This is a genomic window from Gloeobacter kilaueensis JS1, from assembly GCF_000484535.1.
In the GTDB taxonomy this organism is placed as follows: Bacteria; Cyanobacteriota; Cyanobacteriia; order Gloeobacterales; family Gloeobacteraceae; genus Gloeobacter; species Gloeobacter kilaueensis.
Map to the genome: position 1 here is coordinate 456,970 of NC_022600.1, position 113,472 is coordinate 570,441.

The 113,472-nt window shown below is 62.0% G+C and carries 105 protein-coding genes and 1 tRNA gene (1 of these 106 only partly in view); 59 read left to right on the top strand and 47 right to left on the bottom strand.

The genetic code is table 11. From position 1 onward, the window contains the following. On the bottom strand, nt 1-49 hold the 5' end (the start) of the coding sequence (locus tag GKIL_RS22115) for a Rad52/Rad22 family DNA repair protein (RefSeq protein ID WP_023171694.1). The gene continues 722 nt to the left of window position 1, outside the view; only the first 49 of its 771 coding nucleotides appear in the window; the start codon lies at nt 47-49; its stop codon lies off the left edge, out of view. Nucleotides 50-173: 124 nt separating this feature from the next. Here GKIL_RS22115 and tatA point away from each other — a divergent pair, with 124 nt between their 5' ends. Beyond that, nucleotides 174-380, top strand: coding sequence for a twin-arginine translocase TatA/TatE family subunit (gene tatA / locus GKIL_RS02055; protein WP_041243663.1), 207 nt, complete (start codon nt 174-176; stop codon nt 378-380). 3 nt (nt 381-383) lie between these two features. Here the strand turns inward: tatA and ndk are convergent, their stop codons facing one another. Continuing rightward, complete coding sequence (gene ndk, locus GKIL_RS02060) at nt 384-833, bottom strand: nucleoside-diphosphate kinase (protein WP_041243664.1); 450 nt, start codon at nt 831-833, stop codon at nt 384-386. Between the two features lie 158 nt (nt 834-991). Between ndk and lexA the strand changes: the two genes are divergently transcribed. Next, entirely contained in the window at nt 992-1,567 is a 576-nt protein-coding gene (lexA, locus tag GKIL_RS02065) for a transcriptional repressor LexA (RefSeq protein WP_023171697.1), read from the top strand. Between the two features lie 6 nt (nt 1,568-1,573). Here lexA and rsmG read toward each other — a convergent pair whose 3' ends face one another. The 3 genes from rsmG to hisA all read right to left on the bottom strand — a co-directional run bounded on the left by rsmG (nt 1,574) and on the right by hisA (nt 4,108). Then, nucleotides 1,574-2,323, bottom strand: coding sequence for a 16S rRNA (guanine(527)-N(7))-methyltransferase RsmG (gene rsmG / locus GKIL_RS02070; protein WP_023171698.1), 750 nt, complete (start codon nt 2,321-2,323; stop codon nt 1,574-1,576). 8 nt (nt 2,324-2,331) lie between these two features. Beyond that, the gene (locus GKIL_RS02075; RefSeq protein WP_023171700.1) at nt 2,332-3,249 is read right to left on the bottom strand and encodes an energy transducer TonB; all 918 of its coding nucleotides are present in this window, start codon (nt 3,247-3,249) and stop codon (nt 2,332-2,334) included. A 91-nt stretch (nt 3,250-3,340) separates the two neighbouring features. After that, nucleotides 3,341-4,108 (bottom strand): 1-(5-phosphoribosyl)-5-[(5-phosphoribosylamino)methylideneamino]imidazole-4-carboxamide isomerase, encoded by a 768-nt coding sequence (gene hisA / locus GKIL_RS02080; RefSeq protein WP_041244240.1) that lies wholly within the window; start codon nt 4,106-4,108, stop codon nt 3,341-3,343. Between the two features lie 84 nt (nt 4,109-4,192). Here hisA and GKIL_RS02085 point away from each other — a divergent pair, with 84 nt between their 5' ends. Then, nucleotides 4,193-4,687, top strand: a complete 495-nt coding sequence (locus GKIL_RS02085; RefSeq protein WP_023171702.1) for a retropepsin-like aspartic protease — start codon at nt 4,193-4,195, stop codon at nt 4,685-4,687. A gap of 294 nt (nt 4,688-4,981) precedes the next feature. Here the strand turns inward: GKIL_RS02085 and GKIL_RS23205 are convergent, their stop codons facing one another. The 6 genes from GKIL_RS23205 to GKIL_RS22120 all read right to left on the bottom strand — a co-directional run bounded on the left by GKIL_RS23205 (nt 4,982) and on the right by GKIL_RS22120 (nt 12,313). Continuing rightward, on the bottom strand, nt 4,982-5,890 hold the full coding sequence (locus tag GKIL_RS23205) for a DNA adenine methylase (RefSeq protein WP_023171703.1): 909 nt from the start codon (nt 5,888-5,890) through the stop codon (nt 4,982-4,984). Continuing rightward, the gene (locus GKIL_RS23210) at nt 5,883-6,836 is read right to left on the bottom strand and encodes a NotI family restriction endonuclease (protein WP_023171704.1); all 954 of its coding nucleotides are present in this window, start codon (nt 6,834-6,836) and stop codon (nt 5,883-5,885) included. Before GKIL_RS23210 ends, GKIL_RS23205 begins: the two co-directional genes overlap by 8 nt. Before the next feature lie 222 nt (nt 6,837-7,058). Beyond that, a complete protein-coding gene (locus GKIL_RS02090; protein ID WP_071824774.1) occupies nt 7,059-8,720 on the bottom strand; it encodes a M28 family peptidase in 1,662 nt (553 codons plus the stop codon). A 98-nt stretch (nt 8,721-8,818) separates the two neighbouring features. Then, nucleotides 8,819-9,979: an ATP-binding response regulator gene (locus GKIL_RS02095; RefSeq protein ID WP_023171706.1), complete on the bottom strand. Its 1,161-nt coding sequence runs from the start codon at nt 9,977-9,979 to the stop codon at nt 8,819-8,821. 113 nt (nt 9,980-10,092) lie between these two features. Beyond that, entirely contained in the window at nt 10,093-10,503 is a 411-nt protein-coding gene (locus tag GKIL_RS02100; protein ID WP_023171707.1) for a response regulator, read from the bottom strand. A gap of 4 nt (nt 10,504-10,507) precedes the next feature. Next, on the bottom strand, nt 10,508-12,313 hold the full coding sequence (locus GKIL_RS22120) for a sensor histidine kinase (protein WP_023171708.1): 1,806 nt from the start codon (nt 12,311-12,313) through the stop codon (nt 10,508-10,510). 228 nt (nt 12,314-12,541) lie between these two features. Between GKIL_RS22120 and GKIL_RS02110 the strand changes: the two genes are divergently transcribed. After that, a complete protein-coding gene (locus tag GKIL_RS02110; RefSeq protein WP_023171709.1) occupies nt 12,542-13,057 on the top strand; it encodes a gamma-glutamylcyclotransferase family protein in 516 nt (171 codons plus the stop codon). On the opposite strand, the gene GKIL_RS02115 is transcribed toward GKIL_RS02110, so the two are convergent. From GKIL_RS02115 to GKIL_RS25825, 7 genes are all read right to left on the bottom strand, one after another. Beyond that, complete coding sequence (locus GKIL_RS02115; RefSeq protein WP_023171710.1) at nt 13,054-15,111, bottom strand: S9 family peptidase; 2,058 nt, start codon at nt 15,109-15,111, stop codon at nt 13,054-13,056. The two genes, GKIL_RS02110 and GKIL_RS02115, sit on opposite strands and share 4 nt — an antisense overlap. A gap of 190 nt (nt 15,112-15,301) precedes the next feature. Then, nucleotides 15,302-16,477 carry a Fic family protein gene (locus GKIL_RS02120; RefSeq protein WP_041244243.1) on the bottom strand — a complete coding sequence of 392 codons (1,176 nt, stop codon included), beginning with the start codon at nt 16,475-16,477 and terminating at the stop codon, nt 15,302-15,304. A 344-nt stretch (nt 16,478-16,821) separates the two neighbouring features. Continuing rightward, nucleotides 16,822-17,679 carry a 4-hydroxybenzoate solanesyltransferase gene (locus tag GKIL_RS02125; protein WP_023171713.1) on the bottom strand — a complete coding sequence of 286 codons (858 nt, stop codon included), beginning with the start codon at nt 17,677-17,679 and terminating at the stop codon, nt 16,822-16,824. After that, nucleotides 17,676-21,296 (bottom strand): AsmA family protein, encoded by a 3,621-nt coding sequence (locus GKIL_RS02130; RefSeq protein ID WP_023171714.1) that lies wholly within the window; start codon nt 21,294-21,296, stop codon nt 17,676-17,678. Before GKIL_RS02130 ends, GKIL_RS02125 begins: the two co-directional genes overlap by 4 nt. 50 nt (nt 21,297-21,346) lie before the next feature. Continuing rightward, nucleotides 21,347-21,952 (bottom strand): type IV pilin protein, encoded by a 606-nt coding sequence (locus tag GKIL_RS25465; RefSeq protein WP_023171715.1) that lies wholly within the window; start codon nt 21,950-21,952, stop codon nt 21,347-21,349. 99 nt (nt 21,953-22,051) lie between these two features. Beyond that, nucleotides 22,052-22,555: an immunity protein TriTu family protein gene (locus GKIL_RS24460; protein WP_144080296.1), complete on the bottom strand. Its 504-nt coding sequence runs from the start codon at nt 22,553-22,555 to the stop codon at nt 22,052-22,054. Then, the gene (locus GKIL_RS25825; RefSeq protein ID WP_023171717.1) at nt 22,444-22,758 is read right to left on the bottom strand and encodes a TreTu family toxin; all 315 of its coding nucleotides are present in this window, start codon (nt 22,756-22,758) and stop codon (nt 22,444-22,446) included. Before GKIL_RS25825 ends, GKIL_RS24460 begins: the two co-directional genes overlap by 112 nt. Nucleotides 22,759-22,887: 129 nt before the next feature. On the opposite strand from GKIL_RS25825, the gene rfbC reads away from it, so the two are divergent. The 27 genes from rfbC (at nt 22,888) to GKIL_RS02270 (ending at nt 56,919) form a co-directional block, all read left to right on the top strand. Then, entirely contained in the window at nt 22,888-23,442 is a 555-nt protein-coding gene (gene rfbC / locus GKIL_RS02140; protein WP_023171718.1) for a dTDP-4-dehydrorhamnose 3,5-epimerase, read from the top strand. A 359-nt stretch (nt 23,443-23,801) separates the two neighbouring features. Next, nucleotides 23,802-24,209, top strand: coding sequence for a hypothetical protein (locus tag GKIL_RS02145; RefSeq protein ID WP_023171720.1), 408 nt, complete (start codon nt 23,802-23,804; stop codon nt 24,207-24,209). Between the two features lie 281 nt (nt 24,210-24,490). Next, nucleotides 24,491-25,333, top strand: a complete 843-nt coding sequence (locus GKIL_RS02150; RefSeq protein WP_023171721.1) for a WecB/TagA/CpsF family glycosyltransferase — start codon at nt 24,491-24,493, stop codon at nt 25,331-25,333. Next, nucleotides 25,330-26,415, top strand: a complete 1,086-nt coding sequence (locus GKIL_RS22130) for a glycosyltransferase family 4 protein (RefSeq protein ID WP_023171723.1) — start codon at nt 25,330-25,332, stop codon at nt 26,413-26,415. The genes GKIL_RS02150 and GKIL_RS22130 overlap by 4 nt, the downstream gene beginning before the upstream one ends. Beyond that, a complete protein-coding gene (locus tag GKIL_RS22135; protein WP_023171724.1) occupies nt 26,396-28,405 on the top strand; it encodes a glycosyltransferase in 2,010 nt (669 codons plus the stop codon). The genes GKIL_RS22130 and GKIL_RS22135 overlap by 20 nt, the downstream gene beginning before the upstream one ends. A 25-nt stretch (nt 28,406-28,430) precedes the next feature. Continuing rightward, nucleotides 28,431-30,569 carry a GumC family protein gene (locus tag GKIL_RS02165; protein ID WP_023171725.1) on the top strand — a complete coding sequence of 713 codons (2,139 nt, stop codon included), beginning with the start codon at nt 28,431-28,433 and terminating at the stop codon, nt 30,567-30,569. Next, nucleotides 30,566-31,939: an O-antigen ligase family protein gene (locus GKIL_RS02170; RefSeq protein WP_023171726.1), complete on the top strand. Its 1,374-nt coding sequence runs from the start codon at nt 30,566-30,568 to the stop codon at nt 31,937-31,939. Before GKIL_RS02165 ends, GKIL_RS02170 begins: the two co-directional genes overlap by 4 nt. 20 nt (nt 31,940-31,959) lie before the next feature. Continuing rightward, on the top strand, nt 31,960-32,535 hold the full coding sequence (locus tag GKIL_RS02175; RefSeq protein ID WP_023171727.1) for an acyltransferase: 576 nt from the start codon (nt 31,960-31,962) through the stop codon (nt 32,533-32,535). Continuing rightward, nucleotides 32,532-33,452, top strand: a complete 921-nt coding sequence (locus tag GKIL_RS02180; protein ID WP_023171728.1) for a glycosyl hydrolase — start codon at nt 32,532-32,534, stop codon at nt 33,450-33,452. The genes GKIL_RS02175 and GKIL_RS02180 overlap by 4 nt, the downstream gene beginning before the upstream one ends. 12 nt (nt 33,453-33,464) lie before the next feature. Beyond that, the gene (locus GKIL_RS02185) at nt 33,465-34,949 is read left to right on the top strand and encodes an MOP flippase family protein (RefSeq protein WP_023171729.1); all 1,485 of its coding nucleotides are present in this window, start codon (nt 33,465-33,467) and stop codon (nt 34,947-34,949) included. Nucleotides 34,950-34,957: 8 nt separating this feature from the next. Further along, nucleotides 34,958-35,848, top strand: coding sequence for a glycosyltransferase family 2 protein (locus GKIL_RS02190; RefSeq protein WP_023171730.1), 891 nt, complete (start codon nt 34,958-34,960; stop codon nt 35,846-35,848). Then, nucleotides 35,845-36,960: a glycosyltransferase gene (locus GKIL_RS02195; protein WP_023171731.1), complete on the top strand. Its 1,116-nt coding sequence runs from the start codon at nt 35,845-35,847 to the stop codon at nt 36,958-36,960. The genes GKIL_RS02190 and GKIL_RS02195 overlap by 4 nt, the downstream gene beginning before the upstream one ends. 39 nt (nt 36,961-36,999) lie before the next feature. Beyond that, nucleotides 37,000-40,755: a N,N-dimethylformamidase beta subunit family domain-containing protein gene (locus GKIL_RS02200; protein WP_023171732.1), complete on the top strand. Its 3,756-nt coding sequence runs from the start codon at nt 37,000-37,002 to the stop codon at nt 40,753-40,755. Nucleotides 40,756-40,765: 10 nt separating this feature from the next. Beyond that, nucleotides 40,766-41,536 (top strand): hypothetical protein, encoded by a 771-nt coding sequence (locus GKIL_RS02205; protein WP_023171733.1) that lies wholly within the window; start codon nt 40,766-40,768, stop codon nt 41,534-41,536. A gap of 62 nt (nt 41,537-41,598) precedes the next feature. Continuing rightward, nucleotides 41,599-43,350: a glycosyltransferase family 39 protein gene (locus GKIL_RS02210; RefSeq protein WP_023171734.1), complete on the top strand. Its 1,752-nt coding sequence runs from the start codon at nt 41,599-41,601 to the stop codon at nt 43,348-43,350. A 10-nt stretch (nt 43,351-43,360) separates the two neighbouring features. Next, nucleotides 43,361-44,704 carry a nucleotide sugar dehydrogenase gene (locus tag GKIL_RS02215; RefSeq protein ID WP_023171736.1) on the top strand — a complete coding sequence of 448 codons (1,344 nt, stop codon included), beginning with the start codon at nt 43,361-43,363 and terminating at the stop codon, nt 44,702-44,704. Between the two features lie 12 nt (nt 44,705-44,716). Continuing rightward, nucleotides 44,717-45,142: a DMT family transporter gene (locus GKIL_RS22140; RefSeq protein ID WP_023171737.1), complete on the top strand. Its 426-nt coding sequence runs from the start codon at nt 44,717-44,719 to the stop codon at nt 45,140-45,142. Then, the gene (locus GKIL_RS02225) at nt 45,139-45,816 is read left to right on the top strand and encodes a sugar transferase (RefSeq protein WP_023171738.1); all 678 of its coding nucleotides are present in this window, start codon (nt 45,139-45,141) and stop codon (nt 45,814-45,816) included. Before GKIL_RS22140 ends, GKIL_RS02225 begins: the two co-directional genes overlap by 4 nt. Nucleotides 45,817-45,821: 5 nt before the next feature. Further along, a complete protein-coding gene (locus GKIL_RS02230; protein WP_023171739.1) occupies nt 45,822-47,285 on the top strand; it encodes an MBOAT family O-acyltransferase in 1,464 nt (487 codons plus the stop codon). A 5-nt stretch (nt 47,286-47,290) separates the two neighbouring features. Then, nucleotides 47,291-48,337: a hypothetical protein gene (locus GKIL_RS02235; protein ID WP_023171740.1), complete on the top strand. Its 1,047-nt coding sequence runs from the start codon at nt 47,291-47,293 to the stop codon at nt 48,335-48,337. Continuing rightward, nucleotides 48,334-49,446 carry a DegT/DnrJ/EryC1/StrS family aminotransferase gene (locus tag GKIL_RS02240; protein WP_023171742.1) on the top strand — a complete coding sequence of 371 codons (1,113 nt, stop codon included), beginning with the start codon at nt 48,334-48,336 and terminating at the stop codon, nt 49,444-49,446. Before GKIL_RS02235 ends, GKIL_RS02240 begins: the two co-directional genes overlap by 4 nt. A 20-nt stretch (nt 49,447-49,466) precedes the next feature. After that, nucleotides 49,467-50,477 (top strand): NAD-dependent epimerase/dehydratase family protein, encoded by a 1,011-nt coding sequence (locus GKIL_RS02245; protein WP_023171743.1) that lies wholly within the window; start codon nt 49,467-49,469, stop codon nt 50,475-50,477. A gap of 10 nt (nt 50,478-50,487) precedes the next feature. Next, nucleotides 50,488-51,279, top strand: coding sequence for a glycosyltransferase (locus tag GKIL_RS02250; RefSeq protein ID WP_023171744.1), 792 nt, complete (start codon nt 50,488-50,490; stop codon nt 51,277-51,279). Next, nucleotides 51,276-52,622 carry an NAD(P)/FAD-dependent oxidoreductase gene (locus GKIL_RS02255; RefSeq protein WP_023171745.1) on the top strand — a complete coding sequence of 449 codons (1,347 nt, stop codon included), beginning with the start codon at nt 51,276-51,278 and terminating at the stop codon, nt 52,620-52,622. The genes GKIL_RS02250 and GKIL_RS02255 overlap by 4 nt, the downstream gene beginning before the upstream one ends. Next, nucleotides 52,612-53,802 carry a glycosyltransferase gene (locus GKIL_RS02260; protein ID WP_023171746.1) on the top strand — a complete coding sequence of 397 codons (1,191 nt, stop codon included), beginning with the start codon at nt 52,612-52,614 and terminating at the stop codon, nt 53,800-53,802. The genes GKIL_RS02255 and GKIL_RS02260 overlap by 11 nt, the downstream gene beginning before the upstream one ends. Before the next feature lie 188 nt (nt 53,803-53,990). Continuing rightward, complete coding sequence (locus GKIL_RS02265) at nt 53,991-55,844, top strand: hypothetical protein (RefSeq protein WP_023171747.1); 1,854 nt, start codon at nt 53,991-53,993, stop codon at nt 55,842-55,844. A 19-nt stretch (nt 55,845-55,863) separates the two neighbouring features. After that, nucleotides 55,864-56,919: a glycosyltransferase family 2 protein gene (locus tag GKIL_RS02270; protein WP_023171748.1), complete on the top strand. Its 1,056-nt coding sequence runs from the start codon at nt 55,864-55,866 to the stop codon at nt 56,917-56,919. Here GKIL_RS02270 and GKIL_RS22145 read toward each other — a convergent pair. After that, a complete protein-coding gene (locus tag GKIL_RS22145; protein WP_023171749.1) occupies nt 56,897-59,287 on the bottom strand; it encodes a G8 domain-containing protein in 2,391 nt (796 codons plus the stop codon). The two genes, GKIL_RS02270 and GKIL_RS22145, sit on opposite strands and share 23 nt — an antisense overlap. Nucleotides 59,288-59,918: 631 nt before the next feature. Here GKIL_RS22145 and GKIL_RS22150 point away from each other — a divergent pair. From GKIL_RS22150 to GKIL_RS02310, 7 genes are all read left to right on the top strand, one after another. Continuing rightward, a complete protein-coding gene (locus GKIL_RS22150; protein WP_023171750.1) occupies nt 59,919-60,839 on the top strand; it encodes a class I SAM-dependent methyltransferase in 921 nt (306 codons plus the stop codon). A gap of 18 nt (nt 60,840-60,857) precedes the next feature. Then, on the top strand, nt 60,858-62,039 hold the full coding sequence (locus tag GKIL_RS02285) for an RNA-guided endonuclease InsQ/TnpB family protein (protein ID WP_023171751.1): 1,182 nt from the start codon (nt 60,858-60,860) through the stop codon (nt 62,037-62,039). 145 nt (nt 62,040-62,184) lie between these two features. Continuing rightward, nucleotides 62,185-63,243: a Gfo/Idh/MocA family protein gene (locus GKIL_RS02290; RefSeq protein ID WP_023171752.1), complete on the top strand. Its 1,059-nt coding sequence runs from the start codon at nt 62,185-62,187 to the stop codon at nt 63,241-63,243. A 7-nt stretch (nt 63,244-63,250) separates the two neighbouring features. Then, nucleotides 63,251-63,841 carry an acyltransferase gene (locus GKIL_RS02295; RefSeq protein WP_023171753.1) on the top strand — a complete coding sequence of 197 codons (591 nt, stop codon included), beginning with the start codon at nt 63,251-63,253 and terminating at the stop codon, nt 63,839-63,841. Nucleotides 63,842-63,845: 4 nt separating this feature from the next. After that, nucleotides 63,846-64,934 carry a non-hydrolyzing UDP-N-acetylglucosamine 2-epimerase gene (gene wecB / locus GKIL_RS02300; RefSeq protein WP_023171754.1) on the top strand — a complete coding sequence of 363 codons (1,089 nt, stop codon included), beginning with the start codon at nt 63,846-63,848 and terminating at the stop codon, nt 64,932-64,934. An 89-nt stretch (nt 64,935-65,023) separates the two neighbouring features. Further along, entirely contained in the window at nt 65,024-66,013 is a 990-nt protein-coding gene (locus GKIL_RS02305; RefSeq protein ID WP_023171755.1) for an NAD-dependent epimerase/dehydratase family protein, read from the top strand. A 26-nt stretch (nt 66,014-66,039) separates the two neighbouring features. Next, nucleotides 66,040-66,939, top strand: a complete 900-nt coding sequence (locus tag GKIL_RS02310) for a nucleotidyltransferase family protein (protein ID WP_023171756.1) — start codon at nt 66,040-66,042, stop codon at nt 66,937-66,939. A gap of 74 nt (nt 66,940-67,013) precedes the next feature. Here the strand turns inward: GKIL_RS02310 and psaD are convergent, their stop codons facing one another. Then, nucleotides 67,014-67,448 carry a photosystem I reaction center subunit II gene (psaD, locus tag GKIL_RS02315; RefSeq protein ID WP_023171757.1) on the bottom strand — a complete coding sequence of 145 codons (435 nt, stop codon included), beginning with the start codon at nt 67,446-67,448 and terminating at the stop codon, nt 67,014-67,016. Between the two features lie 176 nt (nt 67,449-67,624). On the opposite strand from psaD, the gene GKIL_RS25780 reads away from it, so the two are divergent. Further along, nucleotides 67,625-67,708, top strand: a complete 84-nt coding sequence (locus GKIL_RS25780; RefSeq protein WP_023171758.1) for a cytochrome b6-f complex subunit PetN — start codon at nt 67,625-67,627, stop codon at nt 67,706-67,708. Between the two features lie 6 nt (nt 67,709-67,714). After that, nucleotides 67,715-67,909: a hypothetical protein gene (locus GKIL_RS02320; RefSeq protein ID WP_023171759.1), complete on the top strand. Its 195-nt coding sequence runs from the start codon at nt 67,715-67,717 to the stop codon at nt 67,907-67,909. A gap of 58 nt (nt 67,910-67,967) precedes the next feature. Here the strand turns inward: GKIL_RS02320 and GKIL_RS02325 are convergent, their stop codons facing one another. The 3 genes from GKIL_RS02325 to GKIL_RS22155 all read right to left on the bottom strand — a co-directional run bounded on the left by GKIL_RS02325 (nt 67,968) and on the right by GKIL_RS22155 (nt 70,248). Further along, nucleotides 67,968-68,195, bottom strand: a complete 228-nt coding sequence (locus GKIL_RS02325; protein ID WP_023171760.1) for a Calvin cycle protein CP12 — start codon at nt 68,193-68,195, stop codon at nt 67,968-67,970. Between the two features lie 73 nt (nt 68,196-68,268). Beyond that, a complete protein-coding gene (locus GKIL_RS02330; protein ID WP_023171761.1) occupies nt 68,269-68,853 on the bottom strand; it encodes a CYTH domain-containing protein in 585 nt (194 codons plus the stop codon). A gap of 57 nt (nt 68,854-68,910) precedes the next feature. Continuing rightward, entirely contained in the window at nt 68,911-70,248 is a 1,338-nt protein-coding gene (locus GKIL_RS22155; RefSeq protein ID WP_023171762.1) for a hypothetical protein, read from the bottom strand. A gap of 101 nt (nt 70,249-70,349) precedes the next feature. Here GKIL_RS22155 and GKIL_RS02340 point away from each other — a divergent pair, with 101 nt between their 5' ends. Then, nucleotides 70,350-71,225: an aminotransferase class IV gene (locus tag GKIL_RS02340; protein WP_023171763.1), complete on the top strand. Its 876-nt coding sequence runs from the start codon at nt 70,350-70,352 to the stop codon at nt 71,223-71,225. A 242-nt stretch (nt 71,226-71,467) separates the two neighbouring features. On the opposite strand, the gene GKIL_RS02345 is transcribed toward GKIL_RS02340, so the two are convergent. Genes GKIL_RS02345 through GKIL_RS02375 form a run of 7 tightly spaced genes read right to left on the bottom strand, consistent with a single transcriptional unit; the run spans nt 71,468 to nt 78,273 of the window. Next, nucleotides 71,468-72,451 carry a zinc-dependent alcohol dehydrogenase family protein gene (locus GKIL_RS02345; RefSeq protein ID WP_023171764.1) on the bottom strand — a complete coding sequence of 328 codons (984 nt, stop codon included), beginning with the start codon at nt 72,449-72,451 and terminating at the stop codon, nt 71,468-71,470. Between the two features lie 31 nt (nt 72,452-72,482). Beyond that, the gene (locus GKIL_RS02350; RefSeq protein ID WP_041243666.1) at nt 72,483-74,348 is read right to left on the bottom strand and encodes a M13 family metallopeptidase; all 1,866 of its coding nucleotides are present in this window, start codon (nt 74,346-74,348) and stop codon (nt 72,483-72,485) included. A gap of 11 nt (nt 74,349-74,359) precedes the next feature. Continuing rightward, nucleotides 74,360-74,584: a hypothetical protein gene (locus GKIL_RS25145; protein ID WP_023171766.1), complete on the bottom strand. Its 225-nt coding sequence runs from the start codon at nt 74,582-74,584 to the stop codon at nt 74,360-74,362. Nucleotides 74,585-74,613: 29 nt separating this feature from the next. Further along, nucleotides 74,614-75,510 carry a TauD/TfdA family dioxygenase gene (locus GKIL_RS02360; RefSeq protein ID WP_023171767.1) on the bottom strand — a complete coding sequence of 299 codons (897 nt, stop codon included), beginning with the start codon at nt 75,508-75,510 and terminating at the stop codon, nt 74,614-74,616. Nucleotides 75,511-75,556: 46 nt separating this feature from the next. Next, nucleotides 75,557-76,906 (bottom strand): hypothetical protein, encoded by a 1,350-nt coding sequence (locus tag GKIL_RS02365; protein ID WP_023171768.1) that lies wholly within the window; start codon nt 76,904-76,906, stop codon nt 75,557-75,559. 4 nt (nt 76,907-76,910) lie between these two features. Beyond that, complete coding sequence (locus tag GKIL_RS02370; protein WP_023171769.1) at nt 76,911-77,873, bottom strand: sulfotransferase family protein; 963 nt, start codon at nt 77,871-77,873, stop codon at nt 76,911-76,913. A gap of 28 nt (nt 77,874-77,901) precedes the next feature. Next, complete coding sequence (locus GKIL_RS02375) at nt 77,902-78,273, bottom strand: hypothetical protein (RefSeq protein WP_023171771.1); 372 nt, start codon at nt 78,271-78,273, stop codon at nt 77,902-77,904. A gap of 69 nt (nt 78,274-78,342) precedes the next feature. On the opposite strand from GKIL_RS02375, the gene GKIL_RS02380 reads away from it, so the two are divergent. From GKIL_RS02380 to GKIL_RS22160, 4 genes are all read left to right on the top strand, one after another. Continuing rightward, nucleotides 78,343-79,251 (top strand): sulfotransferase family protein, encoded by a 909-nt coding sequence (locus GKIL_RS02380; RefSeq protein ID WP_023171772.1) that lies wholly within the window; start codon nt 78,343-78,345, stop codon nt 79,249-79,251. A 124-nt stretch (nt 79,252-79,375) separates the two neighbouring features. Beyond that, nucleotides 79,376-80,371, top strand: coding sequence for a tetratricopeptide repeat protein (locus tag GKIL_RS02385; protein WP_023171773.1), 996 nt, complete (start codon nt 79,376-79,378; stop codon nt 80,369-80,371). A gap of 53 nt (nt 80,372-80,424) precedes the next feature. Then, nucleotides 80,425-81,252 (top strand): sulfatase-like hydrolase/transferase, encoded by an 828-nt coding sequence (locus GKIL_RS02390; protein ID WP_023171774.1) that lies wholly within the window; start codon nt 80,425-80,427, stop codon nt 81,250-81,252. A gap of 5 nt (nt 81,253-81,257) precedes the next feature. After that, a complete protein-coding gene (locus tag GKIL_RS22160; protein WP_023171775.1) occupies nt 81,258-83,846 on the top strand; it encodes an HlyD family secretion protein in 2,589 nt (862 codons plus the stop codon). Nucleotides 83,847-83,850: 4 nt separating this feature from the next. On the opposite strand, the gene GKIL_RS02400 is transcribed toward GKIL_RS22160, so the two are convergent. Next, complete coding sequence (locus tag GKIL_RS02400; RefSeq protein ID WP_051382620.1) at nt 83,851-84,807, bottom strand: alpha/beta hydrolase family protein; 957 nt, start codon at nt 84,805-84,807, stop codon at nt 83,851-83,853. Between the two features lie 101 nt (nt 84,808-84,908). Between GKIL_RS02400 and rpiB the strand changes: the two genes are divergently transcribed. The 5 genes from rpiB (at nt 84,909) to GKIL_RS02425 (ending at nt 89,457) form a co-directional block, all read left to right on the top strand. Continuing rightward, entirely contained in the window at nt 84,909-85,373 is a 465-nt protein-coding gene (gene rpiB / locus GKIL_RS02405) for a ribose 5-phosphate isomerase B (RefSeq protein ID WP_041243667.1), read from the top strand. Between the two features lie 40 nt (nt 85,374-85,413). Continuing rightward, nucleotides 85,414-86,178, top strand: a complete 765-nt coding sequence (locus GKIL_RS02410; RefSeq protein WP_144080454.1) for an alpha/beta fold hydrolase — start codon at nt 85,414-85,416, stop codon at nt 86,176-86,178. A 73-nt stretch (nt 86,179-86,251) separates the two neighbouring features. Then, nucleotides 86,252-86,325 (top strand) — tRNA-Arg (locus GKIL_RS02415). Between the two features lie 658 nt (nt 86,326-86,983). Next, the gene (locus tag GKIL_RS22165) at nt 86,984-88,984 is read left to right on the top strand and encodes a S53 family peptidase (protein WP_023171779.1); all 2,001 of its coding nucleotides are present in this window, start codon (nt 86,984-86,986) and stop codon (nt 88,982-88,984) included. Nucleotides 88,985-89,130: 146 nt separating this feature from the next. Continuing rightward, nucleotides 89,131-89,457: a hypothetical protein gene (locus GKIL_RS02425; RefSeq protein WP_023171780.1), complete on the top strand. Its 327-nt coding sequence runs from the start codon at nt 89,131-89,133 to the stop codon at nt 89,455-89,457. A gap of 9 nt (nt 89,458-89,466) precedes the next feature. On the opposite strand, the gene GKIL_RS02430 is transcribed toward GKIL_RS02425, so the two are convergent. The 3 genes from GKIL_RS02430 to GKIL_RS02440 all read right to left on the bottom strand — a co-directional run bounded on the left by GKIL_RS02430 (nt 89,467) and on the right by GKIL_RS02440 (nt 94,151). Then, complete coding sequence (locus GKIL_RS02430) at nt 89,467-90,396, bottom strand: RluA family pseudouridine synthase (protein ID WP_023171781.1); 930 nt, start codon at nt 90,394-90,396, stop codon at nt 89,467-89,469. A 43-nt stretch (nt 90,397-90,439) separates the two neighbouring features. Beyond that, complete coding sequence (locus GKIL_RS02435; protein ID WP_023171782.1) at nt 90,440-93,385, bottom strand: tetratricopeptide repeat protein; 2,946 nt, start codon at nt 93,383-93,385, stop codon at nt 90,440-90,442. A gap of 124 nt (nt 93,386-93,509) precedes the next feature. Further along, nucleotides 93,510-94,151, bottom strand: a complete 642-nt coding sequence (locus tag GKIL_RS02440; RefSeq protein WP_023171783.1) for an L-threonylcarbamoyladenylate synthase — start codon at nt 94,149-94,151, stop codon at nt 93,510-93,512. A 118-nt stretch (nt 94,152-94,269) separates the two neighbouring features. On the opposite strand from GKIL_RS02440, the gene GKIL_RS02445 reads away from it, so the two are divergent. Then, nucleotides 94,270-94,968 (top strand): HAD family hydrolase, encoded by a 699-nt coding sequence (locus tag GKIL_RS02445; protein ID WP_041243668.1) that lies wholly within the window; start codon nt 94,270-94,272, stop codon nt 94,966-94,968. 13 nt (nt 94,969-94,981) lie between these two features. Here the strand turns inward: GKIL_RS02445 and GKIL_RS02450 are convergent, their stop codons facing one another. Then, entirely contained in the window at nt 94,982-95,572 is a 591-nt protein-coding gene (locus GKIL_RS02450) for a Uma2 family endonuclease (protein WP_023171785.1), read from the bottom strand. 153 nt (nt 95,573-95,725) lie between these two features. Here GKIL_RS02450 and GKIL_RS02455 point away from each other — a divergent pair, with 153 nt between their 5' ends. Beyond that, the gene (locus GKIL_RS02455; RefSeq protein WP_023171786.1) at nt 95,726-96,385 is read left to right on the top strand and encodes a Uma2 family endonuclease; all 660 of its coding nucleotides are present in this window, start codon (nt 95,726-95,728) and stop codon (nt 96,383-96,385) included. Between the two features lie 122 nt (nt 96,386-96,507). Here the strand turns inward: GKIL_RS02455 and GKIL_RS02460 are convergent, their stop codons facing one another. Both GKIL_RS02460 and hemB read right to left on the bottom strand, forming a co-directional pair. Further along, on the bottom strand, nt 96,508-97,014 hold the full coding sequence (locus GKIL_RS02460) for a DUF3291 domain-containing protein (protein ID WP_023171787.1): 507 nt from the start codon (nt 97,012-97,014) through the stop codon (nt 96,508-96,510). A 330-nt stretch (nt 97,015-97,344) separates the two neighbouring features. Continuing rightward, the gene (gene hemB, locus GKIL_RS02465; protein WP_023171788.1) at nt 97,345-98,331 is read right to left on the bottom strand and encodes a porphobilinogen synthase; all 987 of its coding nucleotides are present in this window, start codon (nt 98,329-98,331) and stop codon (nt 97,345-97,347) included. Nucleotides 98,332-98,447: 116 nt separating this feature from the next. Between hemB and GKIL_RS02470 the strand changes: the two genes are divergently transcribed. Continuing rightward, nucleotides 98,448-99,053 (top strand): class I SAM-dependent methyltransferase, encoded by a 606-nt coding sequence (locus tag GKIL_RS02470; RefSeq protein ID WP_041244264.1) that lies wholly within the window; start codon nt 98,448-98,450, stop codon nt 99,051-99,053. Here GKIL_RS02470 and GKIL_RS02475 read toward each other — a convergent pair. Beyond that, the gene (locus GKIL_RS02475; RefSeq protein ID WP_023171790.1) at nt 99,050-101,386 is read right to left on the bottom strand and encodes a TonB-dependent receptor plug domain-containing protein; all 2,337 of its coding nucleotides are present in this window, start codon (nt 101,384-101,386) and stop codon (nt 99,050-99,052) included. The two genes, GKIL_RS02470 and GKIL_RS02475, sit on opposite strands and share 4 nt — an antisense overlap. A 271-nt stretch (nt 101,387-101,657) precedes the next feature. Between GKIL_RS02475 and GKIL_RS02480 the strand changes: the two genes are divergently transcribed. Together GKIL_RS02480 and psb35 are read left to right on the top strand one after the other, a co-directional pair. Then, nucleotides 101,658-101,840, top strand: coding sequence for a chlorophyll a/b-binding protein (locus GKIL_RS02480; RefSeq protein WP_023171791.1), 183 nt, complete (start codon nt 101,658-101,660; stop codon nt 101,838-101,840). 27 nt (nt 101,841-101,867) lie between these two features. Then, on the top strand, nt 101,868-102,035 hold the full coding sequence (gene psb35, locus GKIL_RS25150) for a photosystem II assembly protein Psb35 (protein ID WP_023171792.1): 168 nt from the start codon (nt 101,868-101,870) through the stop codon (nt 102,033-102,035). Between the two features lie 36 nt (nt 102,036-102,071). Here the strand turns inward: psb35 and fabG are convergent, their stop codons facing one another. Next, entirely contained in the window at nt 102,072-102,767 is a 696-nt protein-coding gene (fabG, locus tag GKIL_RS02485; protein WP_023171793.1) for a 3-oxoacyl-ACP reductase FabG, read from the bottom strand. 18 nt (nt 102,768-102,785) lie between these two features. Continuing rightward, a complete protein-coding gene (locus GKIL_RS02490) occupies nt 102,786-103,298 on the bottom strand; it encodes a hypothetical protein (RefSeq protein ID WP_023171794.1) in 513 nt (170 codons plus the stop codon). A 132-nt stretch (nt 103,299-103,430) separates the two neighbouring features. Here GKIL_RS02490 and GKIL_RS02495 point away from each other — a divergent pair, with 132 nt between their 5' ends. Then, a complete protein-coding gene (locus GKIL_RS02495) occupies nt 103,431-107,003 on the top strand; it encodes a WD40 domain-containing protein (RefSeq protein WP_023171795.1) in 3,573 nt (1,190 codons plus the stop codon). 32 nt (nt 107,004-107,035) lie between these two features. On the opposite strand, the gene GKIL_RS02500 is transcribed toward GKIL_RS02495, so the two are convergent. Then, nucleotides 107,036-107,620 (bottom strand): tetratricopeptide repeat protein, encoded by a 585-nt coding sequence (locus tag GKIL_RS02500; protein ID WP_023171796.1) that lies wholly within the window; start codon nt 107,618-107,620, stop codon nt 107,036-107,038. 260 nt (nt 107,621-107,880) lie between these two features. Here GKIL_RS02500 and GKIL_RS02505 point away from each other — a divergent pair, with 260 nt between their 5' ends. Further along, on the top strand, nt 107,881-108,216 hold the full coding sequence (locus tag GKIL_RS02505; RefSeq protein ID WP_023171797.1) for a hypothetical protein: 336 nt from the start codon (nt 107,881-107,883) through the stop codon (nt 108,214-108,216). Between the two features lie 105 nt (nt 108,217-108,321). Further along, nucleotides 108,322-109,404 (top strand): TIGR03118 family protein, encoded by a 1,083-nt coding sequence (locus GKIL_RS02510; protein ID WP_023171798.1) that lies wholly within the window; start codon nt 108,322-108,324, stop codon nt 109,402-109,404. Here GKIL_RS02510 and GKIL_RS02515 read toward each other — a convergent pair. The 3 genes from GKIL_RS02515 to GKIL_RS02525 all read right to left on the bottom strand — a co-directional run bounded on the left by GKIL_RS02515 (nt 109,398) and on the right by GKIL_RS02525 (nt 111,059). Next, on the bottom strand, nt 109,398-109,901 hold the full coding sequence (locus GKIL_RS02515; RefSeq protein WP_023171799.1) for a M48 metallopeptidase family protein: 504 nt from the start codon (nt 109,899-109,901) through the stop codon (nt 109,398-109,400). The two genes, GKIL_RS02510 and GKIL_RS02515, sit on opposite strands and share 7 nt — an antisense overlap. Then, nucleotides 109,892-110,566: a RibD family protein gene (locus tag GKIL_RS02520; RefSeq protein WP_023171800.1), complete on the bottom strand. Its 675-nt coding sequence runs from the start codon at nt 110,564-110,566 to the stop codon at nt 109,892-109,894. The genes GKIL_RS02515 and GKIL_RS02520 overlap by 10 nt, the downstream gene beginning before the upstream one ends. Before the next feature lie 64 nt (nt 110,567-110,630). Next, nucleotides 110,631-111,059: a GtrA family protein gene (locus GKIL_RS02525; RefSeq protein ID WP_023171801.1), complete on the bottom strand. Its 429-nt coding sequence runs from the start codon at nt 111,057-111,059 to the stop codon at nt 110,631-110,633. A gap of 230 nt (nt 111,060-111,289) precedes the next feature. Here GKIL_RS02525 and GKIL_RS02530 point away from each other — a divergent pair, with 230 nt between their 5' ends. Further along, nucleotides 111,290-111,577 (top strand): hypothetical protein, encoded by a 288-nt coding sequence (locus GKIL_RS02530; RefSeq protein WP_023171802.1) that lies wholly within the window; start codon nt 111,290-111,292, stop codon nt 111,575-111,577. A gap of 3 nt (nt 111,578-111,580) precedes the next feature. Here the strand turns inward: GKIL_RS02530 and GKIL_RS02535 are convergent, their stop codons facing one another. Genes GKIL_RS02535 through gcvT form a run of 3 tightly spaced genes read right to left on the bottom strand, consistent with a single transcriptional unit; the run spans nt 111,581 to nt 113,466 of the window. Continuing rightward, complete coding sequence (locus GKIL_RS02535) at nt 111,581-111,946, bottom strand: DUF2511 domain-containing protein (RefSeq protein WP_023171804.1); 366 nt, start codon at nt 111,944-111,946, stop codon at nt 111,581-111,583. A 16-nt stretch (nt 111,947-111,962) separates the two neighbouring features. Next, nucleotides 111,963-112,349 carry a glycine cleavage system protein GcvH gene (gene gcvH / locus GKIL_RS02540; RefSeq protein WP_023171805.1) on the bottom strand — a complete coding sequence of 129 codons (387 nt, stop codon included), beginning with the start codon at nt 112,347-112,349 and terminating at the stop codon, nt 111,963-111,965. Nucleotides 112,350-112,386: 37 nt separating this feature from the next. Beyond that, the gene (gene gcvT, locus GKIL_RS02545; RefSeq protein ID WP_023171807.1) at nt 112,387-113,466 is read right to left on the bottom strand and encodes a glycine cleavage system aminomethyltransferase GcvT; all 1,080 of its coding nucleotides are present in this window, start codon (nt 113,464-113,466) and stop codon (nt 112,387-112,389) included. Between the last annotated feature and the right edge of the window lie 6 nt (nt 113,467-113,472).

Genomic DNA, 113,472 nt, shown 5'->3' on the forward strand with positions numbered 1-113,472 from the left:
TGGCAATGACCGGTTCGACGAGCGAAAGACTGGCGATTTGGGATTCCATGGGACAGAGCTTGTGTTCATCTGTCCATATTATAGGGGCTCATGGACATTTGTGCAACTGTGAAGGCGATCAACTCCGCCGGGCGACGTGCCAGAATATGGGCATTCTGTTGAAAGAGAGTGTTATGCCTTTTGGTCTCGGTTTGCCGGAAGTGCTGGTGATCGCCGTGATCGCCCTGCTCATTTTTGGTCCCAAGAAACTGCCTGAGATGGGCAGCGCACTCGGCAAGGCGATTCGCGGCTTTAAAAGTGGCGTGAGCGATGAGCCTGCTAAGAGTGCTCCTGCCGAAGCGGAGTCGCCCCAGAGCCTGCCCTCCGGCAAGGACTCCTAAACCCTACTCGTAGATCCAGCCTGCGATCGTCGCCTGCCAGTCGAGCAGTTCTTCGGGCGTAAACCACAGGGCGATCTCGCGCTCGGCGGACTCGGGGCTGTCGGAGCCGTGGATGATGTTGCGGCCAATGTCGATGCCGTAGTCGCCCCGGATCGTGCCGAGGGGAGCGTTGAGCGGGTTGGTGGGGCCAATCATGGCGCGGGCGGTGGCGACGACCCCCTTGCCTTCGATCACCGCTGCTACGACCGGCGAGGAGGTAATAAATTCGACCAGACCCTTAAAAAAAGGCCGCTCCCGATGCTCGGCGTAGTGTTTTTCTGCCAGCTCCTCGCTGACTTTGATCAGTTTTAAGCCGACCAGTTTGAAGCCGCGACGCTCGAAGCGCTGTAAAATCTCGCCGCTCAGGCCGCGTTGCACACCGTCGGGCTTGATGGCAATGAATGTCCGTTCCACTTTGGCTCTCCAAATTGAAGGTAAACCAAGGGTCATTTTAGGCGTTCCCCTGTTGCCCCGCCGCCCCAAACCCGGCAGCAGACCGGCAAAGTTCGACAGAATGCTTGCCATAGATAAAAGAGAATGCCAAACTGTGGACAGGTGTTCATCGTACAAACATGATTACGCTTCGTCAAAAAGAATTCCTGCAGCAACTGATCGAAACCTACGGTTCGACGCCGCTGCCGCCGATTCGTACCCTCGCCACCGATCTCGATCAGCACCGCACCACGGTTTATCGCTGGCTGCAGCTGCTTGAGCAGATGGGCTATCTCAAGGCCCAGGGCAACCGCTACTACATCGATCCGGATCTGTTGGGCATCCCGCTACTTGAGAACCGCATCCCCGCCGGTTCGCCCGTGACGGTCGAAGAAGATCTGCTCAACAGCCGCATGTCCCTCGACGAATATCTCGTCGAAGAGCGCACCAGCACCTTTTTGTTGCGGGTCAAGGGCGATTCGATGATCGAGGCGGGCATCTTCGAGGGCGATATCGTCGTCGTCAATCAAAACAAGCGCGCCCAGGACGGCGATGTCGTCGTCGCCCGCATCGATGGCGAGATGACCCTCAAGACCCTGCGTCGCCGCAACGGCCAGAGCTGGCTTGAGCCGGCCAACAGCCGCTACGCTCCGATCCACCCGGCCAGCGGCCTCGAGGTCAGCGGCGTCGTCGTCGGCCTGGTGCGCAAGTACTGATCGTCCTCAGTGGGCTTGTTCGCTCGCCGGTGGCTCTCCTTCGAGGGCACCGAGCGGATGTTGCACCGGCAGACCGGCTGGCCTCGGAAAGACGCGCAATCCGGGGGCGGTCTTGTTGAGCACGATGCAGTGGCGCACAGCCCGGCTGACGGGCAGCTCAAACGCATCGATCTCGGCGATTTCCGCCCCCAGTGCCGCGCAGGCGCGGGCCAGTTCCACTTCTTCGCGCACCTCCCAGTTGCCACGATAGAGCACCGCCCCTCCCCCCACCTTTACAAAAGGCAGCCCATATTCGGCGCAGACATTCGCCGGGGCCACCGCCCTTAGAACGGCCAGATCGTAACTCTCGCGGTGATCGCGCCGGTGGGCAATCTCTTCGGCGCGGCCACAGAGAGCCTGGGCGTTGGTCACCCCGAGCGCCTGCAGGGTCGAGGCGATAAAGCCGACTTTTTTGCGCACCGAATCTAGGAGCAGCACGTACCAGTCCGGTCGAGCGATGGCGATGGGCAAACCCGGAAAGCCCGCCCCGCTGCCGATGTCGATTGCGCTCACGTCTTTTCGCTCAAAGAAGCTCACCGCGCCTCTAAGCGAGTCCCACAGGTGCTTCTCCCAGAATTCCTCGCGATCGGTAATCCGCGTCAGGTTCAGGCGGCTGTTACCTGCGATCACCAGCGCGTAGAGGCGCTCGAACTGGCGGGACTGCTCGCTGTCGGGTTGCCAGCCCAGTTCCTGCCAGAGCGATTGCTCGTATTCCATCGGGAAGCTTACTTTTTTTCTGGCGCGGTGGCGGTGACGACCTGGAAGCCGCGCTGGGCGTTTTGAGCAGTGCAACTGGCAGCCTTGACCGTATCGGCGGCGTAGCGGGCCTGATCGCCTGCAAAGCGCGGGGCGATCCGCACGTCGGACATGATCGAGTCAGCCTGACCACCGGTACCCGCCAGGCCCAGCACCCGGCCCAACAGCTGCATCGTGTTGAGTGTCAGTTCACCGTCGGTGTAGTCTTTGCCGGAACTGTCTTTGAGGCCCAGATCGATCGTGCCGGTACTCAGGGCATCGTTGACGGTGTAGCGCCCGGCAAATCGGGCCTTCTCGATGCGCGGCAGCCTCGGATCGCTGCTCGCCTGGACGATCAAGTCGGCCTGGGAGCGATCACTCACGAGATTAAATAGCGGCTTGTTGCCCACCGTATCGCGCAGCAAACCCGTAAAGTCATCGATGCCCTTTTTGACGGGAGCCTGCCTCTCAGCGGGCAGGTCGATGTAGGTGGCCACCGGGAAACACTTTGGAGTCGCCGGTGTCCTGGCTGCGATCTTGAGCCGAAAGCGCACATCGACGTAGAAGGGAGCGACGTTGGCCGGTACGCTCTCAAAGGGTTGGGAGCGGCGCACCGCGTCGAGGACTGCATCTTCGGCATCGGATTTGCTGGCACCGTCGAGAACCTTGACCTCGGGTTTGGTCGTCACCTTGCCGTCGCGATCGACCCGCACCGACACTTCCAGTCGGGTGTCGTTGTCGATGTCCGGAGGCTGCCAGTTCTCGAGGATCTTATCGCGCACTTTGAGCTGGTAGGCTCGCAGTTCAGCACTGGGAGCGGTTTTTGAATCTTGCTGCGCCAGCAGAGGAAGAGCAGCAGTGCCTGCTAGCGTCAGCATCAGCGCACAAAGAGGAATGAACCTGGCCATCAGAGATCTCCAAACGGACTCCTGCCTGGGTTGGCAGGACAATACAGGTGGCTATTCTGTGGAGCAAAAGCTGCTCTAGAGTACCACCGAATCAGGCGAACGCCACATCGTCGGGCGGGACATCCTGCCAGCGACCGGGACCGGCGGCTCGCAACGCCTCAGTGAGATCGACATCGCCGGTGTAGAGCGCCCGGCCAATAATGACCCCCTGCAGGCCGTGGGGCTCAAGGGCGATCAAATTGAGCACATCCGCCAGGGTGCCGACCCCACCCGAAGCGATCACCGGTACCTGAACAGTGTCGGTGAGCCGCTGCAGTTCGACCAGATTTGGACCGCTGAGCGTGCCGTCCTTGAGAATATCGGTGTAGACGACGGCACTCACCCCGAGCTTTTCCATCTCGCGGGCCAACTCCGTCGCATCGACTTCAGACGTTTCACTCCAGCCGCGCACCGCCACCTGGCCGCCCCGCGCGTCGAGGCCGACGGCAATTCGACCGCCAAAGTGGGCACAGGCTTGCTTGATGAGATCTGGATTTTCGAGCGCTGCCGTACCCAGGATCACCCGGTCCACGCCGCGCTCGATGACGGCGCTCACCGCCTCGAAGCTGCGCAATCCGCCGCCAAACTGCACCGGGCAGGGCACCTGGGCCACGATCGCCTCGAGGACGTCGAGGTGTACCGGCGTCCCGCGCCGCGCCCCGTCGAGATCGACGACGTGCAGCCGGGGGGCTCCAAGTTTGGCCCAGTTACAGGCAACGGCGACCGGATCTTCGCCGTAGGTTTCAGCCAGCTGGTAGTTGCCCTGGTAGAGGCGCACGCAGCGGCCATCGAGAATGTCGATCGCAGGAATGATGTCCATCGCCAACATTATTGGTCATCCGAGACATTATTGGCTGCCCCGGCAACACTCGGCAATCTTCCGGGCGTTGTTTAATGGGGAACAATGTCTCATCCTTCTCGCCCGATTCTCGGTACCCTCACCCTCCTCCCGTTTCTGGCGGCAGCGGCTCAAGCTGAGGCGGTCTCGATTCCTTTTGAGAGCGTCGCGGGGCTCATCGTCGTCCAGGCGCGGGTCAACCAGGGGCCGCCCGCCGCCTTCATCGTCGATACCGGGGCGAACGTCAGCGTCCTGAGCGACCGCTACGTGCGCGAACGCCGTCTGCCCCTGCGCTCCCGGCGCGTTCAGCTTTCCGGCATCGGCTCGCCCCGCTCCCAGAGTGCCGTCACCCTCGATCTCGAAGCGATCCAGGTTGGTCCCCTCGTCGCCCACCGCCAGGCAGCCATCGTCCAGGATCTCAAGACCTTCGAGACTATCTTGAACCGGCCCTTGGCAGGCGTGCTGGGTTATACTTTTCTCAAGCAGTACCGGGTGACGATCGACTACAACCAGCAGTCGCTTCTGCTCGAACAAACGGGCACTCCGGCTGAGAATGAGTAGGTCCGCAACGACGAACGGGGCGAGGGCACTGCAAATCTATGACCCAGCACTCCCCAAGTCCTGAGCGAGTCACGGTAGAATCAGAGACTTCGATCCCAGGATGCTGAAAAGCCCGGACTCGGAGGGGTTCGGCGAGCCAGGATGAGTTGGCCCTATTGTTGCAAATAAGGGGATGCAGGCGAAAAGCGACAGTGTTCTACTGCGCGACTGAGGCCACTTTTGGTCGCTGAAATTCGGAGTCGGGTTTCCATTGGGGCAGGTTCGGGGCGTTGGCGACGGTAAGTCCCATCCAATTTAAGGGTTTTGTAGCCAATCGAGATTGCGACCGATTAGTAACTCACTCATCTTGGCATGATGAGTATTTTTCATTGCAACAGGTTTGGTATCAAATCCATAACTTGTGGCTAAATGCCTAACCTCTCTAGCATTATCATATGTCATTAAGAAGTCACCTTTTAATGTATCAGTAATGCGAAATAACTCATTGTGATCTAATTCCGAATGATTATAAAGGCGACTACCAGCACGTTTGCTTGACGCGGTGTAAGGTGGGTCTATGAAGACCACCATATCCTGACGATGAGCATTAGTTCTCATCACGCTTAAACCGTCACCTTCAATAAAAGCAATACGAGTACGGACCCTGCCGATATCACGTATTCGTTGAGCAAGGGTTTCAGGATACCAACGCGACCTAAGCCCTTTGCCAGACTCTCCTTCTTTCAATCGTCCAGCCCCTGGAGCCAAAATTCCACCTCGATTGACCCGATTCTTAAGAATTGTTTGAAATGCAAGCTCACGAGCGGTTGGATTACTATTAGCTAGAACAAAATCAACGTTAGCAGCTGTAAGCTCGAAGGCTTCGATTTGTATTGCCAGCCATTCAGCTTCGTCTCCCAGAATTGTGCGCCAGACAGAGGAAACTAGCTGATCTAATTCAACCATAGTGATGAATTCAGCTAAATTCTCAAATGCAACGGTTAAGCTAACTATACCGCCACCGGCAAAGGGTTCCAGAAATAGGGTCGGTTTTGTTTGTAAGCTATTTAGCCATTGTCGCAAATACGGTATTAACCAAGTTTTGCCTCCGGGGTAGCGAAAAGGGCTACGCTTGGGCACAGAAGCCACGTTGACCACCTTTTGATGGGATGTGACTGCAATCGAAATTTGCAGATCAAGTTGTTCTTCAGTTGAATTACTCATTGTTGTCGAAAGTCACAGGAGCGTCAAGATCAGGTGTAAGTTCAACTTCTTCGGGAATACCGGATAATTCGCCAGCATCAATTCTGCTCTGCAGTTGTTTAATAAATTGACTTTCATCTCCGGAAATCGGGGTGTTGATTCGTTCTAAGGTTTTTAAAAATTCAGTATATACGACATTGTTGAGGGTTAATGTGTATTGCGTTCTGGCTTCGTCCCGTTGTAATCCGTAGATAAACCATGCCATATCTGCACAGACAGGATCTTGTAAATGTTCAAAAGGAGTAATCCTAAACAGGTCTTTGAAGAACGGTTGATCCACGACGACAGCTATCTTCCGATTCCAGGATTTGAGAATGCGACCCTTGTAAAGTAGCTGCGGAACTAAGCGCTTGCGTGAGGAAGATAAATAGTCTGCTCTTGGCGCTGACTTTTTGGGCCAAAGCATAGTGGCATTAGCAACTTGGTCACTCATATATTTTTTGAAAGGATTGGTGACATTACCTGAGATATAAGTGCCTTGTACCTCCACTGCTCCATAATCTACAATGCGACCATTCTCAAGTCGAACTACTACAGCATCAATAATGCCGACAGGGTTTCCTGCGGCATCCCGTAGTTTGACTTCGGTCAGAAGGCGAAAATCCGGATTCTTTATGCCTTGAAAGAAGAAAGCTGAGGTGTGATTACCAATTAACCCATTTTGACGGAAACGCACGGGACAGGTAATCGTAGCAGTGTTGTCGCGGTAGATACTGCATACGCCTATTGGATCCGTAGCCTTGGATTTGGTGCAGTGACGGCTTCTGCCGTTTCCAAAAGGACAATACTTACTATTGCGATATCTCAGTGCTTCTTCATCAATCATATCTGGCGGGAAGCCAAAGACCTCATGCAATGGATTGGGAATTGCTGTCGGTTGCTGTTGCTCCTTAGCTTTTTGGGTCACATCTACCTCTCATCTATACAAGCACATAGTCTAGAAATTTAATCCACTTGTAGCGACAGGAGTGATATTTGGCGAGTGTTGTTGTGATCAATCATTAGAGCTATTGATTGATGAAGTCTCTTTTATCTAATCACTCTCGTCGGATGGTGTGTAAGTTTTATGATACTGCCACACACTTTCTTGTAGGATGTGCCTCTTTGTTCGATTAAAGTGATTGTTGTGTCATGGGGTAGCCTGAGTGGTTTTTGAGCGCTGAAACTCAGAATCGGGTTTCCACTGGGGCAGGTTCGGGGCGTTGGCGACGGTAAGGCCGACACTCAGCACCAGGCGCGACAGTTGGGCGGCACCGCTGAGGTCGAGGCCGGGCCGGTACTCGTCGGAAGGCTGGTGGTAGCGTTTTGCAACATAGGTCTCAAGTTGCGCTTTGCCCCAGCCTCTGGGCCTGCCGATAAAGTCGGTGCCGGCGGCAACCGAGAGGGCCGGAACGCCCCGCAGGGCGAGGGAAAACTGGTCGGAGCGATAAAAAGCCCCCCGCTCTGGGAAGGGGTCGGGGGAGGTGGTGAGGTTCTGCTCGCGGGCAACAAGGCGCAACAGATCCCCCAGGGTGCTCTTGTTCTCGCCCTGGACGACCAGATCCCGCGTGCGACCGAGCAGGTTGCCGCCATCGATGTTGAGGTTGGCTACGATCCGATCGAGGGGCAGGCTCGGGTGCTCGGCAAAGTAGGCGGAACCCAACAGACCTGACTCCTCGGCGGTGACCGCTGCAAAGTAGAGCGAGCGCTTCGGCGGGGGAGCCAGTTTTGCTGCCTGGGCCATCGCCAGCAGGTCCGCCACGCCCGAGGCGTTGTCGTTTGCGCCGTTGTAGATCCGATCGCCCTCTACAGCCGGTCCGATCCCCAGGTGATCGTGGTGAGCTGTAAAGAGGACGGCCTGTTGTTTGAATCTGGGATCAGCTCCGCTAAGCCTGGCGACGACATTGCGCGCCTCGATCGATCGCACGTCGGTGTCGAAGCTGCCTACCAGACGGATGCCCGTCGCTACAGGTTGAAAGTCGCGGCGGGCGGCCTGGGAAACCAGAGTATCGAGGTTCAGGCCCTTCAAGGCCAGCAGCTGCCGGGCCGCTGTGTCGGTGATCCAGCCGCGCACGGGCAGGGCCGCCGGGGCATCGCCAGCAGGTGCTAAAAAGCGCTGATCGCCGGACCAGGAGCTGATAACGGTGTGCCAGGGGTAGCCCGCCCGCTCCGGGGTGTGGACGATGATTGCCCCGGCGGCTCCCTGGCGCTCGGCTTCCTGGAACTTGTAGACCCAGCGGCCATAGTAGGTCATCGCTCGACCACCAAAAAGTCTGGGTTCGCTCGCGGTGGCGGGCGGATCGTTGACCAGCACCAGGAGCACCTTGCCTCGGACAGATTGTTTGAAGTCGTCCCAGCGGTACTCCGGCGCTTTTGCTCCGTAACCGACGAAGACAATTTCGCCATCGACGTCGGTGTGGCTCTCGGTGCGGTTGCTCCAGAAAATGGCCGCTTCGGGCGAATCGAGAGCGAGCGTCTGGGAACCTGCGACGGCCTGCATCTTGAGGCTGTCGCGCCGCAGGGTCGAGACGGTGATCGGTACTTTTTGAAAGTAGCTGCCGTCCGGCATTCCCGGCTCCAGCCCCAAAGAGTGAAAGACCGAGGCGATGTACTCTTCGGCCAGCTCGCCCCCCCGCGTCGCCGGTGCCCGGCCTTCGAGCAGATCGCTCGATAGAAAGCGCAGGTAGCCGTCGATGGCACCGATCGAGATGGGCGGAGCAACGCTCAGAGGGACCGCCGGAGCCGCCCCCGCCCCCGCCAGAAGCAGGGCAAAAGCCCAAAATCCGCCCACCCACCGTCCATGTCCTTGCATACTGCCCCCCATCTGTTCTGTTGCCCGGATTGTATAAGAAATCCAGCCTCTTCAAGACCGGATCCGCAGTCTACCCGCCAGCCGCGCAACGGCTACGGTCAGTTCGGTTCGGGCTGCACTGCCAGAAGCGGCAGGCGCACGGTGAAGGTCGCACCCTGCCCCAGGCCGTCGCTGTGGGCGGTGACGGTGCCGCCATGGAGCGTCACCAGATCGTGGACGACGTAAAGTCCGATGCCCAGGCTGCCGTCGGCAGCGCTGGCCGTCCCTGCGGCGCGGCGAAAGCGCTCAAAGACGTAGGGCAAAAAATCGGCGCTGATGCCAATACCGCTGTCACTGACGCGCAGGTCTATTGTCGAGCCGGAACGCTCCAGCGTCAGCTCGATGCGGCCTCCCGCGCCCGTGAACTTGATGGCATTGATGAGGAGGTTGCTGACCACCTGGGTGAGTCGGTCCGGGTCTGCCCAGACCGGGCAACTGTACAGGGGGCGGCTCCAGAGCAGGTGTAAGCCTTTTGCCTCCGCCCGGCTGCGCAGGGCATCGACCACCGATTCGACGACCCCTGACAGTTCTAGAGAACGCCTCTCAAGGCGCACTATCCCGACGCTGAGGCGGCTGACATCGATAAGATCGCCAATCAGCTTGAACTGCAATCTGGCGTTGCGCTCGATTACCTCGAGCGCCTGGCGACTGATCGGATCGAGGGACTGGCGGAGCGCCACCTGGGCATAGCCGACGATCAAATTAAGCGGTGTTCGCAGCTCATGGCTGAGCACAGCTAGAAATTCATCTTTGAGTCGGCTCGCCCGCTCCGCTTCTTGCTGGGCCGCAAGCGCCTGGGCAAGAGCCTCCGCTCTTTGCTTTTCGAGGTTGAGGGCCTGCTGTCTGAGGTTCACCTTCTCCAGCACGCTCCGCATGGCCACCATCAAGCGGCGGTAGCCACCTCTGGATTTGAGGACATAATCGTCGAGGCCGCTTTTCATGCCGGCTACGGCTGTTTCTTCGTCTCCGGAGCCGGTAAACATGATCACCGGGCAGGCGGGCAGCATTGCTTTGATCTGCTGCAGCACCGATAATCCGTCTGCCCAGCCCAGCTGGTAATCGGTAACGACCAGATCGATAGCTTTTGTCGAGCGAAAAGCCTGGTTGAGCGCCTCCTGGTTCGCGATCTCTACAACCTGGGGGTTCTCGAACTCGCGCTCCAGTTCGCGAATCACCAGCCTGCGGTCCTCGGGGTTGTCGTCGATTACCAGCACCCTCATTTTTTGCCGTTCCTCCGCCTCCTGTACTGCAAAACTTGAACGAGTCTAAGTATTTCTGTCCGCTCAGGCAAGCTCCCAGGGTAGATAAAGTACACCCCAAAAGCAGCAACAGGTTATTGTCTTATCCCTACCTCGGCTGCCAGCTGTCGTAGAGCCTCTACCTTGATGGGCTTGAGCAGGTGGCAGGCCGCCTCCAGAAGCCTGGAGCGCTCGATCGCCGCCGGGTCGTCGGCGCTGGTGAGCATCGCCACCTGCAGGTGCATCAAATCGGGCTCGCCTCTCATCCAGGCCAGTAGTTCGTGGCCGTTTTGCCCCGGCAACCGCAAATCCAGCAGCGTCAACACCGGCAGGGGATGGGCAGTGCGATCGGCGTACACGCCGTCGCCTCTCAAGTAAGCGACGGCCCGCTCCGCATCTTCGAGCACCAGTACGTTGGCCCCGAGCCCGACTTTTTTAAGGACCCGCCGGGCGAGCAGGGCGTCCTCCGGATTGTCCTCGACGATCAGTACCCTGGGTTGTACCACGGACCTACCCCTCCGCCAGATCGATGAAAAAACGGCTGCCGCTGTCTTTTTGAGATTCTACGCCTGCCCTGCCGCCCATGCGCTCACAGCCGCGCTGGACAATCGCCAGTCCGATGCCGGTGCCAGGATAGGTCTCAAAGCCGTGCAGGCGCTCGAAGACGCCCCAGATGCGCTCCTGCCTGTCAGGGGCAATGCCGATGCCGTTGTCTTCGACCCATAGCCGCACCCGCGCCTGGCTTGTGTTTTGCCGGGCATACACGCGCACCCTGGGAGTGACGCTGGGGGCGACAAATTTGATCGCATTGCTCAGCAGATTGGTCAGAACCTGAACGAGAATGACCCGATCGGCCTGTACGGCAGGCAGGGGCCGCTCTACCCGGATAACGGCGCTCGATCGCTGGATGTCTGCGCTCAGCTCCTCCAGGGCTCTACTCACTGCCGCTTCCAGGCTGATCGCCCGCGTCTCGATCTCGGTACTTCCGAGGCGGCTGTAGGCCAGCAGGTCGTCGATCAACTGCTCCATGCGCCTGCCGCTAAAGTCGATGCGCTCAAGGTACTCCCGGCATTCGCCGTTCAGTGTCCTGCCACAGTCTTCGACGATCGCCTCGACGAAGCCTTGAATCGAGCGCAAGGGAGCGCGCAGGTCGTGGGCGACCACAAAGGCGTACTGCTCCAGTTCGCGGTTGGCCTGCTGCAACTGGTCGGTGCGCGCTTCGACTTTTTCTTCGAGGGTTTCGGCAAGTTGACGCAGTTGTACCTCGGCGCGCACGCGCTCGCTGACATCGACGACAAAGCTGACCGCTTCGTCGCTGTCGGAATCCGGCAGGAGCGCTGCCCCGACCAGTACCTGAACCTGTGCGCCGTCCTTGCGCACGTATGCCTTCTCGAACACTTCACAGCGGCCAGACTGGCGCAACTGGGCCACCGCTCGGGCATCAGCAGGCGTGTACTCGCCGGGAGTAATCCGATCCCAGCGCAACTGTCCTCTGGCTAACTCCTCGCGGCTATAACCCACCGTCTGTAAAAAGGCGTCGTTCGCTTCGTGGATCTGCCCTTCCAGGTCGGCAAAGAGAATACCCACGATATTGGATTCGACCACCCGGCGAAAGCGCTCCTCGCGCTTTGCCAACTCCTCCGTCTGGCTGCGGGTTTGTTTGAGCAACTTGCGATATTCGTCGTCTAATTGCACCAGTCGGGCGCGCACAAAGACCACCAGAATCACTCCGGCAGTACCCAAAGCAACGAGCGCGAGCAAGATCGTGCCCGAAGCCGTACTCTGGGCGGTGCTGGTACGGATGGCGCGCAGATTCTCTTCGACTGAGAGCATCTGTTGGATCAAGGTGCGCAGTTCATCCATGCGGCGCTTGCCCTCCAGGTTCGCTTGGAGATTGGCGCGTTGCGCCCCAGAAGCCGTAAGCCTGCCTCGGGCGTAGAGCTGCCAGCTTTCTGCACGGGTGCGCAGGCGGTTGACCCGCTCGCTCTGCTCGCGATTGTCAACCACTAAAGAAGCGAGAGTAGAAAATTGCCCGCCAAGCGTTGTTCGGGAACGCTCGTGAGGTTCAAGAAAGCGCCGCTCGCCTGTAAGCAGGTAGCCGCGCAAGCCCGTCTCGCCATCGACCAGCAACCGTTCGGTGCGGTTGAGTGCGCCAATCACATTGCTGGTATGCTCAACCCACCGGTTAGCTTCCAGCAGGGCACCCACCTGCCACAGCAACACCCCGGCCAGAACCGCCACCAGCAGCAAAGGCAGCAGCACTGACCACAGCAGGCTGCGACGGAAGGAACGCTCATCAAGCAAGAAGCGCTGCATATTTGCCAGCCTTCACAGCTCTAACTTCCGACTCACTATCGTTGCTACACTGCCAGTATGCCCGCGCCAGGTCAAGCTTTCAAGCGAGCACCTGATTTGATAAGCCGTCGGGATGTATAGCCGTCGTCAGAACATTCGGAGCAATCCACGGTTTATCCATCGGATTACGTTGTATTTTGAGTCTATGTTTGCTAGGATTTGAGCGGTCGTTCTGTTTCGCCTGCTGCGATGGCACTTCCGGGTCTATCCCTCGACACCCACTTTCTTTACTTTGCTTACGGTTCGTGCATGTGCCCCGTCGATCTCAAGCGTTCCCTGGGCGAGGATGTGCATTCTTCTGTCCTCGGTTCGGCGCAACTTTCAGGGTATCGTCTGGGTTTTTATCACTATCTATCGCGGCGCAACTGCGGTGCCCTCGACATCGTAGCGGATCCACGCTCGCAGGTCGAAGGCGTACTTTATCGTCTGCCCTTGCGCCTGAGCGACCGGCTCGACGAGCGCGAGGGGGTCGAACTGGGTTATTACCGCCACGAGCAAGTCGAAGTGAACTGCCGGGGCCGCCTGTACCCTGGCGTGCGCACCTACACGGTGATCGACAAGCTTTCTGAGGAACTGGCTCCCAACGAGTGGTACAGCAGCGTCGTTCTGCGCGGAGCGCTTACCTGCGGTCTGTCCGAGGAGTATTGCTGGCAGTTGTTCGAGCGGATGCGCTGGCTGCAGTCGCGCCAGCGCCGGAGCGCTTAGCCGACGAGGCTGGTGAGCGGTTCGGTCGATAACCCCAGAGCAAGCAGGATGAAGGCGTACTCGAAGGCGATCTCGTTCAAGGCGCTGTAGCGTCCGGAGGGGCCGCCGTGGCCTGCGCCCATGTTGGTCTTGAGCAACAGCAGGTTGGCGTCGCGCTTGAGTGTGCGCAGTTTCGCCGTCCACTTGGCCGGTTCCCAGTAGGCGACGCGCGGATCGTTGAGACCGGCGGTGACGAGCAGGGGCGGATAGGCTTTTGCCTGGACGTTGTCGTAGGGCGAATAAGAAAGCATGTAGTCGAAGAAGGCTTTTTGCGCGGGGTTGCCCCATTCTTCGTACTCGGTGACGGTGAGCGGAATGGACGGGTCGAGCATGGTGTTTACCACATCGACGAAGGGCACCTTGGCCACCGCCGCCCCAAATAGCTCCGGTCGCTGGTTGAGCACAGCGGCGATCAAAAGCCCCCCGGCGCTGCCGCCGGAGATGGCGAGCCGCTCGGGCCGGGTGAAACCCCCCGCGATCAGGTGCTCGGCGCAGGCGATAAAGTCGCTGAAGGTGTTTTGTTTTTTGAGAAACTTGCCGTCCTCGTACCAGGCTTTGCCCAACTCACCGCCGCCCCGAATATGGGCAATCGCAAAGACAAAGCCCCGCTCCAGCAGGCTGAGCCGGGTCGAGGAGAAAACCGGGTCGATGCTGATGCCGTAGGAGCCGTATCCTGCCAGATAACAGGGGTTGCTGCCGTCAGGGGCCAGTCCTTTTTTGTAGACGATCGACACCGGTACCCGTACACCGTCCGGGGCCATCGCCCAGAGCCGTTCGCTGGTGTAGAGGGCCGGATCGTAGTGGTAGACTTCGTCGCGCTTGAGCAGGGTGCGCGCTCGGCTTGCCATGTCGTAGTCAAAGACCGTGCGCGGCGTCACCAGCGACGTATAGGTAAAGCGCAGGGTACTGCTGGCAAATTCGGGGTTGCGGGCCGGGAAGTAGGTGTAGACGGGTTCTGGAAAATCGACGGCGTGGCTGGTGCCGGTTTTTTGATCGAATATCTGGATCGTGCGCAGGGCGTTCTCCCGCTCGTAGACGACCAGATAGTCGGCAAAAAGGTCGATCCCGTCGAGCTTGACCGCCTCACGGTGCGGGATCAACTCCTGCCAGTGCTCCACTTCCGGGTGCTCGACAGGGGTGATGAGCAGCTTCGAGTTTTTGGCGTCCTGGTCGGTGACGATATAAAACTGCTCCCCCCGGTGATCGATCGTGTATTTGACTCCCGCCTGCCGCCTTGCAAAGCAGCGAAAGGAAGCTTCCGGGCTGTCCGCAGGCAGGTAGTGCGCCTCGGCGGTGAGCTTGCTTTCACTCTGGATAATCAGATAGCCCCGGCTGCGGGTCTTGAAAATATCGACGAAGAACGCTTCGTCGCTTTCTTCAAAGACGAGGGTATCGCCGGGCTGGCCCAAGCGATGCCGCCAGACGCGGTAGGGGCGCTGGGCCGAATCGAGGGTGACATAAAAGATCGTCCGGTTGTCCTCGGCCCAGGCCACCGAGTAGCCCAGTACATTGTCGATCCCATCGGCCAGCGCTTCGCCCGTCTCCAGATCTTTAAAGCGCAGGCTATAAATCTCTGAACCGTTCGTGTCGCTCGTAAAGGCGAGCAACCGGTGATCCGGGCTCACCTGCAGCGCTCCGAGGCTGAAGTAGTCGTGGCCCGCCGCCAGCGCGTTTTGATCGAGCAAAACCATTTCTTCGGCTTCGAGGCTGCCCTTTTTGCGGCAGAAGATCGGATACTGCCGGCCCTGTTCGGTGCGAGAGTAGTAATAATAATCGCCAATTTTTTCGGGCACCGAGAGGTCCGTCTCCTTGATGCGGCTCACCAGCTCGACGTAGAGCGTCTCCCGCAGCCGGGCGGTGGGCTCCATCATCGCCTCGGTGTAGCGATTTTCTTCTTCGAGGTAGGCGATCACCTCTGGATTGGACCGCTCGCGCAGCCAGAAGTACGGATCGCTGCGCTCGATGTCGTGGACGACTGTGCGATGGGAAATTTCAGGGGCGCACGGCGGTTGCATGGATCTTGACCTGTAAGAATATTTCAATAAACCGGGCCAGACTACATGATAGAGTCCAGGCTTTCGGATGTTCGGGCTGTCAGCCCGGAAGCAGAGCAGTTACTCATAGTCATCCGACTGCAATCTCCGATGACTGTCACTGCTGGATTTACCAGGCTATTGATCCCCGGTTCACACTCCCAGAAGTGTCTTAAGTTGGTTTAGCTGGGAAGAGAGTCGGAAACCAACGCTCCGCTGCCTCAGCTGGGAAACCCACATGCACTGCGCCTTTCGGTGAATCGGAGCGCAGGTATCCCCGCTCGAGCAATGCTTTGAGCACTACTCGGGCCTGACTGTCGGAGTAGCCAATGAACTGTCTGGCCATTCCCCGCTCAAACTCGCCGAAGCGGACGGCGAAGCGCATCAATACATCGGCACCTTTCGGCAACCTTCCCAAAGTGATCTCCTCGCGCATGTGGGCTTCGATGCGCTCAGCGAGGCGCTCTGTCTGCAGAAGTGACGCCATGAACCGGACTTGATCCAGGCAAATTTCCAAAAAGAAACGGCAGAAGAGAGTGAGCCCCCGCTCACTCAGGGTACCGCGACCGTCCAGATCATTGCGCCGCTCGTCATCGGCAGCTGCCAGCATGTTCTTGTACTCTTCTACTCGGCGGGCTAGTCCCCGCGAGACGGACCACAAGCCGGAGCGGCACACTCCTAGCTGACGCAAGTAGGCGTTGGAGAAGAGCCGGGCTACCCGACCGTTACCGTCGAAGAACGGGTGGATCCACAGAAGGCGATGGTGGGCAGCGCCAGTGGCGATTAAGGCACGGGTGCGTCCAAGTTGGGCTGGTTCGTATGCCTCGGCGAAGCGTGCCAGGAATTTGGGCAGATCGCTTGGCGGCGGCGGAATATGCGCACCAACTTTGACCCATCCGTTGCGCAACTGCCCTGGTTTGACCTGTCTGGTCGAACCGGTGTCCGGGTCTTTGGCCAAAAGAAGCGAGTCTGGTAAGCGGTCGCAGAACTCCTTATGCACCCAGATAAGCCACTCAGCTGAGGTGACGGAAGCGCTAGGGGGACCAGCATCAGCGTCGATCAGCTTCTGTACCGCAATATGGGCTTCGGCCTCCAACTGCAACTCGCGCTTGCGCGGCTCGGCAGAGTAGTCCCTCTTCAATGCCCGCTCGATGTCGATCGGATGGGTATTGTGTCCCTCAATCAAGTTGGAGTAGTAACAGTTCATCGAGCGAACCAGTTCGGCTGTTGCCCGTTTGATATGCGGGGGCAAGGACTGTTCAAGGGCCCTGTCCTCGCTGACGATATCTATAACAAGATCGCTAAGACCTGCACTTGCTTTGCCCTCTCCGGGCAGAAGTGGTTCCATCACCCCGACAGGCCAGGAGATCTCTTCAAAATTAGTCATGCTTATCTGGATATCGTCCGGCGATTGTTTCGGCGGCTCGCTCTGTACTGTGTCATCGCCTTCTATTCTAGCTTTTCGTTTTTTCTTACTATAGAAATCGGCGATTGTTTCGGCGATCTTGAAGGCAAAATCTGTATTTAGTCTCTAGCCAGATCAAGATGGCATTCTTGCTGCTCTTCAGCTGTCTGGCGATTTCGTGGCAGGAGACGCTGGCAACAACCATCTCATCACCAGGGGCAGCGTCCCAGGGCGGCAACTGAATTCCTGAATCGTACAATACCGGTTATTTTTGGGACGAGGCCAATCTAGATAAGGGTACCGCCGATCAGTCCGGCGAGCAGCAAGAAGCCGATCGTAACGTTTTCGTTGAAGACGCGGCCACCGGCGCGGGCCGGATCGCCGGTGGTCTTGAGTAACCGGTACTCGCGCCACCAGAGCACAGCGGCAATTGCGAGAGTGGCGTAAAAGCCGGTGCCCAGTTCGAGCTGGTAGCCCGCAACCACAAGACAGACAAAGGCGAGGGCAAAGAAGACGGCGATCGCCTCGCTCACAAGAGGGCCAAAGAAGATAGCGCTCGACTTGACGCCAATTTTGCGGTCGTCCTCGCGGTCGGTGAGGCCGTAGGCGGTGTCGAAGCCCAGGGTATAGAAGATCGTCGCCCCCCAGAGCCACCAGGCCGCTGCACTTAGAGAAGCGGTAACCGCCGACCAGGAGATGAGCACCGCAAAGCCCCAGGCGATCGAGAGCACCAGCTGCGGGACCGGGAAGACGCGCTTGGCCGCCGGATACAGGGCGATTACCGGTACAGCCGCCAGGCACAGCCAGAAGGTGAAGGGGTTGAGAAAAAACGTCAGACCCCAGGCACAGACGAGGGCCACCAGGGCAGTGACGACGGCCACCGGTATCGTCAGTTCGCGGCTTGCAAGCGGGCGGGTGCGGGTGCGCTCGACCAGCGGATCGATGTCGCGGTCCCAGAGGTCGTTGATCACGCAACCGGCGGCGCTGGTGGCGATGGTACCCACGACCATCACGGCGACGAGCCAGGGGGACGGTGCGCCGTGGGCGGCAGCAAAGACGCCCCACAGAGCCGGGATGAGCAGAATGAGCCGCCCGGCTGGTTTGTCCCAGCGCAACAGCCGCAAGATGGCACGGGCGGTGGTCATGGCGTCGAGGTGCTGCCGGTGGGCAGGCTGGGGGTGGCGGGAGTGGCCTCTACCCAGCGCAACTCCCGCAGCGAGGCGGCCTGGGCGATGGGCCCGTTGACCTCGAAGCTAAAAAATTCGGGCCCGCCGCTCGCCTTGCGGATCTGGCCCAGCAAGGCAGCGCTCGCTCGGACGAATTCGCCTGTGCCTTTGAGCGCAGCGCTGCGATCGCCTGTGAGTTGCAGGTTGCCGCCCAGGCGCAGCTGAACATTGGGGGTGAGGTAGCTAAAGTTGTCGCCGGTTGCTGTGCCCCGTTCGATCCGAAATGCCCCTTCAAAGCGATCGAAGCGGCCCGTGTTAAAGCCGCGCACACTGCCCGCCAGGTTGCCGGTGGAGCCAAAAAGTGGGCCAAGCAAATCGGCTGTGCTCAGGCGGCCATTTTGAATCAAAAGCGATCCGCTGCCGCTCAGCCCCTCGACAAATGCCTCGGGGGTGCTGCCCTGGGACTGGAAGTTGATGCTGAGGTCGGCACTGCCCGCGATCTGGTTGCCGAAGCCCAAAAAGACTGTCGCCAGCTGATTGACATCGGTGCCGCGCAGGGCAATGTCGCCGTTAAAAAGCGGCACGGCGTTGCGCACATTTGTACCGAGGCTGCCGCTCATTCTGCCTTCGGCGAGGCTCACCGTGAGGCCGCTCAGGTTCCAGATGCCCCGATCGAGGCGAGCCTGGGCGCTCAGGTCGGTGAAGTTCAGGCGGCTCAGCACGCCAGCGTCGATGCGCAGGCTGCCCTGGCCGTGCAGATTTTTGAGATTGTTTTCGCCCGCGAGGGCACTGGTGAGCAAATTGTCGATGTTGAGCCGATCGAGGCGCAGATCGAAGTTGAGCGCCGGATCTTGCGGGTTGCTCAAAGAGCCGGACACCCGGCCATTGCTCTCGCCCAGGCGGAAGGTGAGGCCCGTCGTGCTTACCCGGTTGCCGGAAAGGCTGACAGGGCCGCTCAGATCGGCTATTCCACCCAGCAGGCCCGGCAGATTGACGTTGCTGAGCTGCAGGGTGCTCTCTACTTCGGGGGCGGAACCTACCAGTTGCGCTTCGAGTGGGCTCGGCGTACCGGAGGCGATGCCCAGGTTGCCCAGTGGAGTGACGTAGCGGCTGAGGGTGGTCAGTTCGACGGCTGAATCGGAGCGCAGACGCAGGTTGTAGCGCTGGCTTGCCCGTCCGACATTGGCAATTGTGCCGGAGATGGCAAGGGCAATGTCTTCGAGTTCGAGGCGACTATTGCTGTCGAGGGCCAGGGCGCTCGGGCTGAGGGTGCCTGAGAGGGTGAGGCGGCGGGCCGGGGCGAGAGCGAGGGTGCCGCCCACGACAAAATCGCTCAACCCCGACAGATCGACCGTGGCGCTCAAGCTACGCGCTTCGCTGCCCCCCAACGAAAAGCTAACAGGAGCACTGCCACTGGCCCGGATATTGCCCTGGCCCTTTGGAGTGAGCAGGGCGACGGCAGCCGGAAAGTTGAGGGTACCGTCGCCGGTGAGCTGCATGTCGCCGTAACGGCTGACGAAGCCCTTGAGGTTGAGGGGGGAGCCGGCGGCACTCACCCGCAGTTGAGGAATAGTCGTGCCCCGCTCGCTGAGGACGACGCTGCCCACGGCATTTTCGAGGGGCGTGCGCAGATCCGCAAGGCCGATCGTCGCGCCGCGCAGGTCGAGCTTGCCGGTGGTCGTGCTGCCCGCCAGCTTCAGATCCACCGCTGCAGTGCCCGCCAGGCTACTAAAAGTCGATCGAAAAGCGCGCCGGAAATCGCCCTCGAACAGATCCGAGGCCAGCAGCGAGTAGGCGGCCTTGAGAGCGAGGCCGTCGCTCGTGATCGCAATCTGTGGGTCAGCGCTGTCGGTGCCGTAGCGGTTGAGCACTCCCTCGACATTCAGGCTCGAATCGCCCAGATCGGCCTGCAGGCCAGTGATCGTCAGCTTGTCGGGTTCAAAGACGAGGCTGCCGCGCGCGTTTTTAAGCGGTTGCGCCCAGCCGTCGCGCTGCAGCGAGGCACCGAGTAACTCAGCGCGGCCCTGCAGTTTTGGCGCGTCGAGGGTGCCGTCGATCGTCAGATCGAGGTTGGCCCGGCCACCGAGGGTGCCCAACCGGCCACTGGCCAGATTGCTGAAGGCACTCAGATCGGCGTTTGCTCCGGTGGCCTTGAGACTCAAAAGACCGTCCGTGGTGCGGTTGACCGTGCCGTTTAAGGTCGTCTCTGCCCCCGCCGGGCCGACGCGCAGGGCGACAAGCTGCAGGGCACTCTCGGTAAAATCCACCTTGCCGCCCAGCACATCGATCGGTGAACGCAGGCGGGGGTTGATCAGTTTGAGGTTCTGAAATTCGAGACTGCCCTCGGTGCTCAGTTTGTCGATCGCACCGCGCAGGCGCAGATCGGCGAAGCGCAACCGGCCTGCGCCCTTGCTCTGCACCAGCCAGTTGCGCAGATCGGCGCTAAAAAGCCCGAGGGGGAGATTGGCGCGCAGGGCATAAGGATCGATAAAGCCGCTCCTGACAGCAACGTCGAGCTGGGGCTTTGGGTCGGGACCGGCGGGGCGGACGATGTTGCCCGAGAGATTGGCATCGAGATTTTCACCCGTCAGGTGAAGCTGGTCGGCGCGCACGCTGTCGCCGTCGATCGTGAGGGCCGTCTGCACATTGACGCGGCGGACCACCCAGGGCGTCGTCGCAAATACCGCCGGCCAGTCCCAGTGCAAAAGCCGAGTACCGACCGTGCCGGCCAGGCGAGACTGGCCCCCCAGCTGGCCCTGCCAGTCAAAGTTGAGGTCAAAGACGCCGGTCAGCCCCGCCAGGCTTGGAATCTGCTGGGTATAAGCGCTCAGATAGCGGGGCCGGAACTTGGCGGCCAGAATCCGCAGTTTGCCTGAAAGCTTCTGCCAGTCGCCGTCTTCGGGGAGAACAAGGTTGCCGTCGAGGGTGAGGGCGGCAGTGACGGGTTTATCCCTCAAACTATTGGTCACCTTCGCCTGCAGGTTGATCGGCAGATCGCGGCGGTCGAGTTTTTTGATGTTGAGGCTCAAGCCTGTGACGGCGAAGCGCTGGGGAGGCTGGACCGCCTCGTCGTCGATGCTCACCGTGCTGTCGAGGAGGCGCAGGCCCACCTGGGCCAGATCGAGCGGTTGCTCGCCCGCCACCGGACGCAGCGCAAAGTCCGAAAAATTCCAGCGGCCATCGCGGTAGCGCTTGAGGCTCAGCTCCGCCCCCTCAAGTTCGATCGCCTGCACCTGGAGCCGCCGGGTCAAAAGCGGCCAGAGCGCCAGCTCGACGAAGGCACCCCGCGCCTCCAGGTCCGCCGGTCCATCGGAGGTGCCCAGGCGCAACTCGTCGGTGCGCAGCCCGATCGCACCGAACGTGCTCAACTCCAGGCGGCCCAGCAGCACCTCCCGCCCGGTCGAACGGGTGAGCACCTGCTGCAGGGGCTTGCGAAAGCTCTCACCATCGATAAAAAGCGGCAGCACCGCGAGAGCAGCGACGCCAGTCGCCGCCACCACCGCCGTGCCCACCAGCGTGCGCTGCATCCACACCGGGACCGCAAATCGAGAGGGAGGGGGCGATTTTTTATCGGGGGCGGGAACCGCTTCTGTCATGCCCGAGCGATCAGCTGCGAAAGTACCTCAGCCAGTTTACCAAGCTGCAGCTATTGCCGCTTGGCATCGAGGATGGTGCGGTTCTGGCTGTGGACGATCTGCACGCCGAGGCGGGCGGTGTCTTTGCTGGTGTCGATGCCCTTGGCCATCGAGACGAAATCTTGAGCGGTGCCGCCCTGGCCGCTTGCCGCTGCCACAGGCACCAGCACATCGCCCTCGGGCTTGAAGACCGAAGCGTTGCCGGCGGTGGCAAAGTTCCAGCGCTCCCCCGCCGTGCCGGAGCCGACCGAGATGCCCAGAATCTGCTGGAAGTCGGTCTGCTCGCCCGCCGTATTGGGCGTGGCGGGGTTGCCCAGGTCGGTTTCGGCGGTGATGTAATCGGCGCTCTTGGGCGGAATCTTGGTCTGGCCCACGGCAGGCTGGCCGATCGTGACGTACTCGCCCGGATGCTTGAAGTTGTACTCCGCCTGGCCGTTGTTCATGTTGGAGAGCACCTGGGTCGCTTCGGTCGTGCGCGCCTTGTCGGTCTGACCAATCAAGTTGGGAGCGGCGACAGCCGCCAGGATACCGATGATCACCACGACCACCAACAGTTCGATAAGTGTGAAGCCTGACGCCGTGCGCATCCAGTTGCGGCGCACCTGCCGATTCTCCATGGCCTGTACCTTCCGGTGCCGAACGTAGCCAATCTAGCATCTAAAGTTCGCCTTTCCAGGCGAGTCGCTTGGGGGCACCCACGGGCACGGACAAAATTCTCAGTTCAAAAAGTAAGCTACAAATCTACTCAGGTGATCTTTGAGTTTTTCTTCACTATCTTCCTGGAGCCGTACATGCCCGAAAAAGATCGTGTCTTCTTGCTCGCAATCAAGAACCTCAAAATCGACATTGCCGGATTTCCAGAGGGTGATCTGGCCCAAATATCTTTCAGAGTCCAGGTTCAACCTTGCACTCGGATCGGGGGAAACGTCGCAGAAGGAGGTGGTTTCAAAGCTGACACCTGTAAGCCTTGAATTATAAAAAAATTTCTCTAATACTTGCTTGAGAACAGTAGCACTCAATTTGCTCTGACGTTTCTCTCCGCCACTTCGAGCGAAATCATCAAATGATAGAAAGTGTATATTATCCATCACTTCCTCCAAAGACCGTCTCAAGGTATCAATAACTGGATGCTTGATGCCTGCGGCATCTGCGGAACCGGTTGACCTTTGCGCTTTGCATTTCTTCCTTGGATTGTGTTCGGGCCAATAATCTTTGCCCATCCCTCCTGCGTTTTAACGATAGCTAGGTCTGGAACATCAAACTCCACATAAATACTCGTCTGCGATGGCTTGTGAAACGAATTTGGACTGGCTGGAAAAGTAACGTGTGTGGTACCACTGTAGCTCTCCTGAACCGTGCCAGAAGAAAGCATCGCCTCATATTCCTTCCGACCCATCCAGCGCCCTACTCGGACAGGTGGCATTATTCTTGGGCTATTTACAATAAATCAGTGTACGGCAAAGCGAACAACAGCAGCGTTTCTCAAAACCTGGAAGCGAGCCGGGCCAACCTGCGGTATACCTGGACCTGCAGTGAAGACAGTACCTGAAGGATGCAGCGAATCGAGACCAGCCTGCCGGGTGTGTGCGTGATCGAGCCGAAGGTCTTCGGCGACGTGCGCGGCTACTTCTACGAGTCCTACCATCGCGAACGCTTCGCCCAGTTGGGCATCGGCGACCTGTTTGTGCAGGACAACTGCTCCTACTCGCTCGGGGGTGTGCTGCGCGGCCTGCACTATCAGCTGCGTCATCCCCAGGCCAAACTCTGCCGGGTAGCGCAGGGGGAAGTCTTCGACGTGGCAGTCGATATCCGTAGAGGCTCGCCCACCTTCGGCCAGTGGACCGGGGTGATCCTCTCCGGCGAGAACAAGCGCCAGATCTATATTCCGTCCGGTTTTGCCCACGGTTTTGCCGTGATCTCGGAGTCGGCAGAATTTGTTTATAAGTGCAGCGATTTTTATCATCCCGAGGACGAACAGGGCATCGCCTGGAACGATCCCCAGGTCGGGATCGCCTGGCCCCTGGCTGATCCCCGCCTCTCTGAAAAGGACAAAAAATACTTGTTTCTTGAGCAAACCGACCCGGCACTCCTGCCGGTCTACCGCTAGATACCCGGCGAAAACCCTCGCTTCAGCAGGCTATCTCAGACGCGGGGCTTAATACTAGACCCCAGTCTATATGCCTCTGTCAACTCGTTTAGGAATAAAGTACTAGTACCTGTCTGCCTGGCGACATTTATCCCCAAGGGCTGGGGATAAGACCCCCCTAGAATGGGGAGGTTTTAGAGCGATTTTTGGCCAGTGTCGGGGGTAGGGGAACCGCCTAAAAGTACTAATACCATCGTACCTAATTGCGGTTTCCCGCTGGACTTCTCTGATTCTGGCGCTCATGATGTTGAGGTCGGCAGAGATTTTATGTCGGCGCTGCGAAGATAATCCCCCCATCGACTCAGGTCTAGGTCAAAAACATGCCCGGAAAGCGGAGTCATTACAAGCGCAGATTTGCGCCCCAATGTCCAGACTGCGAACTACAGGTTTACCGCCTCAACAGCACCAGGCACAGCATCTATATAGAAGGCGCAGAAGCGATTGCCAGAGCGCTGAGCATTCCTTATAAGCGGGCGCTGCTCATCGCAAGCCAGGGTCCGATCGTCGATCGCAACCAGTGGCTTGAAGAGTTTTATTGCCCGATGCATGGCCGCGTCTGGCTGCAGGTGGTCCGCGAGCGCTCGAGTGGTCAGATCCGTGCCCAACTGCCGGACGCGGCGCTCTGGAAGCGCAGCATCGGCACGCTCGATCCGAACCATCCCAATCCTTCGGTCAGCGAATTTACCCTCAGCAACAGCCGCTCGCCCCAGCCCAACCTTTTGCATTAACTTCACATTCGCGCCCTACAGAGTACTGGAAACTGAATACAGCCTGTGGCTTGTCATCGAGAAGCCGGATCAGATTGAACACCGTTTGAGTGCGCTGACCGGCTCCTGTGTAGGATCACTGTATCGATTCACAGCCCCCGGACATTTCAGTTTTATTGGACTTTCAGAAAGCCGCTACTGGGATCGATCTCGGTAGCGGTTTTTGCGCGGGCTGGCTGCACCCAAATTTTGATTTTCCCCCTCGAATTTTCGAGTTTCTGCTTTTTTGGATTGAGGTTGCGATGGATACCCTGTCCCGGATAAGGGATTTACAGCTGCAGTTGCCCCAACTGGAAGTTCACCTGCTGGGCCGCCGGATCACCTGTCTCACGATTCCTTCGGTGATCGAGGCATTGACGAGCGCCTGCGTGCAGGACCGGCAGCTGGCAGTCGCTTACTACAACGTACACAGCTTCAACCTGTCGATGCAGTTGCCCTGGTTCTATGAATTTTTGCAGAGCGTCGATATTGCCCTGTGCGACAGCATGGGCATGCTCGGGGCGATGCGCTACATGGGTCTGGCGCTGCCGACCGATTACCGCGTGTCCTATACGCTCTTGATGCCGCAACTGTTGAGTGCCTGCGAGCGTCTGGACTTCTCGGTGTATCTACTGGGCTCGCGGCCCGTACACCTCGATCGGGCGCTTGAGCAGGTGCGGGCCGAGTATCCCCGGCTGCGCGTCGCTGGTCATCATGGCTATTTCCAGATGGCGGACCCGCTGCAGAACGCGGTGGTCGTCGAGCAGATCAACCACTTCCAGCCCCAGGTGCTGGTGGTCGGCATGGGCCAGCCCCTGCAGGAGCGCTGGCTCGCCGCCAACCGCTCGAAGTTGCTCGCCAACGTTCTGATGGCTGGCGGAGCAGCGATCGACCGGTTGGCGGGGGTGGTGCCCGATTGCCCGCCGATGCTCTCGAACGTTGGCCTGGAATGGCTCTACCGGCTTTTGCGCGAACCGAAGCGACTGTCGCTGCGCTATTTGCTCGGCAATCCGGCCTTTGCCCTGCAGCTGGCTCTGGCCCGTTCGCTTGCAAGCGCTTCTGAAACCCTCGAAGTCAAGACAACGGATCTCACCGTCCGCCCATGAAGATCCTCCAGGCCATCTACCAGTTCAAGAGCGGCGGCGGTGCGCTCAAGGTGGCGGCGGATCTGGCGCTGGCAGGGCGCGCAGCGGGCCACGCGGTGAGCTTTCTTGCCCGCGACACGCCGGTGGCGACGGCGGCGGGCGCGGTGCGCTTTTTTACGGGCAACAAGCTCCGCGACTGGTGGCAGCTAACCCAGACCTGCCGCCGCGAGCACTACGACATCGTTCATGTCCACGACCGCTACTGTTCGCTGCTGGTCAGCCTGCTGCCTGTGGCACCGGCCTCGGTGCAGACCAATCACATCGCCTACCACACCCACCGCCGGCTCACCCGCTTCGCGGACGTGGTGGTGGGCTGCTCTCTGGCGATGGACCGCCACCACGCCGAATTTTTTGGCCTGCCTCCGGAGCGGCGGGCGCTGATTCTCAACGGTGTCCAGTTTCGTGAGCCCAGTCTGGACGCGCTTGCTGCTCTGCGCGCCGCCCTGCCCCGCACATTTGCTGGCCGTCGGCTGTGCCTGACGGTGGCCCGCCTCGCCCCCCAGAAGGGCCACGTCTACCTGCTTGAAGCGATTGCCCGCCTGGACCCGGCACTGCGCGCAGGCTGGGGCTTTGTGTTCGCTGGGGACGGTGAGCTGATGGGCGAACTCACTGCCCAGGCAGAAAAACTGGGTATCGCCGCTGCTATCCACTTTCTTGGCCACACCGAGGCGGTGAGCGAGTGGCTCGCCCTCTCGGACGCCTTTGTCTTGCCCTCGCTGTTTGAGGGGCTGCCCCTGGCGCTATTGGAGGCGATGGCCGCCGAGCGCGCCTGTCTTGCCACCGCCATCGACGGCAATACCGAGGTGATCGAAGCGGAGCGCAACGGTTTGCTGTGCAGGGTAAAGGACGCCACTGACCTCAGCTGTCAGCTCGCCCGCCTGCTCAGCGACGCCCCCTTGCGCGAGAGGCTTGCCCGCCAGGCCCGCCTCGACTACTGCCGCCTGTGGACCTTCGAGCGCACCTGGCAGCAGTACGAAGCGCTCTACTACCGACTGGCCAGGATCCCGCAACTGGAGCCTTCCCGTGTCAATCTCTCCCCTTGAAAGGCCCACCTTCAGCGCCGTCATCCCCGCCTACAACATGGAAGCCTACATCGGCGACTGCCTGCGCTCGGTGCTCGCCCAGAGCGACGGCGACTTTGAGGCGATCGTCGTCGATGACGGTTCTACCGACCGGACCGCCCAGATCGTCCGCGATTTTACCGACCCCCGGGTGCGGCTCATCCAGCGCCCCAACGGGGGTCTGGCCGCCGCCCGCAACAGCGGTGTCGCTGCTGCCGCAGGCCGCTTCGTCGCTTTTTTAGACGCCGACGATCGCTGGTGCAGGGGCAAGCTCGCTGCCCACCGCCGGGTACTGGAGTCCCAGCCCGGAGTGAGCGTCAGCTACGACTGGTCGGCGTTTATCGACAAAGAAGGCAGGCGCACCGGCCTCACGATGAGCCAGGCGCGCCTCACAATCACCTGCGAGGCGCTGCTGCTCAAAAACTATCTGGGCAACGGCAGCACCGCCGTCGTCCGCCGCGAGGTGCTCGAAGCGGTCGGCGGCTTCGACGAAAAGCTGCGCCGCTACGTCGATCACGAACTGTGGGTGCGCCTGGCGGTAGCGGGCCATCGCTTTCAGCTCATCCCCGAGGTGCTTACCGAGTACCGCGTCCACCCGGCCAGCTTTACCGCCGACAGCGAGCGGATGCTTAGGGGACTGGAGGCGTTTCTCGAAAAAATTGCCACCTACAGCCCCGAGAGCGTGCGCACCCTCGCTCCCCTCGCCCGCGCCTGCACCCGCCGCTGGATGGCCCGCGCCGCCTTTGTCGCCGGCAACTATCCGGAAGCCCGCCGCCACGCCCGCGCCGCCCTGCTCCTAGCGCCTTCGGTGCTCTGGCGCGACCGGCGCGCTGCGATCACCTTCGCGGCGATTCTCGCCCAGACTGCCATGCCAAAATCGCTCTTCAACTGGTCTTTTAATCGCCTGCGTACCGGGCTGGGTGCCTCGCTGCTGCTGGCGGCGCTGCTCGCACCAGCAAGCCAGGCCCAGCAGGCCGTCTCCGCCGCCCCTGCCACCGTCGAGCTGTCGGTCGAAAAGAACGACGATGCCTACCTGCTCGGTCCCGGCGACCGCCTCAAGATCGCGGTCTACAGCTACGACGACATGTCGGGGGAGCAGACGATTTTGCCCGATGGCCGGATCAACCTGCCCCTGGCCGGGGCGATCACCGTCGCCAATCTTTCGCTCGAAGATGCGACAGCAAAGATCACCGAGCGACTGGTGCCCTACATCAACCGGCCCCAGGTGGCGCTCTCGGTGGTCACTCCCCGCTCGCTTCGGGTGAGCGTCGTCGGCGAGGTGAACCAGCCTGGACCGCAGCTTCTCTCGCTGCAGGGAACGCTCAACAACTTCAACAACCCGAACATGACCGCTCCCACTGCGGCGACGACGGTGCTCACCATGAGTCGAGCACTGGTGGCCGCCAAGGGGATCACCCAGAAAGCGGATCTGAGCAACATCGAGCTGCACCGCCACCGCAGCGACGGCAGCGTGCGGGTGACCCGCTACGACCTCTGGCAGACGCTGATGGGCAAGGCGGATTTCGTCGATCCGGTTCTCCAGGACGGCGACACGGTCGTGGTGAGCAAGTTGCCCGCCGGCAGCGATCAAAAACCACTCGTCTCGCTGCGCAGCAGCATCGCCGCCGACCGTATCTCGATCGCCGTGGGCGGCGAGGTGCGCAATCCGGGCGAGGTGCGCATCGCCGCCAGCCAGTCGGCCCTCGACGCGATCGCCAACGCTGGCGGTGCCACCGACGCCGCCGATCTCTCGGCGGTCACCCTGCTCAGACAGCAGGACGGCCAGATGCAGAGCCAGGTGCTCAACCTCGACGCCGCCCGCCAGGGCAACAGCGAACAAAACCCGATCTTGATGGCTGGCGACAGCCTGATCGTGCCACGCTCCGGCTGGCGCAACTTCCTCGATACTTTCGGGCGCATCCTCTCGCCCCTCAACGGGCTGACCAACCTGCTCTTTTTCTTTAGACACTAAGCCCTCCGCCAACAGGACCACCGCCGTGAACACCGAACTGTACTTTCCGATTCGTCGGCCCAACTTTACCCTGCGCGTCCTGCGATCAATTAGCCAGCAGCGCTGGGCCTTTGCGATCACCTTCACGACGCTGCTGGCTGCCGGTGTGGTCGTCACTCGCCTGCTGCCGCCCCAGTTCGAATCTACGGCCCGCGTCCTCATCGAGTACCCGCGCTCGACGGAGCAGTTGATCGACAAGGACGCCGACATCTCGCGCCTCGACACGGTGACCGAGAAGGCGAGCCCGGTCACCAACCAGGCGGCCCTGCTCGATTCGCGGCCCCTGTTTGAGAAGGTGCTCACCCGCCTCAAGTTTGACAAAGACGATCCGCCCAAGGGCAAGCTCACGGTCAAGACCGTTCCCGGCAGCGACCTCATCGAGGTGAGCTACCGCTCCGGCTCAGCGCGGCTGTCAAACGACATCCTCACGGCGTTGCTCGCGGTCTACATCGATGAGAACCTTTCGCTCAACCGCGAGAAGGGTTCCTCCGCCCGCATCTTTCTGGAGAAGCGCCTGCCGGAACTGTGGACACGCCTGCAAAAAGCCCAGGACAACCTCGAATCTTTTCAGCACGCCAACCGGTTTTTGGGCACTACCGTCGAGACCGACTCGGTGACCCGCAGCCTGGGCGACCTCGAATCGGACATCGGCAAGGCGCGGGTGGAACTGGCCTTCAGTGACCGCAAACTGGCCGATCTCAAGTCCCAGATGCCCGGCAGCCTCAAAAAGGCAGTGAGTGCAGCGGGCCTGAGCCAGGAGAGTGGCTACCAACTGTTGCAGACGCAACTGTTGCAGGCGGAGGCCCAGCTCGCCGACCTGCAGAGCCGCTTTGGGCCGCAGAATCCGCAGGTGCTCAACGCCATTCAAAAGCACGATCAGTTGCGGCAACTGCTCAAGGAACGCACAGCCAACCTGGCAGGCAGCGCCTCCGCCGGGGTGGCCGATTCGCCGATGGATCCGCTCCGCCAGCGCCTGGTGGAGCAGTGGGTGGGCCTCGAACTCGATCGCGCCGCCCAGGCCGCCCGCCTTAGCCAGCTCACCGGTCAATACGAGCAACTGCAGCAGCGCTCCGCCCGCCTGCCGCAGCTCATCAAGCAGCAGACCCAGCTGCAGATGATCGCCGACGCCGCCCGGCAGGAGTACCTCGAATTCAAGCAAAAGTACACCGACAGCCGCATCGCCGAGCAGCAAAAAATCTCGAACGTGCGGATCATCGAGCCGCCCCAACTCAACCTCGACCCGGTCTGGCCAAACCGCAAGCTGCTGTTTGCCCTGGTGATCGTCGGTAGCACCGGTATCGGTCTGTTGGTCGTCTGGCTGCGTCAGCGCAACAGCGACACCCTCGATGGGCTCATCGAACTGCGCGAGGCGTTGCCCCTGCCGATTCTGGCTCTCGTGCCCTGGCTCGGCAACGGGCTTATCGCTACTGAGGAGCGCATCGACCAGCGCCCCCTCGCCGACAGCTACCGCCTGTTGCAAGCGCACCTGCGCATGTTGCCCAGCCGCCAGCAGATTCTTTCGATCTGCAGCTGGAGCACCCTCGAAGGCTGCTCCTCGGTAGCGGCAAACCTGGCACTATTGGAGGCGAAGGCTGGACGGCGCGTTCTGCTCATCGACGCCGATGGCCGCTTCCCCGGTCAGCCGGAATTCTGGAACTTCCAGCGGCCAGAACTTGCCCTGCGTGCTCCGAACGAGCCGCTCATCTGGCGCTCCTACATCCAGAAAGCGCAGCCGGACCTCTACGTGCTGCCCTTTGGCCACATTCGCCCCTCCGAGTCGTACAAGGACTGGGTGGCGCTGTTGGAGCAGGTGCGCGAGGAGTACGATCTCGTTCTGGTCGATTGCCCGCCCCTGTTGCACGGGCCCGATGCCACCCTGCTCGCCTCGATCACCGACGGCGTGCTCTGGGTGAGCTGCCCGCAGCGGCTGGGCCGCCGCCAGGCGATCGCCTGCAGCGAAAATCTGCGCACCTGGGCGACGCGCCTGTTGGGCCAGGTGGTGATCGGCAGCGACGCCAATCTGCCCGGTACCCTGCCGGTGCGCTCGACCCAGTGGCTACCCAGGGAGGCCGAGACGAGTGGCCGCTGGCTTCCGAATGCTCCCAGTGGAGAGAATCGTCCATGATGCACCTGTTTGGCACCCCGCTCAGCCCCCCCCGCCTGAGACAGCCTGCTCCGGCAACGCCTGGGGCGGGCGTGGATGTCAGGGCCGAGCGCATCGTTTTCTGGACGATTGCGCTCATCCCGCTGTGGTGGATTCTTGGCCTGCAGGTGGCGGTCTACCCGCTGGTGGGCTGGTACCTGTTCTGGCGCTCTATCCGGCGACCAGGCATCGTCACCTTCCCGTTCGGCTGGAACCTCTGGTGGACTTACATCGCCGTCTGGGCAAGTTCACTTGTGGTCAACCTCGCCACCGGCGGCGCGGAGATGGGCCGGGCTGCCACGACCTCCGGCTCGATTCTCGGAGTCTGGACGTTGGTCGTAATCGTCTGGTACGCGATGCGCCGCTGCGGTGTGCGCTACGAGGTGGTGGTGCGCGCCATCTGTGTGCTCGGGCTCTGCCAGCTCATCGCCGTCGGTGTGGGCGAAAGCTACCTGCGCGCCACCGGCAAGATCCTCGAGACCAACAGCTTGATTGTGACGGCGGTGCCCTCTATCCCGGCCCGCGTTTTCTTCGAGTCGTACCTCTACGGCTACGACGAGCTGGCCTGGGACGAAGATCCGGTGCCCCGGTTGCGCTCGTTTTATTACTGGTCGCCGATCGCCGGGACGATGAGCATCTTCGTCTGCATGGCGGCCCTGGCCGAGCGCCATCGCCTCTGGAAAATCGCGGGGCTTCTGGGCGGGCTGACGACGGTCTACTACGCGGCGGCCCGCTCCGGGCAGGTGGGGGTCGCCCTCGCCCTGCTCATCGCCTTCTGGCTCGCCGGGGGCTGGGGACGCCGGATTCTCAACTGGAGCCTGGTGCCCCTCGCCATCGGCTCCCCGGCGATCGCCGCCTACCTCTACAGCTACTTTTTCGAGTACCGCGCCGATTCGGGGGCAGCCCGGCTCGCCCTCTACAGCGAGACGCTCAAATCGTTTCTCAATTCACCCCTCTGGGGCTACGGCACCCATGGTCGCTCCGAGATTCTCGAAGTGCCCCTCGGATCGCACTCCCAGGTCTACTCGACGCTCTACCACACCGGCGTGCTCGGTTCGGCGATCTTGATCGCGGCCTGGGTTGCGATTGCGATTGCCCTCGTCCAGCTTGGCCTGAAGCGTCCAGAACTGGCTCCTGCCGCCGGAGCCTGGGCGGGGCTCACCGTGGCGATGTTCAGCGGTGAACTGGAGGCGGCGAGTGTCACGGTCTTTGTGCTCGCCGCCTGGCTCGGCTGCGCCTGGAACAAAGCTCAGAGCAGCGGCCCCGACTGGCTGCCGCCGGAACTGGCAGCGATCGAGGAGCCGCCTACCCCCTGGCAGGCAGTGCGCCGCTGGTGGGCGGGCATCGTTTAAGTGAGGAAGGAATTTTGGTCATGGGCGACTTTCGCCAGCGCATCGAACCGCTGATGAGCTTCTGGCTGCGGCACTATTACCAGTGGCGCTACCCAAACCTGACGATCGAGCCCGGCGTGCGGATTGCGGGCAAGATCAAACTCTCCGGCTCCGTCCGGGTGCGGATCGCCGCCGGTACCCGCCTCCGCAAGCACAGCCACTTCTTCGGCGAAGGGGTGGTAAATATTGGTCGCGACTGTCTCATCAACGGCTGCTCGGTGGGCTGCTACCGGCGCATCGACGTTGGCGACGAGTGCCTGATCGCCGACTGCTACATGATCGACTCGGACTTTCACAACAGCGAGCCACACCTGCGCCACGCGCCGCTGCTGGCCAAAAATATCCGGCCCATCCGCATCGAGCGCAACGTCTGGCTCGCCTCCGGCAGCCGCGTGCTCAAAGGGGTGACGATCGGCGAGAACTCGGTGGTGGGGCTGGGTGCGGTCATCCGCCGCCCGGTACCCGCCAACGTCGTCGTCATCGGCAACCCCGAGCAGATCGTCAAGCGCTTCACTCCAGCCGAGCGGGAGCGCGCCATTGAGGAGCTGCACGCATGAAGCGCCGTCCGGTCCTCCAGCTTACCGCCGCTGCCCTGGGGGCGCTGGCCCTGCCGGTGGAGGCTGCTCCGGTAGTTCTGGGCCTCAACGTTGGCACAGAGCTGAGCCTGGGCCGCTTCAACCTGCGACTGCTGGATCTCTATCAGGCAGCGGGGGTGAGCTGGCTCAGGGTCTGGTACAACTGGGCTGTGATCGAGCCCGTTCAGGGCCGCTTCCAGGCTGAGCCGATAGCGCAGGCGCTCAGGCTGGCGAAGGACAGGGGTTTCAAGATCTTGTTTGTGATCTGGGGAACGCCCGCCCACGCCGGGAGCGGCGATCTGGGGGCGGTGCCGCGCCCGGCTGCCCTCGCCGCCTACTGCCGCTACCTGCAGGCAAACTTCGCCAGTCTGGTCGATGCCTGGGAGGTGGGCAACGAACCCAACTTGAGCAAGTACTTCGCCGGATCGGCTGCCCAGTACGTCGAGACGCTCCAGGCGGCCTACACCGTACTCAAAGGAAACCTGCCGGTGGTGGCCGCCGGGCCGAGCGGGATGGCCGGGCCCGCCTACTGGGATGCGCTCTTTGCCGCCGGTCTGGAAGCGGGCTGCGATCGGGTGAACCTCCACCCTTACCGCCAGAAACCTGAACAGGTACTCGCTCTGGTCGATGACTTCAAAAGCCGGGCACACAAGCCGCTCTGGATCACCGAGTTGGGCCTTTCTGCCGACGGCGGCGAGCAGGCGAAGGCCGATTTTCTTACCCGCGTGCTGCCTGCTCTGGCCAGCCGCGCCGAACTCACCTTCTGGTACCGGGGCATCCAGGGCGAGGGCCTTCACCCCCTGCGCTTTGGCCTGGTGGAGGTGGAGCGCTCCAGCGGCAAAATCACCCCCCTGCCCGCCTACTACGCCTACCGGACAGTGGCAAAAGCGACGAGCTGAGACTGCAACACCGTGACTCAAAACGCGATTGTGGGCGAGAAGCCCAAAAATATTCGCCACCAGGTCTTCGCCGGTGTGCGCTGGACCGGACTTTCGCAAGTGGCCCAGCAGCTGATCAACCTGCTGTGGAGCGTGGTGATGGCCCGGCTGTTGCTGCCGGACGACTTTGGCCTGCTCGCGATGGCGAGCGTCTTTACGGGCATCGTCTTCTTCGTCCTCGATCTCGGCCTGAGCGCTGTGATCATCCAGAAGCCAGAACTGGAAACGCGCCAGATTTCGAGCATCTTCTGGCTGAACGTGCTGGCGGGGGTGCTGATGACCCTGGTGGGCATCGTCCTCGCTGCTCCCATCGCCTGGTTTTATCGCAACCCGGCGGTGCAGCCGGTGGTGGTGGTTCTCTCGCTGAACTTTCTGGTCTTTTCGCTGAGCGCTACCCAGTCGTCGCTGCTGCACCGGCAGATGGACTTCAAGGCGCTGGAGCTGCGCACGCTGGTCGGGCTGATAGTCGGCACCGCCGCCTCGATCGCGATGGCCGTCGCTGGCCTCGGTGTCTGGAGTCTGGTTGGACGCCTGCTGATTGCCGGGATCGCGAGCTGCCTTCTGCTCTGGTCGGTCTCCGGCTGGCGGCCCGGCTGGTATTTTCGCTGGGCAGACGTAAAGGGCTGGGTCGGTTTCAGCAACGAGGTGCTCGCGAGCAACCTGCTCGCCCACGTTGGCCGCAACGCCGACAACCTGCTTATCGGTCGCTTTGTCGGAGCAATGAGCCTGGGCTACTACGCGATGGCCTACAACGTGATGATGTTCCCGGTGCAGCGCTTCAGCCAGGTACTCGCCTCGGTGCTGTTTCCGGCCCTTTCTCGGCTGCAGGAGGATACGACCCGGCTCACCTGTGGCTGGTTTCGGGCTGCCCGGCTCATCGGGGCGGTGACAATTCCGCTTATGGTTGGGCTCGTCGTGCTCGCCGAACCCTTCGTGCGCGTCGTCTACGGCGAGAAGTGGCTGCCGGTGGTGCCGGTGCTGCGCATCCTGGCGGTAAGCGGCGCGGTGCAGTCGCTGGGCATCCTCGATGGCACCGTGCTGCTGGCACTGGGCCACTCGCGCCTGCGCCTGCAACTGACGGCCTTCGCGGTCGGCGTCGCCGTTATCTCGTTCATTGTCGGCCTGCCGGGTGGGGTGATCGGGGTGGCAGGCTGCTTCGTCGCCGCCAACCTTTGCACCTCGATCGTCACTTTACTGGTGACCCTCCGTTGCCTGCAGCTCTCCGCTGCCGCCTACCTGCGCAACCTGAGGGGCGTTCTCCTGGCGGCCTGCGCCATGGGTGCGGCGGAGCTACTGATCCGAGCCCTTCCCCTCGCTCCCGCGCCGCTGCTGCTCGTGGCAGTCCCGGCGGGCATCGCCCTCTACATCATCTCGCTTCAAGTATGGGCTCCGGCGGTGGTCGCCGAGGCGCTGCAGTTTGTCCCCGAACGTCTTCGCCGCCGAATCCAGCCAGCCTGAGAAAATTTATGGACGCCATCGCTCCTTTTACCAACTTCTGGCCGCTCGTCTCGGTGGTCGTGCCGGTCTACAACGGCGAAGCGCTGCTTCCGACTCTGCTCACTTCCCTCACCCGGCTCGATTATCCGGCAGAAAGGCTGGAGGTCTTGCTGGTCAACAACAACTCGACCGACCACACCGCCGAACTTCTGGCCGAAACGCCCTACACGATCGTCTTCGAGGAGCGCCCCGGCTGTGGCACGGCGCGCAACGCCGGTATCCGACAGGCAAAGGGCGAATTTATCGCCTGCACCGACGCCGATTGCGTCCTCGATCCGCTCTGGATCAAAGACCTGCTCGCCGGTTTCACCGACGGCACAATCGGGGCGGTGGCGGGCACGATCGAACCCTACGAACTCAATCACCCGGTCGAGCGCTACGAGGCGCTCAGGCTCAACGACCCCGGCCACCGGTCGGTTCATGTCTTTTTGCCCACCGCCTGCACGGCGAACGTGATGTACCGCGCCGAGGTCTTCCGGTGCGTCGGTCTATTGCTCGATCGCTCCGGCGGTGAGGAGACCGACCTCAACTGGCGGATGCAGACCCGCACCGCCTACCGCATTCACTTTCTCACTGGCGGCGGGCTTGTGCGGCACCGCTACCGCTCGACTTTGAAATCTTTTTGCCGTTCCCAGCGCTACAAGGCCCGGACGCTGGTGGACCTGCACCGCCGCTGGAACCTGCACATTCCCACCGGTCGCAAGGAACTGTGGCGCACCGCGAAGGCGCTGTTTGGTTTTTTGCCGAAGGTAATTGCAAGCCCGGATCGCCCGAGCGCCCTCTGGGAAGCCTGGCTCGATATCGTCGTTCCCTGGACCCGCTTCCGGGGCATCCGCGAAGGCTGGAAACAAACAACGTGAAAGTCGCCCTCGTCCACGACTACCTCAAAGAGTTCGGCGGGGCCGAGCGGGTGCTGGAGGTGCTTCATCGCCTCTGGCCAGAAGCGCCGGTCTTTACGGCCTTTTTTGATCGCCAGGCTCTCGGCCCCGCTGCGGAGCGCTTCGCAGACTGGGACATCCGCACCAGTTTTGCCCAGCGGTTGCCTGCCATCGGTCGTCGCCACCACACCCTGCGCTTTTTGATCCCGTACTTTTGGGAAAGCCTGGATCTGAGCGGCTTCGATCTGGTGATTTCTTCTTCGAGCGGCTATCTGAGCAAGTCGGTGCTCACCCGTCCCGAGACGCTGCACATCTGCTACTGCCACACGCCGCCCCGTTACCTCTGGGGCTACGCCCAGCCTGCAGCGGCAAGCTGGTACCGCCGCGCCTACGAGCTGTGGGTGAATACCGGGCTCCGGCAATACGACTTTGCCGCCTCCCAGCGCGTCGATCGCTTCGTCGCCAACTCGCACGCGGTTGCCCGGCGGATTGCCAAGTTCTACGGCAAGTCCGCCCAGGTGATCCCGCCGCCGGTGCGCGTCCACGGCGGAGGCCGGGCCGGAGATGAATATTACCTCTACGTTGGGCGGCTCAGCCGTCCCAAGCAGGTCGATCTGGCGATCCGCGCCTGCGAGCAATTGAACCGGCCCCTCTGGATCGTCGGCAGCGGCCAGGAAGAAGCCCGACTGCGGGCGCTGGCCGGTCCTGGTGTCCGTTTTTTAGGCAACCTTCCCGACGAGCGGATGGCAGAAATCTATGCCGGGGCGAAGGCGCTGCTTTTTCCCTGCGCCCACGAGGACTTTGGCATCGTACCAGTCGAGGCGATGGGCCACGGTGTCCCGGTGATTGCCCTCGATCAAGGCGGTGTGCGCGAGAGCGTCGTCGAAGGCCGCACGGGGCTCTTTTTTGCTGAAGCGAGTCCGGCATCACTTTGCGCAGCGATCGAACGGTTCGAGGCGCACCACTTCAGCGCCCGCGCCTGCATCGAGCGCGCCGGTCAGTTTTCTGAGGCGGTCTTCAGCCGCCGGTTCGAGCAACTTGTCGAGAGCGAGTTCAACGTCAGCCGCCTTCCAGCTAGTCCACTGCCGCTTTGAGCGGCCCGGTTCTTCTCCCCCCAGTTCAGGTACACTGCGATGTTTTTCCCGATTCTGACGGTGCCTTTTCTGGCACTGCAGCGCCTCCTGCGGCCCTTGATCTCGCTGGGTCTGGCTGCGGCTCTGTTGGCGGTCTATCTCGTGCCGCCCAGCTTTGCCCAGACGAGCGGCAACCAGAGCGTTTTTACCACCCAGACGCCCGCCAGCCCGAACGTCACCGACAGCACCAGCTACGAGCTGGGCATGAAGTTTGTCAGTGCGAAGGCCGGTCAGATCACCGCCATCCGCTACTGGAAGGCTTCGAGCGACACGACCACCACCCACACAGGTAAGATCTGGGCGGCGAACGGCACTACTCCCCTCGCTTCGGTCAACTTCACCGGTGAAACGGCCTCCGGTTGGCAACAACAGACGCTTGCCACACCGCTTGCCATCCAGGCGAACACGACCTACATCGTCTCGGTCAATACCAGCGGCTACTTTGCCTTTACCAAGAGTGGTCTGGCCACCGCAATTACGAACGGCGATGTGAGTTCTGTGGCCGACGGGGCAAATGGCCTCTACGGCCCGGCGGGTTCCCGGCCCACCAGTTCTTACTCCAGCAGCAACTACTTCCGCGACATCGTCTTCGTCGCCACCACTGGCGGCACCTCGGGCGCTTCGACAATTACCAAGACCGCAGGCGACAGCCAGACGGGCACGGTGGGCACGGCCTTGAGCACACCGCTCACCGCCCAGCTCAAGGACGGTTCCGGTAACCCGTTGGTAGGCACGAGCGTCAGCTTCGCCGTCACCGCAGGCGGAGGGTCGCTTTCGAGCACGACGGTGAGCACCAACAGTAGCGGCAACGCCAGCAGTGTGCTCACCCTCGGGACGACGGCGGGCAGCAACACGGTGACAGCGACTGCCGGTAGTATCGGCTCGGTTACTTTTAGCGCCACCGGCAATCCCGCCGCCGCGAACAAGCTCGCCCTCACCCCCGCCAGCACGACCACGACCGCCAACGCGGCGGTGAGCTACCAGGCGAAGGTCCAGGATCAGTACGGCAACACGGTGACAACTGCCACCGCCAGCGTTACTTTCTCAGCGAGCGGTGTGACGGGCAGCTTCAGCCCGAGTGCGACGGTGAATGCTTCCGCTGGAATCGCCAGCGTCACCTTTACTCCCAGCGGAGCCGGTACGGCTACCCTGAGCGCCTCGGCTACTGGCCTGACGGGTGCCTCGGCCACCCTGACAGTCAACAGTGCGCCCAGCGGCACCAACCAGAGCGTCTTTACCACGCAAACCCCCGCGAGCCCCAACGTCACCGACAACACCAGCTACGAACTGGGCATGAAGTTTGTCAGTGCGAAGGCCGGTCAGATCACCGCCATCCGCTACTGGAAGGCTTCGAGCGACACAACCACCACCCACACAGGCAAGATCTGGTCCGCCTCCGGGACGCTGCTCGCTTCGGTCAATTTTACCGGTGAAACGGCCTCCGGCTGGCAACAACAGACCCTCGCTACCCCCCTTTCGATCCAGGCGAGCACGACCTACGTCGTCTCGGTCAACACCAGCAACTACTTTGCGTTCACCAACGGCGCTCTGGCGAGTGCCGTGGTCAATGGCGACCTCAGTTCGGTGGCGGACGGAGCGAACGGCGTCTACGGCAGCGCTGGAAACTTCCCGACCAGCTCCTACCAGAACAGCAACTACTTCCGCGATATCGTCTTCGTCGCCGGTAGCTCCGGCGGTAGCTCGGGTTCCTCGACGATCGCCAAGACCGCAGGCGACAGCCAGACGGGCACAGTCGGCACGGCCTTGAGCACACCGCTCACCGTCCAACTCAAGGACGGTTCCGGTAACCCGTTGGTAGGCACGAGCGTCAGCTTCGCTATCACCGCAGGCGGAGGGTCGCTCTCGAGCACGACGATGAGCACCAACAGTAGCGGCAACGCCAGTTCGACCCTGACCCTGGGTACGACGGCGGGCAGCAACACGGTCACGGCCACAGCCAGTGGCATCGGCTCAGTGACCTTCAGCGCCACCGGCAATCCGGCTACTGCCAGCAAGCTTACCCTCAGCCCGACGAGCGCCACCAGCGGCCCGAACACTGGGGTGAGCTACCAGGCGAAGGTGCAGGACCAGTACGGCAACACGGTTACGACCGCCACCACCAGCGTTAGCTTCTCAGCCAGTGGGGTGACGGGCAGCTTCAGCCCGAGTGCGGCGGTGAACGCCTCCGCCGGAATTGCCAGCGTCACCTTCACCACCGGCAGCAGCAGCGGCAGCGGTACGATCACAGCCACCGCTTCGGGCCTCACCTCCGCCAGCGGCACGCTGACGGTGAGCACCGGCAACCCGATCTACCTCGAAAACCTCAAGCCGGGCACCACCAACTGGCAGATCCCGAGCGGCAGCAAGTCGGGGGGTGAAATCGCTGGTTTTGCCGGAGCGCTCAGCGTCAACAAGGGCGAGGCTCTGCCTCTGATGGTGAGCTTCGATGTCTACGGCAGCGGCGGCTCGCCCTCTCAGATTCTCGGCCAGTACACCGTCGAGGTCTACCGGCTCGGGTACTACGGCGGCACGGGTGGCCGACTGATGACCACCCTGGGACCGATCAACGGCTACCGCCAGGCCGACTGCCTGATCGGAGACCAGGCAACGCGATTGGTCGAGTGCAAGTGGCTGCAGAATGCCACGATCCAGACCGGCTCGGACTGGACGACGGGCCTGTACGCCGCCAAGCTCATCGACGGGCGCAACGGCAAGCAAGCCTACGTCTGGTTCGTCGTCCGCGACGATGCCAGCCACTCGGATTTGCTCTTCCAGAGCAGCGTCAATACCTTCAACGCCTATAACTACTTCGGCGGCTACCAGGGCGGCTTCAGCCTCTACCGGGGCAACGACGGCACCTACAACACCCGCGCCTTCAAGGTCTCCTTCGACCGGCCCTACGCCGATTCGATCGGCTCCACCGATCCGAACAACCCGATGGGCCAGGAGTACGGGATGGCGTACTGGCTGGAGCGCCAGAGCTACGACGTGTCGTACACGACCAACCTGGATGTCTCCTTGAACGCTTCGCTGTTGCAGCAGCACAAGGGCTTCCTGTCGGTCGGCCACGACGAGTACTGGACGATGGAGGAGCGCCAGGGGGTGCAGCAGGCCCGCGACGCCGGTATTCACCTGGGCTTTTTTACAGCGAACGCCGCCTACTGGCGCGTGCGCTACGAGCCCTCGACCAGCGGCACGCCCAACCGGGTGATGGTCTGCTACAAAGAAGCCTGGGCCCAGGATCCGGTGGCTCCCACCACCCGCTTCCGCGACTATCCCAACTACCTGCCCGAGAACGCCCTGCTTGGCGTCATGTACATCGGCGACTACAACGGCTCGGGCTACCCCTGGGTCGTGAGCAACGCCTCCGACCCCATCTTCGCCAATACCGGCGTCACCAACGGCAGCGCCTTCTACGGCATCGTCGGCTGGGAGTGGGACGCGGTGGTGAGTAACGGCCAGAGCCCGAGCGGTCTTGTCACCCTCTCCGCCTCGCCGGTGACGGCCACCACCCTCGCCCCCGCCGACCCCGGCGATCCGAATAACCCGAGCAACATCTCCACCAGCACCAGCCAGACCGCCAACGGCGTGCGCTACACCGCCGCGAGCGGGGCAAAGGTCTTTGCCTCCGGTGCTATCCAGTGGGCGAACGGATTATCGACCGGCGGCCTGCCCTTCCAGCAGCTCAACGTCAACATCCTCTCCAATATGGGCGTCAAGCCCTACACCCCCACCTCCGGCCTGATCGTGCCTTAGGAAGTGAACCATGATACGCCCCATCGTCTCCAGCTTTTGCTTCCTGGCGCTCGCCGCCCTGCCGGTCTCTGCCGAGGTGCTCTACGCCGTCGGAAGCCCTGGCACTCTGCTCACCGTCGATCTAGACAGTGGCCGGATCGAGACCAGGAGCACCCTGGCTCTGCCCGACCAGAGCCGCCTGAACGGAGTGACGGTTCTCGCCGACGACACCGTGCTCCTCGCGGGCACGGTGCCGGGGGTGCGCACCCGCAACTACCTGGCTCTGCTGGGCAATGGACGGGTCCAGACCCTCAACGTCACCGGCCTGGCCCAGCGCAGTGCGCTCTTGAGCGTTCTCGCCACCCGCCAGGGTGCGCTGTTGGGTGTCGCCAGCGCCCAGAGCGAAGGTGTCGCCCAGCGGCTGGTCACCATCGACCGCCAGACGGGTAAAGCCCTGCCCCTCGCCGACTTTGCCCTCTCAAAGAGTGTGCTGCTGAGCAACCTCACCCAGTGCCCGAATGGTCGCATCTACGGCACCACCTTCCCCCAGGAAGGCGGAGCGCATCTGGTCCGGGTAGACCTGCTGCAGCACAAACTGACCCGCCTGCCGGGCCTGCAGATCGCAGGTCAACCCTTTGGCGGTGGCATCAAGAGCCTTGCCTGCTCGGGGGCAAACGAACTGTTTGCCCTCTCTCCCAGCAGCACCGAGGGCCAGAGCGTCCTCTACCGGCTCGATGCTGCCAGCGGCAGCCTGAACGAGGTGCTCACCGCTGAGATCGAAAAGATCGCCTTCCGTCCCTGAGTTTGACCCTTCCTCGTTCTCGCCCCCCTCCTGCGAGGGGGGTCTTTTTCTGGCTGCCGCCGATGCTAATCAAAACCCTCTACACCCGGCGCTACGCGATCTTGACAGCGGCGGTGTTTGTCTTCTTAGCCGTGCTCAGCTGGGGCAAACACTGGAATCTGCTGGTCGATGTCGGGCGCGACTTGGAGACGACGGTGCGCATCGCCGATGGGCAGTTGCTTTACCGCGACATCCAGTCGTACTACACGCCCTTTGCTTACTACTGCAATGCCTGGTTGGTCAACCTCTTTGGCCGCCACCTGGCCGTCTTTTATCTGATTAGCCTGGCGATCAAGGCGACGCTCGCCCTGGCCGTCTACAGGCTTGCCACCCGCCTGCTCAAAGAATCCTATGCCGCTGCAATCTGCTGCGGGGTGCTCGTTACCTTCGCCTTTACTCCCGGCAACGTCAACCAGTCCAGCTTCTCGATGCAGTACGCCGGTGCCTTTCTGGCCCTGGCATTGGTAGCGCTGCAGGCGTATCTGCTGCGTCCGCGCCCGTGGCTGTTGCCGCTGATGGGCGTCCTCAGTGCTCTGGGTGCCCTCAGCAAGCAGGAGTACGGCGTCGCCGCCGCCGCAGCGATACTCGCTGCCCTGCTCCTGCACCACCTCAGCGCTGAGCAAACGCCCTGGCCCATTCGGGTGCGCCAGTTGCTCACAGCCTGGCTGCTCTTTGCTGGACCGCTGGCGGCAGTGACCTTCGTGCCGCTCTGGTGGTTCTTGAAGCAGGTGGGCTGGCAGGTGCTCGTCGAAGAAAGCCTCTACCCGCGCTCCCGGTTTCACCTGTTCACAAGTAGCGAGATGATGCAGGTCTCGCCGCTTAAAACGCTCTTCGTCTGGGGCCGCAGCGCGCTGTACTTTTTACTCAGCTCTGCGCCGGTCATCGCGGTGCTGGTGCTGCTGCGCCGCCTGATCCGCGACCCGGCGGTGCTCGCAATCGCTGCTACGGCCATCGCCTTTCCGCTTTCGTACCTGTTCGCGCGGCTATCACACGTAAGCGACCTGCTGCCTTTTAACTACCTGCACTGGTCGATCGTTCTATTTATCGGTGCAGCAGCGTTCTACCGCCCGATTGTAAAAGCGATTGGAAAACCGGCGGCGCTGGTGCTCTTTGCCCTGAGCGTCGCCGTCGTCGTCCTCAACCTGCGCTGGCTATTCACCTTCGAGCTGTACGACAACTACGCGGTGCTATTGTTTGTCCTCTTCGGACTCGCCCTCGGATTGCTCGCACCGCACCTGCCCCAGAAAATCAGCCCGCTTCTTTACCTGGCGGTCTGCACCGGCGCAATGCTCCTGGCGCGCACGTGGGAGTTCGCCCGCTACGACGCGCCCGTGGAATCGCCCCGTGGCACCGTGCTCACCCCGGCCCGCCAGACTCGCTACCAACCAGCGGGCATGAGCGCAGCCTTCAACCAGGCCATCGCCTTTTTGGACTCGCACCTCGCACCTGCCGAGCGGGGCCGCGTCCTGGTGCTGCCGGACGGTACGCTGCTCAACTACCTGAGCGCTACCCATTCTCCGGCTAGGGAATTGACCTTTCTGCCCGGCACGATCGCCGGGCCTCAAGAAGAAGAAGCTTTCATCGAGCGCATGAAGCGGCAGACCCGCTTCATCGTGCTGGTGGACCGCACCTACGATGGCTGGGCCCAGAAGCGCTACAGCCAAATTAATCCGCTCATCTACGAGTGGGTCACCCGCCAGAACCGGCTGGTTGCACGCTTTCCCGCCAACGCCGATCTCATCCGGATCTACCAGACCGCTACCCCCCGCGATTAGGAGCCACATCATGCATTCGCCTACCCTTCAACTCGATGTCAAATCGTCCCTGCTGCGCAAGATCCAGACCCGCACCGCCCGCATCGCCATCGTCGGCCTGGGCTACGTCGGCCTGCCTCTGGCTGTCCAGTTCGCCAAAAGCGGCTTTGCCGTCACCGGCATGGATGTCGATGAGAGCAAGCTCGCCCGCCTGAACGCCGGTACGTCTTACATTCAGGATGTCGAGAGCAGCGACCTGCGCCAGTTCGTCGCAGCCGAGCGCCTCACAGGCACCTCGGATTTTAGCCGCCTGCGCGAGGCGGATGCGATCATCGTCTGCGTTCCCACCCCCCTCGATCGCTCCAAAAAACCCGACATTTCCTACATCGTCGCCGCCGCCGAAAATATCCAGGCGTCGCTGCGTCCCGGCCAGATCATCGTGCTGGAGAGCACCACCTATCCGGGTACGACCGACGAGGTGCTGCTGCCGATGTTCGAGCAGATGGGCCTCCAGATCGACCGCGACTTTTTCCTCGCCTTCTCGCCGGAGCGGGTCGATCCGGGCAACCCTACTTTTCGTACCGGGAATATCCCCAAGTTAGTTGGGGGCGTCAGCGCCGACAGCACCGAGGTGGCGACGGTTCTCTACCGCACCGTCGTGGGCCGGGTGCATTCAGTCTCTTCGGCGCGCACGGCTGAAACCGCCAAGCTGCTCGAAAACACCTTTAGAAGCGTGAATATCGCCCTGGTGAACGAGATGGCCCAGCTCTGCCGCCACCTGGGCATCGACGTCTGGGAGGTGGTGGAGGCGGCGGGCACCAAGCCCTTCGGCTTTATGAAGTTCTATCCGGGGCCGGGCATCGGCGGCCACTGCATCCCCCTCGACCCGTACTACCTCTCGTGGAAAGCCCGGCTGCACGGCTACGAGCCGCGCTTCATCGAGCTGGCCGAAGAGGTCAACTCCCACATGCCCGACTATGTGCAGAGCCTGGTGGGCGAGGCGCTCAACAGCCAGCGCAAGTGCGTCAACGGCGCTGACATCTTGATTTTGGGTGTCGCCTACAAGCCCGACATCGACGATTACCGCGAGTCGCCCGCCCTCAGGCTGATGCAGAAGTTGCACCGCCAGGGAGCCCGGCTGCGCTACAGCGATCCCCACGTGCCGGTGCTGCCGTTTTTGGTCGATACCGAGAGCTACATCCTCCAGAGCCAGCCCCTCGACGCCGCTTCGATCGCCGCTGCCGATCTCGTCGTGGTCGTCACCGACCACCGCGCCTTCGACTGGCAACTGGTCGCGGACAACGCGGCTCTGGTCGTCGATACGCGCAACGCCCTGGCCGCCCACCGCGACTGTTGCCCGACCTTCCACCTCTAGACGGGAGCTACCATGTCCTCTGCCACCTTCATCTTGATTCTCGCCGTCGTGCTCAACGCCCTCGGCAACGTGCTGATCAAAGTCGGTATGAACCAGGCTGGCCCGCTGGATCTGACGCAACCGCTGCGGACGATGGCGGCGATTTTTCTCAATCCCGGCGTCGCCTTTGGCATCGGCTTTTTTGTCGTCGCCCTGGCCGGTTACAGCTACACCCTGGCCCGGCTCAATTTGAGCACGGCCTATCCGATCATGAGCAGCCTCAGCTTTATGGCGGTGCTGCTCATCTCGGTGGTCTTCCTGCAGGAGCGGGTGCAGCTGGTGCAACTGGCAGGCTGTGCCGTGATCTTGCTGGGCGTCTGGCTGGTCGCCTCCCAGATGGGACCGACTCCCGCTCCCCCGGTCAAAACCGCCGCGAGCACGCTGCCGGAGGTGCGATGAACACTTCCCAACTGCAGTCGGGGCGGCTCAGCTTTGCGCCGCCCCGGCCCGCTCCCCTCAGCTACCGGTTCTTGAAGCGGGCTTTCGACTTCTGCGCGGCGGCCTTTGGGCTGCTGCTGCTCGCCCCTCTGCTCGTCCTCGTCGCCCTTGTTATTTGCCTCGATTCGCCGGGACCGATTTTCTTTCGGCAACAGCGTCTCGGGCGGGGCGGGCGGCCCTTTCGGATCTGGAAGTTCCGGACGATGGTAAAGGGTGCCGAGGCCCAGCTGGCCCGGCTCGAAAACTGCAACGAGTCGGAGGGCGGCGTGCTCTTCAAGATGAAGGCCGACCCGCGCGTTACCCGACTGGGAGCGTTCTTGCGCCGCACCAGCCTCGATGAGTTGCCGCAGCTCATCAATGTGCTCGCAGGCCAGATGAGTCTGGTCGGTCCCCGCCCGCTGCAACTGCGCGACTGCGAACGGGCCCGCGAGCGCTACCCGGATGTCTTTGCCCATCGGCTCTCGGTGCTACCGGGCATCACTGGACCCTGGCAGGTGCGGGGCCGCAGCGAAGTCGCCTTCGAGCCCATGCTCCACCTCGACCTCGACTACATTGCCCAGCGCAGCTTCTGGCTCGATCTGGTCATCCTCCAGCAGACGCTCGTCGTCGTGCTCGCCCGCAGAGGGGCTTACTGAGCGCCATGCTGTTCAATTCTTACGAATTTATCCTGCTGTTTTTGCCCGTGAGCGTGGCCGTGTTCTACGGCCTGGGGAGTACGGGCCGCCCCCGCGCTGCCTGCCTCTGGCTGGTAATCGCTTCGCTTTTTTTCTACGGCTGGTGGAAGCCCGCGTACCTGCTGTTGCTGGTCTTTTCGATCGGCTTCAACTACGGGGTGGGCCTCGCCCTGGGCCGGATGGGTGGACCGGCCACTCGCCGCCGGGTGGTGCTGGCGCTGGGGATTGCGGTGAACCTTGGCCTTCTGGGCTACTTCAAGTACGCCAACTTCTTCGTCGCCAACTGGAACGAACTGGTGGGCAGCCACTGGTCGCTTGCGGCGATCGTCCTGCCGCTCGCCATTTCGTTTTTTACCTTCAACCAGATCGCTTATCTGGTCGATGCCTACCGGGGCATCGCCCGCGAATACGATCTGGTGAGCTACAGCCTGTTCATCAGCTTCTTTCCGCACCTGATCGCGGGACCCATCGTCCATCACAAGGAGATGATTCCCCAGTTCCAGGAGCGCGACGGTCGCTTCAACGCCGAAGATCTGGCGGTGGGGCTTACCATCTTTTGCATCGGCCTCACCAAGAAAGTGCTGCTGGCGGACGGCATCGCCCCCTACGCCAACCAGGCGTTCGACATCGCCGCCCACGGCGGCAGCCTGCACTTTGCCGACGCCTGGATGGGAGCGCTCGCCTACACGCTGCAACTGTACTTTGACTTTTCCGGCTACTCGGACATGGCGATCGGCGCAGCGCGCCTCTTTGGCATTCGCTTTCCGAACAACTTCGATTCGCCCTACAAGGCGACGAACATCATCGACTTCTGGCGGCGCTGGCACATCACCCTCTCGAATTTTCTGCGCGACTACCTCTACATTCCTCTGGGCGGCAACCGCAAAGGACCGCTGCGCCGCTACGTCAACTTGCTTGCAACGATGCTGCTGGGCGGCCTCTGGCACGGTGCGGGCTGGACCTTCGTGATCTGGGGAGGATTGCATGGCTTCTATCTGGTTATCAACCACGCCTGGCGCACGTTCCGAAAGGCGCTGGGTCACGATCTGGGCCGTGTTTCTCCTCTGGGAACACTGGCGGGTCGCCTGGCGACCTTCCTGGCGGTGGTCGTCGCCTGGGTCTTTTTCCGCTCAGAGAATCTACCGGCGGCGCTCAAGATGCTGGCACTGATGGCGGGCACCGAAGGCATCTCGCTCCCGAATTATCTGCCGACGCAGTTGATTGCCCTGCTGCTCTTGTGCTGGTTCGCCCCCAATACCCAGCAGTGGATAGCCGCTTACCGGCCCGTCCTCGAAGCAGTCAGCTCCCCGGCCCGCTGGCAGTGGCGTCCCACCGTCGGTTTTGGCCTGCTGGTGGGTGTTCTGCTCTTTGTCTGGCTCAAGATCTCCTTCGAGGCCGCTCCCAGCCAGTTCCTCTACTTCAACTTCTAAAATCTATGTCTGCCACCGGCACCCGGACCACACCCGCACCAAAAGTTCTCCCTGCCGCTGCTGGAGAACGACTTGGCCGCTATTTCCTGGCGGTCGCCCTGGGTCTCATTGGCTCCTGCGCCGCATTTCTGGCACTGGTGGCCCTGCAATTTGGAGCCCCGACCGAAAGCTCGCGGCCCATCGATCAGGTCTACAACTTCAAATCCGCCCCGGCGGCCCATGGTGGAGCGCGGCTGGTGATTGTCTCGGGCTCAAACGCTTCCTTTGGTGTCAGTTGCCGCCAGATCCAAGAGCGGACCGGCGTCGATTGCGTGAATGGCGGGATGCACGCGGGCCTCGCCACCGATTACCTGCTCAGGCGCGCCCGGCGCTTCCTCCATTCGGGGGACACGGTGCTGCTGCCCCTCGAATACGAGATGTACACCTTTGACGGCCAGCCCAACCAGGTGCTCATCGACTACGTCTTTGCCCGCGACCCTGGCTACTTTTTAGCCGCCGACCCGCTCACCCAGTTTCGCTTTGTGGCGGGCATCTCCTTCAAGCGCCTGCAGGCTGGACTCGCCGCCCGCCTCAAGCCCCCCCACGAAGTTGGGCGCGACGACTACCACGCCCGCGTCCTCGACCGCAACGGCGATCGCATCGACAACGCCAGGGCAAAGATGACGGCGAAGCAACTGGGCAAGCTCGCCGCCATCCGCCCGATGACCATCGCCGACCCCCTTGAGGGCGAGACGCCCGGCCTGCGCTCGATTCGCGCTTTTATCGACTGGTGCCGCGAACGCCACATCCAGGTCGTCGCCACCTGGCCCAATACCCGGCGCTTCGCCCTTTACCAGCGGGCGGATTACCGCCAATTTTTGGGTCGCATCGAGCGCTTCTATCGTGCCCAGGCCGTGCCCGTACTGGGCCAGCCGGACGAATTTATGTACGAGCTGCCGCTGATGTACGACTCGATCTACCACCTCAACGACGAGGGGGTGCGCCTGCGCACCAGCCGCCTCATCGCCCTGCTCCACCCGTACCTTTCCACTCCCGGAGACTATCCCCAATGATTCCGATGCTCGATCTGCAGGCCCAGTACTGGGCGCTGGCCGATGAACTGAACGCCGCTGTCCAGCGGACGATGGCCGCCGGCCAGTACATCCTCGGCCCCGAGGTCAAAAAACTCGAAGCTGATATCGCCCGCTACTGCGGCACCCGCTTCGCTGTAGGCGTCAACTCCGGCACCGACGCGCTCTACCTGGCGCTGCGCGCCCTGGAGATTGGTCCGGGGGACGAGGTGATCACGACGCCTTTTACTTTTATCGCCACCACCGAGGCGATCGGGGCAGTCGGAGCGACGCCGGTCTTCGTCGATATCGATCCGCATACGTTCAACCTCGACGTTGCCCAGGTAGAAGCAAAGATCACCCCCCAGACCAGAGCCCTGCTGCCGGTCCACCTCTACGGTCAGACCTGCGAGATGGACAGTCTTGTAGCTATTGCCCGCCGCCACGGACTGCGGATCGTCGAGGACTGCGCCCAGGCGATCGGGGCAAGCTGGCGCGGCCAGGCGGCAGGGGCGCTGGGCGACATCGGCTGCTTCAGCTTTTTTCCGAGCAAGAACCTCGGTTGCTACGGCGACGGCGGTATGGCGGTCACGAGCGACCCGGTTCTGGCGGAGCGCATCGAGATCCTGCGCCGCCACGGGGGCAAAAAGAAGTACCACCATACCGAACTCGGGGTAAATAGCCGCCTCGACGAACTGCAGGCGGCGATCCTCAACGTCAAATTTCCCCACCTCGACGCCTGGAACGCCGCCCGCCGCGAGCGCGCCCGGACGTACAATCAGCTGCTCGCCGGCAGCGGCATCGCCTGTCCGGGAGAGCTTGCCGATAGCGAATGCGTCTACCACCAGTACACCGTGCGCGTGCCGGATCGCGAGCGGGTGCAGGCCGAGCTGAAGGCGGCGGGGGTGGCCTCGATGGTGTACTACCCGATTCCCCTGCACCTGCAGGAGGTGCATCGCAACCTGGGCTACGGCGCGGGCGATTTTCCGGTGGCCGAGCAGGCCGCCCGCGAGGTGCTCTCGCTGCCTATCTATCCGGAGATCAGCTTCGATGAGCAGTCGCTGGTCGCCCAGGCGCTCATCGCCGCCGTTCGCCAACCGCTCGCCGTCTAATGTGAGGAGTTTTTTCGATCATGACCAAACACATTTTGATTACCGGGGTGGCGGGCTTTTTGGGCTCCCACCTGGCGGACGCCCTGCTGGCTCGCGGCCACCGGGTGACAGGCGTCGATAACCTCTCGATGGGCAGCCTCGCCAACATCGCCCACAACATCGATCACCCGCGCTTTCGCTTCCACCAGCTCGACATCCTCGATCTGGCCGCCTTTGAGGCGGTGGCGGGCGATATCGACGTGGTCATCCACATGGCCGCCTTCAAGATCCCCCGTTACGGCCATCGCCTCGACACGCTGCAGATCAACAGCCGAGGCACCGAGTACGCCCTCGAAGTCGCCCGCCGGGCCGGGGCAAAGTTCGTCTTTGCCTCGACCTCGGATGTCTACGGCAACAACCCCCACGTCCCCTTCAACGAAGAAGACCCGATCGTGCTCGGTTCGAGTGCGGTCGCCCGCTGGGCCTACGCCGCCTCGAAGCTCTACGACGAGCACCTCTGCTGGGGCTATCAAGAAAAGTACGACATCCCCTGCACGGTGATCCGGATCTTCGGCTCCTACGGTCCGCGCCACCACCTGAGCTGGTGGGGTGGTCCCCAGTCGGTGTTTATCGACCAGCTCCTCAAAAACGAACCGATCACCCTCCACGGCGACGGCCTCCAGACCCGCAGCTTCACTTTTGTCGAGGACACAGTGAGCGGCTTCGTCGCAGCGGCGGAGCGGGCGGAGGCGAACGGCGAGCTGTTTAATGTCGGCGACGACCGCGAGATCGCGATCGTCGATCTGGCCCGGCTACTGCACGAGCTAATGGGCCGCCCCGGCGAACCGGAACTGCTGTTCATCCCCTACGACCAGATCGCCGGTGGCAGGCGCTACGAGGATGTGCGCCGCCGCGTGCCGGACAATCGCAAGGCGCGCCGCTTGCTCGGCTTTGACCCGCAGGTGAGCCTCGAAGAGGGGCTGACCCGCACCCTCACCTGGCAGTACCAGGTGCGCCGCCAGCAGCGGCAACTGTTGTCCATCCCTTCCTGAGGACACGGCCTTGAAAATCTACTTCGTCATCCCCGCCTTCAACGAGGCGCAAAACGTTCCTTCGCTCCTGCGCAGCATCCAGGGCAAGATGGACGTCCTCGGCCTGCCCTTCCAGATCATCCTGGTCGATGACGGCAGCAGCGACGGCACCGCCGAGGCAGCCCTCACCAGCGATGCGCCGGTGATTGTCCTGCGCCAGTCCAACCAGGGGCCGGGAGCCGCCTTTCACAATGGCTTCCGCACCGCCTTGATGCTCGCCGACGACGAGGACCGGATCGTGAGCCTCGAAGCGGACAACACCAGCGACCTGAGCATTCTGCCCGCCCTGCTTGCCCTCATCGATCAGCGCCACGACGTTGCCCTCGCCTCGGTCTACGCGCCCGGCGGCGAGATTGTCGGCGCTTCGGCTCTGCGCAAGGTGCTCAGCTGGGGAGCCAACCTGCTATTGATGAGCGCCCTCGGTACCCGGCAGATCCACACCTACAGCTCCTTTTTTAGAGCCTACCGGCCCGCGATCCTGCGCGCCGCCCTCGACGCCTACGACGAGGATCTGATCACCGAGGCAGGCTTTGTCTGCATGGTCGAATTGCTCATCAAGCTGCTCTTTGTCAACGCCCGGATCGCCGAGGTGCCGATGGTCCTCGACAGCCGGATGCGCATCGGGGCGAGCAAGATGAAAATTGCCCGCACGATCCGGGGCTATGGCCAGGTGCTCTGGCGCTTCTGGCGCGGTGACTACCAGCCTGAACCGGGTCTTATCGAACTGCCGGTCCGCTCCACTACCCTGGGACACCGCCCATGAGAACTTCTTCTGATACGCCGGTGGCGATTATCGGCGGCGGCATTCTTGGCCTTTCTTTGGGTTGGCAATTGACCCGCTCCGGGGTAAAGGTGCAGATCTTCGAGCGCGACCGGACCCTGGGCGGTCTGGCGGCTTCGATGGATCTGGACGGCCTGCAGGTGGACCGCTTCTACCACGTCATCCTGCCCACCGACCGGCACGTGATCGACCTGGCGACAGAACTGGGCGTGGAGGAGCGGCTGCAGTTTCGCAACACCAAAGTCGGCTACTTCGATCAAGGCCAGATGTACTCGCTCAGCTCACTGGTCGAATTTTTGCGCTTCAAGCCTTTGAGCCTCGTCGAGCGGCTGCGGCTCGCGGCCTTTGTGCTCTACTGCCAGCGGCTCACAGGCTGGCAAGCCCTCGATCGCATTGCGCTGGAGCAGTGGCTGGTCCGGCTGTGCGGCCAGAGCCTCTACCAGAAGATGTGGCTGCCCTTGCTGAAGTCAAAGTTCGACGACGACCCCAGCCACCTGCCCGCCACCTACCTCTGGGCGCGCACCCGCCGGATGTCCTCCAACCGCGACAGCTCCGCCGCCCGCGAGAGCATGGGCTGTCTGGTCGGTGGCTATCAGGTGCTCGCCGACGCCCTGGCAGAGGCGATCCGCTCGGCGGGCGGTGAGATTTTCACCGGTGTGAAAGTCAAAGAACTCGCCTGCGAGGCGGGACGGGTGACGGGCCTGCGCACCGACGCCGGTTCTTTTGCCTGCCGCTCAGTGATCTCGACCCTGTTGCCCGAGTACCTGCAGCCGCTTTTGCCCGGCAGCGTCCGCCTCGAACCCCAGCGCTACCTGGGGATTGTCTGCCTGGTGTTGAAACTGAGCGCCAGTGTCAGCCCCTACTACACGGTGAACATCACCGACCGCTCGATCCCGTTTACGACCGTCGTCGAGACCTCGCGGGTGATTGGCTCCGAGAACCTGGGGGGCCACAGCCTGCTCTACGTGCCGAAGTACGTCGCCCCCGACAGCCCCTACTTCGATCGCAGCGACGAGCAGATCCAGGCCGAATTTTTGCACCACCTGGGGCGGATGTTCCCGGACTTCCGGCCCGAGCAGATCGTCACAAGCCGGGTGATGCGCGCTCGGGCGATCGAACCGGTGCATGAACTGGAGGCGGGCTTGCGGGTGGAATCGGTGTACGCTCCCCTACCGGGCCTCTACCAGACCAGCACCGCCCAGATCTACCCGGCCCTCGTCAACTGCGAGGCGGTGATCGCCCTGGCAGAAAACGTCTTCGAGCGCCTGCGGCCCGATCTGGTTCTTTCCAACACCTCTTTTCAGGAAGCTTCCCATGTCCGATAAGTCCGTTGCCCGCTCCGTCTCGCTCGTGCTGCCCACCTACAACGAGGCGGCCAACCTCGAGCGGATGATCGCCCGCCTCGATGCGCTACTCAAAGAAAGTGGCCGCCCCTACGAGATCATCGTCGTCGATGACGACAGTCCTGACCGCACCTGGGAACTGGCTGAGCAGCTGGGGCGCGAGCGCTTTGCCCAGTTGCGGGTCGTGCGCCGCGTGGGCGAGCGGGGACTGGCAACCGCCGTCCTGCGCGGCTGGGAAGTTGCCAGTGGTGACATCCTGACGGTGATGGACGCCGACGGTCAGCATCCGCACCTGACGCTGCTGGAATTGCTCGACGCCGTGGAGGCGGGAGCGGATATCGCCGTCGGTTCCCGGCACGTCAGCGGGGGCGGGGTGAGCGACTGGAGCGCTGTGCGCCGCTTTCTTTCGCGCGGTGCTCAATTTATTGGCCTGGTGCTCGCCCCCTCGGTGGTGCGCCGGGTGAGCGATCCGATGTCGGGCTTTTTTGCCCTGCGCCGTTCGGTGATCGAGGGGCGGACCCTCGATCCGGTAGGTTACAAGATCCTGCTGGAGGTGCTGGGCCGGGGCCGCTACCGGACGCTCGAAGAAATCGGTTACGTCTTTCTGGAGCGCGAGGGGGGCGACAGCAAGGTCAGCGCCCGGCTCTACTGGGAGTACCTGCTGCATCTGGTGCGCCTCAGCCGCCAGACCGGCGATCTGCAGCGCTTCTTGCGCTTTGGCCTAGTGGGCGTCTCCGGCGTGCTGGTCAATCTCGCGGCCCTCTGGTTTTTCAAAGAAGTCGAGGCGTTGCCTCTGTGGCTGGCCGGGTGTCTGGCGGTCGAAATGGCGATCGTGAGCAACTTTGTTCTCAACGATGCCTGGACCTTCCGCAGCGAGGCCGAGCGTGCCCCCGGCCTTCAGCCGTGGCTGGGCCGCCTGTGGCGCTTCAACGTCATCTGCGGCGTCGGAGCTGTAATCAACGTCGCCTGCCTGCTCCTGCTCACCAATCTGCTGGGACTCTATTATCTGGTAGCTCAGCTGGTGGCCGTCGCTGTGAGCACCCTCTGGAACTACACGCTGAACGCGACCCTCAACTGGCAGGCCGAGGCGGGGGTGCCCCTCTCGCAGTTGCCAGGGCGGCTGCGCCGCCGGGTGGCGTTGGTGCTGAGCGGCAAAAGTTAGACCGCCCCCACCCCTCCACACCCCCCCTGCCCCCCGCTCTCCTCCTCCTGCCCCCCGAATGGGGGGCTGCCCCGCCGGGCAGAGGAGAAGAGGGGGGGTTCACTGTAACTGGGCTGCAGGTGGGATGGGTGAAGTCAGTTGCAGGCTTGTCTTCCCTTGTGGGAGAGGGCTAATCAGGAGACGACTTTATGCAACTTTCTCGAAAACCTCTCGATCTGGCAGGTTACATCGCCCTCGCCGCCGTCGGCTTCTACTGCATCTTTCAGTTGCCCTTCGGCTTTGCCGCCACGGTGCCGGTCGTCTCAGATTCGTATATCTTTGGCTTCAACAACCGGGTGGCGGTGCTCAGCACCGTGGGCATCGTCGCCGTCCTCACCCTCTTGCGGCGCTACCTCAAAATTGCCGACTGGCTGGTTCTGCCGCTCTTCGGTGAAAAAACTGCGTCCTCCCAGCCGCTGGACCGCCGGTGGCTGGTGGGCTTCGTGCTCGCGAGCACCCTTGCCACTCTGGCGGTTTACCTGTTCGTCCACGACGGCTACTTCGGCGAATCGGGCTACATCCTCAAACGAATGGACCTGCTCCTGCACTACGGCAGGCTGCCCTACAAAGATTTCGAGTTCGCCTACGGTCCGGCTCTTTTGTACCTGCCGGCGGGTTTTGCCAGTGCGCTCGCCGGGGTGGGCCTGGCGCTGCGCCCGAGCTACTACCTGTTTTTTGCCCTCACCAACGCGCTCTGCCTCGCGGCCCTCTTCTTTGTCGTGGATCAGGCCGACATCGCTAAAAAACACAAGGCTCTGATTTTTGCCCTCGTCGCCCTTGCGGCCCTGCCGGTTTTCAGTCTCGCCATCAACGGCTGGGCGCGGCACCTGACGCCCTATGCAAGTGTGATCGCCCTCTGGGTGTGGAGTGGCAAAAACAGTCCCTCGGTTGCAAAGCTGGCGCTGTTGGGGGCAGCGGCGAGCCTGCTCAATCTGGCGATCTCGCCGGAAGTGGGGGTGGCCTTCAGCGCGGCGCTGGCATTCTATCTCGTCGTGTTGAGCCTGACGGTCCACCGCCGGTTCATCCTCAATCTGCTGGTGCATCTCGTCTCGCTGCCGCTGTTTCTGTGGCTCATCTCACCCGATTACCTGCAGTCGGTCTTCAACTTTTTAGGCGGCGGCTACAACTTCCCGGTCGTCCCGGCGCTGCACATTCTGCTCTATCTACTCAGCTTCTTTGTGCTGCTGCCCAACTTGATCGGGGGGGTGCTGGACCGCAGCCGTCCGGACCGGCCCCTCGTCGCCGGATTGATCGTGCTCTGCCTGGCGATGCTCCCCGGTGCGCTCGGTCGCTGCGATTTCTGGCATGTGACGCTCTACGGCATCGGCGTGTTTTTGCTGACGCTGTTGGGCCTCGCAAAAGCGAGCGAGCAGGGGCGCATCCCGCGCCTGGCATTCTCCGGCTACGCTCTCGGTTACGCCCTCATCCTGGCGCTCGTGATCCGGGTCTTCGATGTCTACCCCTACCGCTACCTGCTTGCCAACGACCTCTACGCCCACGCCTACACGCTGTTGGGGCCGGAGCGCAGCCTGGCACTGGCGGGTAAGCGTCCCGCCCTCGCCGCTAAACTCCATAGCAAGTTTGCCCAGATCGCCCACGCACCGGATTTCAGCAAACTGGACCCCTACGGGCCGATGCTTGCCCCCGTCGAGGTGAGTGCGCCCCTGGAGCGCTACTTAAAAGCCACAGGCAAGTTCCTCCCCGAGTACTACCCCGACAACCAGGGCATCTACTCGGACGCCCAGATCGCCCGCAAGCTCCAGGATGTGGAAAGCAGCCCCTACGTCCTTGTTCCTGCCCAGCCTGCGGTCTCGGGCGACTACGGTCGCGAGCGCCAGGCGTACCTGAGCCGCTATTTTCTCTACCCGTTTCGCCTGCCCCAGGTGCGCGACAGCCTCAGCCTCGACGAGCGGCTGCAGGCTTATCTGACGGCCCACTTCCACAAAATTACCGAAGTCGAAGGCTACGTCCTCCTTGGGCGCAACAACACCTCTGTCACCTGAATCTGTGGAGTCTACCTGTATGCAAGCGCTCGTATCGGCGATCCTCCCCGCCTACAACGCCGAAGCGTTTATCGCCCGCACCCTCGATTCGGTACTGGGCCAGACCCACCGCGAGCTGGAGGTGATCGTCGTCGATGACGGCTCCCGCGATCGCACCCCGGCCATCGTCGAAGCATACTGCCGCCGCGATGCTCGGGTGGTGCTGCTGCAGCAAAAAAACGCCGGGGTGTCGGCGGCCCGCAACCTGGCGATTGCCCACGCCCAGGGCGCATTCATCGCCCCGATCGATGCCGACGATCTCTGGTATCCCCAAAAGATCGAAAAGCAACTGCGCCGCTTCGGTGAGGCGAACAAAGCGGTCGGCCTGGTCTATACCTGGACGGCGATGATCGATGAGACCGACGCCCTTACCGGGCGCTGGAGCGCCTGTCCCCTGGAGGGCAATGTCTGGTTGCCGCTGGTCTACCACAACTTCATCGGCAACGCCAGCGTACCCCTCATCCGCCGCGAGTGTCTGGAAGCGGTCGGCCCCTACAACTTGAAGCTCAAGATCGATAACACCCAGGGAGCCGAGGACTGGGATCTCTACCTGCGCATCGCCGAGCGCTACCCTTTTGCCCTGGTGCCCGAATTTTTAACCGGCTACCGCCAGTTGCGCGGCAGCATGTCCCGCAACTACCGGGCGATGGAGACGTTTGTCCGACTGGTGCTCGAAGGGGTGCGCGAGCGGCAGCCGGGGGTGCCCGAGCGGCTCCTGCGCTGGGCAATCGCCGATCTGTACTTTAACTTTGCCAAGTCGAACCGGCAGGCGAACGATTACCGCGCCAGCCTCGGCTGGCTGGTGCGCTCGGCCCTCGCCGATCCAGCCCTGCTCGCGCGGCGCAGCTATTACCGGCAGTTGGCGGCGGACCTGCTGCGGCTGCGGAGCAACCAGAACGCGCCGGAGGTGCCGCAGGCCGCCAGCCTGGACCTCGCCGAGTTGCACCAGAAGGTCCGCTCGGCGAGGCGGGGCAGGGGTGACCTGCAGGCGGTGCGCCTGCAGAAGCTGGCGCTTACTTCGGGGCGAGCAACTTGAGCTTCAGTACGTGGGGGTTCGCTTCGACGTTGCCCGCTGCGTCGCGGGCACTGGCGGTCACGGTGTAGGAACCGGCGGGCAGGCCGTTCAGGGTGACCTGCCACTGCGAGTAGTCGGAGACAAGGGGAGACGCAGCTACGCCGTTGACCGTCACGCTGCTAATCGTGCCGTTGTCGATCGAAAAACCGCGCAGGGTCAGTGAACCGCCGGAACCGAGCTGCACCTGGGAAGGGTTCGCTCCCAGGTTGGTGATCGCGCTCGAAGGCGGCAGATCGTCGATCGGATTGGCAACGTTCAAAGTCGCGTTGGTGGTGTGGGCGACCGAGACGTTGTTGTTGCCGATCTTCGAGTCGTGGGCGTAGGAGAGGCCGTCTTTTTGGGAGCTGACCAGATCGGAGTAGACGACCTTGGCCGCTTGGCCCGGACCGTAGTAGTCGTTGATGATGATTGGCCCCGAGTAGCTGCCGCCCGCTGAGCCGCTGGTCGGGTTGATGTAGCTGCCGGTGTAGTTTTGCTTGAAACCGGAGATCACGACGCTCGAACCGGAAATTTCGTAGTTGCCGGTGGGCGGGGTAAAGAAAGTGTCCGGCGCGTAGGCGCTCTGGATGTTCAGGTTCTGGAAGGTGACGTTCGGCCCGCTTGCGAAGGTCTTCATCGCGTTGCCGGTGTTCGAGATCGTCATGTTCTTGAAGGTCAGATCGCGGGTGTACTGCTGGTTGTTGAGGGCGTACTCGTACATCACCTCAAAGCCATAGTTGCTGTTGGTGCTCGTCACCGTGTCGATGAGCATACCGTTGCTGCCGATCGAAAAGGGATAGTGGATACTCCAGGCGGTGAACTTTTTGATCTGACCGGGCCGCGACAGGGTCCAGTTGCCGCCGTAGAACTGGGAACACCAGCGGTGCTCGTTGTGGCAGCTGTTCCCCTCAAAGCGCAGCAGGGGCAGGCTGTTGACCAGGGTGGGCACCTCGCTGCCGGTGGAGTTGAGCACCGGGGCGGTGAGGGCGGTCGGTCCCGAAAAAGTCTGGTCGTAGTAGTAGGTGACAGGCTCGATGTCGAACAGATAGCCGAAGGCGTCGTTCTCTGCCGACTGGTTGTTGATCAAGGCGTTGCGGCCATTCGCCCACCAGAAACCAAAACCTTCGCCGCTCAGATACGAGAGCGATTCCTTCGAGGCAGCGGTGCCGTTGAAGGCGTTGACCGCCAGGTTGTGATCGAGGAGGTTGTAGACTTCCGAGCCGTCCTCCAAAAAAAAGCCCGCCGCGTTGGTCTTGTAGCCAACGTTGTCGCGCACCAGGGCGTAGTCGGTGTCGTGGATGGTGATGAACTTGAAGCCGCCGTTGGTGACGGCGTTACCGGTGATATAAAAGCCGCGCATGGTGTCGTTGACCATGTGCAGGTGAATCGGGTAGCGACCGATGTTGCCTTCCTTCCCCAGGCCGTCGAAGCGGGCATACTCGATGGAGCCACTGCTGTAGGCGTGGTACATCGTGTGGCCGCGCGCGGCGGTGCTGCTGGTGTCGGCGGACTGCACGACGATGTTGCGCGTCAGATTGGCGACTTCCGGGTAGTAGCCCGACAACCCGGAATGGTCGTAGCTCAAAGCCGAGCTGAGGGTGATCGTCTTGCCGCTGATGGCGCTGATCGTGCGCTGCTCGGTGGTGGTACCGCCGTATCGAAGACTCGACGGGTCGGAGGCAAAACCGGACTTGCCGTTGTTGACGCCGACGACGATGATGCTGTCGCCCACCTTCCAGTCGCTGATGTCATCGACCACCGTCACCTTGGTGTTGCCGACGACGGCGTTACCGCTCAGCCGCGTCCAGGTCTTCTTAAGGGGCTGGCCGTGCAGGTCGAGGCGACCGCCGCAGACAATGATGCCAGGGGCGTCGCTGCTACTAAAATCGCTGTAGGCCACCAGCTTGATCGTCGCTGTCACCCCCGCAGGCAGCGGTGCTCCCGGCAGACCGATATTCAGCGACCCCGATGTGGCCTTGGTCGGCTCGCTGCCGTTGCACGAAGCGGTCTTGTCCACAGTCGCATTGTCGCCAATCTTGAGGAGGCCGACGCCCAGGTAGGTGCTCGATTGGGTCGAAAACTTCAAACTGCCGAACACGCTCAGCGTGTGCAGGTTGATCTGGGAGTTGCTGTTGTAGGTGACGCTGCGGCTGGAGGGAATCACGACGTTGTCGCCGCTCGCCGGAAGAGAGCCGCCCCAGACTTTCGTATCGGTCCACGAACCGCTGGCGACCGCAGTCACCGTCCGCCCACTTGGGCTGGCCGCCGCACGGGCGGCAGTAATGCTGACAGTTTGCGACAGAAAACAGGCGAGTGCCAGAGGCACCCAGCAAGATGCACGAAGGAGCATATTACCTCTGCTTGAACGGGAAAAAATGCAGCAGGAAGTGCTCGCCTCATAGGCGAATAGGGAGTCTACAAGCAGCCTTCAGACAGGCCAGGAGCAATGAACTCAGCCCGCTGAACAACTTAACTGCATAAGCTGTGTACTGGTGTTACTGATTTTGAGCTGTGGGGAGTCCGCCTTGAAGGAAACTTCAGGGCGGAATAGAAGCATTGGGTGGAAGTGCGTTACGGTTCTGTTTTTAGAACACAAACACAATACCCTGACGCTCTAAAGTTTCTGACATAATCTCACCAATATTTGGGAGGAAAAATTTTGGACCCTGTCCGGTGAGTAGTAAGATGAATTTACCAGAATCATCCATCGAGTAATACGGCCAGATGGCGAAAAAAAATGACAAACTGGCTAGCCGCCTGGATAGCCGCCAGAGCGCTTTCTGGCATTTGCAAAAAATATAAGAGCGATCCGCACGCAGGTGTGGCTACCGCTGGCAGAACAAAGAATTTATGCCGACCAAACTAGCATAAACTCCTCCACATGTTCAGCAATTTATGCTGGCCTGCAGGCATAAATGACCTGCTGGTACTTCGGAAGAAAAGCTGTTGCGTGACTGACCCCACAATAGAGCCGATTCGCCATGCTTGATCACAGTAACGTCAAACAATTCTACGAGCAACTGTACACCACCGACTACATGGGCGAGGACGGCTTCGCCTGCTGGAGTCAGAATGGCGTCGAGCTAGAGCGGGTCAGGGACGTGCTCTGCCAGGTACAGGGTCCGATCGCCTCGGTGCTCGACTACGGCTGCGGCCAGGGCCGCTGGGCAACGGTGCTGGCGGAGCAATTTCCTGCCGCCCAGGTAACGGGCATCGATATTTCCCAGACGGCGATTGCCAGAGCACAGCAGCGCTTTGCGATGCATCGCTTCGTCGCCTTCGACGGCGAGCGCGCCCCCTTCGCGGACGGGTCCTTCGATCTGCTGTTTTCGTACCACGTGCTGGAGCACGTCATCGACCTGGAGGCGGTCGTCGCCGACATGGCCCGGCTGGTCAAAAAAGGCGGATACCTGTGCATTATCTTTCCGTGCGCCAACGCGGGCTCCCTCGAAGAAAAGACGATGCGCCTGATCAAAGACGGCAAGGTGACGACGCCCCAGGGCGAGATGGTCTTTCATTTTGAGCGCTCCGCCGGTCACCTGCGCCGGTTAAGTAGCGCCCAGATAAGCGAGCGCTTCGCCTGCCAGGGAGCGCGGCTAAGGGAGCAATCCTTCGCCTGCCAGTTTTTTGGGGCGGTCGATTATCTGGTGCGCTCGACCGACGGCGGTTACATTCGCTCGTTCTGTGCCGTCGGACGGGCGGTGCATCGGCTGGCCGCCCTCCGGCTCGGGGTGCTGCAGTACGCGCTGCTCGTCGTCGCCCGCCTCATCAAGTGGCGTCGGCTCGGGTGGCTATCCTCCGGTTGCGAGGCACTCGTCACCTCCCTGGCGCGGCTGGAGTGGCGGCTGGGCCGCCATCGCCCGAACGGTTCCGCCCAATTTCTGCTGTTTGAAAAAATCTGATTGACCCCCTGTCTTTTTATGCTCATTCTCGAAGTCAAACTCAAAGGCCGCCCCCAGCAATTTGAAGCGATCGACGGAGCGATCCGCGCCGCTCAATTCATTCGCAACAAGGCGGTCGAGTACTGGCAAAATCACACGACGGCGGGCAAGCACGATCTCAACAAGTACTGTGCTGTCCTCGCCCAGGAATTCGAGTGGGCGCAAAAACTCAATTCGATGGCCCGTCAGGCCAGCGCCGAGCGGGCCTGGTCCTCGATTGCGCGGTTTCTCGATAGCCGCAGGCGCAAGATTTCCGGCAAGAGACGCTTCCCCCGCTTCAAGCACAACAGTCGCACCGTCGAGTATAAATCGACGGGCTGGAAGCTCTCCGACGACCGCAAGAGTATCACCTTCACCGATGGGTTCCAGATCGGTCAACTGCGACTGATCGGCACCTACGACCTTTCGTACCAGCGGGATTTGATCAAGCGCGTGCGCCTGGTGCGCCGCGCCGACGGCTATTACTGCCAGTTCTGCGTCGATGTCGAGCGCCAGGTGAACCACACCTACAACGGCGCAATGGCGGGCCTCGACATGGGCCTCGACGACTTTTGCACGACGACGAGCGGTGAGCGAATCGCCAGTCCCGCTGGAATCGCTCGTTCAGAAAGGGGGTTCAGGCGATTGAGGCGCAGGCTCAATCGCAAGCAAAAAAAATCAAAAAACCGCTCCAAGCTCGTGCGCCGCCTCAACCGCAAATATCTCAAGTTGACCAGACAGCGTAAGGACTTTGCCATCAAATCGGCAAAGGCGCTATGTGAGTCAAACGATCTCATCGTCTACGAAAACTTGAAGATTCGGCCTCGCAGCCGCCGCTACCGCCAGTGCCGCAGTTTTTCAGACGACATCTGGCCGGTCTTTGCGCGCTGGCTCGAATACTACGCCCGACTGCACCGGATTGTCACCGTTGCGCTATCCCCTCGATTTTCCCGCACGCTCTGTCCACGCTGCGGCCATCCGCAGCAGCAGGCACTCAGCAGCCGCACCCACTGCTGCGTACAGTGTGGGCACCGCGAAACGCGAGCCGCGCAATTGCTCGCACGGGAAATTCTGGTAAGGGGGATACAGCAGCTCAGTACCGCGGGGCACGTGGAAACTGCCGGCCTTGAGCCGGAAAAAAGCCTGGGAAGAGAAGCACCCCTGCCTGGAACAGGTAACTGAACCACGCAAGTGCGCTCGTTGAATCAGGAATTTCGTAATCGCCGCCCAGCGGTGGTTGCGCAAGTGTCAATGCTTGGAAACCTATTGCCTGGACAGGCATACGCTAGAGTATGCCTGTCCCAGCAATACATCTGGACAATTCACCATGCAAACAATCGATGTCGCGGTGGTCGGTGCGGGCAACTGGGGCTTTAACCACGTGCGCACCTTTGGCCAGTTGCCGGGCTGTCGGCTCAGGGCCGTGAGCGATCTCAGCGCCAAAAATTTAGACAAAGTCCGCCGCCAGTTTCCAGAAGTGTTCGTCAGCGAGGACTACGAGCAGGTGCTGGACCTGGCGGATCTGCAGGCGGTGGTGGTGGCGACGACCGCCGCCACGCATTACCCCATCGCCCGCGCCGCCCTGGAGCGGGGCAGGCACGTCCTGGTCGAAAAGCCGATGACCCTCGACATGGACGAGGCCCAGGCGCTCATCGAACTGGCGCGCTCAAAAAACCGCGTGCTGATGGTCGGGCATATTCTGCTCTTCCATCCGGTCGTTACCGCCCTCAAGCGGGCGATCGAAGCCGGCACCCTGGGCAAGATCCACTACATCTACTCGCAGCGGGTCAACCTGGGCCAGGTGCGGACCGACGAAAATTCGCTCTGGAGCCTTGCTCCCCACGACATCTCGGTGATGCTCTATCTGTTGGGCCAGTACCCCGAGAGCGTCTCGGCCACAGGCCAGGCATTCATCAGCCAGGCGGTGCAGGACGTCGTCTTTTTTAGCCTCAAATTTCCCGAGGGCCAGCTCGGCCACGGCCACGCGAGCTGGCTCGACCCGAGCAAGATCCGCCAGTTTACGATCGTGGGCAGCCGCAAGATGGCGGTCTTCGACGACATGCAGCCGGTCGAAAAGCTGCGCCTCTACGACAAGGGCGTGGACATCGCCGAGAGCTACGACTCCTGGGGCGGTGCTTTGAGCCTGAGACAGGGCGACATCACGATCCCGGCCATCCAGATGAGTGAACCCCTGCGCAACGAGGCGCTGCACTTTTTAGAGTGCGTGCGCGAGGGCAAACCTCCCCTCACCGACGGCATCAACGGCTTAGAAGTGCTGAGTCTCCTGCAGGCGGCCCAGCGCTCGCTCGAAGCGGGCGGCAGCGCCGTGCCCACCGTGCTCCCCGAGCGGGTACGCGAACTCAAGCTTGCTTCTTACCACAGGTAACACTGCCGTGTCCGACAACGTCGAATACTTCGTCCATCCTTCGTCCTACGTCGATGCTCCGGCGACGATCGGAGCGGGTACGCAGATCTGGCATTTTTGTCACATCAGCGCTGGAGCCACACTGGGTGAGCGCTGCAAGCTCGGACAGAACGTCTTTGTCGCAGCGGGCGTGCGCATCGGCAACAACGTCAAGATCCAGAACAACGTCTCGATCTATGCCGGGGTGAGCCTCGAAGACGACGTTTTTTGCGGGCCGTCGATGGTCTTTACCAACGTCAAGACGCCCCGCTCCGCCTTCGTGCGCAACACCAGCGACGACTACCTGACCACCGTCGTGCGGCGAGGGGCGAGTATCGGGGCGAACGCCACGATCGTCTGCGGGATCACCGTCGGTGCCCACGCCCTCATCGGGGCCGGAGCGGTGGTCACAAAGGACGTGCCCGACTACGCGGTGATGGTGGGCAACCCGGCCCGCCGGCGGGGCTGGGCCTGCCAGTGCGGTGTGGGCCTCAAGCAAGAAGCCGAGAACTTCCGCTGTCCAGCCTGCGACCGGCACTACCGTCAGTCCAGCGATCACCTGCTTGTGTTGGAGAAATAGGTCCGTGCGTATCCTTACCGTCGTCGGGGCGCGCCCCCAGTTCGTCAAAGCCGCTGCTGTAAGCCGCATCCTCCGCCGCGAGCACCGCGAAATTCTCGTCCATACCGGCCAGCACTACGACCACGGCCTCTCGCAGGTGTTCTTCGACGAACTGGAGATGGCCCCGCCGGACTACAACTTAAAAGTCGGCTCCGGCTCCCACGGTCATCAGACTGGCCAGATGCTCGTGCGCATCGAAGACGTTCTCCTCCAGGAGCGGCCCGACGCGGTGCTCGTCTATGGCGACACCAACTCGACTCTCGCCGCTGCCCTGGCGGCTGCCAAACTGCACATTCCGGTGGCCCACGTCGAGGCGGGCCTGCGCAGCTTCAACCCGGCGATGCCGGAAGAAATCAACCGCCGCCTCACCGACCACCTCTCCCAGATCCTCTTTGCGCCGACGGCTGCCGCCACCGCCCAGCTCGGGCGCGAGGGGATTGCAGCCGGTGTCCATCAGGTGGGCGATGTGATGTACGACATCTTGCAGGCCAACTTAGAGCGCTCCCGCGCCTGCTCCCGGTTGCGCGCCGCTCTCGGGCTGGAGGCGGGGCGGTACGTGCTCGCCACCATCCACCGCGCCGAAAATACCGACGACCCGGAGCGTCTGCGGGCGATCCTGGAGGCGTTCAGCGCCATCGATCTGCCGGTGCTCTGGCCAATGCACCCGCGCACCCGCGCCCGGATCGGCCAGTTTGGGCTGGAGCCCCTCCTGGCCGCTGCCCCCCAACTGCGGGTGGTGGAGCCGGTGGGCTACCTCGACATGCTCGCCCTCGAAGCGCAGGCGCGGCTGATTCTTACCGACTCGGGCGGCGTGCAAAAAGAAGCCTACCTGCTCGCTGTGCCCTGCCTGACGGTGCGCGGCGAAACAGAGTGGATCGAAACGGTCAGCTCGGGCTGGAACCGGCTGGTGGCCGCCGAACCGGCGGCGATTGCCCTTGCGGTTACAGGCTGCACCCGCCCCGCCGAGCACCCGGCCCACTACGGCGATGGGAACGCCGCCCGGCGGATCGTCGAGGTGCTCGAACGGCACTTTGCCGTCGCCGTCCCCGCTTAAAGCTGTTCAGTCCCCTCGCCTCGGCGGCCCGGTTCGGTTGAACCGGGCCGCCATTTTTTCCTGCATTCTGCGCTTCGGAGCTTTCCCCCATGACCTACCAATCCGTCGTCACCGGCGCTGCCGGATTTATCGGTTCTCACCTGTGCGAGCGCCTGCTCGCCGAAGGACATCAAGTAACGGGCATCGACAGCTTCACCGATTACTACGACCCGGCGCTCAAGTGGCGCAACCTGACGACTGCCCTTGCCCATCCCAACTTCCGCTTGATCCAGGCGGACCTGCTCGATCTTGACTGCGCAGAACTGTTGCGCGACGTCGATTATCTCTTTCACCAGGCCGCCCAGGCCGGGGTGCGCGCCAGTTGGGGAGCGAACTTCCATCACTACTCCCACAACAACATCGACGCCACCCAGGTGCTGCTCGAAGCCGCCCGCACCTCCCGCCAGTTGCGCCGCTTCGTCTTTGCCTCCACCTCGTCGATCTACGGCGACGCCGAGACGTTTCCGACCGCCGAGACGGTCGCTCCCCGGCCCGTCTCGCCCTACGGGATCACCAAGCTGGCCGCCGAGCGCCTCGGGCAGCTGTACTGGGAAAATTTTGGCGTGCCCTTCGTGGCCCTGCGCTACTTTTCGGTCTATGGCCCCCGCCAGCGGCCAGACATGGGCTTTCACAAGTTCATCCGCTCGATTCTGGCGGGCCGGGAAATCGAAGTCTACGGCGACGGCCAGCAGACCCGCGACTTTACCTACGTCCTTGACATCGTCGAAGCGAATCTGCTCGCCGCCCTTGCGACGGGCCCGGTAGGGGGAGAAGTGATCAACGTCGGCGGCGGCAACCGCGTCGTGCTGAGCGAGGTGCTCGATTTGTTAGGCTCGCTTACCGGGCTGCCGGTTTATCGCCGCCAGCAAAATTGCCAGGCAGGCGATGCCCGCCACACCGCCGCCGATATCACCAAGGCCCAGAAGTTGCTGGGTTTTGCGCCCCGCTACGATCTCGCCCTCGGCCTCGCCCATCAGATCGCAAGCCTCAAACCCGCAGGCGAGCTGGTGCGCGTCGCATCCCTGGTCGGAGCAGCCTGAAACGTTGTTTAGGAGTGAAAGCCTGTATGAGAGCCTATATCCTCGCCGCCGGCAACGGCAGCCGCCTGCGCCCCCTTACCGACCGGCTGCCCAAGCCGATGGTGCCCTTGATGAACCGGCCCCTGATCTCGCATCTGGTCGATCACATCCGGCCCCACGTCGATGCCTTGCGCCTGAACGTCTCCTACAACAAAGCGCCGCTCATCGCCTATCTGCAGACCCAGCCGGGGGTGAGCTACTACGACGAGGGCGAGAAGCCCCTCGGCTCAGCGGCGACGATCGCCCGAGAGCGGGCCTACTGCAGCGCGGATCTGACCCTGGTGAGCTGCGGCGACCTGCTGTGCAACTGGGACATCGAGCAGATGGTCGCCTTTCACACCCAGCGCAACGCCCTTGTCACCGTCGCCGTGCGCAGGGTGGCCGACCCGCGCCGCTACGGCGTCGTGGTGAGCGATGCCCAGCAGCGGATCACCCGCTTTGTCGAAAAGCCCCAACTGCCGCCCAGTTCGCTGATTAGTTGCGGCATCTATCTATTTTCACCGGAGCTATTTGCGCACTGGAACGACCAGTGGCGCGACATCGGCGGCGACCTGCTGCCGGATCTGGTGGCGGCAAACCTGCCGGTCTACGCCTGGTCGATGGACGCTACGGCCTGCTGGAGCGACATCGGCAATCCGACGAGCTACCTGGAAGCGCACCTGCAGCTCACCGGCGGCACCAACACGATCGCCCCCGAAGCGCAGATCGACCCGCAGGCGGTGCTCGAGCGCTCTGTGGTGGGAGCCGGGGCAATCATCGCCGGCCCCTCGCGCCTCGAGCGCTGCGTGGTCTGGCCGGGGGCCGTTGTGCAGGGGTTAACCCTGAGGGACAGCATCGTCACCCCCGAAGCGGTGGTAGCGGTGCAGAGGGTCTGCCAGGCGGTCTGAAACAGCAATAAAACCGAATACAAGACGCCGGGGGCGCAGCGTTCGCTGCGCCCCCGGCTTTGCTGCGAGTATTTTTAAACGTCGTAGGTGCCCTTGCCGGTGAACTTGACATCGACCGGGTTGGGGTTGTCGCCGATCTTGCGCGGCACGTAACCCACCGGTTCGCGGCCAGGGTTGGATTTTTCGGAGGCGACACCGTCCATCGGAAAAATCAGCACCTGCTCGCCGTCCGGAAAGACGCGGTAGATCTTGGAGTCGCGGATCTTGAAGTTGGCGACCAGCTGCCGGTGCAGGGCGTGGCACTGCTCCTTGCGGGCGAGGTAGAGGACGTTTGTACCCGCCACCATCGTCGCCGCACCGCCGGTGGGCATCTCGAAGACCTGCTCCTCTTTGCTGTTCCAGACGATTAAATACTTTTCTTCGGTCTGTGCGCTGCGGAGCAACCCTCCGGTGCTGCCACCGAAAAGGGGCGTGCTACCACCGAAAGGCAACTCCCTGACGTCCGCCATAGCCTGGTTTCTCCTCCTGTATGGGGTTCATCATAGGCGCGGCCAGATCGCGCTGGCAAGGGCTTTGCAGCCTTTTGCCCCCCGGCGGGAGTAAAGAAATATGTCGGGAGATGGGCGGTCGGTCCCTTGGTTTGTAACTATGGCATGATAAATCTGTAACGTTCTGTATTGCTTCGATGGCCACAATCGGTTGGGTTTCGCTGCTGACTTTCTTCGTCGTCTCGATCGCTCTGGTGGTCTGGGGGCGCAACGGTTTTTAAGAAGCGATGATCGAGCAGGCTCTCATCGTCGTTTTATTTGGGCTGCTGCTGGCAATCACCGGTGGTGTCGTCTATCTAAGCTGGATAGAGTTTCGAGACCGCAGACGGCGAAAGGCAAACAAGTCGGTGGCCCCCCCGCCGCCACCGGCTCGCCGCCAGGGCAAGAATAAGCCAAAAGGCAAGACAAGGGGCGGGCGCTGAACAACAAAAAAGCAGGCAAGTAGCCTGCTTTTTTGTAGATAGTACTGGAGGACAATACTTAGTCTTCGTAGATCCGGCACTCGATCGCATCCGGATTGTCGGCGCAGTAGCTCTGCAGAGAATTAGGCTTTTTCTCTTTGCTCTGGACGTGGGAGGCAGCGGCCTGCACTTCTTCAACAGCGTCCCAGGCAGCTGCGCACTGGGGAGAACCATCGCCGTTGATCGAGCAGATCTGCTTGGCCTCGGCTTTTTCTTGTTCGATCAGCTTGTCATAATCAGTCGTCATGGTTTCGCCTTCATGAATCAGGACAGCTTGCTAGCCCTGTGCGCCTCTCAGTATGACTGAGGGGCCGGCTCACTCAGTCATTCATAACATTTTCTTGAGGGTTTGCGGCTACTTCCTGGGACGGAGAAGGGATGTCCACGAGAATCTGGGCGTAGCTTTTCACTTCCTGCCAGGCCGGATCGAGGCCAAGTTCTCCCTCGAAGCTGCGGATAGTGGCCTGGGCCGATTCACGATCGGTTCCGAGCACTTCCAGTTCGACGAACGGTTGATCCGGCAGGGCGTCGAGGTCATCGATGACGATTTCGGCCTGCTCGGCAATTTTCCAGACCGAGCGCGTCCGGCGCATCGCTGGGAGCGGCTCGATGGTGAGCAGTTCGACGAGGTGACGGGCCGCCTCGAAGGCCGCCCCCTCGATGGGCACCTCGTACTCTGGGCGAATCCGGATGCCGTCGCTGCTCAATTGGGTCGGGCCTTTGGCGATGAGCTTTGTGCTCTCGCCGCTGGTGCGCAGGCGCAGGTAGTGCTTCTGGGCGCTGGTAAAGCCGTGGACGTCCTCCTCGCGCAACCGCCGGGCGGCTCCGTAACGCTCGACGAGGCGCTTTTCCAGCAGGGGCCGCTGTTCGGGAGGAAGCCGATATTTCTTTTCGATTTCAAACATGCCGGTGTGTCAGGCTCACGAGTACCAGTATGGCCCGCGAGCCTGACCTCACCTGGGTTAGAAGCCAAAGAAATCGCCGATGTCGTCGGCCACATCCCCGACTGCATCGCCCACATCGCTTACCGCGTCGCCCACGTCGTCGGCTACATCCCCGACAGCGTCACCTACATCGTCGGCCACATCGCCGACCGCACCGCCAATGTCGTCGGTAAAGTCGCCGACACCTGAGAACACATCGCCAAAACCGCCGCCGATGCCGGAGAAAATATCTTCGGCTCCTGAAAAAGCGTCACCCAGCCCGTCGGAGAAAAAGTCCGTCGCCTCCCCAAGGCCGTCGGAGAGAAAGTCCGTCGCTTCTCCCAGGCCATCGGAGAAGACATCGCCCACGTCTCCCACAGTGTCCCAGGCGGCGTTGCCCAGGCCGTCCGCTACATCCCAGGCCGCTTCACCCGCGCCGCTCGCCACATCCCAGGCCGCACTACCGGCACCACTCGCCACATCCCAGGCCGCACCGCCGATGTCGCCGTCGGCCAGATCCGATCCGGCATCGCCAAATCCATCGATCAGATCGCCCACGCCGTCACTGACGCCGCCGATCGCGTCGCCCACGCCGGAGCCGATACCGGCGACGGCATCGCCCACGAAGTCGGGAGCCGGAACACTCAGATCAAAGTTGAGGTCCGCACCGAGGCCGAGGGCCAGACCCAGATCGCCGCCCAGCTGCAGGTTGCCGTCTTCATAACCCGCATCGAAGCCGATCTGCGCTCCGACTCCGGCGATCACCGAAGCGCCGTAGTCGCCCGTAACGCCCCCGACATCGAAGCCCGCATCGAAACCGGCACTTGCCCCGGCCATCGCTCCCGCGTCGGCAGAAAAATAAGCATTCTCGCCGTCGAGGGCAAAACCGGCACCGGCCTGGGCGCTGGCTCCCGCTTCGGCTTCGCCCTCAGCGTGGCCGCTTGCGATCTCGGTGCCACCGAAGGACAGCGTACCGTCGGCGCTGGCCGAAGCGCTCGCCTCGGCGGAAGCACTCGCCTCCGCTTCGCCGTAGATGCCGCTGGAAGAAAATCCGCCCTGGGCACCGGCCTCCGCTTCGGCGGAGATGGCCGCCTGGGCGCTCGCCTGCCCGGCGAGGCTCGCATCGCCGTAGGCAAGACTGCCCTCGGCTTCGGCGTAGGCGGAAGCTCCGGCAGCTACTCCGGTATGGGCGGCAAATTCGCCGCTATCACCTGTGAAGCTGCCCTCGGCTTCGGCGCTGCCCTGGCCATAGACGGCTGCCCCGGCTCTCGCCTCGCCCTCGGCCTCGATGCCGCCAAAATTGCTGCGGCCCTCGGTGCGGGTAGAGGCGGCTTCTCGAAAATTAAAATCTGCGCGGTTCCGGTCATTCGCTGCCATGAAAGAATCCTCAAAGGGGGTGTGGTTGCCTGTGTCAGCTAATAGGCTGAAATGGATGCGAGTATGCGGCACACTTGTAAAGAAGTTCTAAGGGCACGCTCATGGGTCTGCTGGTCAACTACAACGGCACGATTGCACCGGAGGCGAGCGTTTCGGTGCTCGATCGCAGCTTTTTGTACGGCGATGGCGTCTACGAGGTGACCCGCACCCTCGCTGGCCGCCCGGTTGCTCTAGGAGAACACCTGGAGCGGCTGCGGGCCTCGGCGCGCTATCTCTACCTGGATGTGCCCTGGAGCGACGCGCAGATCGAAGCGCAGGTCGAGCGCACCCTGGAGGCTGCCGACAATGCCGAGTCCTATATTCGGATCGTCGTGAGCCGGGGCGCAGAAGAAGAGATCAGCCTCCTGCCCGGCCCGGAGATTGCGCCCGCGCTGGTGATCGTCGTCCGGGCGATTGCCGCTGAGCCCGTCCTCGACGAGCGGGGCGTACAACTGGTAGTGGTGCCCCGCCTGCGCAACGACGCCGAGGCGCTCTCCCCTGCGGCCAAGACCGGCAACTACCTCAACAACATCCTTGCCCTCATCGAAGCGCGCCAACTGGGGGCCGACGACGCGGTGCTCCTTAACCGCCGGGGCGAACTGACCGAGGCGACCACCAGCAACCTCTGGCTGGTGCGCGAAGGTGTCGTGCTCACCCCTGCTACCGGTGCGGGCATCCTGCACGGCATCACCCGCCACTTTTTGCTGGAGTTGCTCTCGCAGTGGCAACTGCCCCACACCGAGACGACCCTGCACCGCGAAGATCTCTATACAGCGGACGAAGCGTTCTTGAGTTCGTCGGTGCGGCTGATTGCCCCGGTGCGCCGCTTCGACGACTATCTACTGCCCGCCTGCCCCGGAGCGCTCACCCGGCGGCTCTGGCAGGGTCTACTTGACAAGCTGCGCGCCTCGGTGGGCGTGGAAGCCGTATCCATCTGAAAAACAAAAAGTCAAAAAATCGCTGCAATCCGCTCCAGAAGAGCGTTTGCAAAACTGTATCCTTGTCGAACATTTTGAAAAATGTCCCGGTAGCATCAGGATGGCACCCAAACTACCAGCCAGTCCCTCAGCCTCGCCGTAGCAGATCGCAGCGAACCACCAGGAGGACCACTTTTGGGCCTTCATTGGATTTCAGGTAAAGAGAATAACAGGTGCAGAATCTCCCCATCCACGAACAGTTTCTAGATCAAGACCACGGCAGAACCTTTGATTCGGCCCCTGCGCACCGCCTCCAGAGCTTCGTTGGTCTGGGAGAGTGCAAATTCGGTGACTTCGGAGCGCACCGGTATCTGGGGAGCGAGGGCGAGAAATTCTGTCGCGTCCTGCCGGGTCAGGTTGGCGACCGAGCGCAGCGTCCGCTCCTCCCACAGCCAGGCGTAGGGAAAGCCCGGTATATCGCTCATGTGGATGCCCGCGCAGATGACCGCTCCGCCTCGGGCCAGAGCCTGCAGCGCCTGGGGTACCAGCGCTCCCACCGGCGCAAAGATAATTGCAGCGTCAAGTTTTTCGGGCGGCAGCTGGTCGGAGCCACCTGCCCAGACGGCCCCGAGGCTGCGGGCGAACGCCTGGCCCGCTGCATCTCCCGGTCGGGTAAAGGCGTAGACCCGGCGGCCCTGGTAGCTCGCTACCTGGATCTGGATGTGGGCCGAAGAACCAAAGCCGTAGAAGCCGATCGTTTCGGCTTCGCCGGTCATCTTGAGCGAGCGGTAGCCGATGAGCCCCGCACATAAAAGCGGAGCCACCTGCAGGTCGGGGTAGCCCTCCGGCAACGGGCAGACATAATCCTGGTGGGCGACGGTGTACTCGGCGTAGCCGCCGTCGATCTGATAGCCGGTGAAGCGGGCGTTGTCGCAGAGGTTTTCGCGCCCACTCCGGCAGTAGCGGCAACTGCCGTCGGTCCAGCCCAGCCAGGGCACCCCGACCCGATCGCCGGGCTTAAAGCGCGTAACTTTTGCGCCGAGCGCCTCGACGGTGCCCACGATCTGGTGGCCGGGAATGAGGGGCAACCTGGGATCGTTCAGCTCGCCTTCTACGATGTGCAGGTCGGTGCGGCAGACGCCACAGGCATGAACGCGGATGCGCACCTCATCGCTTGCGGGAATCGGAACGGGCAGATCCTGCTCCTGCAGGGGTTGACCCGGCCTGACCAGTACCATCGCCCGCATCGCGTTTCTCCCCTCCGGTTGTCCTTTCTTCTTACCAGATCCAGCAGCGCTGCGCCGGAGGGCGGGCCATCGCGGCACCCTCCCGGCAGCGAAAAGTCCGGGCAAAGCCGGGAAAATTTGCCAGGGGCAGATTCACCCGCCACCGCGCCGGGGCGTAGCTCGTGCTCGATCCAGGCGGTTCGCTGGCAGCCCAGAGGCGGGCGTAGCTCACATAAAAGCGCTGCTCCTGCCGGTTGCCGGTGCGCTGCAGGGCGGCATGGGCCATCCGCATCCCCTCGAAGTCGGCGACGGTTTCTGCCAGAGCCCGCCTGCCATCTACACCGGCGGCGGTGAGTTGCTGCCTGAGGCAATGGGCGCGCCGGGTAAAGCGCTGCCCATCGGCGGCGGGCCACCAGTGCTCGTAGGGATTGTCGAGCTGATCGAGGGGGCTGACGGCGTGGGTGATTTCGTGGCCGATGATGCTCCCGAGGGCACCGTAGTTGGTGGCCGCGTCCGCCAGCGGATCGAAGATGGGCGGCTGCAGGAGGCCAGCCGGTAGGGCAATCGTGTTGGTGATCGGATCGTAGGAGCTGTTGACCTCCGCCAGGCTCAGATCCCACTCGTTGCGGTCGGGCAGCCTGCCGATGCGCTCCAGGCCGCTCTGGGTAACCAGTTGCCAGGCGCGCAGGACGTTCAGGCTGTAATCGCGGCGATCGATGATCAAGCTTGAGTAGTCCCGCCAGCGATCCGGCCTGCCCACCTGGATTTGGAGGCTTACCAGCCGGTCGTGGGCGCGTTGCCGCGTCGTTTTTGAAAGCCAGGACTGGCGGGCAATCGCCTCGTCCGTCGCTGCCTTGAGATTGGCGGCGATGGTCTTAATCTGGGCCAGGGCGCGCCTGTCGAAGTAGGCGTCCACAAACGCTTCTCCCAGCGCGTCACCCAGGTAGGCATCGATCTCATCTATGCAGCGCTGCTGGCGCGGTTGGGGAGCTGTCCGTTGCTCGAATTCGTCGCTGAAGCGCTCGCCTGCACTGCGAAAGCGCGATCCAAGATACAGCGCCAGCGCGTCGAGCAGCCGCCAGCGCAAATAGACTCTCCAGCGCTCCACAGGCACGGTCTTAAGCAATCGATCGATCGCAGGGAGCAGGGCGGGCTGCTCCACCCGAAAGGCCGCCAGCCTCCCGAGCCCCCGCACCTGGAAGTACCGTCGCCAGTCGAAGCGGGGAGCGGATCTTGTCAGTTGTGCCGGGGTCATCTGCCGCGCCCGGCCACCGGAAACACCCGCCAGCTGCGCTTCGATCGCCAGCACTGTCCTGGCATCGGCGGCGGCAGTAGCCGCCGGCGCGCCGGCCAGCCTCAAAAGTTCTGAGGCGTAGCCCGCCAGAATGCGCCGCCGATCGGTGGTGGGATCGTCCAGGATCACGTTTGCCGGAGCGAGGAGCGCCCCCACTGCTCCCGTACTCTGCTCGTCGTCCGCCGTCAGACTAAAAAGCACGTCGATGCCGTAGCTGTGCAGGCGGGTGATCACCTCCTGCAACTCGGCGCGGGTGTGAATGGCGGCGATGCGGGCCAGTTCAGGAACAATCGGCGTCAGGCCGGCGGCTTCGATCTGCTGGGTAGCGAGACAACTGGCGTAATAATCCCCCAGCTTCTGGCGGTTGCTGCCGGGCTGTCCCCGGTGGGCCGCCGCCCCTTGCAGCAACTGCCGCAGGCGCTGTTCGTTCTGCCTGTCCAGCTCATCGAAGCGATCCCAGCTCTCATAACCGGCGGGAATCGGGTGGGTCTGCCGCCACTGGCGGTTGACAAAGCGATCGAAGTCGCGGCAGGGGGCGCAGTCACCCACTGCCTGCCTGAGCTTGCGGGGAACTGCAGCTACTGGCGCTGCAGCCAGAAGCGCAACAGCAAGAACGACAGGCAACCCGCCCCCCCTCAAGGATCGGTTGGGTTGGTGCGCAGATAAAATTCTTCGACCTGGGCCAAAAAATTGGCGGCCTCGATCGGATCGTCCTTGCGGTACTGGGCGGCGAAGCACAGGCGGCAACCTTCGCGGACAAGCTGGCCCTTAGCGGTGAAGACCGGCCAGAATCCCCGCGTCGGCTGGGTGCAGACCGGGCAGGGATGAACGGGCAGCGCCTTCTGGGGCAGGTACCTCATCCTCCAAGGCTACCCCCTGGCCTGTGAGTCTACAACGCAAAGGCTGCGTCTCCGAGCCGGACGTAGATGTCGCGCTGGTCGTCGGCAAAACTGCGGCGGCCATGCATGGCACGGGTGTTGTTGATCATCGCGATGTCGCCGCTCTTCCAGGGCACATCGATCGTGATTCGGCCCGCAACGGCGACCAGGTCGGCGAGCACCGCGTCGGGGATCGGCGAATCGTCCTCCAGGCGCACCAGGCTCGCCTTCGAGCCCGCCCGCTCCTGGCCCACCACCGGCAGGATGTTGTTGATAAAGGCGTCGTGCTCGCCATAGGGTGTCTTGACGACGGCGGAGGTGACGTACTCGGTGATCACCTGGCGCTCGGTCCCGACTTTGAAGGTCATCTGGTTTGCAGCACAGACCCTGGCCACCTCTTCGAGGTCGTCGCTCTGGTAGATGCCCTGCCAGGTGCCGTCGGGATAGGTGCGAATGTACTTGATGCGCTGCTCGCTAAAAAGTTGCCGCGAAGCGGAACTCAGTTCGCGCCAGAAGCGCACGCCGTCGGCGACCGTCGTCTCGCCGTCTTTGAGCGCCGGGGTGGCGCAGTAGAACCAGAGGACGCTCGGGTGCTCTTTTAGATAGTACATTTCGCCGTGCAACGGAACGGCAAAGCGCAACTTGCCCCCGGTCACCGACATCAAGGTCTTGTTGCCGCCAATGGACTCGCGGCTGTAGGCACCGCCGACGTAGGCGCGAAAGTCGGTGCAGTAGCGGGCGGTGAACGCTAAAAAAGCCTCGGTGTCAGGCGCAAAGCCGGTGATGTAGACGTAGCCGGTCCGGCGAAAAGCGTCGATCACCGTATCGCGGTCGAGGTCGAGGGGGCTGGCAGCAGCGGTCCCCTGGAGGGTCGTACCGAACGTGTCTGTGGGAGTCTGGGTTGTCATGTCGTTATGCCTACACAGCTTTTGAACTCGATAAACGGGCGGATCTTCAAGATGGGCCGGGCACCAGCCAGACTTCGAGGGCGACCGGCGGGGCCGGTGCATCGGAAGCTGAATCCGACGACAGCTGGCCCTGGGGGTTGAAGACCAGTACCAGCCCCTCCGGCGTCGAGAGGGCCGATACCAGTTCGCCCGCAGGCTGGATGCCCCACTGGTCTAGAGGCAGGCGGGTCCACTCCTCGCCGTCGCCCGTGGCAAAGAGGACGAAGGTATCTTTGATCTGCAGCCCGGCCACCAGCTGTCCCCGGTGCAGCAAAAAGCACTGCAGCACAGCGGTGGGCGCGTCGAAGCCCCGGCCCAGGGCAGCGAGGGGCACCTTCAGGCCGGTGGGCGAAAAGCGCGGTTTGCCGACGAGCAGATCCCAGCTTTGATCCGGGTAGATCCGGAAGATCTCGGGGGCGAGCACCTGGTGGCTGCGCAAGGCTGGATCGGCGCTGCCCGCGACGACGTAGAGGCAGCCATTCAACTCCGCCAGGGCTGCCACCTGCTGATTTTCAGTAAAGATATAGGCACCGCTTGTGAGCACCGCCCGGCAGTCCTGGCCGTCGGGGGTGCCCAGCCGCAAAAGTTGAAAGCCGCGATCGAGGTTGCGGGTGCCGAGGTAGAGCCCCTGCTCGAAGGAAGCAGCCTGGCTTGCGAGGATGTTGCCCTGGTCTTTGAAATTGGGTAGACGCAGCGCTTCCCAATGAGCGGCGGTGGGCGAAGGCGCTTTTAAGAGCGGCGGCGGATCTTTGCCGAGCCCGGTCGAGAGCGCCAGCCAGCTTTCGGCGAACGGCAAGATCTGATGAAAAGTAAAGGCACCGACCGCCGGGTTGCCCTCGAAGTGGGTCTGCCAGGTGCCGCCGTTTTCGCTGGTGAGCACGGTGCCGCCAAAGGGCGAGGAGAGGCTTGCCAGCAGAAGACCGCCGGGGAGCGCCAGGAGCGAGCAGAAGACGCTGCGGCCAGACCAGATCGCCTGTTCGCTCGCCAGACTCACCCCGAGCGCGTCGCTCAGCTTGTCCTTGGACTGCTCCTCGGCGACGCTGTCGGGAAAGAAGATGTCGAGCATGTCCTTTGGGCGCTTGCGCGCACTCGGATTGATCGTCGTGTTGATCGCGATCGAAGCGTGGACGGTGCGCCATTCGCCCGTCGCCGCCTCGAAGCGGACGATCCGCCGAAAATCTTGAATGTCGCGGTCGATGTAGATGCCCGCAAAGTAGAGCGTCCCCTGGTAAAAGGCGAGGGCACCGACCACCTGCTGGAGGTCGGCGAGATCTTCTTGCACGATGCGGCCCAAAAAGTAAGGATTGTTGCCGCTGCGGGTGCCGGTGTGGCTGCTGGTCTGCGCAGAGTAGATCACAGCCTCAGTACCCCATCTGCTGGGCCATCTCCTGGATGCCCTGGGCCGTCTCCGCGTCCACCGCCCACTCGTAGGTGCCCTTGAGAGGCGGAATGGGTACTTTGCTGTTGCGCAACTTTGGATTGGAAAGAAACTTGGGATCGTTGCCGAAGGGAGCGTTGAGCGGTCCCATCCGGGCGTAGGGCGATTTTTCGGGCGTCTTCATCTGCTCGATCGCCTCTTCGTCGGTGCGGATGCCCAGCCACTCGGCGATCTGCGGCAAATAAATATCGAGGTCCGAAAGCAAATCTTCGCCCCGGATGCGCATCCCCTGCCCCAGAGGCAGCCGCTCCATAAAAGCATTGATCTTTTGATGGGCGGTGAACCAGAGCTTGAGGGGACTGATCTTGACCCGCTTTTTGGGTTCTGGATCTTCTTCGTCGTCGATAAAGGCCGGGTCGATGCGCCAGCCGACTTTGGCCTGCATCTCGCCCACCTGCTCGCGGGTCTGAAAGATGACGGCGATAAATTCTTGAATCGACTTGGCGGTGCCCACCGGATGGCGGGTCAGGTGCAAAAAGCGCGCCCTCGGAAACATCTGAAAGGCCCGCTCCATATTCTCGATTTTGAGAATCGTCGTGGGCGATTTGTCTACGCCGATCTGGGGCGATACGTTGTCGAGCAGATAGTTAAAGACCTGCTCGCAGCTCATGTGCATGTGTTCGTTGATCCAGAGGCGGGCGCGGTGGACGCTCAATTCTGTCTGTACCCCTTCGTGAATCTGGGCGAGGGAGCGGGCAAGGCCGTCCATCGCCGTCGGCCAGCGCCGCTGGATGCGGGCGACGTTGAGATCTTCGAGGGTGTCGGTCTTAAACAAGTTCAGCTCCGGAAAGCCGTACAGGTCCGGATGCCGTCCGAGCAACGTCCCGACCACCGAGGAGAAGGACCGGGGCGGCGTCAGGATGATCAGGGGCGCATAGTTTGACACGGGTATTTCAGCAGGGAAGTAAGCGTCGTTATTTTATCACTCCGTTCAGTTCGCCCAGCCGCTGCTCGACGCGGGCAAACTCGTCGGCGGTCATCTGAACGAGGGCGACCAGGGTCTTGTACTGCTGCTGCAGTTGCCGCCGGTACTCCTCAAGCTCCTCGCGATCCGAGCAGTCCATCGAAAAATCTGGAGCCTTAAACCAGTCCTGCATCCGCTTGAGAAAATCGAGGGGCAGACTGTTTTGGGGCGTCGGCGGCATCGGTGCCACCTCCTGCTGGCGGACCGAAGGCAGCACGGGGGCGGGCCTGAGCGGCTCGGCCAGCTGCCCCTGATCGCGCCGATCGCGTATCTTCTGTAAGATGGCCTGCCGCTTTTGGGCGTCGATACTGGAGTCTGGCATGGTCGTACCTGGCGGTCCGTCTATCCGGACCCGAGAAAACCCATCCGATATTCTACAGTTACTGCAAAGATGTCATTTGCCCAGCCGATCTTCATCCTTTCTGCCAACTGCAGCGGCAGTTCTCAACTCTCAGCGATGCTCGGCCAGCACCCCGAGACCTACGGCCTGCCCCAGATCAACCTGCTGATGCTCGATACGGTCGAACAACTCAACTTGCTCCTGCAGGGGCCGCGCCAGTTTCAGGTCCACGGGCTCTTGCGGGCGGTCGCCCAACTCTACAGCGGCGAACAGACGATCAACGCCGTCGCGATGGCCCGCCGCTGGATCTCCAACCGCTTTTATGCCGACAGTGCCAGCGTCTACCGCCAGCTGTGCCGGCGCGTCGCCCCCCTGCGCCTCGTCGATCCGAGCACGACCTACTGTGCGGGCCGCGAACGGCTCGAACGGCTCTATGCCGCTTTTCCGGAGGCCCATTTTTTGCACCTGGTCCGCCATCCCCGCTCCCAGGGCGAGGCGGTGATCGGTATCGGCGAGGGGGCGCTCGCCATCCAGGACGGCTCGCTCGAATTTCGCACCAAAGAAGATGTGCTCGTTGACCCGCAGTACGCCTGGTACCGCTACAACGCCAACATCCGCCGCTTTTTTGGCCAACTGGCCCCCTGGCAAAAGTACACCGTGCAGTGGGAGGCGATCGTCTCTGAACCGGGCACCCACCTTGAGGCGATCTGCCGCTGGTTGGGGCTGGAATGGAACGAAGCGCTCGCAGCGGCCCTATTGCACCCGGAGCGATCGTCCTACGCGGGCTTTGGCCCCTACAGCTGCCAGCTGGGCCACGACCCCTACTTTTTGCGCCATCCGGCCTTCGTGAGCCGGCCATTGCCGCTGCCCTCCCTGAGCGGCCCCCTTTCCTGGCGCGACGACGGCCAGGAATTTTTGCCCGAGGTTCTGACCCTCGCTCGTGAATTGGGCTACAACTAATCCTGATTGTCAGGGTGTGCCCACAGACTGTGCTTTTCTGTCATATAGTACACACAATCCGGTTGACAGGCGGTTGCAAAGCTGATACTATCGCAGTCGCGTAAGAGCCTTACTAAGTAACTGAATGGCTAGTTTTACTCCCAAGGTTAATAAAGTCACTAAGACTGGACTGCGCGATCGGCTGAAGCTGGCGGCTGCATTCTTAAAAGAAAAGCGTTTCGACGAAGCTCTGCGCGAGACGAACGCCGTCCTGCAGGCTGAGCCCAATTCGGCCCAGGCGCTGTCGCTTTTAGGCAGTATTCATCTCAAGTGTCGGCGCTACGACGAAGCGCTGGCTGCCTGCCACAAGGCGCTCACCATCGACCCTCTTTCGGTGAGTGCCTGCCTCGGCGTCGGCATGGCCTACCTGCGCAAAAAAGACTTCAAGCAGGCGATGGCCGCCTTTGAAAATGCGGTCAAACTCGATCCCAAGCAGCCCAAGGTTTATATCAGCCTCGGACTTGCGATGTTCGGCCAGGAAAGATTCGACGATGCAATTCAGTACTTTTATCGGGCCCTGCGCTTTTCTCCCCAGACAGAGCTTCCTTACATCCTGATCGCGCGGGCCTGCCGCAAGCAGGGGCGCACCGCCGATGCGATCACAGCGCTTGAAGACTTGATAAAGATTCGCCCCGAAAGTTTCATCGCCCACGCGACCCTTGCCAGCATCTACCTCGACAAAAAAAACTACGAGGCCGCCGAGCAGATCTTGAACCGGGCCCTCGAGATCAAGGGCGATAAGCCCGCTCCGGCGATTTTACTCTCCCTTGCCGAGCTTTATATCGAGACCGACAGACTCGCCCCCGCCGCCGACCTCCTCCGTAGCCTGCCCTCCGCCAAAAAGATCCTGCCCCAAAAGCACAAGCTCTGGGGCGATCTCTACAGCAAGCAAAATCTCGTGCGCGAGGCCGCCGAAGAATATCGCACCGCCAGCCTGCTCGCCGCCGAAGACGACAAGGGCGACGACATCGAGATGGAGAGTCTGGTCGAAGCGGGCTCCACCAGTTGGGAGGAGCTGGCCACCACCTACCGGGCGATGGTGGGTGAGTCGCTCCTCAAGGCGCGCAAGACCCGAAACTAGTTGTTTTTCTCCTGCCCACTCCACCACTACAACCGGCCAGACCGGACAGACACATGCCCAATCACCTTGTCCAGATCGTCATGGATAGCTGCCGCTTCGACAGCTACCAGGCAGCGACCACCCCCAACATGGACCGCCTCGGCCAGGCCGAGCAGCGCTACAGCTACGCCTCGTGGACCTCGCCCTCGCACTACACGATGTTGATGGGCATGGTGCCCCATACCAGTCCCAAAAACGTCTTCGCCTCCGAAGTCTACAAGCAGGACTTTGCCCGCTGGATCGACAGGCTCGACGTCGCGGATCTGTCTTTTAAGACTTTCGTGCCGTACCTGTCGCTACCCAAGGTGCTGCAGGATCTGGGCTACGAGACGATCGCCCGCGTCTCGATGCCGGTGCTCAACCAGACGACGAGCATGAACCGCTACTTCGACGACTACAAGCTGATGCCCAACCACAACGACTTCAAGTCGATGGTGGCGGAGGTCGAATTTGAAGAGGACGAACCGCGCTTTTACTTTTTTAATCTGGGCGAGACCCACTATCCCTACATGCTCAACGGCGAAGACATGCCCAGAGTCTCCGGGGTCCACGGCGTCTTCAAAGAGATGGACGCGATGCTCAAAAGCGGCCAGGGGGCGGTGGCGAGCAAGTTCTTCGACGAAGGGGAGATGCAGCGGCTCCACAAGCAGCAGATCCACTGCGTCGAATATATCGACGAATTGCTCGGCCAGCTCTACCAAAAGTGTCCCGAAAACACCTACTTTATCGTCACCGCCGACCACGGCGAGTTGTTCGGTGAGGAGGGCTACTTTGGCCACGGCCCGGTGATGCATCCCAAGTGCTTCGAGGTGCCCTTCCTCGAAGGTCTGCGTCCAGGTTAAAAGCGATGTACGAGCCCACCCAGAACTGCTTCAGGCGGGATCTGGTCATCGACCAGACTCTTAAAGACGGCCAGATGTGTTATCTGGTCAAAGATCCGCGCACGGGCGAAACTTACGAGTTTGGCGAAGAGGAATATTATCTCTGCCGGCTGATGGACGGCAAGCGCACCCCCCGCCAGATCCTCTCCGATTTTGAGTCGCGCTTTGGTCTCACCATCAGCGAGGCCGACTTCGAGCCGTTTTCTCACCAGATCGCCACCTACGGTCTGCTCGAAACCTGCGGCAGCGGCGGCGTCGCCGTCGCTGCCAGACCCAAAAGCGACTCGTCCATCGCCTTCAAAGACGCCGACGGCTCCGAGCAGACCAAAAAGGCTTACAAGTGGTACTTCCCCTGGATGGCCCCGGTATTCACCGTGGTCGCCCAGGGGCTCTCGCCCTTTCATCTGATCTTCAAGTTCATCTCGCTTTTGCTCATCCCGGCGCTGCCCCTCGCGGTGCTGACGCTGCTCAACAACCAGACGGTCTTCTTTCGCGATTTCAACAACTACGTCTCGCCGGTGGGTGGTTTTGTCCGCCACTTCGTCAACATGCTCGCGGTCAACTTTTTGGCCAAGACCTCGATGGCGATCGTCGTCGCCCACTACGGCGTGCCGATGCGCAAGTTTGGTCTGCAGCTGGTGTTTGGCTTCTTTCCGCGCTTTAACGTCGCCAAGGACCCGATCTTTCGCTACTTGAGCCGCGAAGAGCAGATGTGGACGTTTGCGACGCCGCTGTTGCTGCGGGCTGTAATCTTTTGCCTGGGCATTTTCTTGTGGTTTCTCAATCGCGGCGGCGGCAACAGTCTGGCGGCCTGGGCGGTGTCGTGGAGCTTTTTGGCCTTTATCGACATCGTCATCGATATCAACCCGCTTTTGCCGGGGGACGCCTACGGCTGGGTGGTCAACTACTTTCGCTGGCCGCCCAACCTCTACAAGCGCAACCTGCAGATTATCGAGCGGATGATCCGCTTCCAGGGTCTGCCCAGCACGATCGCCCTTGGCGAGCGGATCAGGCTGCTGGTGGCGGCAATTGCCATCGGCATCTCGTGGTCCGCCCTGTTTATCTTTATTACGCTCCACAGCGCCGAGTCGTTGATGGAACTGATCCCAGGGCTTTTGGGCCAGGGCCTGGGAGTACTATTGTTTTGCCTGCCTTTTCCTCTCGCTTTACGTTGGTGGTTTGTCGTGCGCGATCGAACGAACAGTCAGAACACGTCCTCGAACCTGGGCAACGATAGCCCCGGTGCCATTGCGCCTACCAGTGGCGAGGGCAATCTCCAGTACACCGGTGCGAGCACGGCCCTCCAGCGCCCGGCTCCCCCCGCCGATCCCTGGGTAACAGTGCGCAAGATCCTGCCCTGGGCTCTGCTGGTCCTGTTTATAATCGTCCTTCTGCTGCCTTACACCTATCACTACGGCGGGGCGATTCAGCTGTTGCCCCCGCGCCAGGAGAAGATCACTCCCGAAGTCGAGGGCACCCTCGAAAAGATCTACTTCAAAGGGGGCGATCCGGCCTACATCAAAGCCGGGACGCCGCTCGCGGTGCTGCACTCCTCCGACACCGACAACAAAGTCAAGACCACCCTCCAGCAGGTGAGTATGCAGCAGGCGGCCCTGGCCAAGGACCAGCAGGAACTGGAAAAGCTCCTGCACACGCCCAGGCCAGAAGATGTCCAGGTCGCCCTCCAGCAGGTCGAGGTCGCCAAAAAAGACCTGACCGTTGCCCAGGCCCAACTGCAGACCGACCAGAGCCAGGCGGCCTTTGAAGACCGCAACGCCAGCCGCCAGCTCGCCCTCTATCAAGATGGCGCTGCCGCCTTCGAGACCTACGACAACGCCAAAAAGCAGGCGGAGACTGCCCGCATCCAGGTGCTCAAGTCCCAGCAGGCGGTGGCGAGCGCCCAGCAGTCCGTCAGCCGCGCCGAGGCCAACCTCCGCCAGGTCAAGGCCGGTCCCTACCCCCAGGAGATCGAGGCGGCCCGCAAACAGGTCGATCAAGACGCCGCCGATCTGAGGCGGCTGGAGCAGGAGCTGACCTACTGGAAGCAGCAGTTCGCCTACACGACGATCAAGATGCCCTTCGACGGCTATCTGGTCACCCCCAACCTCGACTTCAAAGTCGGCAGCCGCCTCAAGCAGGGGGATGTACTGGCGGTGGCCGAGAGTGCGCGCAAGATCGTCGGCACCCTCCAGATGCCCGAGTACCAGGTGGGCGAGGGGGGCTTCAAAGTCGGCAACGAGGTCGAGGTCAAGCTCTGGGCCTACCCCAACGAATCGTTCAAAGGCAAAGTCACGTCGATCGAGCCGGTCGCCACGGCCCTCGACGATCCGAACAAATCGGGCCGGGTCAGCTACGGCGCGGACCCGAACGCCGATGTGACGAGCACCGCCCGCTACGTCAACGTAAATGTCGAGGTGCCCAACGCCAAAGGTCTGATGAAATCGGGCATGACCGGCTACGCCAAGATCACCGGCAACACCGAGACGGTGATCCAGGCGTTTACCCACCCGGTGGTGCGCTTCTTCAAGATCGAGCTGTGGAGCTGGTTGCCGTAGCGCTCTAGCGCACAGCGATCGTCGCCTGCCCCACACTTTCAGCTTCGAGCCGTCCGGAACGCAGGTACTCCTGGGCCGGGCGGTTCGCTTTAAGATAGGCGTCCCAGAAAGCGAGGGTCGCCGTCGCCGTGTAGGCGTGGATCTGCTCGGGAGCAATCGCCGGACGGGCTCCCCGCCGGGCCGCCCCGGCGCGCATCAGCCCTCCGAGCCGGGCGCGCACGCCGCTCGCCTCCCCTTCGCCGGGAGCCTGGCCCGAGAAACCAAAGTGGGGCGCTCCCTCGATCACGATCAGGTACTTGTCCCCCGGCGGCATGTTGTAGAAAGGCTCCATGCGCCACTCGGGGGGTTGGCCGCCCCGGCCCCGGTCCTCGCTGCCGGTAATCGTGAGCACCGGCTTTGTCATTGCCCGCCAGGAATTGGGCCTCAAGCCATTGAGGCCGGAGCCCTGGGGGGAGATGGTCACAAACGCCTGGGCGCGTTCGTCTCGAAAACTGGAGGCCGGCGCACCGGGCAGGTCCACCAGCGCCCCTGCGAGCATCGTCGCCGTAAATGCCCCAAAAGAATGGCCACCGATACCGATGCAGCCGGTGTCGAGCTTACCAACGAGTTCCTCCACCTGCCGGTTGAGCGATCCCAATTCGTCCAGCAAAAAGCGCATATCCTCGACCCGGTTGAGCCACTGCACCGGATCGTCGTTGGTCTCGATGACGCCCCTCAAGCCCCCGGTGCGGTATACGGACGTATCGCTGCCGTAGTGGGTCGGATGGACGCTCACGTAGCCGTGGGCGGCCAGGTAGCGGCCCAGGTAATCGTAGGAATCTTTTGATCCGCCGGAACCGTGGGAAAAAAGCACCACCGGAAAGACGCCCTCCGGCGATGGATAAAAGATCTTGACGGGCACCTCCCGACTGCGCTTCCCATCGACCAGTTCCAACGCCTCGATCACACCCACTTCGCTCATTTGCATGTCCGCTCGATCTTGAGAGCTTTGCGATCTCCCAGCTTAAAGCAATGGAGCCAGCCGGTATGATACGGGAGATGGCAGTCTGGGAGGTAACGGCGATGAAACTGGTGATTGGCAGCGACCACGGCGCTTACGAACTCAAAGAAGAACTCAAGCAGTGGCTCAGCGCCCACGACTACAGCTTTGAAGACGTCGGTACCTTCAACGGCGAGCGCTGCGACTATCCCCAGGTAGCAAGGACCGTCGCCCAAAAAATTCAATCCGGGGAGGCCAACCGTGGCATTCTCCTCTGCGGCACCGGCATCGGCATCTCGATCGCCGCCAACAAATTTGCCGGTATCCGGGCCGCCCTTGCCCACGACCACTACACAGCCAAGATGAGCCGCGAGCACAACGACGCCAACGTGCTTGCCATGGGCGGGCGGGTGCTCGGCCCCGAAGTCGCCAAGGATGTGCTCGCCACCTGGCTCACTACCGAGTTCGAGGGCGAACGCCACCAGCGCCGCCTCGATCAGATCCAGAGCTTCGAGACAGTCCAGACCCGCCAACCGGTCCCCAGTTGAAGCGATTCCGCTTGAAAGAGCAGGAGGCTGTGCAATGACGATGCGTCGCCGGACTGTCTTAGCAGGGTTAAGTGCCAGCGGTGCAGCTCTCACCCGCACGACCGCCGAAGCAGGCTCCGTTCCTCGCGCCCGCAACGTTGTGCTGGTGCACGGTGCCTACGCGGACGGCTCCAGCTGGGCGGACGTTATCGGCCTTCTGCAGCGCGAAGGGCTGAAAGTCGCATCGGTCCAAAATCCGCTGACCTCGCTGGCTGACGATGTCGCAGCGACACGGCGCGTACTCGCCCTGCAGGACGGTCCAACCGTTCTTGCGGCTCATTCCTGGGGAGGAACCGTCATCTCTGAGGCCGGTATGGACCCGAAAGTTTCTGCCCTCGTCTACGTTGCTGCCCGTGCGCCGGACGCCAACGAAGACTATGCAGCCCTGGCCAAACGCTTCCCCACTCCGCCCGCCAATGCTGGCCTCGTCTACTCGGGAGGCTTTGGCCAGTTGAGCGAGGAGGCATTTCTTCGTGACTTTGCCGGTGGCGTCGATCCGGCGAGAGCGCAGGTGCTTTACGCAGTTCAGGGACGCATCTCCGACGAGCTGTTTAGTGGCAAGACGACGGTGGCCGCCTGGCGATCGAAGCCGTGCTGGTACGCTGTATCCAGGCAGGACCGGACCACCGCGCCGGAGCTTGAGCGCTTTCTCGCCGAACGGATGAAGGCGAAGACCATCGAACTCAACTCCAGTCATCTGTCCCTCGTTACCCAGCCGCAAGCGATCGCTAACCTGATCTTGGAGGCAGCAGGACTACGAGGGTGAGCATGATTGGTCGTTGTTCGTTCCAGTGGCCGGCTTGAAGCCCCTAAAGCAGCGGTGCTATCATTGGCAGGCTGGGCACGTCGCCTAGTGGATATGGCACCTGACTACGGATCAGGACTAACGGGGGTTCGAATCCCTCCGTGCCCGCTTCATCAGCCCGCCCCCAGGCGGGTTTTTTGTTGGTCGGCACAACGAGCAATCTACTGAATTTTTGAAACAAGGAATGCAAATTGAATTTTTTATCATTTCTTAACTAAGCATTTGCATATTGATTTTGTATTTTATTGTCGGTTCTCGTATGGTTGCCGTTGCTTGCCTCCTGCTGGAGAGCGGACTGGACGGACGGATCGCTGTTTCAGTGCTTCTGCGACGATTTTTCGATGCGCTTACCGACCAGCGTAGATTCCCGTCTTTCCTAGTTGTTTGAAGTTGGTAGCTCAACTGCAAATCCTCAAATCCTGGAATCTACAACCGTTGCTCCATGTAGGTTTCAGAAATTTTTGTTTCAGAAAATTTCTGCCAGCCTGGCGACAACAACACTGAAATCCTCTGATCAATAAGTAGCTAAAGTAACAAATTGCTGCGATTTTGTTGCACAGAACACTCTTAGTCAAACTTTGTAATGGGTTGACTTTCCAATGGGAAACAGCGCGTGGTAGGTTCATCTGGGCATTCTGCCCGGCCCTCAACAAGAGGTTAAAAGCAAAGCATGTTGTCGAAAATCTGGCCTTCGACACTCAGCCTCGCTCTTGTGGCTGGTGTATTTTCTTGTGCAGCTGCTCTGGCAGCGCCCGTAGGGGACCGCGTGGTTCTTTCCGGCAGTGTCAAACCGTTTTCGGAGCGCGTCCAGGTGCTCGATGCCGCCGATTCAGCTGCATTTATCGAGTTCGATGTCGCCCTCAAGATGCGCAATTACGACACTCTGCGCTCCCGGATCGATCGGGGCGAAGTGCTCGCCAACCGTGAGCTGGAGAGCGATCACTTCCCGCTGGCATCGGACTACAGCTATCTGGTGAACTGGCTGCGCGATCATGGTCTGGCGGTCGAGCGCACCTACTCCAACCGGTTGAGCCTGCGGGTGCGCGGCAGCGTCGCCCAGGTGGCGGAGGTGCTCGGAGTCGAGCTACTCAACGTCAAAGTAGACGGCAAATCGTACATCGCCGCCCGCAACGCCCCTTCGTTGCCTCCTGAACTGACCCGCTTTGTCCTGGGCATCAACGGCCTGCAGCCCTATCAGAAGGCCCATTACCTGAACACGGGCCTCCAGCCCCAGAGCCCAACTTCGCCCTACGTGCCGCCCTACTCGGTGAGCGACATCAAAAAAGCCTACAACGCGACGGGTGTCACCACCACCGGCTCCGGCCAGCGCATTGCGATCTTGATCGACACTTTCCCGAGCGACAGCGATCTGACCAGTTTCTGGTCGGCGAACGGCGTCGGCCAGAGTCTGAGCAACATCGAAAAGATCCAGGCGGTGAGCGGTACCCTGCCGCCCCTTTCTGGCGAGGAGAGCCTCGATGCCCAGTGGACGAGCGGCATCGCCTCGGGAGCAAAAATCCGCATCTATGCAAGCCAGAGCCTCGCGTTTTCTAACCTCGATCAGGCTTTCCAGCGGATCATCAACGACCTGAACGGCGGCACAGCGATCAGCGTGCTATCGATCAGCCTCGGAGCCTGCGAGAAGGATCTTTCCAGCTCACAACTCTCGACCGACAACAACTACCTCTCGACGATCGCCGCCAAGGGCGTGAGCATCTTTGTCTCCAGCGGCGACAGCGGCTCGCAGGGGGGCTGCAGCAGCGGCTCCGGCGTTGACTTTTATGCCAGCAGCCCGAGCGTTACTGGCGTGGGCGGCACCAAGCTCAGCCTCAACTCCTCCGGCAGCGTGACGAGCGAAACCGGCTGGACCGGCAGCGGCGGCGGCAACAGTTCCTTCAGCCGCCCGAGCTGGCAGGTAGGTTCGGGGGTGCCCTCCGGCACGACCCGCCTGGTGCCGGATGTCGCCCTCAACGCCGATCCGAACACCGGCTTTTATGTCGTCGTCAACGGCCAGGTTCAGCAAATTGGCGGCACCAGCGCCTCGGCCCCGACCTGGGCCGGTTTTACGGCTCTGATTAACCAGGGCCGTGCCGCCGCCGGCAAAGGCACCCTCGGTCTACTGAACCCGACTTTGTATCCGCTTCTGGGCACGAGCAACTTCCGCGACATCACCTCGGGCAGCAACGGCGGCTACAGCGCCGCCACGGGCTACGACCGGGTGACGGGCATCGGTGTGCCCAACGTCGGTAACCTCTACACCACCCTGGTCGGCTCCAGTGGCGGTGGCGGCGGTTCCAGCAACCTGCTGGGCAACCCCGGCTTCGAGAACGGTTCGAGCAATCCCTCGCCCTGGGTGACCACGAGCGGGGTGATCGACAGCTCCACCAACCCGCCGCCCCACTCGGGCACCTGGAAAGCCTGGCTGGACGGCTACGGCACCACCCACACCGATACGCTCTACCAGCAGGTGGCGATCCCTTCTAACGTCACCTCCGCCAGCTTGAGCTTCTGGCTCTACATCTCGACTGCCGAGACGACGACCACCACCGCCTACGACACCCTCAAGGTGCAGGTGCGCAACAGCTCCGGGACGGTGCTCGCCACCCTCGCCACCTACTCGAACCTCAACAAGGGCGGCTACGTGCAAAAGAGCTTCAGCCTCTCGGCCTACAAGGGCCAGACTGTCCAGATCTATCTGGTCGGCACCGAGGACAGCTCGCTGCAGACTTCCTTCGTCGTCGATGACTTTGTTCTCAGTACCCAGTAACGGCGAACCGCAATAAACCGCCTGCCCCGTTCGGTTCGAGCGGGGCATTTTTTTTGCAGCAGCGGTCCAGACTGCGTTTAATCTTAAGATCCGTCCTTTTTACTTGCACACGTTCGCACGTTCGCACTCGCAAAAGGGGTACTGGCATGGAACCGGAAGTGACGCGCCGCCGCTGGACTGTCAATATCGCGGGCTATGACAAGCCGCCCCAGATCGCCGTCGGTCTTGAGCCGACCCGGCTGGACGTGGACCCGGCCCGGCGGGGTCTGACCGTCTACGAGTACGACTGGCAGCGGATGATCAAGCTTTCGGCCTCCGAAGCGCTGGAGCTGTTGAACTTCCTGCGCGAGAGCGAAGGGGCCCTCGCTGAGATGGCCCGCGAGGACGCCGCCGCTCTCCTGGAGGCCCAGCGCCAGCTAGCGGAGCGCGCCTGGCAGGCCGAACCTGCCGAAGCTTTTTATCTTGAGCAATAGACCCACCGCTCAGTGGGTGCGCCTGCGCAGGACTTCGAGCAACTTTGTCATCTCAGCCGGCAGGGGCGCTTCAAAACAGAGCCGCTCCCCGCTGAGGGGATGGTCGAAGGCGAGGCGGTAGGCGTGCAGTGCCTGACCTTCGAGGTTGACTGGACTTTTAGCGGAGCCGTAGAGCGGATCGCCCAGTATGGGCCAGCCCTTGTGCAGGCAGTGGACCCGGATCTGGTGGGTGCGGCCCGTCTCCAGGCCAAATTCGACCAGACTAAAATTTCCCAACCTTTCGACCACCCGCCAGCGGGTGATCGCTACTCGGCCCTTCGGTTGGACGGCCATCTTCTGGCGGTGGACCGGGTGGCGACCGATCGGCGCGTCGATCGTGCCTTCGATTTGAGCCGGTGCCCCAGCGACGATTGCCAGATAGTCGCGGCGGGCGGTCTTAGCCTGGATCTGGGCCTGCAGGCTCTGGTGGGCGCGGTCGGTCTTGGCGACGACCAGCAGGCCGGTCGTATCCTTGTCGAGGCGGTGGACGATGCCGGGCCGCTGGGTACCGTTGATGCCCGAAAGATTCTCGCAGTGGGCAAGCAGGGCGTTGACCAGCGTATCGTCGCTGTGGCCGGGAGCCGGGTGGACCACCAGACCCTTTGGCTTGTCGATCACAAGTAACTCGGCATCTTCGTAGATCACATCGAGGGCCATCGCCCGCGCCTCGATACCGGACGGCTCCGGAACCGGGATCGTAAGCTCAAGGGCGTCCCCGGCTCGTACCGGATCGCGGGGCCGGCAGGGCAGGCCGTTGCGCAGCACCAGTCCCCGGTCGATCAGATCTTGAATGCGGCCCCGCGAGAGATCTGTCACCTGCAGCGCCAGCCAGCGGTCGAGCCGCTCACCGGCAGCCTCCGGCGGCACCGCCAGGGTGATCGTCGAAGCAATTTCTGACACCGATTAAACGCACGATCGTTCTACTCGATCTTAAAGGGCAGCGTCAGAGATCGCCGACTGGCCGCCAGTCTCCGGAAGGGATGAACGCCGCCCAATAAAAAGGATGGGCGTACTCCCTGCTCCCCAGCATCCGCAACTGGGCGGTGCGCAGCGCAGCAGCGCGGCCCGCCTGCAAGCTGAGCTGGCGGTAGTAATCTACCATCAGCGCCTTCGTCGGCTCGTCCGCCACCTTCCAGAGGCTCAGCAACTGACTTTCTGCCCCCGCCAGGGTGAGTGCCCGCTTCAGGCCGTAGACGCCCTCGCCGTCCGCCACCTCCCCCAGTCCGGTATCGCAGGCAGAAAGAACGACCAGTTGGGTCCCCTGCAGGTCCAGGCCAGACACTTCGAGGGCGGTGAGCACGCCGTCGTCGCTGCCGCTCTTGCGGGTGTTGAATCCGGCGAGGGCGAGCCCCGAGCGCAACAGCGGGTTTTCGACCCGGCGGGAGGCTCCCAGAAAAAAGCCGTGGGTGGCGATGTGCAGGATGCGCGGGCCATGCACCTGCTTGATCGCACTTTCGGTAGCGGCAGGGCCGCTCAGCAGTTGGGCGGCAGGCAGTTGGGCGGCGATGGCGGCGGCCTCCTCGCGGCTGGCGGGTAGAGCGACAAAGTGCAACTTCGCCAGATCGATCGATCGCAGGTTGGTGGCAGAGGCCGGTTGCGTCGTCGATTGGCTGTCCTGCTCGAAGTCGGGGTTGGCGACGATGAGCGGCGGTTGCTGGGAATGCGAAAGGTGGGCCAGCCGCAGCAGGTCGCGTCCGGAGCCCAGGTAATCGAAGCTGTAGCGCTCCACCAGAAAGTGGTTCTCACCATCGACCAGGGCGGCGAAGGGCACCAGATTCAACTGGCTGTCAGGGGCGATGAGCACCTGCTGCACTGCTCGCAGTTCGCGCTCCAGAGGCTGGACGAGGAGCCGGGCCAGCCGCGCCGCAGCCGGCTTTAATCGCTCCACCGCCAGCGTGCGGTCCCGCACGGCGTCGCGAAAAGCGGCGATCGCCGCCTCGATCGACGCCGCATCGCCCAGGTCTGCCCAGCGCAACCGGCCCCGGCGATCGAGCAGGTAGGCGGCGTAGCGGGGGGGAGCGAAGCGCTCAGAAAGCCGGGTGGCTCTCAGGTTGAGGGGCCGATAGCGCGCCAGCTCGACAAGAAGCGTACCGGCGGGGATCTGTCCCTGCACCGCCTCGGTCGTGGCTGGGACGGACTCGCTCTCGAAGAGGGCGCTGCGGCGGCTGAGCGTTGCTTCCAGCTCTTCGGTGCGCGCCTGGAGGGAGGCGAGTTGGGCCTTGTACTGGGCGGGCGGATTGCTGCCCCCGAAGCCCGCAAAGGTGAGGGTAGCAAGCTGGCTGCGGGTGTCGTTCAGTTCGTCGAGCAGCGATTGCTCCGGTGGATTGAGGTGCCGGCGCAGAACGACCATGTTGCCGCTCGTCGCCTCCAGCACCCGGCCCTTGCGCCGCAGGAGGGTGGTGAGCGCCAGCCTGGCCCATCTGCTGTCCTTCGGTGCGTTCTGCAGGTGCAGCGAGAGGGCAACATCCAGTGACTCTGCGAAGGTGGCGAGGTAAGCGCGCTTCTGGGCCTCGGAGCCGGAGGCGAGGGTGAGGGCCAGGTTGTGCTCCTGAATATCGAGGCTGCGGGCAAGCAGTTGCCTGGATTGGGCCGGATCGCCCTTTCTGGCCGCCAGAATCGCCATGCCAGTCAGCGTGTTGCTCAGCTCGGGGTGAAAAGCGCCTAAAGTTGCTTCGCGGATACTGAGGGCGCGCCGGTACAGGCGCTCACTTCTTGCATACTCGCCCCGGTCGCGGTAGAGGTCCGCCAGGTTGTCGAGGCTGCGGGCCACGTCGGGACTCTGGGGGCCGACCGCTTTTTCGGAGATTGCCATGGCGCGCCGGTACAGCCGCTCCGCTTCCGCAGAGTTGCCTTCTTTTTCAGTCAGGCTCGCCAGGTTGAACAGGCTGGAGGCGACGACCGGGTGCTCGGCTCCGAGTGCTTTTTCTTTGATCGCAAGGGAACGGCGGTAGAGGGGTTCTGCCCGGCTGTAGTCTCCTTGATCTTCGTACAGAAGCGCCAGGTTGTTGAGCACGCGGGCGACCAGGCCGCTCTCGGGGCCAATCGCCTGTTGCCAGATCACCAGAGCCCGCTCGAACAGCGCTTCAGCCTGTGGGTAATTGCCCTCCAGATAATAGACGCCCGCCAGGTTGTTGAGGCTGTTGGCCACGTCGGGGTGGTCGCTGCCCAGGGCTGCCTCCCGCAGGGCAAGCCCCTGCCGGCAGAGGGCTTCTGCTTCGGTGTAGCGGCCCTGTTCTTTGTAGAGCAGTCCGAGATTGTCGAGGGTCTGGGCGATCTCCGGGTTGTCCGGCCCCAGCACTTTCTGGCGGATCGCGAGGGCGCGCAGGTAGGCTGCTTCTGCCTGGGCGTATTGGCCCGCCGAGGAGTACGTATTGGCCAGATTGTTGTAGCTGCGGGCCACATCCAGGTGCTCCGGTCCGAAAGCCTTTGTGCGGATGGCGATGGCGCGCCGGTGAAATGTTTCGGCCTGGGCGTATTGGCCCGCCTCCATATAAAGGTTGCCGAGGTTGTTATACATCTGACCGACCGCCGGATCCTCCGGCCCAAGCAGCGCGGTACGAATCGTGAGGGCGCGCTGCAAAAAAGGTTCCGCCTCGGCGTAGCGGCCCTGCTGATAGTGCAATAGACCCACCAGGCGCAAGGCGGTGGCCACTTCGAGCGAACTGGAACCGGCAGTCTTCTCCCAGAGTGCGAGGGATTGCTGGGCAAGCGGCAGCGCCTCGCCGTACTTACCGGCGTCGAGCAATTTCTGGGCCTGCTCGCCTGAACTCAGAGCCTGCTGCCGCTCGGGAGAAAGGGGCAATTGCTGGCATCCGGCAGGCGAAATAGAGAAAGGGAGGAAACCGAGCACCGATGCCAGCACCAGCGCGAGGGAGAATTTTTTGGACATTGACGCGTTCGGGGAGTTGGGGTCTTCGGCGATCGAAGGTGCTGGTAGAAATTAGAGGGTTCTGCAGCTATTCATGCAGTTCTATTGCACCATCTGCGGCGAGCGGCGGCGATTAAACAGGCGATTAAACAAATGCGGCGGCCCGCTCCCAGCCCAGTCCCTCGCGCACGATCACCGGTTCATCGCCCGTCAGGTCGATCACCGTCGATACCTGGCCGGGGGTGGTCGGTGGGGCAGCGATCGGATCGATTTCAAGGATCAGATCCACCAGCGGATCGAGCGATTCAAACAGTTCGTAGTCGTACTGTGCCGCGCTGCCGTCGCTGAGTCGGGCAGTCGTCGAGATGAGCGGATTGGCCAGCCCCGCAAGCAATGCCTGGCACAGGCGGTTGTCAGGCACCCGGATGCCGGTGGTGCGCCGCTTTGGATCGAGCACCATCTTTGGCAGCACCCTGGTGGCCGGGAGCAAGAACGTGTAGGGGCCAGGGATGAGGTGGCGCATCAGGCGGTAGGCGCTGTCGCTGACGCGGGCGTAGGTGGCCACGTTCGAGAGCGACGGGCACAAAAATGTCAGCGGCTTGTTGTTGCTCAGGCGCTTGATGCGCTGCACCCGCTCGATCGCTGCTTTGCTCGCCAGATCGCAGCCGATCGCGTAGGCCGTGTCGGTGGGATAAAGAATCACCGCTCCGGCTCTCAGCGCCTGGACGATCCTGTCGAGGCGGTCGGGCTGGGGATCTTTGGGATGGAGATAGTACGTGCGCGCCATAGACGATCTGCTCGGCCTGCCGAACTTCAGTATGCGGGATGGAGCGAGCCAGTGAAACCCCACCGGGGTATGGGAACGCACTTGTGGAGCGCGGCCTGCTTGTGTCACGATGCCGGGCATGGGCAAACTTGTGCTGTTTGACATCGACGGAACGATCTTGAACGTCCACGGCGCGGGTTCGCGCTCGCTGCTCGCGGCACTGGAGGAGGTGTTCTCCCAGACGATTCCTGTAGACGGCTACTCGATGAGCGGCAAGACCGACACCCAGATCGTCATCGAGCTGGTGGCGCGGGTGGGTGTACCGGCTGCCGAGGCACTGCCGCTTTTACCTGAAATCTGGCGGCGCTATATCGAACGCTTCGGACCGGCCCTCGCCGCCGTCGAACCCCACGTCTACTCAGGCATCCCAGAACTGCTCGGTGCCCTCAGCCAGAGGCCCGAAGTCCTCGTCGGCCTGCTCACCGGCAACGTCGAAGCGGCTGCCTGGCTCAAATTGCGCCGGGTGGACCTTATCGATCACTTTCAGTTGGGCGCTTTTGGCGATGAATCGCCGGAGCGCTGTCTGCTGCCGGACATTGCCCTCAAAGCGGCCCACGAAAAGACCGGCAAAGCTTTCAGCGGCAAAGACATCGTGATCATCGGCGACACGCCCAACGACATCCTCTGTGGCCGCCACCTGGGTGTGCATTCGATCGCCGTCGCCACTGGCCGCTTCAGCCAGACCGACCTCGCCGCCCACGACCCGGATCACACCTTCGCCGATCTATCCGCTACCAATCAGGTGCTGGAAGCCGTCTTGAGCAGCAGTCCTGCCTGAAGGGTCGATCGACCTATTCTTCCTTGAAGCGAGCCACAGTCAGCAGAAAACCCGGTAAGACCGATTCACCGGAAAGTTCGGTGGGCAGGGAGCGGACCTCCGACGGCACCCCCGGACGATAAATTTCGACCTGCTGTGCCTGGGGATTGAATAGCCAGCCCAGTCGCACGCCGCTGTCCATGTATTCCTGCATCTTTGAATGCAACCATTCCAGTGAGTCGGTGCGTGAGCGCAGCTCCATGACAAAATCTGGGGCGATCGGTGGAAACTTCTGACGGTCTTCCGGACTCAGGGCCAGCCAGCGCGACTGCTCTACCCAGGCCGCATCTGGGGAACGATCGCCACCGTTCGGTAGCCGGAATAGTGTTGAGGAGCTGAAAACCGTCCCCAACCGCGTGCGCCGGTTCCAGAGCCCGAGGTCGATGCCAAATTCCAGTTCACGACTGCCACTATTTCCACCGACGGGTGCCATGACAATCAAGGCTCCTCTGGCATCGCGTTCGAGGGGAATGTCGGGATTGCTGAGACAGAGTTGGTAGAACTGCTCATCGCTCAGCTGCACCCCGCTCATATCCAGAACCAGAGGGAGAGTCAGTAAAGTCATGGAGCGACCCTCGATAGACGCCTTTATCGTATCCGGCCTCTGTAGGGGTTTTGCCCGTTCCTTACTATCCAGCCCGCGCTTCTTGTGAAAGCGGTTGCAATGCTGTAGCTGTCTGTCCACCCGTACAATGGGACATCGCACGAAGGCCACACCATGACGGCTATTTCTCCCCTGCAGGTGAGTCCACCGCTGCGCCAGTGGACGCGAGCAAGCTGGCAGGAATATATAGCTCTACGCGATGCTCCGGTGCAGGAGCGGATGAAACTGGCCTTCGATTGTGGCTGGATGTGGGTGGAGATGGGCGGAGAAGGTATCAATCACGCGGCGGTATGTGACCTGTTCACGATGCTGCTCACCTTCTGGGCCATTCAGCACCCGGAGGAGACGTTCACCTCCCTGGGCCGCTGCCTGCTGGAGAAGCCTGAAACTCAAGCCGCTGCGCCGGATCTGGTGCTTTACAGAGGAGCTGAGTATCCGCGCTGGGAGCCGGGCAGGCCGCGCTGGGTTGATCTCGACCGCACCCGCGTCCCTGATCTGGTCGGAGAAGTATCCGACACCACCCTGGCTTCGGACCTCGACGAACAGAAGCACCTGTACGCCGCTCTCGGCATAGCGGAGTATTGGGTGGTGGATGTGCAGGGACAGCGCGTGTTCGCTTTTCAATTGCAAGCAAACGGACAGTATCAGGCTATCGACACTTCCAGCGCCCTCGCTGGTCTTCCCGTTGGGCTACTGGCAGAAGCGTTGCAGCGGCTGGGGGAGAGTACGAACACGGCTGTAGCCGCCTGGTTTGCTGGGCAGATTGTCAAGTAACTGTGCAGTGGCCATCGATGTGCGGCGATATCTGTACCTTTGCTGGCACCGGAAGCACAAACCCCCATCCACTCAAAACCTGTCCTATCGGACGATAAACAACGTCTGAACTGGCAACCAGATCAGACGCTCGGGCACTCATCGCGCAACGAGTTCAAATCCGTTTCTGTGAGATGGTCGGGAGGTGGAGAAGGATGAGAATACGTGAAAGCGTGTGCGCTCTCGCCCATTATCTGCAGGTACTCCAGGCGTTCTTTGGCCTCCGCCACCGAAGGAATATGGCCTGCAGGAATCCACCATAGAACGTAGTACGAGGCTTCCATGCGTTCAAACCATTCGCGGCGTCGCCGCATGACTTCGCTATGCAGGCTGCGGTAGACATATTCGCGCAGTGCATCCAGGCCCTGCCAGACAGAAAGGTTGACAATGATTCGATCGTCCTGGTAGGGGCGCATGGCAGTGGCATCGCCGGCTTCGGTCCTCAATCGCCAGATGAAGCCGGAGTAAGCATCGGCGAGGGCGTTGATTTCGTCAAGGCGAGCGACAAAGTCCGCCATCACCGGCGAATCGAGGCTCCCTTTCATCCGTCCAATGTTGAACTGGGCCAGATGGTACCTGTGGGATTGCATAGCTGTGTTTCCCAGATCGAGAGCTACTCTAAGTAGATGGAGCTAGATAAGCATAAGGTTTTGGGCTGGAGTGGGGGAAGCGGATTTTTGAGTACTTCTAAAACCGTCCCCACCCCTCCACACCCCCCCTGCCCCCCGCTCTCCTCCCCTGCCCCGCTGGGCAGAGGAGAAGAGGGGGGGTTCACTGTAACTGGGCTGCAGAGGGGATGGGTGAAGTCAGTTGCAGACTCGACTTATTTTTCTTCTGCTGCAAGGGACGTAGGGCTGCTTGGAGCTGACGTTGAATGACCTTCGGTTACTTAGCAGTTTGAATTTGCAACCAGAGCCGATTTAACTGCGGGCAAGCCAGCGGGCTGCGTCCTTGGCGTGGTAGGTGAGGAGCAGATCTGCGCCGGCCCGCTTCATAGATAGGAGCGTTTCGAGTACCACCCGCTCTTCATCGATCCAGCCATTGAGGCTGGCGGCTTTGACCATCGCGTACTCGCCCGAGACGTTGTAGGCGGCTAGAGGCAGGTTGGTCGCCGCTTTCACCTGCTGGATGATGTCGAGGTAGGCGAGGGCTGGTTTGACCATCAGCATGTCGGCTCCCTCGGCAACGTCGAGGGCGACTTCTTTGAGCGCCTCGCGGCTGTTGGCTGGGTCCATCTGGTAGGTGCGCCGGTCGCCAAACTGCGGTGTCGATTCGGCGGCATCCCGAAATGGACCGTAGTAGGCCGAGGCGTACTTGGCGGCGTAAGAAAGGACGGGAGTGTCGGTAAAACCAGCCTCGTCGAGGGCGGTGCGGATCGCCCGCACCATGCCGTCCATCATCCCAGAAGGAGCGATGATGTCTGCTCCTGCCTGGGCCTGGGCGACGGCTGTCCTGCCCAACAGTTCTAGAGTCGGATCGTTGAGGACGTGGCCTACCGCGTCCGCCTCGGCGATCACGCCGCAGTGGCCGTGGTCCGTGTACTCGCACAGGCAGGTGTCGGCGATCACCACCAGTTGCGGCAGCGCTTCTTTAAGGGCACTGCTCGCCTGCTGAACGATGCCGTGGTCGTGCCAGGCTCCGGTTGCACCGGCGTCCTTCTGCTCGGGGATGCCAAAAAGAATCACCGACGGAATGCCCAGATCCAGCACTTCGCGCGCTTCTTCGACGGCTTTGTCGATCGAGAGCTGGAAGACGCCGGGCATCGAACTCACCTCGCGGGCAAAGCCGCTGCCGGGCACGACAAAAATCGGGCTGACCAGATCGTCGGTGCGCAGGTGATTTTCGCGCACCATCCGGCGCAGCACAGGCGAGGTGCGCAGGCGACGCGGGCGGACGGACGGATACATGGCGGACTCTCCTGATACTCCTGCTCACCTTAACACCCTACCTGGAGGTCTTGCTCAGAGCGGCGATTGCGCCTGTAATGATCGGCAGGGGGAGGCTGTCGAACTGGAAAGGCACCGTGGACAAAGACAGATTCGGCCCCAAGGCGCGTTACTTCGATCGCTGGGCGGCGCGTTACGACTCGGTGCTCACCGGCTGGGCCTACTGGTGGCTGCATCGGCGGTTGCTTGCCTGGGTTCCGCCAATGCCGGAAGCCACCGTCCTCGATCTGGGCTGCGGCACCGGACGGCTGCTCGAACGGCTGGCCGCCCGCGAGACCGCTCTAAGGGGAATCGGAGTGGACCTGTCGGAGGCGATGATCCAGCAGGCCCAACAGCGCAACCCCTGCCCAGAGCGGCTGCAGTTCGTCCAGGGCAAGGCGGAGAGGCTGATTTTTGCGGACGCCACTTTCGATGTGGTCTTCTGCACCTTCAGCTTTCAGCACTATCCGTATCCGGAGGCGGTCCTCCAGCAGATCCGCCGCGTCCTGCGGCCTGGCGGACATTTTTACTGGCTCGATCTGAGCGTCGGCAACCGGACGGGTGAGTTGCTGGTGCCGGTGACGCCCGGCGGGCTCAGGCTCTACAGCCCGGCCCTGCGGCAGCAACTGGCAGGCGAGGCCGAACTTTTTTGCACCGCCCACCGCACCCTCTTTCCGGCCCTGCTCAGCGTCTTTGTGAGTTAAAACTTGCTTGCCAGGCCGAGGCGAAAGTTAAAGCCCGGTCCGGCGTTGCCGTAGGAGCGCTCGTAGTAGGTGCCCAGCAGATTGTCGAGGTAGCCCGTGAGGGTGAGCGTATTGCCCAGGGGCACACCGAAGGTGAGTTCGAGGGTGGTGTAGCCGGGCAAGAGCGAGCCGGGGGGCAGGCGGGCCGGATGGGTGGTGTCGAAGGGGCCGACATGGTTGACATCGACGGACCTGCCGCCGGAGATGTTGCCAAAAAGACTCACCCGCAGGCCATTCGGGTCTTCGTAGTTGAAGCCGAGGCGGGTGGTGGAGAAGGGAACGAGCGGATACTGGGTCTGGATGAGGGCGTTGCGCTCGCCTTCATCGACTCTATAGAAGCCCTCGTTCGAGCCGTTGATCACACCGATCTGCTGCAGTTGCGAGTCGGTGATCTGGGCGCTGGGAGGCTGCACCACCCGCGAGTCGGTAAGCGTCTCGGTGGCAAAGACCGACCAGCTCGGGGCAAATTGCCAGTTGAAGGCAGCCTCGATGCCGGAGGTGCTGACGGACGGGTAGCCCACCCGGAAGCGCTGGGCGTTGGTGCGCGGGTCGTTGTCGTATTTGCCGTTGGGGTTGGCCTCGGTGATGAGGTTGTTTGCGCACTCGGGCGCATTGTCCGCAAGGCCATTGGCAGCACAGGAGTTGCGCACCAGCAGATAGTCCACCAGATTGCTGATATCTGAATGAAAGTAGGTGAGGCGCAGCAAGCTGGTGTTGCCGGTCTGCCAGTCGAGGCCGATGTCGTAGGCGGTGCCGGTCTCAGGATCTAAAAAAGGATTGCCGATGTGGGTGGTGCGACCGAACAGGTCGTTGAAGTTGGGAGCGCGGTAGACCTGCTGAAAGTTGGCGCGCACCGCCAGGCCCGGCGCAATCTGATAGCGGATACCCAGGCTCGGATCGAAGGAGCCGGGGATGCTGCGCACCAGACCTTTGGCGGTAATCGGGTCGGGGAAGGTCTCGCGTGCGCCGACGGTGAGCAAGAGCGGCTCAAAGGGCTTCCAGGTGTAGAGCGCAAAGAAGGCGGGGCGGGCGGCGGCGGTGTCGAAGTTGAAGATGCTGTTGTCGTTGGCTCCTGAGCGACCAAATTCGCGGATGTAATCGAAGCCGTAGGTGAGGTTGTTGCTCGGGTTGAGCTGCCAGTTGTGGCGGATCTGGATGTTGAGGGCAGACACGTCGGTGTAGGTGCCGAGGTCGGCTGGGTCGGTGGCTGAAGCTTCGACTACCAGATTGCGGTCGATCGCCGCCATCACCTGCAACTCGGAGTCGTTGCCCTGGCCGAGTTTGCTGTCGTAGGTAAGGGCAATGCCGTGGGCCTGGTTGTTGAGGCGGGTCAGTTCAAATTGCTGCTCGCCCGTCACCGGGTCCACCAGCGGCAGATCGGGATTGACGATCGAGAAGGGGGCGACGCCCTTGGTGACGCCGCGCAGGTAGCTGTCGAGCCGGAGCCGGTTGCGATCGTCGAAGTCGTAGCTCAAGTTGAGGTCGTAGTACTTGGCGTGGACGTAGCCGTTGGGCCGCACGCCGGTAAACAACCGCCCCGGACGCGGCACCTCGTAGTAGTAGTCGTTGCTGGTGTCAAACTGGCGGTAGCCAAAGTGATAGCCCAGCTGGTCGGTCTTGCCGCTGTAGTTGAGGATGTAGTTGCTGTAGCCGTAGCTGCCAAATTCGACTTTGATCTCGCCTTCGAGCGGTTTGGTGGGCTGGCGGGTAATCACGTTTACCACGCCGCCTACGGCGTTGGAGCCGTAGAGCGTCGCTCCGCTGCCGGTCAAGACCTCGACGCGCTCGACGTTATAAACTGGCAGATCCGCCAGGTCGAAGTGTTCCTGGTTGAGGTTGGTAATCAGTCGGCCATCCACCAGGATGCCCAGGCCAGAATTGGGCAGGCCGCGCACAAAGTAGTTGCCGTGTACGTCCGACCCGGCACCAAACAGATTGCTCTGTACCCCTGGCACCCCCCGGATCGCCTCGCCGACGCTGTTGGCCCCCTTGCGCTCCAGCTCCTTGCGATCGACGATGTAGACCGTGCTGGAGGTGTCCTTGAGTCTGACCGCTCGGCGGTTGCTGGTCACCGTCACCTCGTCGAGCAGATAATTGCCGCCGCTGGAGTCGGCTCCCGTTGTCTTCAATACTGGCTGCTGAGCAAGCAGCGGATCGCTGAGCAGGCGGGCACTGGTGGGCACAAGAAGATCCGCTTTTTTGGTGAGAGCCACTTCTGTCGGCTCAGCCAGAAGCGGCATCGCGGCCAATCCACTGCAGCCGAGCACGAGCAGGACAAGGCGACTGTTAAACATGATGAACTTCCCTATGTAGGAAGATTTTCAGCACAAACCTTCTTAACGCGATATGCCCCCCTGGGGGATCCGTGTTTCCTCACAACAAATACTCACCCATCTCACGCCAGCCCCCATCGGGCCAGAATCACTGCCGCATTGCTGAGAGAAGTTGTATTTTCTTCGTCCTTTCTCTCCCGTATACCCCCGGCGGGGATAGACAGGCTTCGTCGAGCTGCAGTATAGTTAAGTTGTGTTACAAAGCGTTAATTAATATTTCAGGGGCAGAATCATGACTCGCAATTCGAGCACCGAGACGAACGGACAGGATCGCAATGCCTGGCTTACGGGCTTTACTCCCCAAGCTGAGATCTGGAACGGGCGGCTCGCGATGATTGGGTTTGTTGCCTATGTGCTGTGGGATCTAGCCGGGGCGAGCGTCCTGCGCGATGTTCTCCATCTTTTGCCCCGCTGAGCTTTCACCTGATTTTCGAGGTCAATAATGCTTCTGTACTTTGGACTGCTGACTGTCGGTTTCATCGCCTGCGTCGTTCTCGGATCGCTGGCCTGGTACGCTTCCAAGCGTCCGGCGGGCTGGGAAAACGCCGAGACGCCGGGCTGGGTCAAAAAGCTCGGGGTGGCGCAGATCCAGACGACCGGCGCTGAGTGATGCTGCTATTTGCTGTACTGGGCAAAAGTTGAGCGCTCAACTGCCGCCGTAGACGGGCACCGCTGCACCGCTCACATCCGCAGCGGCCTCGGAGGCGAGAAAGCAGATGACCTCAGCGAGGGAGGCGGGGGTGACCCACTTCGAGGCGTTCTGCTCGCCCATCGCTGCCCGGTTGGCTGGTGTGTCGATGATGCTGGGCAGGACCGTGTTTGCTGTGATGCCTGTGCCTTTGGTTTCAGCGGCGATTGCTCTGGTAAAGGCGACGACCCCGGCTTTTGCCGCCGAGTAAGCGGCCAGTTGCGCCGCCGGTTCCACAGCACCCCGCGAACCGACCGTGACAATGCGGCCATAGTTTTGCGGCAGCATCCGGGCAAGGCAGTGCTTGGACACTAAAAAAGTAGTGGACAGGTTCAGCTCGAAGTTGTGCTGCCAGTCGGCGTAGCTGTACTGGGCCGTCGGTCCCATGCTGAAGCCGCCGACCAGATGGATCAAGACATCGACCCGCTCCATCGAGGCGACCAGATTTTCGACGCTCCCCTCGTCGGTCAGATTCGCTTCGACGAGCCGCACCCGCGTCCACTGGGCCGGGGAGAGGTGGCTTTTGAACCGCTCGACTTCCCGCTGCTCAATATAAGGAATCGTCAGCCAGCCGCCCCGTTCGAGCACCGCCAAAGCGACGCCCAACCCCAGACCGCCCGTGCCGCCGGTGAGCAGTACCTGTTTGCCCTGCATTCTCGATTTCTCCTTCTTTCAAGATGGGGCGCAACTGCCGCTTAGATGCACCGCGAAGGTCAGCGTGCGGGGCACAGGTGTGCGCAGGGCACTGACGATGACAGGAATACCCCGCTGGCCGATCGCCGGTTGGATGTCGGTGAGCGGCTGCTGGCCTGGCGGCAGAACGTCCGAGAGCGACTGCAGGCCGTGGCCGAATAAATTGTATTCGACCGCCTCGCCAGTCCTATCTGCTGAACGATAGCGGGGACGCATCTGCAGGCTGACAATCCACTCGGGCATATTCTCGACGCTGCGGGCGGTCTCAAGGGTGGGAGCCACCTGCAACTGCTGAGCCACGAAGCTCGATCCGGCAGCGCAGGCAGGGGCGTTCAAGACTGCCTGGCCCGCGTAGCTACCCGCCTCGATTGTGGCGTAGGCCGAGAGGGTAAGGGGCTCGGAGGGGGCAGCCCGCAAACCCGGAGCCGCCAGAGCGCTCGCAACAAGAACCAGGACGGTGCCCCCGGCTGTTCTATTTGAACGTGTTTGCATCCTTCTGGCCAGAGTAAGGACATTCCATTTTCGAGTATCCAGCGGTGCGGACCCTGCGGCCCCGGTTAGCATGAAATGTTTACGGAGAACCTATGTGCTAAGAGTAAAAGGAAACCGTGAAAAGAAGCGGTCATGCCCTCCGGATCGGTGCCGGTTGAGACAGCCCTGGTCGTTGCCTGCGAGCTATTGGGCCAGAAGCGCCTGAGTGCTGTTCAGGAGTTGATTTTGCGCCAGGCGTGGGATGGGCTGACCTATCCAGAAATCGCCGAGCGGCACGGCTACGACCCCGGCTACCTCAAAGATGCCGGCTCCAAACTGTGGCAGGCGCTCTCCCAGGCTCTGGGGGAGCGGGTGAGCAAAAAGAATGTCCACCTGATGCTCGTTCCCCAGGCGCAGCCCAAACCGCTGCCGTCGCCGACAGCGGCCCTCAGCCTGCCCCCGCAGTGGCACTGGGGGGATGCGCCGGACGTAGCGATCTTTTATGGCAGAAGTGAGGAGTTAAGCCTGCTCGGGCGCTGGCTCTGCCGCGAGCGCTGCCGCCTTGTCGTCCTCACAGGCATGGGCGGTATGGGCAAGACGGCTCTGGCCGCGAAACTGGCCGAACAGGTCAAGGGTGACTTTGAATATCTCTACTGGCAGTCGCTGCGCAACGCCCCCCGCTACGAGGAGGTGCTCAGCCGCATCCTCCAGTTTTTATCGACGGCTTCGACTGCCCTCAGAGCCGCCGAGACGACGGACGATCTCTCGCTTTTAGTCGAAATTCTCAAGCAGCACCGATGTCTATTGGTGCTCGACAACTTCGAGGCGGTGCTGTGCGAGGGCGACACCGGCGAGCACTACCGCGAGGGCTGTGAGGGCTACGCCGAGCTGTTGCGGCGGCTGGCGGAGGAACCGCACCGCAGCAGTCTCCTGCTCACCAGCCGTGAAAAACCGCGCAGCCTCTCGGTGCTGGAGGGCGATTCGCGGGCGGTGCGCTGCTTAAAATTAAACGGCCTGGACGCGGAGGCCGCCCGGCAGATGCTCGCCGCCCGTGGCCACGATCCGGGCTTTGCCGGCGGCTGGCAGACTTTGTTTGCCCACTACGGCGGCAATCCCCTCGCCCTCAAGATCGCCTCGGCGACGATCCGCGATCTGTTCGCCGGGCAGATCGAGCCGTTTTTGGAGCAGGGCGTCGTCGTCTTCGGCGGCATCGACAGTCTGCTTGCCGAACAACTGGGCCGTCTATCGGCTCTCGAAGAGCAGATTCTCCACCGGCTCGCCCTGCGCCGTGAACCCCAGAGTACCGAGGCGCTGCAGGCGGCGATCGTTCCTGCCGCCAGCCGCCCGCGCGTGCTGGAGGCGCTCGACGCCCTGGCCCGCCGTTCCCTTATCGAAATCGAAGCGTCCGGTTTTCGGCTGTCGCCGGTGGTGCTGGAATACGCAGTCGCCCAGCTGGTAGAAGGCATCTACGCAGAATTGCTGGGAGGTCAATTCGTCTGGCTTGAGCGCTACGCCCTGGTCCAGACCCAGATCAAAGACTACGTGCGCGACTGTCAGATCCAGGCGGTGCTCGCACCGCTGGCGCAAAAATTGGTGAGTGATTTTGGCAGCAGCGCTCAGGCTGGTTGGCACCTCCGCTCGCTCATCGCCAGTCTGCAGAGTGGGGGCACCAGCGTCGGCCAGAGCGCCGGCAACCTGCTCAACCTGCTCTGCCTGCTCAAAGTGCCGCTGGTTGGGGCGGATTTTTCGGGCCTGACCATCCATCAGGCTTTTCTCAAGGACGCGGATCTGCGCCAGGTCAACTTCAAAGACACAGATCTCAGCGGCTCGGTGTTTGCCGAGACGACGGGCAGCGTGCTGTCCCTCAGCTTTCACCCGGATGGCCAGACGCTGGTGACGGGCGACACGGCCAACCGGGTACGGCTGTGGCGGGCAGCGGACCTCAAACTGCTGCGGGTGGGCGACGAGCACACCAGCTGGGTCTACTCGGTGGCTGTCAGTCCGGACGGGCGCACGCTGGCCTCCGGCAGTTTCGATCGGACCGTCCGCCTCTGGGACGCCCGCGACCTGCGCTCCCGGCAGGTGCTCACAGGCCACACCGATTGGGTGTACGCCGTCGCCTTCAGCCCGGACGGTTCGCTGCTCGCCAGTGCCGGGGCCGATCGCTGCATCCGGCTCTGGCAGATCGAGACGGGCGAATGTTGCGCCATCCTGCCCGTGGCCGGACGGGTCTGGAGCGTTGTTTTTTTGAACAATACCCTCGTCGCCGGTGGCGCAGACGATGGCAGCATCAGGCTTTGGGACGTTTCAAGCGCCCGCTTGCGCGCCCGCTTGCGCGCCCATACCGGGGCGGTACGCTCCCTCGCCTTCGACCGGCGGACGAAGCACCTCGTCAGCGCCGGTGAAGATGGCGTGCTGCGGATCTGGGATCTCTCCCGGCAAAGCTGCCTGTCGCTCTTGCGCGGCCACCGCTCGGCGGTGCTCTGCGTGGGCTTTACCCCCGACGGCCAGACGATCGCAAGTGGCAGCGAGGACCGGACGGTGCGGTTGTGGGAGGTGGCGAGCGGTCGCTGTCTTGCCCTCTGGCCTGTCCATAGCGGGCGCGTCTGGTCGATCGGCTGTGCTGCCGATGGCCGAACGATCGCCACCAGCGGCGACGACCGCACCCTCAAGACCTGGGCGCTGCCGGAAGGCCAGTGCCTGCGGACGCTGCAGGGCTACACCAATTTTGTCTGGTCCGTCGCCTGTAGCCCGGATGGATCGCTCTTTGCCGGTGCCCACGAAGATCGCAAGGTGCGGCTGTGGGCAGCCCAGCGACCGGGGGATCGTCCTGCCATCCTGGCCGGGCACGACGACGAGGTGCTCGCCGTTGCCTTCAGCCCAACCGGACACTGGCTTGCCAGCACCGGCACCGACCGCAGCGTGCGCCTCTGGGATGTCCAGACACTGGAGTGTCTGCGGATCCTGCGCGGCCACACAGGCTGGGGGCGGGCCCTCGCCTTTGCTCCCGACGGATCGCTGCTTGCCAGTGCCAGTACGGACGGGAGTGTGCGGCTCTGGGCTCTACCCGCCGGTACACCCGCCGCGCTGCTCAAAGGCCACACTGGCGAGGTGCTCACCGTCGCCTTCGCTCGCTCTAGTTGTCTGCTTGCCACCGGCGGCATCGACGGGACGGTGCGGCTCTGGGACAGTGCCAGCGGCCAGTGCCTGCAGGTGCTCGCAGGACACAGCGCCGGGGTGCAGACCGTTGCCTTCAGCCCGGATGGCAGGCTCATCGCGAGCGCCGGACACGACCAGTCGCTCTGCCTCTGGGAGATACAAGGCGGTCGTGCCCCTAATCAACTGGCCGCAACGCCCGGCAGCCGGATCTGGTCGATCGCCTTCAGCCCGGACGGGCGAATGATCGCCGCCGGCAACGAGGACCGCACGATTCGCCTCTGGCAGGTAGCGGATGGCCGGCTACTCTCTGTCTGGCACGGCCACGGCGGCTGGGTCTGGTCGATCGCCTTCAGCCCGGACGGTAGGGAGCTGATAAGCGGCAGCCAGGATGAGACGGTGCGGCGCTGGAACGTACTCACCGGCGAGTGCGTGGCCGTTTTGCGGGCCGAACGCCCCTACGAGGGCATGGACATTACCGGAGCCACCGGCCTGAGTAGTGGCCAGCGAGCCCTCCTAAAAGACCTCGGCGCGGTGGAGGGGCTAGCGGGAGCCCCTCGAAACTTATAAAAGCGAACTTCTGAACAAGTTGGGGGATGGCTTTAGCCCGACAGCTGTTGAACCTTGGCGAGTTTGTTCTTCATCTGCAGATGCCGGGCCACTTCGCCCTTGTCGTAGAACAGCTGCGCTGCGCTCGAAAAATCATCCGCCGCTCCGGCTAGATCGGCCAGCCGATGGCGGACGATGCCCCGATTGGCGATCACCTCTGCGTAGGTAGGCTCGATACGCAATGCCTCGTCATAACTTGCCAGAGCCAGACTGTGCAGACCAAGGCGATAGTAGGTATTGCCCTGCTTGTAGACGGCGCAGGCATCGCCCGGACATAGACGCACCACCGCCGTGTAGTCCTCGAGTGCGCCCTGAATGCTGCCCATTCGACCACGCGCCCCGGCGCGATTGAAGTAAGCGGCGGCAAAGTCGCTGTTGAGTTGAATGGCCCGGTTATAAGCCGCCAGAGCCATCTGATTTTTGTTGAGCCGCAAAAAAGCATTGCCCCGGTGGAAGTGCGCCGTCGCCGAGCACGAGTTGAGCAACAGCGCCTGGTCGTAAGCGTCAATCGCCCCTTGAAAATCGCCCTGTTTGAACTTGGACTCGCCTATCCTCAGCCAGCCCTTGATATCCAACATGGCGAAACTCCGAGAAAACCTGTTCTTCCAGACTAACGGCGAAGTTTAACGGGGGACTACAGCGCAGCTTTTCTTTAAGAACTGTTGATAGGGAGCAGAGCAACTGCGCTTTGGCTGGGTGAATTGTTTACTCTTCTGGAGCGGTCCTCAACCGCGTCTTGAGAGTCTGACCCCTCCCGCCCCCCGACGATATCGAACCTCCGGCGCGTCCAGGCGGTCAAAATGATTACCACTGTCCGCATCGAGCAGGTCAACCGAACATGCGCAAACTGCCAGCACTCTTGATTACTGCCTCTATCCTGCTGCCTGCCGCCGCCTGGGCACAGAGTTACGGCTACAACCAGCCCGGCTACGGTTATCCGAATAGCTACGGCTACGCCAACCCCAACAGCTACGGTTACGGCTACAGCAACAATTACGGTTACGGCACAGGAGGCGCAGGCAATATTTCACCTGCTGAGCGCGACGCCCTGCGCCAGAGGCTGGCCAACCTTACCCCCGAGCAGCGCGCCCGGCTCATCGAGCGGCTGCGCCTCAGGCGGGCCGAGCGCCAGGGGGCTGGTTTTGGCGGCGGCTACGGACGGCCCTACCCGTAAAATTGCTGACTTTCTGGCTGACTTTTCTGGACTGACGGGCCGGTATTGCCCCGGTAGCGTTAAGACACAGGGGGTCGATTGGCCCCTGCACGCGGAAAAACAGCCATGAAAAAATCGACAATCTGCCTGGCGGCAGGCTGTGTCCTGTCGCTCGCTTCTTTGAGCGTGCCCGCCGCCTGGGCGGGAAGCGGCAGCTTTTACTGCCCGAGCAACCTCGTCTCCGACCAGCCGGGGGTAGCCAAGTTCCAGGATCCGGATCTGGTCAACGCCTGGGGCATCTCTGCCAGTTCCAGCAGTCCTTTTTGGGTCTCCGATGCCGGAACGGGCAAGAGCACCCTCTACGACGGCAACGGCGTCAAGCAGAGCCTGATTGTGACGATCCCGCCCCCCGCCGGCAGCCCGGCTGGAACCCTCTCCGAACCGACTGGCCAGGTCTTCAACGCCACCACCGATTTTCAGGTGGGAGGGGCTCCGGCCATCTTCCTGTTTGCCACCACCAACGGCACGATCGCCGCCTGGAATACGGGTACGGTGGCTGTCAACGTCGTCGATGCGGCGAACGGTGCCGCCTACACGGGCGTCACCATCGGCAGCAACAGTTCGGGCAACTATCTTTTTGCCGCCAACTTCGCCAAAGGTGTCATCGATGTCTTCGACAAGAACTTTGCGACCGCCAACCTGAGCGGTACGTTCAGCGATCCGAATCTGCCCGCCGGATTTTCGCCCTTCAACATCCTGAATCTGGGCGGAACGCTCTACGTCGCCTACGCGAAGATAGACCCGGCGACCGGAGATGAGGTCAAAGGCCGGGGTCTGGGCTACGTCGATGCCTACGACACCAACGGCGTCCTGCTGCGCCGCGTCGCCTCCAAGGGTGTGCTCAACGCCCCCTGGGGGCTGGCGATCGCCCCGGCGAATTTTGGCAAATTCAGCAACGCCCTGCTGGTCGGCAACTTCGGCAACGGCCACATCAGCGGCTTCAATCCAACTACCGGCAAGTTTCTTGGCCAGCTATTCGACCAGCCCCGGCATCGGGTGACGATCGACGGCCTGTGGGGAATCATCTTTGGCAACGGCGGCGCGGCGGGGCCGACGAACACGCTCTTTTTTGCCGCCGGACCCAACGACGAGCAAAACGGCCTGTTTGGCTCGATTGCCAGCAGCAGCAGTTCCTGCGGCGGCTACTGAGGATCGGCCTCGATCGCTTCTAGACCGAGGGCCATCAGGTAACCACGGGCGCGCTCGCTTTTTTCAAAGCGGTTGACCAGAGCCCAGAAGCGCGGGCTGTGGTTCGCTTCGAGCAGGTGGGCCAGCTCGTGCATCAGCACGTAGTCGCGCACAAAAGTCGGTAGGGCAGCCAGGCGGCAGGAGAGGCGGATCGTGCCCTCAGTCGGGGTGCAGCTGCCCCACCGCCCCGCCTGGTTGCTCACCCAGCGAATCGACTGCCAGCGCAACTGCCCGGCAAAGTACTGGCGGTTCAGTTGCCTGGCCCGCCGCTCCAGCGCCTCGTCGTCGAGGTCGTCGCGGCGGCGGCGCTGGAGCCAGCGCTCCTTGAGGCGCTCGACGATCGCCTGCAACTCCGCTTCGGCGATCAAAGCGGGAGCGCGCACGACGAAGGTGTCCCCTTCTACGCGGGCGCTGACGCTGCGGGAGCGCCGGGGGCTGCGGATAATTTTTACTTGCATATCCGGTAGTGCAAAAAAAGTTCGCTGCCGCGCTGGTGCAGTTCGACCAGTTCGAGATTGGGGGCTGATAGCGGCTCGAAGCCTTTGCCCTCGACGGGGGTGGTCGCCTCCTTGCCGCCAAAGATCACAGGCCAGACCGTGAGCCACAGATCGTCGATGCGACCGGCGGCGAGGAGCGCCGCAATCAGGCCGCCGCCCCCGAGAGCTGCCACCCGTTTGATCCCCGCCTCCGCCAGCACCGTGTAGGCGCGGTCCCAGTCGAGGTCGCTCTCGCCCACCGCGATCAGGCGGGCCCGCTCGGCCAGTTCCGGCTGACGGTTCGCTGCGATCGCTTTTGCGGTCGAGAAGATCCAGCGCTCGACCGGCTGCCCAAAAAACGGCAGCTCCACCGGTAGATCGAGGGAAGCGCTCACCACGCAGGTAATCGGCTGGGGCGGCTGGCCGCGCACCTGGCGGGCGGCAAGCAGTTCCGGATTGCCGATCGTATAGGTACTGCCCTCGGCGCGGATCGTGCCTGCCCCGATCAAGATCAAATCGGCCTGGGCCGTCTGCACTTCGAGGTGGGCATGATCGACGGGATCTGGTCGCCTGGCCGCTTTGGGGTTGGCTGGGGCAATTTTGCCATCGGCGCTCATGCCGAGCACACTCGTCGTCGAGATAGTCATGACACGCTGCTAAGGCGTCCTTACTGTAGCACTGCTCCCCTGCAGTGCTCACCTCCTGCGGCCATCACCCGTCTATGGAGCCGAAGGTCCAGGCGCGGTTGAGCCAGAAGCCACAGACGAAGGTCGCCCCGGTTGCGATCGCGAGTGCTGCCGGGCGTCCCCAGCCCAAGCCTTGAAAGACCAGGGCAAACGTCGCCGTGTTAAGAGCCAGGCACACCAGCGAAACCGCAAAGAAGCGGGCAATCACCAGTAGCCGCGACCGCCTGCTTTTGCCCACCTGCTGGTATTGCTTTTGAAAGGTCCAGAGGGCGTTGAGGCAAAAGCTGCTGAGCACTCCGGCAAGAAAACTCGCCCCCTTGATCTGGTAGTCGGGCAGTCCCGGCAGCCAGGCCACGCCCAGGCCATAAAGTGCCCAGTCCAGGGCAGTGTTGAACAGTCCCACCAGCGCGTAGCGCACCGGCTGGCCCAGGGCAGGTCCGGACTGGGTACCCATTCTGTCTCGACTTCACCCGACACAAGCATCTTCGCGGATCCGCCGCCCGCAGGGGAAGAGGGCGGCCCAATCTAGAATCTGACAGAACAGTTTCAGACTAGATGTAGCGGACAGGTGTAGATTTTATGACTACCTGCCTATGCCTGTGGTGCAATGACAGACCGAATGAAAGGCTTTGTACTGGATATAGGTGTGCAGGATGCAAGACCGGACGTTTTCGAGAAAGTGCCATGAAAACTATCGCCATTGCTCTGAGCGCTACGATCTTTACTCTTACCTGCCAGGCAGCCTGGGCCACCGACTACGAACTGCCTGCCGAGGCGCAGGAGGCCAGTTCTCTCTCCAATACCCAGATCAATCGGATCTACCGCGATTGCACCAGACAGGTGTCCGCAGCCTACTGCAACGATCTGATTCTCTCCGAATTTCGCTACACGACCGCCGGGCGCTGGCTGCCGCGCGAGAACGCTGCGCGCCTGGCCAATAGAAGTCCGCAGACCAACCCAGGACGCCAGTGAGCCTCAGTAGCTCTGGGAGCAGAGCTGCCGCCCCTTGTCGATAAAGGCATCGAGCGGCATCTTGATGCCCTGTTTGGCCCGCTCCAGGTCGGGGTCATCAGCCTGGATGGAGTCGATCGGGTCAAATTTTCTGGCCGCTGCTTCGTTGAGGGCGTAGGCCCGGCCCCTGGCAATAAAGACGAGCTGGCTGCCGTTGATGCAGGCAAGGTCGCCCTTATCGACCGTAAACGGCCAGCTTGCCCCAAAATCTACTTTTCTCGCTTCCTGCTTGACCACCCGCCCTTCGATCTTGGGTCCGGAGGAACAGCCGACGACAGTAGCGCCGACGACTGAGAGCAAAACCAGAGAGTTTATCCATGTCCGCATCATCGTGTTCTGCCCGCACTCAGCCTTCGATGCGCTCGCGGTATTCCTCGGCGCTCAGCGTCTCGTTCAGCTCATCGCTATCAGAAAGGCGAATCTTGACCAGCCAGCCGTCGCCGTAGGGATCGCTGCCGATGAGCGCCGGATCTTCGATCGCCACCGTGTTCACCGAGAGCACGGTGCCTGAAACTGGGGCGTACAACTCCTCGACGGCCTTGACCGATTCGATTGAGCCGAGACTGTCTCCACGGCCAATACGGTCTCCCTCCTCGGGAAGCGCCACGTAGACGATGTCGCCGAGTTGATCGACCGCGTAGGCGGTTACACCGACCACGACCGTGTCGCCCTCGACGCGCAGGTACTCGTGGGAATCGAGATATCTCAATTCATCGGGGTATTCCAGGGCCATGTTTTCGCTGCCTCTTTAATATGCGCACTACCGGATCTTACAGTGCCCGACGGTAGAAAGGACGTTTGACGACGCGGGCGGCTACTTGTTTATCGCGGACGGCAATGTGCAGTTCCGTACCCACCTTTGCCAGCTCCGGCGGCACGTAGGCGAGGCCGATGGGCTGTTCGAGGGTAGGCGAGAGGGTACCGCTTGTCACCTGTCCGACGCGCACACCACCGGCAAAGACCCCGTAACCGGGGCGGGCAATCTCCCGGCCCTGTACCTCAAAGCCGACCAGCCGCCGGAGGGTTCCATTTTCTTTTTGATCGAGCAGTACGTCCCGGCCCAGAAAGTCGGGTTTCTCCCAGTCGATTACCCAGCCTAGCGATGCCTCGAGGGGCGTGGTCGCTTCGTCCATGTCCTGGCCGTAGAGGTGCATCGCCGCCTCAAGCCGCAGCGTGTCGCGCGCTCCGAGCCCGCAGGGCAGCACCCCCAGATCCAGCAACCGCTGCCAGAGCGCCTGGCCGTCGTCGGCGCTCGTCAAAATCTCAAAACCGTCCTCGCCGGTATAGCCGGTTCGGGCGACGAAGGCAGGCTGCCCCGCCAGCTGCACCTCGGCGTGCCCAAAGCGACCCAGCCCGGCAAGATCCAGGTCGGTGAGCGGTTGGAGGGTGGCCGCTGCCGCTGGTCCCTGCAGCGCCAGCAGCGTGTGGCTCAGCGTCCGATCCTCGAAGGCAATGCCCGGCAGGTGGGCGCGCAGCCAGGCACCGTCTTTTTCGTTGGTCGCACCGTTGACGATCAAGGCCCAGCGGTCCAATCCCTGGCAATAGAAGATCACATCGTCGAGGATGCCTGCCTGGGGGTTCAGCAGTAGCGTGTACTGCGCCTGCCCCGCCTGCAGTTTGCCCAGGCGAGAGGGCACCAGCCGCTCCAGTCCAGCGAGCAGCCCCGGCCCTCTAAGCCAGTACTTGCCCATGTGGGAGATATCAAAAAGGCCCACCGCACTGCGCACGGTGCGGTGCTCATGGCTCAGGCCGCTGTACTGCACCGGCATCTCCCAACCGGCAAAAGCGACCATCCGCGCTCCCGACTGGCGCTGCAGGTCGTATAAAGGAGTGCGCTTCAGGCTGCTCATCGAGGC

Bases quoted from the DNA above. Each gene is read 5' to 3' on its own strand.
- GKIL_RS02520 (WP_023171800.1), bottom strand. From the start codon at position 110,566: ATGACTATCTCGACGACGAGTGTGCTCGGCATGAGCGCCGATGGCAAA.
- GKIL_RS02345 (WP_023171764.1), bottom strand. From the start codon at position 72,451: ATGCGGGCGATGGTACTGGTCAGGCCGGGTCAACCCCTGCAGGAGCAG.
- rsmG (WP_023171698.1), bottom strand. From the start codon at position 2,323: ATGGAATACGAGCAATCGCTCTGGCAGGAACTGGGCTGGCAACCCGAC.
- psb35 (WP_023171792.1), top strand. From the start codon at position 101,868: ATGCTTCTGTACTTTGGACTGCTGACTGTCGGTTTCATCGCCTGCGTC.
- GKIL_RS02450 (WP_023171785.1), bottom strand. From the start codon at position 95,572: ATGACTTTACTGACTCTCCCTCTGGTTCTGGATATGAGCGGGGTGCAG.
- GKIL_RS02130 (WP_023171714.1), bottom strand. From the start codon at position 21,296: ATGACAGAAGCGGTTCCCGCCCCCGATAAAAAATCGCCCCCTCCCTCT.
- GKIL_RS02240 (WP_023171742.1), top strand. From the start codon at position 48,334: ATGATTCCGATGCTCGATCTGCAGGCCCAGTACTGGGCGCTGGCCGAT.
- GKIL_RS02290 (WP_023171752.1), top strand. From the start codon at position 62,185: ATGCAAACAATCGATGTCGCGGTGGTCGGTGCGGGCAACTGGGGCTTT.
- GKIL_RS25780 (WP_023171758.1), top strand. From the start codon at position 67,625: ATGGCCACAATCGGTTGGGTTTCGCTGCTGACTTTCTTCGTCGTCTCG.
- GKIL_RS02495 (WP_023171795.1), top strand. From the start codon at position 103,431: ATGCCCTCCGGATCGGTGCCGGTTGAGACAGCCCTGGTCGTTGCCTGC.
- GKIL_RS02205 (WP_023171733.1), top strand. From the start codon at position 40,766: ATGATACGCCCCATCGTCTCCAGCTTTTGCTTCCTGGCGCTCGCCGCC.
- GKIL_RS02330 (WP_023171761.1), bottom strand. From the start codon at position 68,853: ATGTTTGAAATCGAAAAGAAATATCGGCTTCCTCCCGAACAGCGGCCC.
- GKIL_RS02340 (WP_023171763.1), top strand. From the start codon at position 70,350: ATGGGTCTGCTGGTCAACTACAACGGCACGATTGCACCGGAGGCGAGC.
- GKIL_RS02440 (WP_023171783.1), bottom strand. From the start codon at position 94,151: ATGGCGCGCACGTACTATCTCCATCCCAAAGATCCCCAGCCCGACCGC.
- GKIL_RS02125 (WP_023171713.1), bottom strand. From the start codon at position 17,679: ATGACCACCGCCCGTGCCATCTTGCGGCTGTTGCGCTGGGACAAACCA.
- GKIL_RS02390 (WP_023171774.1), top strand. From the start codon at position 80,425: ATGCCCAATCACCTTGTCCAGATCGTCATGGATAGCTGCCGCTTCGAC.
- GKIL_RS02385 (WP_023171773.1), top strand. From the start codon at position 79,376: ATGGCTAGTTTTACTCCCAAGGTTAATAAAGTCACTAAGACTGGACTG.
- GKIL_RS02200 (WP_023171732.1), top strand. From the start codon at position 37,000: ATGTTTTTCCCGATTCTGACGGTGCCTTTTCTGGCACTGCAGCGCCTC.
- GKIL_RS02090 (WP_071824774.1), bottom strand. From the start codon at position 8,720: ATGCAAGGACATGGACGGTGGGTGGGCGGATTTTGGGCTTTTGCCCTG.
- GKIL_RS25145 (WP_023171766.1), bottom strand. From the start codon at position 74,584: ATGAGGTACCTGCCCCAGAAGGCGCTGCCCGTTCATCCCTGCCCGGTC.
- GKIL_RS02145 (WP_023171720.1), top strand. From the start codon at position 23,802: ATGCCCGGAAAGCGGAGTCATTACAAGCGCAGATTTGCGCCCCAATGT.
- GKIL_RS22155 (WP_023171762.1), bottom strand. From the start codon at position 70,248: ATGGCAGCGAATGACCGGAACCGCGCAGATTTTAATTTTCGAGAAGCC.
- GKIL_RS22120 (WP_023171708.1), bottom strand. From the start codon at position 12,313: ATGCAGCGCTTCTTGCTTGATGAGCGTTCCTTCCGTCGCAGCCTGCTG.
- GKIL_RS02490 (WP_023171794.1), bottom strand. From the start codon at position 103,298: ATGCAAACACGTTCAAATAGAACAGCCGGGGGCACCGTCCTGGTTCTT.
- GKIL_RS02225 (WP_023171738.1), top strand. From the start codon at position 45,139: ATGAACACTTCCCAACTGCAGTCGGGGCGGCTCAGCTTTGCGCCGCCC.
- hisA (WP_041244240.1), bottom strand. From the start codon at position 4,108: ATGGACATCATTCCTGCGATCGACATTCTCGATGGCCGCTGCGTGCGC.
- GKIL_RS02435 (WP_023171782.1), bottom strand. From the start codon at position 93,385: ATGTCCAAAAAATTCTCCCTCGCGCTGGTGCTGGCATCGGTGCTCGGT.
- GKIL_RS02425 (WP_023171780.1), top strand. From the start codon at position 89,131: ATGGAACCGGAAGTGACGCGCCGCCGCTGGACTGTCAATATCGCGGGC.
- GKIL_RS22160 (WP_023171775.1), top strand. From the start codon at position 81,258: ATGTACGAGCCCACCCAGAACTGCTTCAGGCGGGATCTGGTCATCGAC.
- GKIL_RS02310 (WP_023171756.1), top strand. From the start codon at position 66,040: ATGAGAGCCTATATCCTCGCCGCCGGCAACGGCAGCCGCCTGCGCCCC.
- GKIL_RS02260 (WP_023171746.1), top strand. From the start codon at position 52,612: ATGTCCGATAAGTCCGTTGCCCGCTCCGTCTCGCTCGTGCTGCCCACC.
- GKIL_RS25465 (WP_023171715.1), bottom strand. From the start codon at position 21,952: ATGGAGAATCGGCAGGTGCGCCGCAACTGGATGCGCACGGCGTCAGGC.
- GKIL_RS02305 (WP_023171755.1), top strand. From the start codon at position 65,024: ATGACCTACCAATCCGTCGTCACCGGCGCTGCCGGATTTATCGGTTCT.
- tatA (WP_041243663.1), top strand. From the start codon at position 174: ATGCCTTTTGGTCTCGGTTTGCCGGAAGTGCTGGTGATCGCCGTGATC.
- GKIL_RS02500 (WP_023171796.1), bottom strand. From the start codon at position 107,620: ATGTTGGATATCAAGGGCTGGCTGAGGATAGGCGAGTCCAAGTTCAAA.
- GKIL_RS02375 (WP_023171771.1), bottom strand. From the start codon at position 78,273: ATGCCAGACTCCAGTATCGACGCCCAAAAGCGGCAGGCCATCTTACAG.
- GKIL_RS02210 (WP_023171734.1), top strand. From the start codon at position 41,599: ATGCTAATCAAAACCCTCTACACCCGGCGCTACGCGATCTTGACAGCG.
- gcvT (WP_023171807.1), bottom strand. From the start codon at position 113,466: ATGAGCAGCCTGAAGCGCACTCCTTTATACGACCTGCAGCGCCAGTCG.
- hemB (WP_023171788.1), bottom strand. From the start codon at position 98,331: ATGTATCCGTCCGTCCGCCCGCGTCGCCTGCGCACCTCGCCTGTGCTG.
- GKIL_RS02180 (WP_023171728.1), top strand. From the start codon at position 32,532: ATGAAGCGCCGTCCGGTCCTCCAGCTTACCGCCGCTGCCCTGGGGGCG.
- GKIL_RS02110 (WP_023171709.1), top strand. From the start codon at position 12,542: ATGGCACTTCCGGGTCTATCCCTCGACACCCACTTTCTTTACTTTGCT.
- GKIL_RS02150 (WP_023171721.1), top strand. From the start codon at position 24,491: ATGGATACCCTGTCCCGGATAAGGGATTTACAGCTGCAGTTGCCCCAA.
- rpiB (WP_041243667.1), top strand. From the start codon at position 84,909: ATGAAACTGGTGATTGGCAGCGACCACGGCGCTTACGAACTCAAAGAA.
- GKIL_RS02085 (WP_023171702.1), top strand. From the start codon at position 4,193: ATGTCTCATCCTTCTCGCCCGATTCTCGGTACCCTCACCCTCCTCCCG.
- GKIL_RS02170 (WP_023171726.1), top strand. From the start codon at position 30,566: ATGATGCACCTGTTTGGCACCCCGCTCAGCCCCCCCCGCCTGAGACAG.
- GKIL_RS22150 (WP_023171750.1), top strand. From the start codon at position 59,919: ATGCTTGATCACAGTAACGTCAAACAATTCTACGAGCAACTGTACACC.
- GKIL_RS02325 (WP_023171760.1), bottom strand. From the start codon at position 68,195: ATGACGACTGATTATGACAAGCTGATCGAACAAGAAAAAGCCGAGGCC.
- GKIL_RS22145 (WP_023171749.1), bottom strand. From the start codon at position 59,287: ATGCTCCTTCGTGCATCTTGCTGGGTGCCTCTGGCACTCGCCTGTTTT.
- GKIL_RS02175 (WP_023171727.1), top strand. From the start codon at position 31,960: ATGGGCGACTTTCGCCAGCGCATCGAACCGCTGATGAGCTTCTGGCTG.
- GKIL_RS02245 (WP_023171743.1), top strand. From the start codon at position 49,467: ATGACCAAACACATTTTGATTACCGGGGTGGCGGGCTTTTTGGGCTCC.
- GKIL_RS02525 (WP_023171801.1), bottom strand. From the start codon at position 111,059: ATGGGTACCCAGTCCGGACCTGCCCTGGGCCAGCCGGTGCGCTACGCG.
- GKIL_RS02505 (WP_023171797.1), top strand. From the start codon at position 107,881: ATGCGCAAACTGCCAGCACTCTTGATTACTGCCTCTATCCTGCTGCCT.
- GKIL_RS02270 (WP_023171748.1), top strand. From the start codon at position 55,864: ATGCAAGCGCTCGTATCGGCGATCCTCCCCGCCTACAACGCCGAAGCG.
- GKIL_RS02515 (WP_023171799.1), bottom strand. From the start codon at position 109,901: ATGCAAGTAAAAATTATCCGCAGCCCCCGGCGCTCCCGCAGCGTCAGC.
- GKIL_RS02075 (WP_023171700.1), bottom strand. From the start codon at position 3,249: ATGGCCAGGTTCATTCCTCTTTGTGCGCTGATGCTGACGCTAGCAGGC.
- psaD (WP_023171757.1), bottom strand. From the start codon at position 67,448: ATGGCGGACGTCAGGGAGTTGCCTTTCGGTGGTAGCACGCCCCTTTTC.
- GKIL_RS02480 (WP_023171791.1), top strand. From the start codon at position 101,658: ATGACTCGCAATTCGAGCACCGAGACGAACGGACAGGATCGCAATGCC.
- GKIL_RS23205 (WP_023171703.1), bottom strand. From the start codon at position 5,890: ATGAGTAATTCAACTGAAGAACAACTTGATCTGCAAATTTCGATTGCA.
- GKIL_RS02095 (WP_023171706.1), bottom strand. From the start codon at position 9,979: ATGAGGGTGCTGGTAATCGACGACAACCCCGAGGACCGCAGGCTGGTG.
- GKIL_RS02235 (WP_023171740.1), top strand. From the start codon at position 47,291: ATGTCTGCCACCGGCACCCGGACCACACCCGCACCAAAAGTTCTCCCT.
- GKIL_RS24460 (WP_144080296.1), bottom strand. From the start codon at position 22,555: ATGGGCAAAGATTATTGGCCCGAACACAATCCAAGGAAGAAATGCAAA.
- GKIL_RS02410 (WP_144080454.1), top strand. From the start codon at position 85,414: ATGCGTCGCCGGACTGTCTTAGCAGGGTTAAGTGCCAGCGGTGCAGCT.
- GKIL_RS22140 (WP_023171737.1), top strand. From the start codon at position 44,717: ATGTCCTCTGCCACCTTCATCTTGATTCTCGCCGTCGTGCTCAACGCC.
- fabG (WP_023171793.1), bottom strand. From the start codon at position 102,767: ATGCAGGGCAAACAGGTACTGCTCACCGGCGGCACGGGCGGTCTGGGG.
- lexA (WP_023171697.1), top strand. From the start codon at position 992: ATGATTACGCTTCGTCAAAAAGAATTCCTGCAGCAACTGATCGAAACC.
- GKIL_RS02510 (WP_023171798.1), top strand. From the start codon at position 108,322: ATGAAAAAATCGACAATCTGCCTGGCGGCAGGCTGTGTCCTGTCGCTC.
- GKIL_RS02120 (WP_041244243.1), bottom strand. From the start codon at position 16,477: ATGGAACCACTTCTGCCCGGAGAGGGCAAAGCAAGTGCAGGTCTTAGC.
- GKIL_RS02230 (WP_023171739.1), top strand. From the start codon at position 45,822: ATGCTGTTCAATTCTTACGAATTTATCCTGCTGTTTTTGCCCGTGAGC.
- GKIL_RS02265 (WP_023171747.1), top strand. From the start codon at position 53,991: ATGCAACTTTCTCGAAAACCTCTCGATCTGGCAGGTTACATCGCCCTC.
- GKIL_RS02255 (WP_023171745.1), top strand. From the start codon at position 51,276: ATGAGAACTTCTTCTGATACGCCGGTGGCGATTATCGGCGGCGGCATT.
- GKIL_RS02320 (WP_023171759.1), top strand. From the start codon at position 67,715: ATGATCGAGCAGGCTCTCATCGTCGTTTTATTTGGGCTGCTGCTGGCA.
- GKIL_RS02360 (WP_023171767.1), bottom strand. From the start codon at position 75,510: ATGACAACCCAGACTCCCACAGACACGTTCGGTACGACCCTCCAGGGG.
- GKIL_RS22130 (WP_023171723.1), top strand. From the start codon at position 25,330: ATGAAGATCCTCCAGGCCATCTACCAGTTCAAGAGCGGCGGCGGTGCG.
- GKIL_RS02215 (WP_023171736.1), top strand. From the start codon at position 43,361: ATGCATTCGCCTACCCTTCAACTCGATGTCAAATCGTCCCTGCTGCGC.
- GKIL_RS02445 (WP_041243668.1), top strand. From the start codon at position 94,270: ATGGGCAAACTTGTGCTGTTTGACATCGACGGAACGATCTTGAACGTC.
- GKIL_RS02115 (WP_023171710.1), bottom strand. From the start codon at position 15,111: ATGCAACCGCCGTGCGCCCCTGAAATTTCCCATCGCACAGTCGTCCAC.
- rfbC (WP_023171718.1), top strand. From the start codon at position 22,888: ATGCAGCGAATCGAGACCAGCCTGCCGGGTGTGTGCGTGATCGAGCCG.
- GKIL_RS25825 (WP_023171717.1), bottom strand. From the start codon at position 22,758: ATGCCACCTGTCCGAGTAGGGCGCTGGATGGGTCGGAAGGAATATGAG.
- GKIL_RS02455 (WP_023171786.1), top strand. From the start codon at position 95,726: ATGACGGCTATTTCTCCCCTGCAGGTGAGTCCACCGCTGCGCCAGTGG.
- GKIL_RS02535 (WP_023171804.1), bottom strand. From the start codon at position 111,946: ATGATGCGGACATGGATAAACTCTCTGGTTTTGCTCTCAGTCGTCGGC.
- GKIL_RS02285 (WP_023171751.1), top strand. From the start codon at position 60,858: ATGCTCATTCTCGAAGTCAAACTCAAAGGCCGCCCCCAGCAATTTGAA.
- GKIL_RS02190 (WP_023171730.1), top strand. From the start codon at position 34,958: ATGGACGCCATCGCTCCTTTTACCAACTTCTGGCCGCTCGTCTCGGTG.
- GKIL_RS02475 (WP_023171790.1), bottom strand. From the start codon at position 101,386: ATGTTTAACAGTCGCCTTGTCCTGCTCGTGCTCGGCTGCAGTGGATTG.
- GKIL_RS02400 (WP_051382620.1), bottom strand. From the start codon at position 84,807: ATGAGCGAAGTGGGTGTGATCGAGGCGTTGGAACTGGTCGATGGGAAG.
- gcvH (WP_023171805.1), bottom strand. From the start codon at position 112,349: ATGGCCCTGGAATACCCCGATGAATTGAGATATCTCGATTCCCACGAG.
- GKIL_RS02380 (WP_023171772.1), top strand. From the start codon at position 78,343: ATGTCATTTGCCCAGCCGATCTTCATCCTTTCTGCCAACTGCAGCGGC.
- GKIL_RS02460 (WP_023171787.1), bottom strand. From the start codon at position 97,014: ATGCAATCCCACAGGTACCATCTGGCCCAGTTCAACATTGGACGGATG.
- GKIL_RS02530 (WP_023171802.1), top strand. From the start codon at position 111,290: ATGAAAACTATCGCCATTGCTCTGAGCGCTACGATCTTTACTCTTACC.